We start from the raw sequence: 115,343 nt of genomic DNA on the forward strand, positions 1-115,343 counted from the left end.
TTAGCGGGATCGAACCGCTGACCTCCTGCATGCCATGCAGGCGCTCTCCCAGCTGAGCTAAAGCCCCGGATTTTTCGCCTCGCGGCGGAGTGACATCTTGCAACATCACTTCTGTAAAACTGGCGTCCCCTAGGGGACTCGAACCCCTGTTACCGCCGTGAAAGGGCGGTGTCCTAGGCCACTAGACGAAGGGGACACAAACCTTCTATACAACTGATCAACGCTGAGTGTTGATCGCTTCAAGGCCGGTGTGGCCAGACCTTGAAGTGTAAATTGGTGGAGCTAGACGGGATCGAACCGTCGACCTCTTGCATGCCATGCAAGCGCTCTCCCAGCTGAGCTATAGCCCCTCATCGTTGATGTCATCGCTGAGGACGGGGCGAATCTTAAGGGCGTATCGAATGCCTGTCAAACTTATTTTTCAAAAAATTTAAAATTTTTTGCCGACATAACAATCACTTACCGCCCTCCCCCCGGAAATCCGGGGGTTTGGCACAGGCCAAGGGCCTGCCAGGAGCTACCGCAGGGAATCAGGCAATCGCGGCCAGCAGCTTTTCCCACTCCTTGTTTTCTTTCTTCGACACGCCACCGAGCAGGTCGATGGCCTGGCGCAGGCGGAAACGGGTCAGGTCCGGGCCGAGGATTTCCATGGCGTCGAGCACCGACACCGAGCTCGCCTGGCCGGTAATCGCGGCGAACATCAACGGCATGGCATCGCGCAGTTTCAGCTCGAGGGATTCGACCACCGCCTGAATTGTCGCGGTGATGTTGTCCTTCTGCCACTGACGCAGGCTCTCCAGCTTCCACAGGATCAACTGCATCAACTGGCGCACCTGGTCGCCCGAGAGCTTCTTGGATTCGAACAGCTTGGCATCCGGGTTGACGCCACCGGCGAAGAAGAACCCGGCGAGCGGTGCCACCTGGCTGAAGGTTTCCACCCGGCCCTGCACGTGGGGGGCGATCTTCATCATGTACTCGGGGTTCAGCGCCCACGTCTGCAGGCGGCTGGCAAACTCTTCCACCGGCAGGTCACGCAGCCACTGGCCGTTGAGCCAGGACAGCTTCTCGATGTCGAAGATCGGCCCGCCCAGGGACACGCGCTTGAGGTCGAAGTTGTCGACCATCTCTTGCAGGGAGAACTTCTCGCGCTCGTCCGGCATCGACCAGCCCATGCGCCCCAGGTAGTTGAGCATCGCTTCCGGCATGAAGCCCATGCGCTCGTAGAAGGTCACCGAGGTCGGGTTCTTGCGCTTGGACAGCTTGCTCTTGTCCGGGTTGCGCAACAGCGGCATGTAGCACAGCTCCGGCTGTTCCCAACCGAAGTATTCGTACAGCAGGATCAGTTTGGGCGCCGATGGCAGCCACTCTTCGCCGCGCAGGACGTGGGTGATGCCCATCAGGTGGTCATCGACCACGTTGGCCAGGAAGTAGGTCGGCAGGCCGTCGGTCTTCATCAGCACTTGCATGTCCATGCGATCCCACGGGATCTCGACGTCGCCACGCAGCATGTCCGGCACCACGCAGACGCCTTCGGTCGGCACCTTCATGCGGATCACGTGAGGTTCGCCAGCGGCCAGGCGGCGAGCCACTTCTTCCTTGGACAGCAGCAGGGCACGACCGTCGTAGCGCGGGGTCTCGCCGCGAGCCATTTGCTCGGCGCGCATCTGGTCCAGCTCCTCGGCGGTGCAGAAGCACGGGAACGCGTGGCCCATCTCCACGAGCTGCTGGCAGTACTTCTGGTAGATCTCGCCACGCTCGCTCTGCCGGTACGGGCCGTGCGGGCCGCCGACGTCCGGGCCTTCGGCCCAGTCGATGCCCAGCCAACGCAAGGCATCGAAAATCTGCTGTTCGGACTCGCGGGTCGAGCGCAACTGGTCGGTGTCTTCAATGCGCAGGATGAACTCACCGCCATGCTGCTTGGCAAAGCAGTAGTTGAACAAAGCGATGTAAGCGGTGCCGACATGGGGATCGCCGGTAGGCGATGGCGCGATGCGAGTGCGGACGGTGGTCATGGCGTGTCTCGAAAGATGATGAAAAGCGGAGATGAAACAAAGGGCGAATGGTAACAGGCGACACCCGCCCGGCTCCAGTGAGCAGGGCATATAAGCCAAGATTGAGGCTACAAAAGGCGCTAACAGCGGCAAATGCCTGATTATCATTTAGTGGCATTTACCACCTGTCGGCTATGTGCCAGATTCACCGCCTGTTAAATTTCCTTACACTTTATCGACTACAAGCTGCCCATGCCTGCCCAACTCAAGCGTCGCCTGTTTATCTTCCTGTTTATCGTCCTGCTGGTCGCCGGCGGCTTTTTCGCCGAATGGTTCTTCAAGGGACGGTTTTACGAAAGCACCGATAACGCCTATGTGCAGGGTGAAATCACCCGCGTTTCCAGCCAGTTGAGCGCGCGCATCGACGAGGTGCTGGTGCATGACAACCAGCACGTGGAAAAAGGCCAGTTGCTGATCCGTCTCGAAGGTGAAGACTTCCGCCTTGCCGTCGACCGCGCCGCCGCCGCCCTCGCCACCCGCCAGGCAGAGCGCCTGCAGGCCCAGAGCAAACTGACCCAGCAAGCCAGCCTGATCGCCTCCAGCGAAGCCCAGGTCGCCTCCAGCCAGGCCAGCCTGGGGCGCTCGCAAATAGACCTGTCCCGCGCCGAAACGCTGCGCAAACCCGGCTATGTCTCGGAAGAACGGGTCACCACCCTGTCGGCGGAAAACCATATCGCCCGCTCACAAGTCACCAAGGCCCAGGCCGACGCCCAGGCACAGCGCCAGCAGGTCAACGCCCTGAGCGCCGAAATCAAGCGCCTCGACGCGCAGATCGCCAACGCCCAGGCCGACCTGGCCCAGGCCGAGCTGAACCTGACCCGCAGCGAGATCCACTCGCCGATCAGCGGCCTGGTTGGCCAGCGCGCGGCGCGCAACGGCCAGGTGGTGCAAGCCGGCGCGTACCTGCTGTCGATCGTCCCGGACCAGGACATCTGGATTCAGGCCAACTTCAAGGAAACCCAGATCGGCCACATGCAGCCCGGGCAAAAGGCCGAGCTGATTTTCGATGCCTACGGCGACACCCCGATCGAAGCTCGGGTCGACAGCCTGTTCGCCGCCTCCGGCGCCCAATTCAGCCTGCTGCCGCCAGACAATGCCACCGGCAACTTCACCAAGGTGGTGCAACGGATTCCAGTGAAGCTGACGTTTGCCGCGGATAACCCGCTGCACGGCAAGATCCGCCCCGGGATGTCAGTCACCGCCAAAGTGAACATCAAAGACCCTGTCGATGGCCGGTGATCAACTGATCCGCCCGGTCGGCGAACCGACCCGGCGGGACTGGATTGCGGTGATGAGCGTGATGCTCGGCGCCTTCATGGCGGTACTCGACATCCAGATCACCAACTCCTCGCTCAAGGACATCCAGGGCGCGCTGTCGGCGACGCTTGAGGAGGGCTCGTGGATTTCCACCTCCTACCTGGTGGCGGAAATCATCATGATCCCCCTCACCGCCTGGCTGGTGCAGTTGCTCTCGGCACGCCGCCTGGCGGTCTGGGTCTCGGCCGGTTTCCTGTTCGCCTCCCTGCTCTGCTCCATGGCCTGGAGCCTGGAAAGCATGATCGTGTTCCGCGCCTTGCAGGGCTTCACCGGCGGCGCGCTGATCCCCCTGGCATTCACCCTGACCCTGATCAAGCTGCCCGAGCACCACCGCGCCAAAGGCATGGCCATGTTCGCCATGACCGCCACCTTCGCCCCCTCCATCGGCCCGACCCTGGGTGGCTGGCTCACGGAAAACTGGGGCTGGGAGTACATCTTCTACATCAACATCCCGCCCGGCCTGATCATGATTGCCGGCCTGATGTATGGCCTGGAGAAGAAAGAAGCGCACTGGGAACTGCTCAAGAGCACCGACTACACCGGCATCCTCACCTTGGGTGTCGGCCTGGGCTGCCTGCAGGTATTCCTCGAGGAAGGCCATCGCAAGGACTGGCTGGAGTCGAGCCTGATCGTGACCCTGGGCAGTATTGCCCTGGTCAGCCTGATCACCTTTGTCATCGTCCAGGTGTCCAAGCCCAACCCGCTGATCAACCTGGGCATCCTGCGCAACCGCAACTTCGGCCTGTCGAGTATCTCCAGCCTGGGCATGGGGGTGGGGCTGTATGGCTCGATCTACCTGTTGCCGCTGTACCTGGCACAGATCCAGAACTACAACGCGCTGCAGATCGGCGAAGTGATCATGTGGATGGGCGTGCCCCAGTTGTTCCTGATTCCGCTGGTGCCCAAGCTGATGCAGTACATCTCGCCGAAGTGGCTGTGCACCCTGGGTTTTGGCCTGTTCGGCCTGGCGAGTTTTTCTTCGGGAGTGCTCAACCCGGACTTTGCCGGGCCGCAGTTCAACCAGATCCAGATCATCCGCGCGCTGGGGCAGCCGCTGATCATGGTCACCATCTCGCTGATCGCCACCGCCTACATCCTGCCCCAGGATGCCGGCTCGGCGTCGAGCCTGTTCAACATCCTGCGTAACCTCGGTGGCGCCATCGGCATTGCCCTGCTCGCCACTCTGCTGGATGCCCGGACCAAGACCTACTTCGATTACCTGCGCGAGGCCATCGTGCCGACCAATCCGCAAGTGGCCGAACGCCTGGCCAGCCTCACCGACCGTTTTGGCAGCGAGACGGCCGCGCTGGGCAAGCTCAGTGAGATCGCCCACCAGCAGGCATCGATCATGGCGTACAACGACGCCTTTCATTTCGTCGGGATTGCGCTGGGGGTGAGCATGTTGGCGATTTTGCTGACCAAGGCATTGCCGGCGGGGCTCAAGGCGGGTGAGGCGCACTAGGTGAATTTGTAGCGCACTGGCGGGCCTCATCGCGGGCAAGCCCGCTCCCACAGTGATTGAAGGACCCTGTGGGAGCGGGCTTGCCCGCGATGTGGCCCTGCCAGGCGCCGAGGATCAGACCGCCAACAACCGCTCGCGCATCTTGGCGATTTCGTCGCGGGTCTGGGCCGCGGCTTCGAATTCCAGGTCGCGGGCGAGCTGGTACATCTTCTCTTCCAGTTGGCGAATGCGCTTGGTGATCTCGCTCGGCGAGCGCAGTTCGTTTTCGTACTTGGCGCTTTCCTCGGCCGCCTTGGCCATGCCCTTGCGCTTCTTGCTGCGCGAACCCGGCACGGTGGCGCCTTCCATGATGTCGGCGACATCCTTGAACACCCCTTTGGGGGTGATGCCGTTGGCGAGATTGAAGGCGATCTGCTTGTCGCGACGACGCTCGGTCTCGCCGATCGCCCGCTCCATCGAACCCGTGATGCGGTCGGCATACAGAATCGCCCGGCCGTTGAGGTTACGCGCGGCGCGGCCGATGGTCTGGATCAGCGAACGCTCGGAACGCAGGAAGCCTTCCTTGTCGGCATCGAGAATCGCCACCAGCGATACTTCAGGCATGTCCAGGCCTTCACGCAACAGGTTGATCCCCACCAGCACGTCGAAGGTGCCGAGGCGCAAGTCGCGGATGATCTCCACCCGCTCCACGGTGTCGATGTCCGAGTGCAGGTAACGCACGCGCACGCCGTGATCCGCCAGGTAGTCGGTGAGGTCTTCGGACATGCGTTTGGTCAGCGTGGTGACCAGCACCCGCTCCTCCAGCGCCACCCGCTTGGTGATCTCCGACAGCAGGTCGTCGACCTGGGTCAGCGCCGGGCGGATTTCGATCTGCGGGTCCACCAGGCCGGTCGGACGCACCAGTTGCTCGACCACGCGCCCGGCATGTTCGGCTTCGTAGTTGCCCGGGGTGGCCGAGACAAAAATCGTCTGCGGGCTGATGTTTTCGAACTCGTCGAAGCGCATCGGCCGGTTATCCAGCGCCGAGGGCAGTCGGAACCCGTACTCCACCAGGGTCTCCTTGCGCGAACGGTCGCCCTTATACATCGCCCCGACCTGCGGCACGCTGACGTGGGATTCGTCGATCACCAGCAAGGCATCGGCCGGCAAGTAGTCGAACAAGGTCGGCGGCGCCTGGCCAGAATCCCGGCCGGACAGGTAGCGCGAGTAGTTTTCAATGCCGTTGCAGTAGCCCAGTTCGAGGATCATCTCCAGGTCAAACCGGGTGCGCTGCTCCAGGCGCTGGGCTTCCACCAGCTTGTTGTTGGAACGCAGGTAGTCGAGGCGCTCCTGCAACTCGACCTTGATCCCGTCGATGGCACCGAGCAGGGTTTCACGGGGCGTCACGTAGTGGCTCTTGGGGTAGAAGGTGAAGCGCGGCAGCTTGCGGATCACCTCCCCGGTCAGCGGATCGAAGGCCGAGAGGCTTTCGACCTCATCATCGAACAGCTCGATGCGGATCGCTTCCAGGTCGGATTCCGCCGGGTACACATCGATCACGTCGCCGCGCACGCGAAACGTGGCGCGGGCGAAATCCATGTCATTGCGGGTGTACTGCAGGTCGGCCAGGCGGCGGACCAGGGCACGCTGATCGAGCTTGTCGCCACGATCGATGTGCAAGACCATCTTCAGATAGGTTTCCGGACTGCCCAGGCCGTAGATGCACGACACCGTGGTGACGATAATCGCGTCCTTGCGCTCGAGCAGCGCCTTGGTCGCCGACAGGCGCATCTGCTCGATGTGGTCGTTGATCGAGGCGTCCTTCTCAATGAAGGTATCGGACGACGGCACGTACGCTTCCGGCTGGTAGTAGTCGTAGTAGGAAACGAAGTACTCGACCGCGTTGTTCGGGAAAAACGCCTTGAATTCGCCATACAACTGCGCGGCCAGGGTCTTGTTCGGCGCCAGCACCAGGGTCGGACGCTGCACCTGGGCGATTACGTTGGCGATACTGAAGGTCTTGCCGGAGCCTGTCACACCGAGCAGCGTCTGGTGCGCGAGCCCGGCCTCGATGCCCTCGACCATCAGGCGGATGGCTTCCGGCTGATCGCCGGCAGGCTCGAAGCGGGTGACTAGCTGGAATTCGGACATACCTACCTCTGGTTTTGCGCGGCGCGGGTGCCTGCCTGAGCGGGAGGGCCAGGCAGCCACGATAAACAACGCTGACGACGGATGTCGCGGGGAAAAATCATGATAACCGTTGATGTGGTGGCGAATACCTGTAGTTTCAAGGTAATCGTCCTACATGCCCCGTAATAGACCGTCATGACAATAAGACTAACGGTTGGCAAATAATCCGAAAAACTTGCCGGAAAAGGTCAAACGCCTGTCGCCCTGCCCGGTGATGGCCTCTATACTAGCTCCCCGTTTGTGCACCGCTCTAGTGCATTCGGCTGGAGCGCTACACGTCCCTCCATATTCCATTCAGAGCCGCCGCAATAATGAGCCTGTTCTCCGCTGTCGAAATGGCACCACGCGATCCAATCCTGGGCCTCAACGAAGCATTCAACGCTGACACCCGAACCAACAAGGTCAACCTGGGGGTCGGTGTTTACTGCAACGAGGAGGGGCGAATTCCACTCCTGCGCGCCGTAGTCGAAGCCGAGACAACTCGCGCCGCTCAACACGCTTCCCGCGGCTACCTGCCGATCGACGGCATCGCTGCCTACGACCAGGCCGTGCAAAAGCTGCTGTTTGGCGCTGATTCGCCGCTGCTGGCCGCTGGCCGCGTAGTCACTACCCAGTCCGTGGGCGGTACCGGCGCACTGAAAATCGGTGCCGACTTCCTCAAGCAACTGCTGCCGGACGCCGTAGTCGCCATCAGCGACCCGAGCTGGGAAAACCACCGCGCGCTGTTCGAAACCGCTGGCTTCCCAGTGCAGAACTACCGCTACTACGACGCCGCCACCCATGACGTCAACCGCGTCGGCCTGCTGGAAGACCTCAACGCCCTGCCTGCCAACTCGATCGTGGTGCTGCACGCCTGCTGCCACAACCCGACTGGCGTTGACCTGAGCCCAGCGGACTGGAAAAACGTCCTGGAAGTGGTCAAGGCGAAAAACCTCGTGCCGTTCCTCGACATGGCCTACCAGGGCTTTGGCGACGGTATCGACGAAGACGCCGCTGCCGTGCGCTTGTTCGCCGAGTCGGGGCTGAATTTCTTCGTTTCCAGCTCGTTCTCCAAATCGTTCTCGTTGTACGGCGAGCGCGTCGGCGCACTGTCGATCGTCAGCGAATCGAAAGAAGAAAGCGCGCGCGTGCTGTCGCAAGTCAAGCGCGTGATCCGCACCAACTACTCCAACCCGCCAACCCATGGCGCGGCAGTGGTTGCCGCCGTGCTCAACAGCCCGGAACTGCGCGCCCAGTGGGAGCAGGAACTGGCCGAGATGCGCCTGCGCATTCGTGGCATGCGCACCCAGATGGTCGACCTGCTGGCACAGCACGCCCCGGATCACGATTTCAGCTTTGTTGGCCGCCAGTGCGGGATGTTCTCCTACTCCGGCCTGACCGTTGAACAAGTGACCCGCCTGCGCAACGAGTTCGGCATCTACGCCCTGGACACCGGCCGCATTTGCGTGGCCGCGCTGAACCAGAACAACATCGATGTAGTGACCAAGGCCATCGTTGCGGTGATCTAAGCCACGCCCGCGACAAGCAAAGGGGAAGCCGTCTGGCTTCCCCTTTTCGTTGCTGCGCGGACAATCACTAGACTGAAAGATCCATCCAGTAGCCCGCCCTTTCGAGAGATCCCATGAAAAACGACAATTTACGCGCCGACCGCGATGACGACCTCGATCACTTCACCCCTCGCCCCACCACCAAGCGCGGCAACAGCCTGGTGCTGCAAGTGGCAAGCGGCGTGTTTCTCGGCGGCCTGGCCCTGTGGCTGGTGCAACTGGCCGCCACTTCGCTGTATGCCAAGTTCATGCTCGGCACCGTCACCTTCGGCGGCTGACGCTTCAGCCGGCCAGTTGGCTCGAACGCTGGCTGGCGGCATCGTCATAGGCCACATACAAGGCCTCGGCCACCTGGCTCTTGATCGCCTTGGCGCTTTCCAGCCCCAGCACAAACCCTTCGGCCTTGCCCCCGGCACGGTTGAGCTCCTCAGCGGTGCCCGCCTGGGTGATCGCTTCGAACAGTTTTTCGGCCGGCGCACCTACGCCTTTGGGCAGGCTGATCTGGGCAATGCTCATGCAAGCACCCCGTACGCCAGGATTGCGGAGAACTGCGGTTGTTGAGTCATGACGCCTACCTTGTGGACGAATGGCCGGCAGCGCGTGAAACCACGCCCGGGAACGCATGGTAGTCCTCTACCGCGCTTCTGGTAACCGCCAATGGCTGTCGACTGCCCGCCCCGCAACAAATCGACACCACTCACCGGAAAAGCCGCCACAGATACAATTTTTTGTTGACTTGTTCTTTTTAATCAGTAACATACGGCGAATTCCGCGATAGCTCAGTTGGTAGAGCAAGTGACTGTTAATCACTGGGTCCCTGGTTCGAGTCCAGGTCGTGGAGCCAGACAGCAAGATCAAAAAGCCCCTGAATCGAAAGATCAGGGGCTTTTTTGTGGCCACTAAAAAACTGCGCCGGTTAAAGATCGCTGCCCGATAAAAAAGGCCGACCTGTCTAAACAACAGGTCGGCCTCTTTTTTCAGCAGTGACTGCGGTCAGACGTGCTCACTACTCTTCAGCTGCGCAGGTCGATGTTCCGGCGCGCCGTGACCGTGGTCCTCGACTATCACCGGCACTTCATTACCGTCGCAGTCATGCAACTTGCCATCACTGAAGTAGTCGCCTTCACGCAGCGCAGCCAGGTCCTGGAAGCGCAAGGTGCGCTCGGTGCCCGCAGCGAATACCGATTGCTGGTCCGAGTTGCCGGTGGTGAAGTGGTTGAACGCCAGGTTCAACAGGATCGCCATGATCGCCGACGAACTGATGCCGGAATGGAAGATGGTGGCGAACCAGCTTGGGAAGTGATCGTAGAAGCTCGGCGCGGCGATCGGGATCATGCCGAAGCCGATCGAGGTGGCGACGATGATCAGGTTGACGTTGTTGCGGTAATCGACCTTGGACAGGGTACGAATGCCGCTGGCGGCCACGGTGCCGAACAGCACGATACCGGCCCCACCGAGTACCGAGGTTGGTACTGCGGCAATCACCCGGCCCATGAACGGCAGCAGCCCGAGGATCACCAGGAACAGGCCGCCGGTGGCCACCACGTAACGGCTCTTGATCCCGGTCACCGCCACCAACCCGACGTTCTGGGCGAAGGCGCTCTGGGTGAAGGAGCCGAAGATCGGCGCGATCATGCTCGACAGCATGTCAGCCCGCAGGCCGTTGCCCAGTCGCTTGGAGTCGACCTTGGTGTCGATGATCTCACCGACCGCGAGGATGTCCGCGGAGGTCTCGACCAGGGTCACCATGACCACAATGCACATCGATAGGATCGCGGCGAAGTGGAAAGTCGGCATACCGAAGTGGAACGGTGTCGGGAAGCCGAACATCGGCCCTTCGCTGACGCTGGAAAAGTCCGCCATGCCGAGGAATACCGCGATCAGGGTACCGATGACCATGGCCAGCAGGATCGACAGGCGGGAGATGGTGGCGCTGCCGATCTTGCTCAGCAGCAATACCAACATCAGGGTCACGGCCGCCAGGCCGATGTTGGCCATGCTGCCGAAGTCTTCGGCATGACTGTTGCCACCCATGGCCCAGCGCGCGGCCACCGGCATTAGCGTCAGGCCGATGGTGGTGATCACGATACCGGTCACCAGCGGCGGGAAGAACTTGGTGATCCGCGAGAACACCGGAGTGATCAACAAGCCGATCAGCGAGGCGGCAATCACCGCTCCCAGGATCGACTGGAAGCCGCCCTCCCCACCACTGCTGACAATCGCCACCATGGTCGCGACACCGGAGAACGACACACCCTGCACCAGCGGCAACTGACAACCGAAAAACGGCAGACCCAGGGTTTGCAGCAGAGTTGCCAATCCCCCTGCAAACAACGATGCCGCGATCAACAGACCAATGTCCGCCGGAGAAAGCCCGGCCGCCTGGCCGATGATCAGTGGTACCGCAACGATACCGCCATACATGGTCAGAACGTGTTGCAGGCCGTAAGCCATATTCGCGCCGACCCCGAGGTTTTCATCCTCGGGCCGTTGGTGTGAAACAGAGGGCGTTTTCATCGTGGGGGGTTCCCTGGGTTTTTGTTATGCGCACACTGTATTCAACACCCAAGACAAATGTCCATAGAGTTGTATACAACTTATCAGTCACATAATGGACAAGCATCCACCCAAGCCCGCTTCGAACCGTCTAGCCTGCACTTTCCGGGCTTTACCGTCGGTCGAAAAAAGCTGATCAACTGATCAGCTTTTTTTTGCGAAGTCGCTACTTATTGCTCAATGGCGATCAATCCTGCCAGGGTCGCCCGCAGTGCCGGATGCTCGGGCACCTGGAGTGAGAACTCACTGCGCAGCAACTCGATCAGTTCCTGCACATCATTGATCTCGCGCCGCTCGCTGGGGCTGCCCAGGCGATGCACGGCATAGCTGCCGTTGTTCAGGGTGCGGCGCACGCCCTCCCCGGTCCGCGCCACCATCAGCCGCTGCAAGAACGGTGATTGCGGGTGAGTCGAGACGTACCAGTTGCCGATCTCATAATCGATATCGCCCTGACGCTGCAGGTCGAAGACATACATTGCCCGCCACTCGCCAGCGACCTTGGCGTGCAGGGTGTAGCTTTCGTCTTCGCGGAGGATGCGATACGGCTCATGGGGCGTGGCCTGCTCCTGTTCGGTATCGAGCAGCAGCGGCGCCGTCGGCACCATGCCGCCAAAGCCGACATCGGTGATGTAGCGCAGGCCATTGAGGGTCACCAGAGTCAGGCGATGGGTACGGGCCGCCCAGGCGTCCTGTGGCGCGTTCATCACCACGCGCCCGGTGATACCGCGCACCTGGTACCCCAGGCGCTCCAGCAGGGTCATGTATAGATTGTTGAGCTCGTAGCAATAACCGCCACGCCCCTCATGCAGCACTTTGCGCTGGATCGATGGCAGGTCGAGGGGCACCGGCAATCCGGCCAGGGGCGAGAGATTTTCGAAAACAAAGGTGCTGGTGTGCCTTAGCTGCAGTTCACCCAAGGCTTCCAGGGTGGGCTTGGGTGGCGTGGCAAAACCAAGACGCTGAAGGTACAGGTCGATGTGTTCGAGCGCAGTCGCGGTCATGAGCGATTCCTTGGACATGAAGGCGCACCGGACCTGGAGCGGTCGAGTGCCGTGCCGATGGGCAAACGTTATACGATAGCCGCCACAGGCAACGACAATTGATTTCCCTCATCGGCCCGGTGAAGAAAAGGTGACGCCCGAACATGCACATCGACCCACAGCTGATCGTCCATCAAACCGCCCACTGGATCGTCAATCACCGGATCAACTCGCACCTGCCGGGCTACCTGATGCTCGGGGCCAGGGCCAACGTCAATGCGCTCCACGAACTGCCCGCCGAGGCGCTGGCTGAACTCGGGGTGTTAATGGCGCGCACCCAACAGGTGATGCAGAGCCAGTTGCAGCCAAAACGCCTGTACATCGGCCGCTATGGCCATACCCCCGACCAGCCCATCCACTTTCACTTCATCCCAGTGTTCGACTGGGTGGAAAAGCTGTTCTGGCAGGACTCGCGCTATCGGCTCCTGCAGGGTTTTGGCGCGCCCAACCCGCAATCCCTTACCGATGGCGCAGAGCTGACGCTGTTTGTCTGGCGCGAGTTCTGTGAACGCCCGGATCCGCCGCCGGCTCCCGGGCTGTCCACCGAGCAGACCATCGAACGGCTACGCAAGGCGTTCAGCGCCGACTAGGGGCATCGCTCGGACGCCCCTCCATGGAGGCCACCTGCGTGCGATTCCTGCCGAAGTTCTTGGCCTGGTACAACGCCGCATCCGCGCACTCGATGAGCCTCTCGATGCTGTCACCTTCCCCGGGCACAATCGCATGGCAGCCAAGACTGACGGTCAACTGCCCCGAAGGCGCGCCGCTGTGGAGAATGTTGGCGCCCTGGACGCTGTGCCGAATCTGCTCGGCAATGGCGACGGCACCCTGGATATCGGTATCCGGCAACAGCACCGCAAACTCTTCCCCGCCGTAGCGCACCACCAGGTCGGACGGGCGTTGGCAGCACCCCTTGACCACGCCAGCCACCCGCGCCAGGCACTGGTCGCCGGCGACGTGGCCGTAGTTGTCGTTGAAGCGCTTGAAGTAATCAACATCGAGCATGATCAGGCTTAGCGGACGTTGCTGGCGCAGTCCCCGGGCAAACTCGATCTGCAGCGCCCGCTCGAACAACCGTCGATTCGCCAGGCCGGTCAGGCTGTCATGGGTGGCGATCACTTCCAGACGCTCCTGGGCCGCACGCAGGTCCGCCTCGATGCGCTCACCGTTGCGCACCTGCAGCACGAACACCCAACCGAACAGACTCACGCCGAGCACCACCAGGGCCACGATGACACTGGACTGCACCGCATTGGCATACCAGCCGCGCAGCACCACCGCCTCAGGAGTAGCCGCCGCTACCACTAGCGGATACGCGTCCAGCTGCTGGTAGCCGTATAGCCGCAGCTCGCCGTCCACCTTCGAGCGAATCATCGCAGTGCCCGAGGGTGCATTCGGCAAGTAGTCCTTGAAGATCGTCCCCTGGGCCAGCGACTCACCAATGCGCAACTCCGCACCTGGCCGCCGGGCCAATAAAGTGCCATCCGCCAGGGCCAGAAACATCAAGGCGTGGTCGTCGAGGCTGAAGCTTTTGAAAAACCGGTCGAAATACTCCATGCGGATGCCCGCCATCAGCACGCCCTGGAATTGACCATTGTGGTCATTCACCCGTCGCGACAACGGGATGATCCACTCACCATTCTGCCGACTGCGGATCGCCGGACCGATATGCGCCTGCAACGAAGCGTTCTGTTGATGGAACCGGAAATACTCACGATCGGCGACGCCCTGCCGGGTCGGCAACTCACCAAAGGAGGTCACCACCCACTGCCCTTGGCGATCGAACAGAAACAGTCCATGCAACTGTTCCAGGGCCTGCACCCGACGGGCAAAGGTGCGCTGCAGGCGCGGGCTCGACGCCACGCCAAAACCGTCGGCCTGAATCCAGTCAACCAGGCTGGTCACCACCAGATCGGCGGCCAGAAAGGTATCCTCGGCCTGTTGCGCCATCGCCCGCGTGAGGTTCACTGACGCAATTTGCGCCTGGGACAAGTCGTGATGCCGGGATTGTTCGAGCTGCAGGTACAGCAGGCCACACAGGCTCAGGCACACCGCCGCAATAAAGATCACCGCCGCCTTGCGCAGGGGTAAACGCTTCAATGGGCCGCCGAGCGTATCGCGGGAATCGTGAATGGGGGTTGGCAAATGCATCATCCTTGAAGGGTAAAACGCGAGCAGACGCCCGGATCCCTTGATCGACGAAGCTTAGCCTACGGCGGTGACGAGGGGCAAACCACGGCAGCGCGATAACACCTATACCGGCAGCCCCTATGTGTTCTGCTAGGCTGGGACCTTCATTCTTATCGGCTATCCATGGAGGAACGCATGAACCATCAGGACCATCCGTCCGCCATCGACACCGTGGTCTTCGACCTGGGCAATGTGCTGATTCGCTGGAACCCGAGAAACCTCTACCGCAAGCTGTTTGGCGATGATGAGCAAGCCATGGAGACCTTTCTGTCCGAGGTCTGCAGTACCGACTGGAACGAACGCCAGGACGCCGGACGCTCATGGCAGGAAGCCATCGACGAAGCCATCGCCCGCCACCCGACACACGAGACGCTGATTCGTGCCTACCGGGAACGCTGGGAAGAAATGCTCGGCGGCGCACTGGAAGAAACCGTCGAGATTCTCGAAGAACTGCACGCCAAGCAAGTACGCCTGCTGGCCCTGACCAACTGGTCGGCGGAAACCTTCCCCATTGCCCTTGAGCGCTTCGCCTTCCTGGACAAATTCGAGGGCATCCTGGTCTCGGGCGCAGAAGGCATCATCAAGCCCGCACCGCAGATTTTCCAACTGCTCAAGTCGCGTTACCAGTTCGAAGGTCACCACGCCGTGTTTATCGACGACCACGCCCCCAACATCGAAGGCGCCCGCCGCGAAGGTTTCAATGCACTGCAGTTCAGCAACGCCGGGCAACTGCGCAAAGACCTGGCCGCCCTGGGCCTGCCCCTATAAAAGCGCTCGTGTCGAGCAGTTGTGCACCTGTAACGACTGCGGACCACTTGTAGCAGCTGTCGAGCGTAGCGAGGCTGCGTTCGGCTGCTACACAAACGCATCCAGCCCCTCAACGCATCGGCGGCACTCGGATATCACCCGAGCGACACTGGTTTTTCACTCCCTTGCCGCACGCCTGGAACGACAGGTCCTTGGCCATGCACACCCGCACCTCCGACAACTCCGGGCCGCGACAGATCACCGCAATACCGTCAGCCGGTATCCCGGGGTTGCTGCGGCGAAACATCTGCGTGATGTCCTGGGCAGAGAAATACACCTCTTTGTTCAACGGCTGCAGCGGCTCGGGTATCTTCACCGCGCCGAGCGCCTTGTCCGCAGCCGCCAGGTAGCCCATGGCACCCAGCCCGCTGCAGGTACCGTGCTTGGCCCACTCATGCTTGAGCAAGGCCGGCGTGACAAACAGCGTCAGCCCCCGCGCCCGCTCGGCCGCCGACAACCGCGCATTCGGCACGCAAGACTGCGGCCAGCCACCCTTGGCGTACTGCGGCCACAGACCGTGCAACACAAATCCGTAGCCCTTGCCCGAACACTGGGCATTTTCCGGGCGCGTCAGACAAAAGGTCGGCGACCAGGACAACGCCAGCAGGTAATAGTCGAACACCCCCGACGCCGATTCGTTCTGCTGTTTGTTGCGCGAGGATTGCGGTGTATTGCTCAGGATCACACTGCCAATCGCCAGCACAGCAAACAGGCCCCATACAGACAGTTTTTTCATTCACCCACCTGAAAACCAAACATCCAATGGGCCTATTGTGAGGGCTGGCCGCGCATCAGCAGAAGACATTCTTGTCTAACCCGCACCAGGGTGGTGCCGGCGACTGGCAATCACTCGGTCAAGTGCAGTACCTTGAAAGCGCAGACTACTCTGAACGCACGATAGGGAATCGGAATGAGCAAGGCAGACGAACTCGCCACGAAACTGAAGCAAAAACAAAAAACCCGTGTGGACGCCGAAGCCCGCGCCGACCTGGCCATTGAACACTGGCCAAGCCAGGTCTATGACATGTACCACCAACTGGAAACCTGGCTCGAGCCGCTGACCCACGCCGGCCTCAACATCCGCCGAGTACCGACCCGCGTGTTCGAGAGCCTGCCATCCGGCGAGACCTTCAACTACGCCATCGACAAGCTGCAGATCGAGGGCAACCACAACACCATAACCCTGGACCCTATTGCCCGCTTCGTCATCGGCGGCACAGGCCAGGTCGACATCCGCGGTAAAGGCCAGGCGCTGTACATCCGCCGCACCGAGAACGACATGGCCGAGCCCGTTTGGCAAATCCAGCCCGTAGCCCGCACCGGACAACCACGCCCCACTCCGGTGGCACTGGATGAGCTGAACTTTCTCGCGGTGATCGAGCAAGGGCTGGAGCTCTAACGACTCCCGACCGATGCACTAGAACGGGCGACCCACAACGGTCGCCCTTTTCGTTTAAGCCGCCGGCGCCGCATCGATAAAAATTACTCCCGCGCTTTACCTAATATTCGATAATTCGTATATTCGATAATCCATATGTATGACCAGTCACGACTCTGGCCTAAACACCACGGAGAAATCGATGAAAGTCCTGTTCATGTGCACAGCCAACAGCTGTCGCAGCATCCTGTCCGAAGCGCTGTTCAACCACCTCGCCCCCACAGGCTTCACGGCAGTGAGTGCCGGCAGCTTCCCCAAGGGCCAGGTCCTGCCCCGCAGCCTGAGCACCTTGCAGGCGGCCGGTATCGCCACCGCAGGACTGCACAGCAAAGGCAACGAGGCCTTCGCCGACAGCCCGCCGGACATTGTCATCACCGTCTGTGACAAAGCCGCCGGCGAAACCTGCCCCGTGTACTTCGGCCCCGCACTCAAGGCCCACTGGGGCCTCGAAGACCCCTCCGAGATCAGCGGCAGCGAAGCCCAGATCAATGGCGCATTCAACGCCACGCTGGCCATCATCGAAACCCGTTGCCGCGCATTCTTCCAACTGCCCTTCGCCCAACTCGACGCCGCCGCCCTGCAAACCGAACTCGAACGCATCGCCCGCCTTTGACCCGGAGCCCCTGATGAACGAACACCCGCCCAACCTCGACACCCTGCTGTCCAACACCCTGCTCCCGACCAGCAACGACCAGCACCCACCGCGCATCCTGCTGCTCTACGGCTCGACCCGCCCGCGCTCCTTCAGCCGCCTGCTGGTAGAGGAAGCCGCCCGCCTGCTGCAACACTTCGGCGCCGAGACCCGCATCTTCAACCCATCCGGCCTGCCCCTACCCGACGACGCCCCCAGCGACCACCCGAAAGTCCAAGAACTGCTACAGCTGATGCAATGGTCAGAAGGCCAGGTCTGGTGCTCACCAGAACGCCACGGCTCAATGTCCGCCGTATTCAAGGCGCAGATCGACTGGGTGCCCCTGGCCCTCGGCGCCATCCGCCCAACCCAAGGCAAAACCCTGGCCGTGATGCAAGTCTCAGGCGGCTCGCAGTCCTTCAACACCGTCAACCAACTGCGGGTCCTGGGCCGCTGGATGCGCATGTTCACCATCCCCAACCAGTCCTCCGTGCCAAAAGCCTTTCTCGAGTTCGACGAACACAACCGCATGAAACCCTCGGCGCTCTATGACCGAGTGGTAGATGTGATGGAAGAGCTGGTGAAGTTCACGCTGCTGCTGCGTGATCGGCCGGACCTGGTGGATCGGTATTCGGAGCGCAAGGAGACTGCGCAGGAGTTGAGTGGGCGGGTTGATCAGCGGGGGATTTAGTAACGAGATAGCAACTGGATTCAGCAAATCACCAGGTCGTAGTAGGAGTCAGTATGTATAGAAGGCTATTGCTTGAACACTACTGCGAGTGTCGCCCCTATTTTGGCCCGCCACTGCACGCGCATTACCCCAGAACTTTTCGAGCACACTTGGTGCTTCTGAAAGCCATTGGAAAGAAAAAAGACAACCCCAATGGTACGAACGTCTCGACTTCGCATAAGGCATGTCAGCATTTCAGCTGCACAGAAATTTGAAAGCCCAACCGGACCACAGCTACAAATCACCCGCATGACAAGGGGCTGATTGAATGATCAAATCAGAGAATTGACCCGACGACTGGCCGAGCAGATTGCTCGAGCATTGCGACAAACAAGGCTCCCCCGCTGGTCAACGGGCACCATCAAAGGCCAGGAAACCGGGAGATTTGCCGCTTGCACGATGATTTGCATCAAGCTTGCTCGCTGTAGGCGTATCCAATCCTCCACCGCAGCTGTAAACAATGTCTCTAATGAGTTGATGTATATAAAGTTCACTCTCCCTTGTACAAGTTCCAAACCTGGTACAAATAATTGCAAACAACAGCCCAGTGATAGCTCAGTGATATCACTAAAGAGCTTGATATCAAACTGTCATTTGTAGGACATATGCTGATTCAATACAGGCTACATCTGAGGCAGGCGTAAGAATTATACGCAGGGAAATAGGACTGTGAATGTAGGAAATAGGGAAGGATTCTCACTTGACGCTAAGACCGCCCAGCGATTAATCTCCCGCCCTTAGAGCACGGAAGCCGCCCGAATCCCCAACATCAGCGCGGGACACGGGCATTTCCTGAAATGAATTCACCGGCGGCCCAGGCGCGCCGCTCTGCTGTGCGGTAAATATCTTGAAGCCTCGCTCCTCCTTCCAGATTCAAAAATCGGTCATCTTTGCCTTGGTCCTACGGGAGGCGCGCGCCCGCTTTGGTGATCGCCGCATGGGGGCAGTATGGACCCTGATCGAACCGATCTGCCATCTCCTGATTTTCACCGTATTGTTCTCGCTGATACGCGGTCGCACTGTCGCTGGCGTTGAATACCCTGTCTTTGTACTGGTGGGGATGGCCCCTTTCCTTCTCTTTCGCAATACCGCGCTCAGGCTCATGGACAGTTTGCGGGAAAACCGCTCTCTATTTGCCTATAAACAAATCAAACCACTGGACACATACATTGCTCGAGTACTTGTTGAAACCTGTATCAGTGCCACGGTCTACGCGATCTTGGTTTTAGGTTTCGCATGGTATGGATTCGACATGACCGTGAGCAATCCGCTTCAGTGGGTAGCCTCATTGATACTTGGTCTATTGTTTGCTTTTGGTCTGGGCATGCTGCTAGCACTAATTACCCATGCATTACCCAGCCTCAAGGTGGTTATCCGGATGGCCTTCTTTCCTCTTTATTTTATTTCCGGCGTCCTCCTTCCAGCCTCATACCTCCCACCTGCGATGATGCCATTGCTTCTGCTCAACCCGTTTCTGCACTTAGTCGAACTGATTCGTGCTGAAGTATTGCCCCACTACACTCCAGTCGATGGCGTCTCTGAAGAATATGTGATCACGTTCACGGTGATTTTGCTGTTCGTCGCCTTGGGTAGCTATCGCGCCCGTAGGCTGCACCTGATTTCCACGAAAAACGGATGAGTACAGGCCAACGTGTTCGAGCTTAAAAATGTCACAAAATCCTATCTGACCCCGAAAGGCCGCCGGTATGTGTTCCGCAACTTGTCGCTTTCGATTCCACCAGAAAAAAACATAGGACTGATCGGACGTAACGGGGCGGGGAAATCAACATTAATGCGCCTTCTCGGGGGCGCTGATATTCCCGACTCAGGCTCCATTGTCACCGACCAGAGCATCTCATGGCCCGTGGGTCTATCTGGGGGCTTTCAAGGCAGCATGACCGGGCGCGACAACATTAAATTCGTATGCCGGATCTACGGTGCCGAAGGCGAAGCCATGCGCGAAAAAGTGCGCTACGTCCAAGACTTCGCCGAAATTGGAGACTGGATCGATGAACCGATAAAAACGTACTCCTCCGGCATGCGCTCTCGCGTAGCCTTCGGCCTAAGTATGGCCTTCAACTTCGATTATTATCTCATCGACGAAGTAATGTCCGTGGGTGATGCGCAATTCAAACGCAAATGCGCAGAAGTTTTCCAACAAAAATTGCAACAGTCAAAAGTAGTGCTGGTTTCCCACTCCATGCCTGAAATCGAAAAACTCTGCGACATAGTTCTCTTGGTACGCGATGGCGGTATCCAGATCTACGAAAACGTCGCTGAAGGTATCAAAGCTTACAACACCTGAATAAAATCCCTCTTAGATCGCAGCACCGTTCCACTTCAAGGATGCATCAAATATGAGCAGTACGGGTAAACTAAAGGGCTGGCGCCTGGCAATCGGCTTAGTGGCTCTACCGCTGACCATGGCAGCCATCTACTATGGCATATTCGCCATCGACCGCTATGTCAGCTCTGCCCAAGTAGTGGTCCGCCAAGATGGCGGCAATCAAGGGGCAGCTGTGCCCGGACTTGCGACCCTGCTTACTGGCACCAACCCCGCCTCTCGAGAAGAGACCCTGTACTTGCGTGAATACATCGTGTCAATGGACATGATGCTGCTGCTGGAAGAACGCCTACAGTGGGTCGAACTGTACTCCAATCAGCGCAGTGATGTTTTTTTCTGGTTAAACAGCGGCGCCGAACGTGAAACCCTGCTGAAGTATTATCAGCGCATGGTTTCCGCCCACTACGACGAAACGACTGGCTTACTACGAGTCGAAGTACAAGCATTTACTCCCGAGCTGTCAGAGCAGATGCTGCGCACCATCCTTGAAGCCAGCGAGCATTTCGTCAACGAAGTTAGCCATAGTATCGCGCGCGAGCAAATGACATTCGCTAAAGGGGAACTTGAAACGGCACGGGCCAACTACGCGGACCGCAAGACCGAACTGATCGACTTCCAGAATGATAACAAGGTGCTGGATGGCGGTGGCACTGCACAAAGCCGCGCCACCATCATAGCCGACCTGGAAGGTCAATACACCAAGGAGCAGGCGATCATCACCGAAATGCTCTACAAATTGCGCCCGGACTCCCCTCAAGTCAAACAACAGAAACAGAAAGTCAGCGCCATAGCTCAGCAACTAGCCAAAGAAAAACGGCTACTTGTTTCATCACCTGATGGCTCGCAACTGAACGTCGTCGCCTCACGCTTTCAGCAACTGACACTTGATGCTCGCATCGCTGAAGAAAGCTACAAGACAGCAGTGGCAGCTCTTGACAACGCCCGCATCGAGGCCAGCAAAAAAATTCGCACACTGGTAACAGTCGTCAGCCCAAACAGCCCTCAACAAGCCTTGTATCCAGAGCGCTTGTACAATCTGGCGACTATCTTGCTCGGCCTACTAATGCTTTATGGCATCACTCGCTTCATCCTGGCTTCGATCGAGGATCATCGTGATTAAATCCCTTGTAACCCCCCATAATTTCAACCTGAAATGGGCAGCATTGGCCCTTGCTACCTTAACCCTAGTGGGCTGCGGCGGCACGTTATCAGGTGCAGGTCCTTATAAGGGCGATATTGAAACCAAGAATGAGTCGTATACCTTGGTCGAAATCAATGCCAACACAATCGCGCCCTACATGCGAGGCGCGATACGCCCTGTGCAAACGACCGTCGCCAAACCAATCGCGCCATCAGCAAGACTAATGGCGGGGGACATTTTGAGCGTTTTGATCACCGACATCGCCCCTGAAGGTTCTGCACTATTTGCGCCATTGTCGAGCGGTGGCACGCAATTAAAGACGCGCATCGACGATCAAGGAATGATTTCCTTACCCTACGTGGGCCGCCAGTTTGTAGCGGGCATGACCCTCAACCAAGTTGAGGACATGATCCGTAAGCAATTAAAAGGCATCACGACCGACGTGCAAACTCATGTCGAACTGATCGGCGATCTTTCCGGCTCTGTACTGGTAGCAGGGGCTGTTAAGACGCCTGGTCGCTTTAGCACCCTACAAGGACCACTTACCCTACTGGACGCTATTAACCAAGCAGGTGGCCCCGTTATGGAACCACACTTAGTTAACGTCACCGTTCGCACTGGCAGTCAGGTTCAACAATTTAACTATGAGGATGTACTTGCCGGCAACAACGTGGTGCTGCGGCCAAACTCGGAAATTGTCCTCGACCGCGCACGTCAGCGCTTTGTAGCGATGGGTGCCGTGGGCGAACCCGGCTTAAAAGATCTACCTGGACAAAATACGAGCTTGCTCGACGCACTGGGTAGTGTTGGCGGATTAAAAGAAGTCAGTGCCAATCCCGAAGGTGTGTTTGTATTCCGAATGGGCGAAGGCAACAATAAAAAACCGACCGTTCTTCGGCTAGATATGCGTGATCCTGCAGCAATTTTCTACGCTCGTCAAATTATAGTCAAACCAGACGACACCATCTACGTAACTAACGCAGCGGTATACGAATGGCAAAAAGTCATCTCACCAGTCGTACAGACCATGCTATTAGGACGCGCAGTCGGCGCTTACAAATAAATAAAACTATGCCAGGGCATCAGGACGACTGTCCTGATTAACCCTGCCCCCTTGAAATAGATGCCTAACTAACCAGCATTACAACTTAAATCACGAATTTTCAGGGTTGAAAACTCGAAATGACTATCATCATAAACCACGTCACATCCAACAATGTTCACAGCGGGATTTTCGAAGACATATTCAGTTACTTCTCCCGCTATACAGACGGTATCGCAGAACAGGTAATTAGTGAAAAGCCGGTGATCGGCGCACACGTTCGTCATTATCACCGACCACACCTAGAAGACAAACTGATCTCACCCTGCGTCGTTACTGTTCACCACGACCTGAATGACCCTGACGGCTGGCTTTCGATCAATGCGTTCCTTGATCGGTATCGCGAAGCTGACATGGTTATTTGCCTGAACACACTCCAACAGAAGAAACTGGCAGAATGTGGCATTCACCACACATGCGTCGTTCCTCACGGCTACAATCATCATCTGATAGATAGTGCTCGAACCAAAGGTAGAATCAAACGAGATAAATTTACCCTTGCTGTTGTATCCAAAAGATATGGGCGAAAGGTAAAGGGTGAAGCATTCCTATTTGAACTTGCCAAACGCTTAGACCCATCACTGATAGAATTCTTTCTTGTTGGCGATGGCAGATCTGAGGAAGGTCGCGTATTTAGAAGTTTAGGATTTGAGGCGGAAGTGTATGAGAGAATTCCATACGCAACACTAATTGATGCCTACCGCGGCATTGACGCACTCCTAATGACTAGCTATTTCGAGGGTGGCCCCGCCAATATCCCTGAAGCTGCCGCAATGGGTGTCCCCGTCCTTTCCAATCCTATTGGCATGGTTCCGGACCTAATTGAAAATGGCCGCCACGGAATCTACCTGACAATGGATCCGGCCGAAGACGCAAAAACCATCAATCGCTTGGCCAGTAACGAGAACAATATTTACTCGAATATGCTGCATTCAAGCCAAACACCTAGCCAGAACCTAATCACCTGGCAAGACTCGATCATCATGAACATGAAGCAGCACGTTAATCTGCTTAAAGGAAAGCAGGATTCAATTATCAAAGCAATGGAAGCATTTGCATGAGCAAGTTCCTTATCGCGGACCCGGTACACATTCACACCCGAAACTTCGGCAGCCTTTTCGACTATCTACATGATGCCAAAGCGACTGTAATCGTCAACAACGAATACCGAGAGTGGATGAGCGCTTTCGGAGATTACACGCCCTTTCAAGATAAGCTCACTGAGCACTACGACCTCTTAAAGGACATGACGCCCTCGCAGCTTTTTGAATACAGCGTTTTTCAGATCAACGCATTCAAAGTCGCTCGTGCAGAGATACTTTCGCTGGCAATCACATCAGAGGACCTCCGCGATCAGACGCTACCAGGCGACTTAAAAACACTACTCACCCTCCTACTATCCAGCCACAGAGACCTTGTACTCTGGAACATGGCTGCCGCCATACACTGGATTAATTATTGGGCCACCATCCTCAAGCGCCACAACCCAAAATTCGTTCTGGTATTTTCGGGTAGCCTTGTTTACGCCAGAGCCCTACTTGAGTTCACGCGCACTCACACCGCACGACCATTTGTACTGGAAAGCTTCTTCACAGGAAACGACAACTACACAGAAGAAAAGTACGAGCCGATCGCCAATAACTCGAACCTCAAATACCAAGCATATTACAAGTCACTTGAACCAAAAATTTCTGCCGACGAACGCGACCGTGAACGCAATAAAGCGCTCAACAAGGTCGTATCTGCAAAAAATAAAAATGTTAGCCAACCTAAAGAAACAAACGTTAAACTTTTCAAAAACGGCAAACCGACTCTACTGATTACAGGACAAGTTCTCAACGACTTCTCTGTCCTAGAGCATAATGGCACCGGTATGAACACGATCGCCTTCTACTCGAAGTTGATCGACAAACTGCTTAGCAAAACTGATTTCAACATCATATTCAAATCTCATCCATGGGAGCAGAAAAAGAAAAATATTACCTCTGCACTAACCCTGGAAACTCTTTGCAAAAAATATGACGCAACACCTTATATTTCCGCCGCGAACGACCGACTGATACTGATAGAAGACTTTAACATCAAGTCGCTGTTCAAGCAGGTTGATTATATTTCAGGAATTAACTCACAAGCCCTGCTTGAGGCAGCATTTGAGGGTTATCAACCTATACAGTTCGGCAATGCCTTTTATGGCGATAAAGGCTTTACTTCCGACTATCGTACCGACCAAATTGATGATTTCATAGAAGATCTTTTAGCCGGAAAAGTACCTAGCCGACTTGGAATTACTGAATATCGTCAATATGAAACTTTTCTGCTGAGAACCTTACAGCGCTCACTTGTCTCTGCGTTCCCATCAGGAAAAGCTCAGCTTAAAAGTATTTTCCAGCTACCATCCCACGTTTCTTTGGTGAAACCAACTGTACCTGGGGCAGTAGTAGAGAAGCCTGCACCAGCGAAACCTGCGGCGGCACCAAAACCTGCGCCTGCGCCTGCGCCTGCGAAGCCTGCAGCAACTAAGCCGCAAGCCGCAAAACCTGCAGCACCCGCTCCCGCTGTAAAAGCTCCGGCAGTGGCAGCAGCGCCAGCTGTCAAACCAGCACCAGCACCAGCACCAGCACCAGCACCAGCACCACAAATGATTCCTGCAACACTTGGAGAGGTTGCCGAGAAAGCTGAGAAATCCAAGAAAAAATGGGAAAAATTCCGCAAGACACCAAAAAAATTCTTTTCAGACTCGAAGAATAAGCGAATTCATTGGATGCATATTTTCTTTCCAAAAAGAATGAGCTTTTCGAGAAAAAAATAAAGTGATACTGGAGCGGGCGCCAGAGTATATTTAAGTACATGCGTCTGGACCCGCTCGAACTAACTATAAGAGATCATAATGTGACGGGCGCGCACGACCTATTAGAGTTTATTAAGCAGCATGAGGAAACCTCCTCAGGAAAAAAGGTTCTCTACGCAAGACTGGACGGCGAACAACATACTGAAAAGCTATTGATTGTCATGAGCACCCACAATCATGGCGATCGATATATGGCTCTTCGCTCCTTCACAGAAAACCAAGTTTGTGATTTATTATTTGTTACCGACCCAAACAACACATGGTATCTTGATCAAGATAATGGAGAGAGCTTTCAGCGCGTCATCTCACATTACATCAAAAACTACAAACCAGAAAACACCTTTCTCTTCGGATCATCCATGTCAGGATACGGCGCAATTTTGCACGCGCTAAAACTTGACCTGAACGCAATTGCATTCAACCCACAAATAAACTTAGACATTACAAAGAATTACGCCTGGCCAGAACTTATTGAGCATATCGATAACCTGAATGGGAATCATACGAAGATCGAGGACATTGTTCATAACACCTGGAAAAATTCCGCCATTTACTTAATTCACGGACATGACGACATAGATGTAATCAATGCAACGTTGTTCACTAACGCACAACCCGACCAAAAGAAACTTATCGTTCAGACGATAAATATAGAGTCACACGTCCTTAATCTTGGAAATAGCGCAGACTATACTTACGACTTAATAAACGTACTGCTTGCTCTACGAACCGGGCCAGACCTTTCATCCATTACCGAAAAAATAACAACCGACGCAAAGAACCTGAGGAGATCCCTACGCCTAGAAAGAGAAAACGCTAAGTGTTTTGATCCCTTCAGATCGCTATGCGCACCCAATAAAGGTGCACTATGGCAGTATCGCCATGACTACAAAGAAACCAACATCCCGATTTTCTTCAACAATACTGGCTTTTATCGCGGAAGCTCGCTTTCAGGCACAACCTGCAACCTCAATAAAGCCTCTTGGCAATTAGTCACGCCAACATACAACAAAAAATACAACCTCATAGAATCTCACCAGCTAGACACAGCAGGCGAAATTAGTTCTTCAACTGATGATTTTTTCATTAATGATCACTGGAAGCTACGGAACAAATCACAGTCAACAATTACGATAAACGGCCAACAGGGCCAAATTGAAATCGATGTGCAAGACCCACGAGATACGAATATTTATTTGCACTCTAGCGTCACAAAGCCAGTGAAGCTAAACGCCTTAGCAGGTCAATTTCTGACGTTCACTGCAGACGTATTTAGCTCGCAAGGTGAAGCCTCCATTACGCTTGGTGGTGTTGGAAATTTTGGATATCATCACAAGAACTCTGAAAAAAGCGTACCTGGTGAATGGACGCAGCTCATCGTTTTCGAGCAGTTCCTATCGGTAAATAAAAGCCATAAAGACAAATTATTCGTTAGATTCAATTTAGCCTCCGACGGAAAAAGCAAAGTCGTCAAAATAAAAAATATCTGCTTGACAATCGGTTACTTCCCAATGGGATTCTCTGAGATAAAAAAATGATCAAAATCACCCCAACCATCGAATGCTCCAACAACGCCCCCTTCGTCCTGTTCGGCGGCATCAACGTCCTTGAATCCCTGGACCTGGCCCTGACCGCTTGCGCCGAATACGTGCGCGTCACCGAGAAGCTGGGCATCCCTTACGTATTCAAGGCCAGCTTCGACAAGGCTAACCGCTCCTCGATCCACTCCTATCGTGGCCCAGGCATGGAAGAAGGCCTGCGTATTTTCGAAAAGGTCAAGGCTGAATTCGGCGTACCGGTGATCACCGACGTCCACGAGATCTATCAGTGCGCTCCGGTTGCCGAAGTGGCCGATGTGCTGCAACTGCCTGCGTTCCTGGCGCGCCAGACCGACCTGGTAGTGGCCCTGGCCAAGACTGGCAAGCCGGTGAACATCAAGAAGCCGCAGTTCCTGAGCCCTTCGCAGATGCAGAACATCGTGCACAAGTTCAAGGAAGCCGGTAACGACCAGTTGATCCTGTGCGACCGCGGCACCTGCCTGGGTTATGACAACCTGGTGGTGGACATGCTCGGTTTTGGCGTGATGAAGCGCACCTGCGAAAACCTGCCGATCATTTTCGACGTGACCCACGCACTGCAGCAACGCGATCCATCGGGCGCTGCGTCCGGCGGTCGTCGCGAACAGGTCGTCGAACTGGCTCGTGCTGGCATGGGCGTTGGCCTGGCCGGTCTGTTCCTGGAAGCTCACCCAAATCCGGACCAGGCCAAGTGCGACGGCCCTAGCGCCCTGCCGCTGGACCAACTTGAGCCGTTCCTGGCACAGATCAAGGCTCTGGATGACCTGATCAAATCGTTCGCTCCGCTGAACATTGCCTGAAACAGCGGTTCTTGAAGCAAGGATTGTGAACATGGCAAGTACAGAACAACGGGTCGCGATCGTCATTCCGGCCCGCTATGGCTCGACACGCCTGCCGGGCAAACCGCTGGCCGACATTGCCGGCAAGCCGATGGTGCAGCACGTTTACGAACGCGCCCTGCAAGTGGGCAATGCCCAGGTAGTGGTAGTAGCCACTGACGATGAGCGCGTCGCGCAAGCGGTGCGGGCTTTCGGCGGTGAATGTGTAATGACCTCGCCGGACCATCCGTCTGGTACCGACCGCCTGGCCGAAGTCATGGCCCAGGTCGAGGCGGACATCTACATCAACCTGCAGGGTGATGAACCGCTGGTGCGTCCGGCGGACATCGAAGCCCTCGCAGCCGGCATGCTCGCCGATGCGCAGGTGAAGGTCGGCACCCTGTGCCACCCGATCGATGCGCATGAAGCCGGCAACCCCAACACCGTGAAAGTAGTGCTGGCCAACAACGGCAACGCCCTGTATTTCAGCCGCTCACCGATCCCCTACCCACGGGATGGCGAAGTCGCGCACTACCTCAAGCACGTAGGTGTGTATGGCTATCGTCGCGAAGTGCTGGCCGACTACAGCGGCTTGCCACAGCCGATGCTCGAGCACGCCGAGAAACTCGAACAACTGCGGCTGATGGCTGCCGGCTACTGCATTCGTGCGTATCTGGTTGAACCGACCGGTCCGGGTGTCGATACACCGGAGTGCCTGGAGCAAGTGCGGGCAATCATGAGCGGCCAGGCGCCTGCGCCACAGCCTTCCCTCAATGATGTGCGCCTGGTGATCACCGATGTTGATGGCGTGCTGACCGATGGCGGCATCTATTACGACGCCACCGGCGAATGCCTGAAGCGCTTCCATGTGCGTGATGGCATGGGCATGCGCCTGCTGGAAGAGAACGGTGTACGGGTGGCGGTGCTGTCCGGCCGCGACTCGGCGACGCTGCGCAAGCGCGTGGCTGACCTGGGCATCACCCTCTGCCAATTCGGCGTCAAGGACAAGCAGGCCGCCTGCAATCAGTTGATGGCCGAAGCCGGCGTCAGCGCCGCGCACACCGCGTGCATCGGCGACGACTGCATCGACCTGCCGGCCTTTGCGGCCTGCGCCCTGTCCTTCGCAGTGGCGGATGCGCCGGTGTACGTGAAAGCCGCAGCCACCCACACCCTGAACGCAGCAGGCGGTACTGGCGCGTTCCGTGAAGTGGCGGACGCCATTCTGTTTGCCCAGGGCAAGGAGGCCGTGCTCGGCACTGCGGCAGGTTATGCGCAGGTGATGGCGAAGATGGCGCAGTAGTGGATGGACTAGCTGGCGCGGGTGATCTGTTGGTCGCCTTCGCTGACTGAAACAAAAAAACGGTAGGAGCCATTAGCTCCTACCGTTTCTTTGCTACCGAACAAGACAGCTCAGGGTCGTCTCGACCCCGAACTTTGCCTGCAATACGATCAGTCGAAGATCTCGACCACGCCAACCACCGCGTTTTCGTGGTTGGTCACAGCCAGGGCACGGATCTTGTTATCAAGCATGTAGGCCTCGGCCTCGGCCAGCTGCGAATCATCCTTGATGGTGTGCGGCTTGGGGGTCATGAAGTGAGCGACGGTGGTGTGGATTACCCCTTCGTCCTCCAGCAGCGCACGACGCAAGTCACCGTCGGTAACGATGCCGACCAGGACGCCGTCTTCCATCACTACCGTCAGGCCCATGCGGCTTTGGGTCATGACCATCAGGCAGTCGTGGAAACTGGTGGCCGGCGTCACGATCGGTGCCGGTGTGTGCATCACGTCACTGACGCGGGTCAGCAGTTTACGACCCAGGCTGCCGCCCGGGTGGTAGCGTGCGAAGTCCATCGGTTTGAATTGCAGGGCCTCGATCAAGGCCACTGCCAGGGCATCGCCCATGGCCATGGTTGCCAGGGTCGAGGTGGTCGGCGCCAGGTTGTTCGGGCACACTTCGCGCTCGACGGAGATATCCAGCCAGATATCGGCGTGCTTGGCCAACGTCGATTTACCGTTGCCGGTCATCGCAATGATTTTATTGCCGAAGGATTTCAGGCTAGGGATCAGCTTGATCACTTCTTCGGTTTCGCCGCTGTAGCTGATCAGGATCAGCACGTCGATCGGCTTGAGCATGCCCAGGTCGCCATGGAAGGCTTCGGCTGGATGCAGGAAGAAGCTCGGGGTGCCGGTGGAAGCAAAGGTGGCAACCATTTTTTGCCCGATCAGGCCGGATTTGCCCATGCCACAGACCACAGCACGACCTTTGCAACCGAAGATCAGCTCGACGGCATTCTGGAACTCACCATCCAGGCGAGCGGCCATCTGAGTGACGGCCTGCGCCTGGGCGATAAGGGCTTCTTTAGCGATAGCGAGGTGATTCATGTTTGACTTTCGTCCCTGAAAACAACGTAGTGTTAAGCGGCGAATTTTAAGGTCTTTGCAACATTTAGCAAAGTCCCAATCCTGCAAGCAGTGGAGTTTAACCGGTTTAATGCCGCCTCGAACCACGGCGGCGGCGTATTTAGTAAACTTTTCGTTGAATCAGCGATCTGTATCACGCAGCATACTGTTACCAAAACCGCTACAAATCGGACATACGGCTCTTGCCTAAGTTGAAGTTATGAAAATGGATCTACACCCCCTGCATGGCCGCAGAACCCTCTATCGTTGGCAACAAGGGACTCTGGAGCAACACTTACGCACGCTACTGCCACACTGGGGCAATGAGCCTCTATCCATCAGCAGTCAAGACCTGGCCTCCAACGCCTCATTCGTCAACTACGTGCGGCACCATCGCCTGATCGATCCGAGCAATGGCCAGACCCTAGATCTGGTGGAAAAGTCTATTCGCAAAGTCGCTTTTATCAGTAGCCAGGAATCGCGCTTCTATCGGACCGGGGATATGCTCCGGGGCAGCGAGCAATTCCACTACCCGGCTTGTCTGGGGATTATCGAAACCCCCTGGGAAAGCTTAATCTTTACCGACTTCGTCAGCGGCAAGCCGCCGCGCATGCACTCCATCGCCCCGCAACTGGCACTAGGCATCGCCGAACTGGAAAGCCTCAGTCATCGTTATATCAATTCTCGTCCTCTGCACCAGGCGCCCCTCTACTGGTGCATGGATTTCTACCGCCCCTGGTTTCTACTGCGCCCGCGATTTAATTTCGCTCGCTACCTGCCTGAGCTCGAACGGCTAGCCCAGACAGATGAGCGCTTTACCGGTCTAACCAACTCATTCAAAGCTTTCGAGCCCTTGGTGGCCCGCCTCGGCCGAGCCGCACGCCTCAGCCCACGCTGCATTAGCCATATGGACTACCTACGCAAAAATCTTTTCGTCGATGGCGCAAAACTGCAGTTGATCGACTGGAGCGAAGTCAAGGTGGGACGCGTGGGGTTTGATGGCGGGGCCTACTTAGGAAGCTTGTTCCGCCGTAAGGACATGTCGCTGTTTCTCGCCGCGCAAAAGCAGTTTCTCGATACTTATCGCACCGCATTGCCTGAGGACTTCGACGCTGACGAGGCACTGCGCAATCTACACTACATGTTCCTGCTCAACGCCCTCTTCCATTGCCTGCGGCCGGAGACTATCGCCGAGTATCAGGACAAGGAGCGTATGCCCCTGCTTCGTCAGAAATATGATTACTTGCTCAGCTTACTCTAACGCCGCACACAAAAAGATGGCACAATGAAATCAAACAATTTGCTAAATTTGTCTAGGTATTCGACCGAAAGCCCGATCTTCAATTATTTATTTGTATTACTATCCCCGCGAATTTGTTAACGGTGGAAGCATCCAACGTAAACACTACCATAAACAATTAATCGAACGGATCTGCGCTCCACGTTATGGACGACGTTTCTCCCCGCCCGCGCTTGCTGGTCCTCTCCAAGGGCGCCCAGCGCATCGCTACTCTCCCCTCGTTGCTGCCTGAATACGTGCTGCAGCACGGCGGCTTGCGTGCTATTCGTCGAGCGGACTACCTAATGGCTTGGGGAAGAAAACCCAGCGCATTGAAAATTATTGCGAGAGCAGCTAAAGCGGAAATGCCCATTGTCACATTGGAGGATGGGTTTCTACGCTCGATGGGGTTAGGTGCCGACGATCCCCCGTTGTCCCTGATAGTCGACGACATAGGTGTTTATTATGACTCCAGCACACCCTCCCGCTTAGAACAACTTATCGGCGAGCCACTAGATTCAGCCCAGACCGAGCGAGCCCTCGCGCTGCAACAACTGTGGCAGCAGCAGCGAGTGTCAAAATACAACGACGCGCGTATCACCCACCCCGAACTGCCAGCCGATTGCGTACTGGTGGCCGACCAGACTTTCGCCGATGCGTCCCTGCAAGGGGCCACTGCGGCCGATTTCAGCGCCATGCTCGAAGCCGCCCTGGCGCGCTACCCCGCCAGCACCATTGTGCTCAAGGTCCACCCGGATGTGATCGCCGGGCGCAAGCGCGGGCATTTCGACCTCGCAGCCCTGGCCAACCACCCGCGAGTGCAGGTGTTGGTACAGAATGTCCATCCCGCCGAACTGCTGCCACGCATGCGCGCGGTGTATGTGATGACTTCGCAGCTGGGCTTCGATGCCCTGCTGTGGAATGTCCCCGTGCACACCTGGGGCATGCCGTTCTACGCCGGCTGGGGGCTGACCGAGGATCGTCTGCCTGCACCGTCACGGCGCCAACCCGCCAGCCTTGCGCAGTTGATACACGCCAGCCTGGTGCGTTATCCGCGCTATGTCAGCCCCGAAACCGGTCAGCCCTGCACACCAGAAGTGCTGATGAATTGGCTCGGGCTGCAGCGTCGCCAGCGCAGTGCGCTGCCCGAATCCGTGCAGATGCTAGGCTTCAGTCGTTGGAAAGAGCCACTGGTTAAGCTGTTCTTCAATGGTTGTGCCATTCAGTTCGTCAACCCCGCACAACCATTGGACGCCGCTCTCCCAGTGGTGTCCTGGGGCTGTAAGCATGACTGCGATCTGACACAACATGGGCAACCAGTCAGCCGGGTAGAGGATGGGTTCCTGCGCTCGGTCGGCCTCGGTGCCGGCAAGGCCCGCCCGTTGTCGTGGGTAGTGGATGACCTGGGCATCTATTACGACGCCACGCGCACCTCGCGCCTGGAACACATCTTGCTCAATAAGTCCTTTGACCCAGCGCTGGTAGCCCGGGCGCGAGCCCTGCGCGAAGCCATCTGCCACGCCGGGCTGACCAAATACAACTTGCCCGGCAATGCCTGGCAACGCCCCACCGCGGCACAACGAGTGATCCTCGTAACCGGCCAGGTGGAAGGCGATGCGTCTATCCGTTTTGGAGCAAACCGCATCCGCAGCAACCTGCAATTATTGCAGGCAGTACGCGAGCAGAACCCCGGTGCCTGGGTGCTCTACAAGCCGCACCCCGAAGTACTGGCTGGCACCCGCGCCCGAGGCGACGACGAGGCGCAGACCGTCAACTGGTGCGACGAAGTGATCGGCGATACACCGTTGCAACAATTGCTGGAGTTGGTCGACGAAGTTCACGTCCTGACCTCGCAATCGGGCTTCGAAGCCCTGCTGCGCGGTGTACCGGTAACCACCTACGGCCAGCCGTTCTATGCCGGCTGGGGGTTGACCCAAGATCAGGACCTGCAACCCGAAGTACAGGCCAGGCGCATGCGCCGGCTGGACCTCGACGAACTGGTGGCCGGCACCTTGCTGCTCTACCCCACCTATGTAAGCCGCATCACCAACCGCTTTACCACTGCAGAACAGACTCTTTACGAATTACAGAATTGGCATGCTTTACCGCAGCCAGGAGCACCATCCAGATGGCAGGAATTGAAACAGCGCTTGAGCAGTTTATTGGGCATCAGTCGCCTGAGAAGCTGAAGGCGCGGGCGCCCGATCGCCCTCTTCCGCCTCAGCCACACAACAGCTTCTTGTTCCTGCAGGGCGTCAGCTCGCCGTTCTTCGCTCGACTGGCGAAGGCCCTGCGGGCGATCGACCAGCGGGTGCACAGCATCAATTTCAACGTCGGTGATGTGCTGTATAGCGCCGGCTCGCGCCATGGGTTTTCGGCGCGCCCAGAAGAGCTCGAGGCGTTCTATAGCCAACGGTTTCGCGACCTCGACATCACCGACCTGGTGCTGTTCGGCGACTGCCGCCCGGTGCATCGCCCGGCCATTGCCCTGGCCCGGCGCCTGGGCATTCGTGTGCACGTGTTCGAAGAAGGCTACTTCCGGCCCTACTGGATCACCCTTGAGCGCGATGGAGTCAACAACAACTCCCTGCTGCCCCGGGACCCGGATTGGTACCGTGAAGTCGGCAAGCACGTACCGCGCTATGACAATGGCAGCCCGTTCAAATTGTCGTTCGTCTCCCGCGCCGCACACGATGTGGCCTACCACTGTGGCGGTGCGCTGAATAAACTGTGCTTCCCGCATTACCGCACCCACGCGCCCTTCAATGCCGCCAAGGAGTACGCCGGCTTCATTCGCCAGGGCGTGCGCCTGCTGTTCGCCGGCCGGCGTGACGACGCGCTGGTGACTGAAGTGGCGCGTGAGCGCCACCCGACCTTTTTGCTGCCGCTGCAACTGGACAGTGATGCGCAAATCAAGGATCACTCGGCGTTCGCCAACATGTTCGAAGTCATCGACCATGTCATTGCTTCGTTCGCCGCCTTTGCCCCAGGCGAGGCCCGCTTGCTGGTGAAAAACCATCCGCTGACCCCGGGCCTGGTGAACTATCACCGCATTACCCAGGCGCTGGCCAAGCAGTATGGCGTAGCCGACCGGGTCGACTTCCTGCAGAGCGGGCACATGCCGACGCTGCTGTCACACATCGCTGGGATGATCACGGTCAACAGCACCGCAGGTGCCTCGGCACTGCTGCACAAACGCCCAACCTACACCCTCGCCAACCCGATCTACGCCATGCCGGGGCTGACCCAACAGGGCAGCCTCGACGACTTCTGGCGCCATCGCGAAGCGCCGGACATGGCGCTGTTCCGGGATTTTCGCAATAGCGTGATCCACACCACCCAGATCAATGGCGGCTTCTACACCGGCTGCGGGATCGACATGGCGGTGAACAACTGCCTGGACGTGTTGCTGGCTAAAACTTCGAGAATCGAAAACTTCCTATGACGCACCCGTCTGCACCCCGCTGCATCCTCATCACCGGCGCCACGGGCGGCATCGGCGGCGCCCTGGCACCTGCCTACGCCGCGCCGGGCGTGACTTTGATCCTGCAAGGCCGGCGCATGGACCGCCTTGAGGAGATGGCCAGCGAATGCCGCGCCCTCGGTGCCCGGGTATTGCTCGAAGCCCTCGACGTACGGGATCTGGACGCCTTGCGTGCCATGGTCCGGCGGGTCAGCGAGGCCGAGCAGCCAGACCTGGTGCTGGTCGGTGCTGGCCTCAACACTGCCGTTGGCAGCAACGGCGAGGCCGAGTGCTGGGACGACAGCCGTGCCCTGTTGGAAGTCAACGTAATGGCCGCCCTGGCCACCGTGGAAGCAGCGTTGCCGGCCATGCGTGCGCGCGGCAATGGGCAGATCGCCCTGTTCAGCTCACTGGCCGGCTGGCGCGGCTTGCCGGTCACTCCGACCTACAGTGCCAGCAAGGCGGCGATTCGGGTCTACGGCGAGGCGATCCGCGATTGGCTGGCGCCGGAAGGGGTGAAGATCAACGTGATCCTGCCGGGTTATGTCGAATCGAAAATGTGCTTCGAGATGCCCGGCCCCAAACCGTTCCTGTGGACCGCCGAAAAAGCCGCGCGACGCATCAAGCGCGGCCTGGCCGCCAATCAGGGGCGCATCAGCTTCCCGTTTCCGCTGAACCTCGGCACCTGGTTGCTGGGGGTGATTCCCCAGCGCCTTTCTTCGTTCATCCTGCGTGGTCTGAATTACAGTGAGTGAATTGTCCATCCTCCAGGCTGCGGTTATCGGCCTGCTCCTCACCGTGCTCATCGAACGCTTGCTGGTCCCGCGCCCGAACCTGCGCCGCCCGCTGAACAACTGGTGGTTGCACGCCGGCTTGTGGTGCGTGTGCCTGGCCGTGCTCTACGCACTGACCGCTCGCCCGCTGTTCAGTGCGATCAACGTACTGCTGTTGTGGCTGTTGATCGTGATGGTCAGCAACGCCAAATACCACTCCCTGCGCGAGCCGTTCGTGTGCGCCGACTTCGAGTATTTCAGCGATGCCGTGCGCTTCCCGCGGCTGTACCTGCCGTTCTTCGGTTTCGGCAAGGCGGCACTGCTGGCGGTCGGTTTCCTGGTGTACCTGTGGGCCGGATTGACCTTCGAGCCCGAAGTTGCGGGTGGCCGCAGCAGCGCACTGTGGCTTGGCCTGGCCGGGTTGCTCCTGTTGCGTCTCGGCCACCGCCGCCGTAGCACGCCGACCTTCGACGCCGAAGTCGATGTGCAGCGCTGGGGCCTGGCAGGCAGCCTATGGGGTTACTTCTGGGCCGCCCGTGCCACAGTCGATCCAACCACCCTGGGTTCGCCATTCAGCAAAGCCCCCTCGCCTATACCGCCGGCCGCCCTGCCCGATCTGGTATCGGTGCAGAGTGAATCTTTTTTTGACGTACGCGACCTGTGGCCCGGGGTGAAAACCCAGGTGCTCAGCGAATACGACCGCCTTGCCGCGCAAGCACTGGTGCGGGGCAAGCTGCAAGTGGCCGCCTGGGGCGCCAATACCGTGCGCACCGAATTTGCCTACCTGACCGGCATTCCCGGCGACCGCCTCGGCGTACACCGCTTCAACCCCTATCGGGTGCTGGCCCGCCAAGGCCTGCCGAGTATTGCCGCGCACCTCAAGGCGCAGGGCTATCGCACCATCTGCGTGCACCCCTACGACGGCAGCTTCTATGGCCGCAACCAAGTGCTGCCCGCCCTGGGTTTCGACGAATTCATCGATGTGCGCGCCTTCAACGATTCGCAAAAGGCCGGGCCGTTCATTGGCGATTGCGCGGTGGCGGAGAAGATCCGTGAACTGCTCGATGACCCGACTCGTACCCAGCCCCTGTTCATCCACGCAGTGACCATGGAAAACCACGGACCGCTGCACCTGGAAACCGTCGACGCCAGCGAACTGCCGAACTGGTTCGACCGTCCGCTGCTGACCGGCATGGACGACCTCGCGCCCTACCTGCGGCACATCAGCAACGCCGACCGCATGCTCGGGCAACTGCGCGCCACCTTGCTCGAACAGCCGCGCGAGGCGTTGCTGTGTTTCTTCGGCGACCACGTGCCGATCCTGCCCAACGTCTACCAGGCAGTAGGCGCGCCAGTGGGCGACACCGACTACCTGATCTGGTCCAACCGTCACCAGCCCGGTGCCAGCCCCTGTCCGATCCGCGTCGAGGCGCTGTCCAGCCAACTGCTCGCCTGCGCCCATCCAGCGCGCACGCCGACAGCTGCAGCGCAGGTACTCTGAGGTCGTGGCCAAGATCGTTCTGGGCAGCGACCTGACACCTGAGGCGCTGGCGGATCCGCAACTGGCGCGCCTGGTCACGGGCGGGCGCGGCTCCCTGGCATTCCTGATCGGTGACAACGCCTGCCGCGAGCGGCTGCTCGGCCCCAGCATTCACTGGGACCGCGTGCTGCTGGCCTTTGAAGACGGTATCGCCGTCGGCTATGTCGCGTTCAAGCATCACCAGCGCGGCCCCTTCGCACTGCGCCCGCAACCCTTTGTCCGTGAGTTCGGCTGGCTGATGGGCTGGCTGCGGTTTGGCGGATTCTGCTTGAGCGAACTGCGCGAGTGGCGCTATCCATTCCTGTTGTACGGCCTGCGCGTGAGCAAGACGGCACGTAACCACGGCGTCGGCTCGGCTCTGGTCCAGGCCTGCTGCCAACAGGCGGCGGCCAGTGGTTTTCAGGAGGTGTTCCTGGAAGTGCCGCTGGACAACGATCGGGCCCGCGCGCTCTACCTGCATAACGGTTTCCGCCTGCTGCGCAAGCGCTGGGTGCCCTGGCCGCCGGTGCGCAGCATGCAGCGGCGCCTGGAGGCAATCCATTGAACGGCCTCGAATCGCCACCGATCAATCTCACGCCGCTAGTGGAAGGCCCGGGCTGGGTCGGCATCATGCAGCAGTGGGTGGCCTGGAACGTCCTGCACCTGCCGCAGTTTCTTGGGCCAGAGGGCTCGCCCTTCTGGTTGTGGCGCCGTGGGCGGCACGCGCCCAAAGGCCTGAAGGCGATTGCCGGGATCGGCTACAAGGACTCCTCGGCCCAGGCGCGAGTGCTGTGCAAGCGCTGGGGCCTGCCCTACATCGCCATCGAGGACGGCTTCCTGCGCTCCTCATCGCTGGGCATCGAGGGCGACACTCCGATGTCGCTGGTGGTCGACCCGGTGGGCATCCACTACCTGGCCGACCGCCCTTCGCTGCTGGAAAACATCCTCCAGGACCCCGCCAGCCTGACCGCGGGCGAGCTGGACAGCGCGCGCCAGTTGATCGCCCTGATGCGTAGTAGCGGCATCGGCAAATACAACAATGCCCCGGACCTCGACCCCAATGACCCCTTGGGCCGCGAGCGTCCATTGGTGTTGGTGGTGGACCAGACTGCCGGCGACTATTCGATCCCCGGTGGCGGTTTGTGCGAGGCCGACTATGTGCGCATGCTCGACGCAGCCATCGCGGAAAACCCCGACGCCGAGGTGCGCGTGCGCATTCATCCGGATTGCGTCGGCGGCCAGAAACCCAGCTGCCTGTTGGCTGCCGCCACCGAGCGTGGCGTCACCCTGGAAGCGCGCCCGGTGTCCTGGGCCTCGTTGGCCCGGCGCGCCCGGCGGGTCTACATCGGTACCAGCCAGGCAGGATTGGAAGCCTTGATCCAGGGTGTGCCGGTGACCTGCTTCGGCCTGCCGTTCTATGCCGGCTGGGGCCTGACCGACGACCGCATGCCGATTGCCCGGCGTCAGGCGCAACCGGACTTGGTGCAACTGGTGGCCGCGGCCTATGTGCGCTACTGCCGCTACGTCGACCCGTTGACCAGCCAGCCCACCGACGCCCTGACCGTGGCCCATCAACTGGCGCGCCAGAAGGCCCGGGACAGCGAGTTTGCCGGGGACTTCACGGTATTGGGGGTCAAGCGTCACAAACAGCACAACGTCCGACGCTTTTTCAGCAGCCGCTGGGGCCACCTGGAGTTCACCGAAGACCGCCCGGCGCTGGTCGCGGAAGTCGCGGCCAAAGGCGGCAAGCTGCTGGTTTGGGCGGCGCGTGAGCCGGCCGATCTCAAGGCTCGCGCCAACAGCCATGGGGTCGCTCTGTGGCGAATTGAAGACGGTTTTCTGCGCTCCAACGGGCTCGGCGCACTGAATGCACCCGCCCTGTCACTGGTGCTCGACCGCAGCGGCATGCACTTCGATGCCAGCGCCAGCAGCGACCTGGAGTCGCTGCTCGAGCACGGGGAGTTCGCTGCGGCCACGCTGGCCGAGGCGGCGCGTCTGCGCGAGCGGATCGTGACCCTGGGGGCCAGCAAATTCAATCTCAAGAGTGACCTGGCCGCTCAGGTTTGCGCGCGTCCCGGCCAGCGTCGGATCCTGGTGCCCGGCCAAGTGGAGGACGATGCCTCGCTGCGCTGCAGTGGCGGCACCTTGCAGGACAATTTCGAGCTGCTGAAACAGGTCCGCCGCAACGCTCCCGATGCCTGGATCGTCTACAAACCACACCCGGATGTCGAGGCCGGCAAACGCCATGGCGCGGTGTCGGCCGATCGCCTGCTGGGCCTGGCAGACCAGGTGCTGCCGGGGATCGATATCGCCCGTCTGTATGGGCAGGTCGACGAAGTGCACACCCTCAGTTCCACCGCCGGTTTCGAAGCGTTACTGCGTGGCCTCACGGTAGTCACCTACGGCACTCCGTTTTATGCTGGTTGGGGCCTGACCCGTGACCAGCAGCCTTTGCCGCGCCGCACCCGGCGCCTGACCCTGGACCAGTTGGTAGCCGGCGCCCTGTTGCGCTATGCGCGCTATGCCGACCTCCAGCAAGCTTTGCCCTGCGATGCCTGGCATGCCCTGACATGCCTGTCGACCCCGAGGCCGCCGCGCCTGACGCTCCCTGCGCGTCTGCTGCCGCTGCGCAACTACACCCGGACCATGCTCGGCTGCGACCGTGCAGCGGTCCCACTCAAGGATTAGACCATGCCTGCATCACTCAAGGATCTCGGCCGCTATGCGGCACTCCCCTGGCATTGCCTGCAATTGCTGACCCACGCCAAATCGTTCGAGAACAACCCAGTACTGGGCAGCGCCCGGCTCAACGCCCTGGGCTTGCACGTACAGCGCCGACAGTTGGCTATGGGCATGGCCGCGATGCGTCGCCGGGCCCTGGCACCACGGCTGGACAGTGCAGAACTGGCGAGTTTCGAGGAGCAGGGGTTTTTCGTGCGCGAGAACGCCCTGCCCGCCGAGCAGTTTGCGGCCTTGCGCGCCGAACTGGGCGACCTGCGCAGTACTGGCTGGGAAATGCGCCAAGGCAAGGCGGTGACCCGGCGGGTCAGCCTCGACCAGGACGTGCTGGCGAAAAACCCGGCCAGCGCCGCCTTTGTCGCCGACCGTAGCGTGCGCGACCTGATTGCGTATGCCTCGTCGAACACCGGCGGGATTACCTATCAATTGCAGTCAATCGTGATCGATGGCGTGAACGCCGAGCAGGACCCGCAAACCCGCCTGCACGCCGACACCTTCCACCCAACGGCCAAGGCCTGGCTGTTTCTCGATGACGTGGCCGACGATCAAGGGCCGTTCAGTTACGTACCCGGCTCCCATCGCCTGACGCCAGAGCGCCTGGCCTGGGAGTATCGCCAAAGCCTCGGTGCGGCACGCTCCCACGAGCAGATGCACCGCGAGGGTTCGTTCCGCATTCATGAGCACGAATTGGCCGAACTGGGTTTGCCGGCACCTCGACGTTTCTCGGTCCCGGCCAACACCCTGGTGGTGGCCGACACCTCGGGCTTCCACGCCCGCTGCCCGAGCCTGCGCCCGAGCCATCGCGTGGAAATCTACGCCAGCCTGCGCCGCAACCCATTCATCCCCTGGCGCGGCGCCCACCTGTTCGCCCTGCCCTGGATCGCCAACCACCACATGCGCTGGGACATCCGCCTCAAGCGCATGATGGGCTTCGACAAACGCAGCCACTGGCGCTTCATCGAACAACTCAACGCCTACGAAAAGCCGTACATCTGAGACAGCGGCTTGCAAGGCTTACCCGCGGCGCTGTCCAGACCATCGCGAGCAAGCCGCAAGCGGGCGCTCGCTCCCACAGTGATTTTGGCTGTTCACAGATTCTGTATACACCACATCAAACCTGTGGGAGCGGGCTTGCCCGCGATGGCGGTGTGTCAGCCACCATCAATGCTGAATGAGCCGGCCTCATCGCGAGCAAGCTCGCTCCCACAGTGGTTCTGGGTGTTCGCAAATTTTGCTTACACCCACCAGACCTGTGGGAGCGGGCTTGCCCGCGATGGCGGTATGTCAGCCACCATCAATGTTGAATGAGCCGGCCTCATCGCGGGCAAGCCCGCTCCCACAGTGGTTCTGGGTGTTCGCAAATTTTGCTTACACCCACCAGACCTGTGGGAGCGGGCTTGCCCGCGATGGCGGTGTGTCAGGCAACATCGATTTTGACTGTGCTGGCCTCATCGCGGGCAAGCCCGCTCCCACAGTGGTTCTGGGTGTTCGAAAATTTTGCATACACCCACCAGACCTGTGGGAGCGGGCTTGCCCGCGATGGCGGTGTGCCGCCTGGGCTCAACCAATCTTGGCCAACTCTTCGGCGACTATGGCCACGGTCTGGGTGATTTGCTCTTCAGTGTGCTCACACGAGACAAAGAAGCGCACCCGTGCGACGTGCTCGGGAACTGCCGGGTAAAGGATCGGCTGGGCATTGATGCCGCGGTCGAACAAGGCGCTGGACAGCCGTCCGGCCTTGAATGAACTGCCGGTGATCACCGGGATCACGGCCAGGCCGCTGCTGGTGGCGGTGTTCAGGCCAGCGGCCTTGGCCAGGCGCAGGAACAGCTCACCTCGCGCCTGCACCGTCCGCACCCGCTCACCGTCGTTGGCCAGGCAACGCAACGCCGCCAGTGCCGAGGCCGTCACCGAAGGCGGCATGCCGACGCTGTAGAGGAAACCCGGGGCGAGGAATTTCAGGTGCTCGACCAGCGCCGTGCTGCCGGCAATATAGCCACCGCAACTGGCGAGGGTCTTGCTCAGCGTGCCCATCCAGATATCGACGTCATCACCGGCCAGCTCGAAGTGCTCGCGAATACCTTTGCCAGTCGCCCCCATCACGCCCAGCGAATGCGCCTCATCGACCATCAGGAAGATTTTGTGCTTGCGCTTGAGTTCGACGAAACGCGGCAGGTCCGGGTAGTCGCCGTCCATGCTGTAGATGCCTTCGACCACCACCAGTACCCGCTCGAAGTGCTGACGCTGCTCACCGAGGATCCGGTCCAGGGCCTGCCAGTCGTTGTGGGCGAAGCTCAGGCGTCGCGCACCGGACAACTGGATGCCTTGCAGGACACTGTTGTGGATCAGCTCGTCGTGCAGCACCAGGTCACGGGGGCCGAACAGATGGCCGATGGTAGTGACGTTGGTGGCATGCCCACTGACGAACACAATGGCGTCGTCGACCTCGTACAGATTGGCCAACTCACGCTCCAGCTCGCGGTGCAGCGGACGATCACCGGACACCAGCCGGCTGGCCGACACCGAGGTGCCGTAACGGTCGATGGCGGCCTTGGCCGCTTCGGCCACCGCCGGGTGACCGGAGTAGCCGAGGTAGTTGTAGCTGGCGAAGTTGACGTATTCGCGGGCACCAATGCGGGTCTCGGCGCCTGCCAGGCCTTCGTGCAAACGAAAGAACGGGCTGCTCAGGCCCAGGCGCGCCGCGCCCTGTTGCATCACGCGCAACTGCTGATAACCGGGGTGCTGGTCGAAGCGATAAAACGCTTCCGGGACCTTCAGCGCCGCCTGTTGCGCCTGCTCCAGGGTGGCACCGCCGGCCGCGTCGCCCGCCTCGCTGCGACGGCGCTCCAGCGCTTGCTGGATCAACCGTTGCTTGATGCCGGCACTCAGGCCGGTGGGCGTTTTTGCAGTCATCGCACTATCACTCAATCAAACATCACTCAATCAGACGGTTAGGTGCCGCAGCGCTGTCAGCCAGTTCGGCGTTCAGCTCGGCCATTTGCTCGCGGCTCAATTCACTGCCGTGGCGGGCCAATACGTTTTCCGCCAGGGCTGCAGGCGCTGTCGTTTCATTGGCCCCCGCTTCACCACGCAGCAGGTCAAGGATGCGCACGCTGAGCTTATCGATGCTGGAACTCTCGCTGAGTTCCATCACTGGCAGGCGAATGCCGAAGCGTTCTTCCAGCGCCACCACCAACTCGACACTCATCAGCGAGTCCAGGCCCAGCTCCTGCAGCGGACGCTGGGTATCCAGGCGCGCGGCCGGCAAGCGCAGAATCTCGCAGACTTCGTGCTTGAGCAGTTCGACGAAACGCTCCAGCAGTTGCTCGTCATCAAGCTCGGCGAGCATGCGTTGGATGTCCTCGGCGTCGTTCTCATCGTCCTGGTCACCGCCATGGGCACGAACCAGCTCGACGAAACGTGGGGTCGCAGCGCTCGGCAGGAAGCGCGACAGGGCTTTCCATTCCAGTTCCAGCACGCCGATCCCGTCGTCACCCTTGAGCAGCATCTGTTCCAGGTGCGCCAGCGCCACTTCGGCGCGCAGCGCAGCGCCACCCATGCGGCTTTGCAGTGCGTCCTTGATTTGCTCGTTGCGCGCCAGGAAGCCAACGTCGTCGATCGCGCCCCAGAGCACGGCGGTGGCGGCCAGGCCGTGACCTCGACGATGCCGAGCCAACGCTTCGAGCCAATAGTTGGCAGCCACGTAGTTGGCCTGGCCCGGGTTGCCGAACAGCGTCGTGGCCGAGGAGAACATCACGAAGAAGTCCAACGGCAACTCGCGGGTCAGCTCATGCAGGTATTGCGCGCCCTTGGCCTTGGGCTCCAGCACACGCTGCAGTTGTTCGGCATCCAGGTTGCGAATCAGACTGTCGTCGATCACTGTCGCTGCATGCACCAGGCCACGCAATGGATACGGGCTGGCGGCAATGCGTTCGAACACGCCGCGCACTTGCATCACATCGGTGATGTCGCAAGCCAGCGCCTGCACGTCGATGCCCTGCGCTTGCCAGGCCGCCAGGCACGGCTGCGCCTCGACACTGGCCGAGCCACGACGACCGAGCAGCACCAGGTGCCGCGCGCCCTTGTCCACCAGCCACTGCGCGGTGCGCAGGCCGAAGCCGCCCAGGCCGCCCGTGACCAGGTAGGTCGCCTCGGCACTGAGTTGCAACGACTGCACCGGCTGTTCGCGGGTTTCCACCAGGCGTTCGATCGGGTTGCCATAGGTCACCACGATCTTGCCGATCTGCCGCGCCTGCTGCATGTAGCGGAAGGCCTCGGTCACGTGGTTGGCGTCGAACTCGCGGAACGGCAGCGGGTGCAGGATGCCCTGCTCGAACAGCGCCATCATTTGCCCGAACAGGCGCCGGGTCAGGTCTGGACGCTCACTCATCAACTGGTCGGCGTCGATGCCGAAGTAGCTGATGTTGTTGCGGAACGGACGCAGGCCGATGCGGGTGTTCTGGTAGAAGTCGCGCTTGCCCAGTTCAAGGAAGCGGCCGAACGGCTTGAGCACCTGGAAGTTGCGGTTGATCGCTTCGCCAGCCAGGGAGTTGAGCACCACGTCGACGCCACGCCCATCGGTCAGGGCCAGCACTTCGTCGGCATAAGCCAGGGAGCGCGAATCAAAGACCTTGTCGACGCCCAGCAGACGCAGGAAGTCGCGCTTCTCGTCGCTGCCGGCGGTGGCATAGATCTCGGCACCACACCACTTGGCGATCTGGATCGCGGCAATCCCGACACCACCAGCGGCGCCGTGGATCAGCACCTTCTCGCCCGGTTCCAGGCGCGCCAGATGATGCAGCGCGTAGTACACGGTGAAGAAGGTACTTGGAATCGTCGCCGCGGCCTCGAAGGACATGCCTTCGGGGATGCGAGCCACCGCGTTGGCGTTGGTCACCAGGCGGTTGGCGAAACTGCGCGGGCCAAAACCCACCACGCGATCGCCCGGGGCGAAATCGCCGAACACGGCAGACCCTTTGCCGTGGACCACACCGGAAAATTCAAAGCCCATGGTCGGACCGGAGAAGCCATTTTCGATGGCCTCGTCGGACAGCAGGCCGAGGGCAAACATCACGTCACGGAAGTTCAGACCGGTGGCGCGTACTTCGATGTCCAGCTCGTCCGCCGCCGGCGCGGTCAGCTCACGGGCTTCCCAGCGCAGGTTGCGCAATTGCCCCGGCAGGTCGAAGCCCAGGCTGATGCGCGTGTTGCCGTCAGCGCTGGCACCGTTTTGTTCGTGCAGGACGCGCAAGCGCGGCACATAACGCTGGCCGGCGGCGCTGATCGCCACTTCGGTCTCGGCGTCGGCGTGCAACAGGGCCGCGACCAGGCTGGCGACAGGCGCGGCGAAAGCCAGGTCGAGTAGACGGATCCGGCAACCGGCAGACTCGTTCGCCAGGGTTCGGCCGAAGCCCCAGAACGCCGCATCGGCAATTGCATCGACATCGCTGCCTTGCTCGGCAGCGTACAGGTGACCGGCCGCGCCACGGGTCAGCAGCCAGCACTGTGGCGCGATACTCAGCGACTCGCAGGCCTGGACCAGCGCCGCCGCCAGCATGCAGCGCGCGCCCTGGCCATCGAGCCCTTGGTTGCTGTCAAAACCGGCCAGGTGCAACACGTGCTCTGGCGCTTGATCCAGCGCGCCGAGTTGTTGTGCCAGGGATTGCGCATCGCCAGGCTGCAACAGACTGACCTGCTGGCCTTGCTCACGCAGGGCCTGGGCCAGTTGCTCGGCAGCCGCCTGCCCGGATTCGGCCAGCAACGCCCAGCGTTGCACGGTGACCTCCGGCGAAGCGGCCGCTGCATTCACGCCATGAGCGGCCAACAGCAGATAACTGCCGCAGGCATTGCCCGGCAGCGCTTCCAGGGTGTGGCTGACGCTCAGGCCGTGACGCTGCAACTCATGCAGCCAGAACTGCGGCCGCTGTTGACGCGACAACGCCTGCTCAGGGCCTGCCAGCCACCAGTCGGCCTGGGCGCCAAACACGAAGTCGGCCCAGCGCGACGGGTGTTGCGCCAGCACGGCCAACTGCCCGTGCGGGTTGAGGTGACTGGCTGCCTGGCGCAGCGCTTCGCCAATGTTGTCCAGGGCCGCCAGATCGGTCGGCAACAGCACCCAGTCGTAACCAGCGGCGCTGCTCAGTTGTGCAAAATCAATGACCTGCAGTGCCGGGCAATCATCGCCGAGCATCTGCACCAGTTCTGGTTCCGCTACGCAGTAGCTGTAGTCGACGCGATCAAAATCGATCCCGGCGTACAGCGATTCAGCGAAAGATGGCCCGCCAAAACCAAACTCCAGCACCCGCAGGCGTTGCCCGGCCGGCAACGCGGCGAGACGCTGGGCCAGGGTTTCGCGCAGGCCGGCGAGTAGACGCTGCTGACCTGCGGCACCCAGCACCAGGCGCGACAGATTGGCGCCACTGGTTTCCCGTGGCAGCAACTGCTCCAGGGTTTGGCGAGCGTCGAGCAGGGACAGCAGGTGGCGACCGATCCGGCCTACCGAATGGATGATCTGGAAGTGCTCCGGATAGCTCTGGAACAACTCTTGCCAGATCGCCTCGGAAGCCGGACGCTCGCCCACCTCGGCGACACACCAGTTGCCGTCGGCATCGCAATTCAAGCTGCCGTCTTCCAGGCCCTGGCGCAGCAAGGTCGCCAGGTAATCGCTTGGCACACCGTCCTGTTGCGACCACAGCGCAACCTGCTCGGCGCTCAAGCGGCCGCCGGCTTGCTCGATCAGGTCCTGCACAAAACTCGCGCACAGGGCATCGAGCAACGGCTCGACTTCATTCAAATAACGCTGCTGCACCGGCTCATCGGCCAAGCCCTGCAGGTGTTCTACCAACGGCGTGGCGCTGCTGGCTGCACGCAGCACGGGCACTGCCTGACCTGGCGCGGCCAGGCCAACATGGGCCAGGCGCTTGATGTCATGGGAGCGGTCGCGTTGCAGGCGCACGCCACGGAAACGTGCGTCCTTGATGAACAGCACCGCTGCGCCGGTCGCGTCGTACAGGGTGAAATCCACCAGCAACGAATGCTCGGTACGCTTGAGCTGGCGCACTTGGGCCAGGCACGGCACGCCGCCGGCCTTGGCAAACGCGATGCGCCCGAGCTTGACCGGGATGAACGCCAGGCCCTTGTTGCTGCCCGGCTGGCCGACCAGCAATTCGGTGATTAACTGGAACGCGCCGTCGAGCAACGCCGGGTGCAGGTGCAGGGTCGCCAGCTCCTGGCTGATGGCCTCGGGAACGCTCAGTTGCGCGAGGATGTGGGCCGGTTCGACCCACACCGCCGCCACGGCCTGATAGGCCGGGCCATAGTTCAGGCCCACCGCACGGGTCAGCGCCAAATGCTGTTCGCCGGTGAAGTCGGCCGGGCGTTGCGGCAGTTCCGGTGCACGCGTGCCGAGCAAGACGCCACGGGCTTCGCCGGGCAGACGCGCGACCACGTGCTGGACCCACTCTTCACGTTGGGCCAGGCTGCGCGAGGTGATCCGCAAGGTGCCGTCGGCTTCCTCGATGTTGACGCGGATCTTCTTGCTGCCTTCGTTGCCGAGCAACAGCGGGTTGTGGATCTCCAGCTCTTCGATGTCGACAAACTCGCCCGGCTGGTGCAGCAAGGCCACCGCCAGCGCCAGCTCGGTGAAACCGGCGCCGGGGAACAGCACCGCTTCACCGACCTTGTGGTCAGCCAGGGTCGGGAACAGCTGCGTGTCGAGTCGGTTTTCCCAAGTCAAGGCACGATCGGCCAGCGGGTATCCGAGCAATGGGTGCACACGTTCGCGCGCCAGCACGCCGAACGACTCGGCGCTGACCGGCAGTTGAAAACGTTCGCGCTGCCAGGCGTAGTTGGGCAGGCGCAGGTTGCTGCCGGCCACCGGGAATTGTTGCTGCCAATCCGGCTCTGCGCCAGCAATCAACAGCCGCGCCATGCAACGCTCAAGCAGTGCTGGACTGTCGTCCTTGCGCAACAAGGTGGCGACCACCTGACCGGGCAGCTCGCGCTGGGTCAGGGCATCGCTGACGTAAGAGCGCAGGATCGGGTGCGGACCCACCTCGACGAACAGGTTGAAGCCCTGCCCCACCAGCTCGTCCATCGCCCCCTGGAACAGCACTGGGAAGCGAATGTTCTGCCACCAATAACGGCTGTCCAGACGTTGACCATCGAGCTCGCCACCGACCACCGTGGAATAGAACGGAATCTGCGCACTACGAGGACGGATATGCGCCAGATCGGCAATCACTTGCTGCTCGATCGGGTTCATCGCCGGGGAGTGGAAGGCGTAGTCCAGGTCCAGCAGACGGACAAACACCTGGCGCTCGGTCAGGGCCTGTTCAAGCTCGGTAAGAGCATCGACAGGGCCGGCCACCGTAGCGCCTCGCGCACTGTTTTCACCGGCCAGAACCACCCGATCGTCCAGCCCCAGTTCCACTAGCAACATCGCCGTGGCCTCGCCACTGAGACCGACGGCAGCCATTTTCCCGGTGCCGCGGGTCGTTCCCTGCAAACGGCTGCGATGGAAAATAACCTGGGTCGCGTCTTCCAGGCTCAGCGCGCCGCTGGCCCAGGCCGCGGCGACTTCGCCGACGCTGTGCCCGATCACCGCTGCCGGATGGAAACCCTGGGCTGCCAGTACACGCGTGACCGCTACTTGCAGGGCGAACAAGGCCGGCTGGGCGATCTCGGTGCGCGCATAACGCCCATCACCGTTTTCGCCCAGCAGTTCGGCGCGCAACGAATAGCCGGCCAGCGGCTGGAACAGCGCATCGACTTCAGCCACCGCGGCTTCGAACACCGGCTGGCCGAGCATCGCCCGGCCCATGCCTTGCCATTGCGATCCATTGCCGGAGTACACGAACACCGGGCCCTGAACCTTGTCCAGCGCCTGACCTACCTCAAGTACCGAGCTCAGCTCGCTGAGGCTCGGGTCCTGGGCATAGTCGGCCAGCGCCTGAGCAGCCTCGGCCGGGTCGGCAGCGATCAACAGCAAACGATGGGGATGGGCATCGCGCCGGAACAGGGCCTGGTAGGCGACATCGTAATAATTGCCCTGCGGGTGGGCGGCCAGGTACTCGGTAAAACCCTCGGCTGTGGCGCGCAGGCCTTCGGCATCCTTGGCGCTGAGCAGCAGCGGCACACGCCGGGTGTTGCCCGCCGTGGTGGACGCCGGCAGCGGCTCGGCACTTTGCAGGATCACGTGCGCGTTGGCGCCACCAAAACCGAACGAGTTGATGCCGACAGTCAGTTGCCCTTCAGCTTTCAGCGCACGGCTTTCGGTGACCACCTGCAGGTTCAGATCGGCAAACGGGATATTCGGGTTGAGCTCTTCAATGCCGATGGTGGCCGGCACTTCCCGCTCGATCAGGCAGTTGAGGGCCTTCATCAGGCCGGCAACGCCGGAGGCAGCCTCAAGGTGACCGAGGTTGCTCTTGATCGAACCGATCGGCAACGGGTTGCCGGCCTTCCGGGCCTGGCCCAGGGCCTCGCCGATGGCGCGGGTCTCGATCGGATCACCAACAGCCGTGCCAGTGCCATGGGCTTCCAGGTAGTCGAGCTGCGACGGATCGATCCCGGCCTTGGCGTAGGTGCGTTTGAGCAGCGCAGCCTGTGCATCGGCGCTCGGCAGGGTCAGGCTCGACTTGCGACCATCGGTGTTGACCGCACTGGCGGCGACCACCGCCAGAATCGGGTTGCCATCGGCCAGGGCCTGATCGTAATCCTTGAGCAGGAACAGACCACCGCCCTCGGAACGCGCATAACCGTCGCCGCGCTCATCGAACGCCTGGCAACGCCCAGTGCGCGAGAGCATCGAGGCCTTGGCGAAAATCATGAAGCCGAAGGGGTGCATGTGCAGGCTGATACCGCCCGTCACTGCCTGGTCGATATCACCACTGATGATCGCCTGGCAGGCCTGGTGGAAGGCCACCAGGGACGACGAACAGGCAGTATCGATGGCCATGCTCGGCCCGCGCAGGTCATAGAAGAAGGACAAGCGGTTGGCGGCAATGCTCATGGTATTGCCGGTGGCAGTGGCCGCATCGATCGAGGCCAGGTCTTCGACCAGGCGATAGGCCTGCTCGACGCCAGCAATGCCCAGGTACACCCCGCAATTGCTGCCACGCAGGCTCGACGGCTTGACGCCGGCGTTCTCGAAGGTTTCCCAGCACATCTCCAGCAACATCCGCTGCTGGGGGTCCATCACGGCTGCTTCACGCGGCGAGATATTAAAGAAGCCCGCGTCAAACGCACTGATGTCGCCCAACGACCCGGCGGCGAAGGTGTAGCTGGTGGCAGGATTGGCCTTGTCCGGGTGCAGGAACTCGGCATGGTCCCAGCGCGAGGCATCGACCTGGGTCACCAGGTCCTGCCCCGTCATCAGGTTCTGCCAGAAACTGCTGGTTGTGGAACCGGGGAAACGAAAAGAACAACCAACAATTGCTACCTGTCTACGCTTTGTCAAAACCCATTCCTTTAAAACGCTACCGGACACCGTCCCATCCTGCGGACAGCCGCATGCCTGGCCGATATATTTTTTGGCAAGTCGCTAAACGTCACCTGAGGAGAATCTTTTTTATCTGGAGGTTGCCTTGCATAGCACACCGGGGCGCAAGGCTGATGACCTGACAGTTACACACAGGAAATCTTCAGACATATTTGTGGGAATAATACGCGGTCTCGACGGCCAGGGAAAACCCTAAGCGACGGTTGCAGGGTTAAATGTTCGAATCGGTTCACATTAGGATGCCCCAGCAGTCGGCGCCAGATACTGCCAATAGGCCAGCCCCTCCTCAGCATTGGCCTATGCTGAGCGAAAAAAATGACTCAGCGCAGACGCTCAACTGGCAGATTTTACCAACAAGGAGGGAAGTCGATATGAACAAGGCGGACAAAGTCGCTGAAAACTGAAAATCTGCCCTCCTCGAATCGAAAGCCTAGCCACCAGCAAGGACACAGCGACCGATCACTGGCCAATCCAGATTAGCGACCGCCCCCGACAGAGAGAACTCTGGTTAGCCCCAGATCTCAGTATCCGACGCAACTCCACACCCGCCTTTGAGCGCACCCCAGCGGCGCCCCCTAAAAACTACGCCGGAGCTCAACTACTGATAAAAGCCCGTGATCGCACAAAAACGCTCGACGCTATTACACGCGCTCTCGCCAAAACGAGGACTGATCGAGACCCATCTACCGGATAAAAACTTCTACACGCAAAGTACAGATGAGCACATGGAGCCCTGATGACAAATGTAGTAGCTCTTTCCACCGGGACAAGCTGATCTGGCACTGATGGCTTGGAACAATGAAATTTTTTCATTGACTATTGAGGAAGGTTTGCGAGCTCAAGGCAGGCATGACGATAAAATTTTAGGGAGACACCTATACCCTCCCACGACACCGGCACGATCACTGCAGTGAATTTATGTGAGAATTGGAAGTCTATTGCGAACAACTGCCACCCTACCAAAATCCCGGGGTAAGATCACAACCATGAATAAAACAAAACACAGAGCAAAAATATTTATAAGCACCTCCTTTGTAACGCTCCTCACTAGCTGGCACCCACCATTGAGCGCCCAAGAGAATGCCGCGTGCAAAATTACAAACGCCAGCAACTTACGGGGCACCATAACTTTCGAGCCAAACTGCACCTACACACAACCCATCGTTATAAATGAATCCAACACTGAGATTAACTGCAGAGGGGCCACACTCGACGGACAACACAAACTAAAAATTGGCATCCGCATCGACAGTAAAGGAAAACCACTCAACAATGTCACAATTAAAAACTGCACGATAATAAACTTTGATTCCCTAGGAATCCTGGTCACCTCCGGAATACCAAACTACAAACGAACTGAAGATCGCCAAAAAAATTACGACATCACTCCCACCAACGTTACACTAAGCAACCTGAACGTAGAAAACAGTGGGCAGGTTGGCGTTTACCTCGACAGCTACGTCACCAATACTACACTTAAAAACTCAACGATCCTTAGATCCAAAGGAGTTGGAGTATATCTAGAGCAGAGCTCAAGAGACAACCAGATCACCAACAACATAATCCGCGAAAATGGCGAATGGAATGGACCAGGAAGTTACCAACGGGAAGGCTTAGCCATCGACTCGTCTGCACGAAACCTAATCGAAGGAAACGAGTTTATTAGAAACTCCGCAGGTGGTATTTATCTATACAAAAACTGCGGAGAGATGTTCAGTAAAGGAAAGTCAGTGCTACGCTGGCAATCCAGCAATGACAACACAATAAAAAACAACCGATTCACTGACGAAAAAACTGGAGTCTGGGTGGCCTCGCGCCAAAGTGCAAAATTGGCCGACTGCGGAGACCCCCCCCTAGACCCCGAAGGAAAATACTACCAAGATTACGCCGACCACAACACAATAGAAAACAACGTATTCTGTCGAAATAAAAATTACATCAAAGTAGAAGGAAACTACAACACAATAAAAAATAATCGCTCCGACGCCACCACCAAAAACCTCGTCAGCCAACCGATAACTATGAAAGAGCGGCTAACTGGAGTGCCAACCACTGGGAACCAAATATCTAACAACATCTATCAAAAATGCAGCGACTAGTTTCGACCTGCAATTAAACTCTTGAACTGCTCCAACAATGTTATCACTCACGACACCCCAAAAAAATCATCAACCGGAAGTCACCCTCTTCCATTTCCAACCCTAATCTACTTAGCCCTGCCGCCCCTTCATTCGCTGTCGCATGCGAGCACTTGCCACCGGCCCTGCCTGCACCATGCATTGCTCCAAAGCAACCAAATGACCATCAACAATATCTGCCATGGCTGGACGCACAAGGCGTCCAGTCTCACGCTCGACAATCTGCACGCTCTGTCCTTCCGGCGCATAGTGCGTATTACCCCATGCCACAAAAGCCATGAGCACCACACGAAAGTCCTCGCCCTTAGCGGTTGGCACGTATTCATAACGCAAAGGACGCTCACTGTAGGCGCGCCGTTCCAGCAACCCATCCTCGACCAACGAATTCAGGCGTCGGGTAAGCATGTTCGGCGCAATGTCCAGGCTGCGGGAAAACTCGTCGAATCGGCGCAACCCGTGCAAGGCGTCACGCATGATCAAGATACTCCACCACTCACCCACCCTTTCCAGGCTGCGGGCGATCGGGCATTCGGCGTGGGCCAGGGTTTTGCGTTGCATGGCGGATCCTCGGGTGATGCGCTCGGACATTTGTCGTACGGGCATGTTACTTTCATGATGATAGTTACGTCCACACATCACTATCCCCGACAAAGCTGAAGGAGCTGGACTGTCATGAGCAAACGCATTGTTGTCACAGGCATGGGCGCATTGACCCCGCTGGGCTGCGGAGTCGAACCGGTTTGGCAACGCCTGCTGGCGGGCGAATCCGGTATTCGTCGACTCCCGGAATCGCTGATTGGTGACCTGTCGATCAGCATCGGCGGCCAGGTTCCCGACCGGACGCAGGACCCTGAAGCCGGCTTCGACCCCGACCAACTGCTGGCGGCAAAAGAACAGCGCAAAATGGATCGCTTCATTCTGTTTGCCCTGGCCGCCGCCCATGAAGCCCTGGCACAAGCCGGTTGGGCGCCACAGACCGCGGAGCAACAGGAGCGCACGGCAACTATCATCGCCTCGGGCGTGGGTGGCTTTCCGGCGATCGCCGAGGCCGTACGCACCACGGATAGCAAGGGGCCGCGACGCCTGTCGCCATTCACCATCCCTTCCTTCCTTAGCAACATGGCCGCCGGCCACATCTCCATTCAACATGGGTTCAAGGGACCGCTGGGCGCCCCGGTAACGGCGTGCGCCGCTGGGGTTCAAGCCATTGGCGACGCCGCACGAATGATCCGCGCAGGCGAAGTGGACGTTGCCATTTGTGGCGGGGCCGAAGCGGCCATTCACCGGGTCAGCCTGGCTGGCTTTGCTGCGGCACGAGCGCTATCAAGCGATTTCAACGATACCCCCGAACAGGCCTCTCGCCCCTTCGATACGGCGCGCGACGGTTTTGTCATGGGCGAAGGCGCCGGCCTGCTGGTGATCGAAGAACTGGAGCACGCCCTGGCTCGTGGCGCCAAGCCAATCGCCGAACTGGTGGGCTACGGCACCAGCGCCGATGCCTACCACATGACCGCTGGCCCGGAAGACGGAGACGGCGCCCGCCGAGCCATGCAGCAAGCCCTGCGCCAGGCCGGCATACAAGCCTCCCAGGTCCAGCACTTGAACGCCCACGCTACCTCGACCCCGGTCGGCGACAAAGGTGAACTCGCGGCGATCAAGACGGTGTTCGGCACCCACAGCGGCCTGGCGATCAGCGCCACCAAATCCGCCACTGGCCACCTGTTGGGCGCTGCAGGCGGCATCGAGGCGATCTTCGCCATATTGGCCCTGCGCGACCAGGTGGCCCCGGCAACACTCAACTTGCACACTCCAGATAGCGCAGCCGAAGGCCTGGACCTGGTTTACGGTGAGGCCCGGCACATGCCGATGGAATACGCACTGTCCAACGGCTTCGGGTTTGGCGGGGTGAATGCCAGCGTGTTGTTTCGGCGCTGGGTTTAAGAGCGCAAACCGGATTCACCGAGGGTGACCATAGCGGTCGCCCTCGGCTTTTTCCGCCGGGAATTTTTCGCCTGAATCCTCTTGCCGAAAAAGTTGGCCTTCAATCCGGACGAACCCAACACGCACTACCCAGCGCCTGCGCCCCAAACCTGAAAAACAGGCCGAAACCATCGGCCCAGAGCCTTCAATCAAAAAATAATGAGTGATTTTTCGAGCACTAATGGTTAGTGTGCCCGCGAGTATGAGGCAATACGCCATCATTCTTTCTGCAGATTGTACGCCCGGAATCTCCGTTGAAAAACGTAAAGACCCTGGCCGCTGCCAGCATGCCGGCGGCCTTGCTTAATGCAGCCGGCATGTGCACGCAGCAGCAATTAGCAGCATCAAATTATTGACTGAACACTTGGGTGCAAAATGGCAGTAGCAGTATTTGAAGGTTTAATCGAAGAAACCGGTAACGGCGTGATCAGAAACGGCACCGTCACCGATTACGAGTACATCAAGATCGGCGGCAAACGAATCAGGCACATCCGCTGCCAGAACTATCTGGACAGCATGATCAAACCAGGCAACACCGTACGCCTTTCCTGCGTTAAATCGCTTGGCAAGCACACTGTGTATGCCGTCCAGGAAAGCAATGGCGAAGTGTCCAAGAACCCACTGTATTACGCCATGGTCAACTCCGGCGTGGTTGTGGTGTTCTGCGTGCTGGTGCTGTTTTTCCCAGCCATCGCCATGTACGTATCGGGCTACCAAGCCTCAGGACTTTTCACCTTCTTCGGGGTGACAGGCCTGCTCACCTGGTTCGGCTCCAAGGACCACTACCAAGCCCGCAACGCCCTGGATAATCTGCCGGCACCCGCAGTAGCCAGTTAAATGGTGTCAGGCGCCACGAGCCTCGTCCGGGCGCCTCGACGCAACCCCATCCCCTCCCCCATTCCTGATAAACTCCTCACCCGCCTCACCCTCCTGATTCAGATACCCATGCCTCATTCAACTGCATCAACTATCGCCCCAGCACTCTCTCGCCGGTTCTCCGTTGCACCCATGATGGATTGGACCGACCGCCACTGCCGGTTCTTCCTGCGCCTGCTCTCCAAACACGCCCTGCTTTACACCGAAATGGTCACCACCGGTGCGCTGCTCAACGGTGATCACGAGCGTTTCCTGCGGCACAACGAGGCTGAGCATCCGCTGGCGTTGCAGTTGGGCGGCAGTGTTGCGCTGGATCTGGCGGCCTGTGCGCGGATGGCGCAGGAGCATGGGTACGACGAGGTGAACCTCAATGTCGGCTGCCCGAGTGATCGGGTGCAGAACAATATGATTGGCGCATGCTTGATGGGGCATCCGCAGTTGGTGGCTGATTGCGTGAAGGCGATGCGCGATGCGGTGTCGATTCCGGTTACGGTCAAGCATCGGATCGGGATCAATGGGCGCGACAGTTACGCGCAGCTGTGTGATTTCGTCGGTACGGTGCGCGATGCCGGCTGCACCAGCTTTACCGTGCATGCGCGCATTGCGATTCTTGAAGGTTTGTCGCCTAAGGAGAACCGCGATATTCCGCCACTGCGTTATGACGTGGCGGCGCAGCTGAAGGCGGACTTCCCGGAGCTGGAGATCATTCTCAACGGCGGGATCAAGACGCTGGAGGCCTGCCATGAGCATTTGGCGACCTTTGACGGGGTAATGTTGGGCCGTGAGGCGTATCACAATCCTTATGTACTGGCTGAGGTGGATCAGCAGTTGTTTGGCAGCACCGCGCCGGTGATCAGCCGGGCCGAGGCGCTGGCGCAACTGCGTCCGTACATTGCCGCCCACCTTGAGGCTGGCGGCGCGATGCACCACATCACCCGGCATGTCCTGGGGCTCGGCACGGGCTTTCCTGGGGCGCGCAAGTTTCGCCAGTTGCTGTCGGTGGACATTCACAAGGCCAAGGACCCACTGGCCCTACTCGATCAGGCGGCTGCGTTGCTGGAAGGCCGCTAGCCGTCGCCGCGATTGAACCTGTGGGCGGTTTTGCCATCGTAGTTAGCGAATAGCGCCGGGCCTTTCAAACATCTGTTTTGCAGATGTTGCCGCCCAGGCCGTTGTTACGCATTTGTGCCCTTGAGTGGCTGCCAGCGCTCGGGTAATGTCAACAGACCCACAGGATAGAGCACACCCATGACTTCCAAGCTGGAACAACTTAAACGATTCACCACTGTCGTGGCCGATACTGGCGATTTCGAAGCAATCGCTCGCGTCAAACCAGTGGACGCTACCACCAACCCCTCGCTGCTGCTCAAGGCTGCGGCCATTCCTGCCTATGCCGAACTGCTCAACGCCAGCGTTACCGACTGCAAGGGCGACGTGGGCCTGGCCAGTGACCGTTTTGGGGTCGCAGTGGGCCAGGAGATCCTGAAAGTGATTCCGGGGCGCATTTCCACTGAAGTGGATGCGCGCCTGTCGTTCGATACCGATGCCATGCTCAAGCGTGCGCACCGCCTGATCGAACTCTACGACAAGGCCGGCATTGGCCGTGACCGTGTGCTGATCAAGATCGCCTCCACCTGGGAAGGCATCCGCGCCGCCGAACAGCTGGAGCGCGAAGGCATCCAGACCAACCTGACCCTGCTGTTCTCCTTCGCCCAGGCAGTGGCCTGCGCCGAAGCCGGGGTGTTCCTGATTTCGCCGTTCGTAGGGCGCATCTACGACTGGTACAAGAAGGCCAACGGTACCGACTACAGCGGCGCCGATGATCCCGGCGTGCAGTCGGTGACGCGCATCTACAACTACTACAAGGCCAATGACTACAAGACCGTGGTCATGGGTGCGAGCTTCCGCAACCTCAATCAGATCGAGCAACTGGCGGGCTGCGATCGCCTGACCATCAGCCCCGACCTGATCGAGAAGCTGGCGGCCGACACCGGCAAGCTGGAGCGCCAGCTGGCGCCAGGGCATGCCGGTGAAGCACGCCAGAGCCTGAACGAAGCACAGTTCCGCTGGGCATCCAACGAGGATGCGATGGCCACCGAGAAGCTGGCCGAAGGCATTCGGCAGTTTGCCCGCGACCAGGAGAAGCTGGAGGCGTTGCTGCAGGCCAAGTTGTAAGGTTACAGCGCAATGCAAAAAGGGCGAACCCTGCTGGGTCCGCCCTTTTTTGTGTGCCTGGTTTGACGCAGTGTTTTACCTTCGCCAGCGCCTACGAGGGATTGCAGGGGCTATCAGTGCCGCTCGAGGGCGTTCACCAGGTCATGGAACGCTTCGCGGTTGGAATCGTTGAGCCCCATGAGGATCTTGTGCGCTTCCAGCACCTTGATCCGCACCACCTCTTCGGACTGGTCCTGGTCAGGCAGGTCGGTCAGGCACTCCGGGCACGGCACCGGGCGGTCAACGATGTTGAACACCTGCTCGAAACCCATGGACTCCAACAGTCGGGTGATGTCTTCGTGGGTGGTGACGACGGTCGGCAGCAGGCCGACCTTTTGCCGCGACATGATCGACAGCTTGGCCAGCAGGCCCAGGGTGGTGCTGTCGATGCTGCGGGCTTCGGTCAGGTCGATCACGATTGCGTTGAAATTCAACGCGGTGAAGATCCGCTCGATAGTCGCATCCAACGCCGAACACAGGGTCAGGCGAACCTCACCGACGAACTTCAGGACAAAGGTGCCATCCTGCTCGGCGAACTGGATTCTACCGGTACTCATTGAAGATTCCTGCTCAACACTAACAGGGCGATATCATCCGGCATCTCCCCTAGCGTGGCCAATCCAAAAACCTGCCGCAGACCATCCAGGCTGCCGCCCGCCGATCTTACCCGTTGCGGTAAGGCGGCCTCTTTTTCTTTGAGTGTCGGTTCTGGCAAAAGGTCCAGAATGCCATCGGACATCAGCGTCAGGCTGAACACCGGCGGCAGTTCGATGACGTGGTCTTCGTAGGTGGCTTCATTGAACAAGCCCACCGGCAGACCGCGGCCTTCGAGGTATCCCACACTGTCTGGCGTGTACAACACTGGCAACGGCAGGTGTCCGCCGATGCTATAGGTCAACAAACCGGTCTCCTCGTCGATGACTCCACCGACCATCGTGACATGTTTGCCCAGCTTACAGCTGATCAGGCCCCGGTTGATATGGCCGAGCACCTCTGAAGGGGTGAATTCCGGCAAGGTGCCGTTGCGCTTGGATTCGAACAGCAGGCGCGTGGTCATGAACTTCAGCAGCACGGTGACGAAGGCCGAAGACGCGCCATGCCCGGAAACATCCGCCAGGTAGAACGCGACCCGGCGTTCGTCGACCCGAAAATAGTCGACAAAATCACCCGACAGGTACAACGACGGGATGATCTGGTGGGCGAACTTGAACTCGTCGATGGCCCAGGGGCTCACCGGCAACATGTTCATCTGCACCTGGCGACCGGCGTTCTGGTCTTCCTGCAGCAGGTTCAGGCTGGCTTCGAGCTCACGGTTGGCGGTTTCAAGCTTGGTCCGGTAACGCTGGTTCTCCAGGAGCAGGCGCGCACGATCCAGGGCCCGGCGCACGGAGTGCTCGAGCACGGCCAGGTCTTCCAGCGGCTTGATCAGGTAGTCCGCCGCGCCCAGGCGCAAGGCTTCGACCGCGTCGTTCATCACGCCGGCACCGGACACCACGATCACCGGCGTTTGCGGCGACAGGTCAGTCACCTGGCGAATGAGTTCGAGCCCGCCCATCTGCGGCATGCGCAGATCGCAGATCACGAGATCGGGGTGGCTTTGCTCGAATACCGCTAGCCCTTGCAGTCCATTGCTGGCCTGCAGGACGCTGAACCCACTGTCTTCCAAATAGGCCGCGAGACTCGCGCGCACTACTTCGTCGTCATCGATTATCAGCAGCGTGGCACTGGTTTTTTGCATGTGGGCAAACGGCGCCAGAATTAGGTTGGCGTAGCTGGCGGGGTGATTAGCCCGGCACACACTACTGGATTCGCTTTCTAGCCTCTCTGCTGCACTGCTTTCGAGCATTTGCCCGACACACATGTTCATCAGAGGTGCCCTTCTAAGGCGCAGACGGTACTCCCATCCGCGAGGCGTTTCAAGCTCACGCCGATGGTCATCAGGCGTCTTTACCCTGCAAATCACCGGGAGTTATAAGAACCGCAAAATTTGCAACAAAATGCAAGGTTGGAACGCCAGCTATAAAACGAAGAAGGCGGCCCGTGGGCCGCCTTCCTGTTATTGAAGCGCCGACTCAGAAGTCGTCTTCAACCTGGCCATCCTTGACCTTGAATTCGCGGTTCTGCAAGTAGGCGTTGCGGATGAAGACGTACTTGTCGCCATTGATCAGCTTCTCGGCCGACAACAGGCTGGCACGGGTATCGATCACATCCATGCCGAGCGCCATGTTGCGCGCTGGAATGTCGTGCATGTAGCGGTAGGGTTCGGCATAGCTGTCGACGTACTTGGACGGCGCGTCACGCAGGGTGCTCGGGCCGAGGAACGGCAGCATCACGTAAGGGCCGCTGGGCATGCCCCAGTAGCCAAGCGTCTGGCCGAAGTCTTCGTCATTGCGGTGCAGGCCCATCTTGGTGCCCACATCGAAGAACCCGGCCAGGCCCAGGGTGGTGTTCATCAACAAGCGTGCAGTGTCGACGCCCGCCGCATGGGGCTTGACCTGCAGGATGTCGTTGGCCAGGTTGCCGACGTCACCGATGTTGCGAAACATGTTGTGAATGCCGTCTTCGAGGAACTGCGGCGTGACGAACTGATAGCCCTGGGCCAGAGGCTTGAGGGCGTAGGTGTCCAGCACGTCGTTGAAGGTGTAGATCGGGCGGTTGATGCTTTCCCAGGGATCTTCTTCGGTGGCCGCCTGGGCAGCGAACGGAACCAACAGGACGCCGGCAAATAGACTTAGTCGAGCCAGGCAATTGCTCCAGCGCATAGCAGAAACTCCTTGGATTGTACTGGCGCGGATCGCGAAACCCGCGCGGTAAGCTGGCTAGTATAAGACGGATGCCGGCTTTCAGGGAAACGCCCTACGACACCTTGCATGTTTCCCCGGCCCGTCAAGAGAATGTCACTTAACTGTCACGAGGCAGGCCTACCCTCTCTGATTATTTCAGGGATGTTGAAATGCCCCAACCTCAGGTACACCCCCAAGCCCTCCCCCAACCCACCGCCGTGCTTTTTGGCCTGAGTGGCTGCCTGGTGGATTTCGGCGCGCAAACCCGACTCTACGGCAGCGGCTGTGCCCCACATGGCCAATTCACCCCGGGGGCCGAGCAAGCCTTGCTGTCGTTGCGGCTGCAAGGCATTCCCTGCGCCTGGCTGGATGAGTTACCTGCCAACCAGAGCCAGTCGCTGGCGACCGAACTACCCGACTGGATCAGCGCCAGCCCACGCCCCCCGAGCGTCCGCCCATGGCCAGCTCCCGATGCTTGCTGGTCATCGTTGATGGCGCTGAACATCCATCGCCTGGACGGTTGCGTGCTGGTCAGCGGAGAGCCGCGCTTGCTGCAATCGGGCCTCAATGCCGGGCTGTGGACCATTGGCCTGGCGTCCTGTGGCTCGCTCTGTGGCCTGGCACCCAAGGAATGGCAAGCCCTGAGCCGACAGGAGCGCGAACTCATGCGCGGTAAAGCGACCTTGCAATTGTTTGGCCTGGGGGTGCATTCGGTGATCGATCACCTCGGCGATCTCGACACCTGCCTGTCGGATATCGGCCTGCGCCGGCGCAAGGGCGAGAAACCCTGATCGATCATTCTTGATCAAGATCATGCACTTCGCTCGCCAGTGGATTAATCTACAGGTCAGACGTAGACCTTTGGATCACTGCTGCGGTCTATGCCAGTGCCTATAGATAAAAGGAAAGTAGCCATGCCTGCCCGCGAACTGCAAGAACAGCTCAATACCCTGCGCGAGCAACTGGAGCAGAACCCGCCGCTCTCGCAGGAAGAACGTGACCACCTGCTGGACCTGATGACGCAGATCGAAGCACAGCTGCAACTGGAAACCGCCACTAACGACAGCAGCCTGGCCGATGGCGTCAACCTGGCCGTAGAACGCTTCGAACTCGACCACCCGGCGCTGGCCGCCACCTTGCGTAATATTGTGCAGACCCTGGGCAACATCGGGATCTGATCCACACGAATACCAAAAAGCCCCGCTGGCGACAGCGGGGCTTTTTCGTTTCCTGACCGGCAAAAAAATCCCGGAATTTCGCGCTGCCCGCGCTTACTGGCGAACCAGGCGATGGTTGGGCAACTGCACTTCTTCGGTGCTGCGGTACGGGTTGATGTCCAGCCCGCCACGGCGCACATAACGGGCGTAGACGGTGAGTTTTTCCGGCTTCAGCAAGCGCTGCAGGTCGAGGAAGATCCGCTCCACGCACTGTTCGTGGAAGTCCGAGTGCTGGCGGAAGCTGACCAGATACCTCAACAGGCTGGCGTGATCCAGCGCCGCGCCACGGTACTCCACCGCCACGCTGCCCCAGTCCGGCTGGCTGGTGACCGGGCAGTTGGATTTGAGCAGATGGCTGTGCACGCTCTCCTCGACGACGCGCGACTCATCACAACGCAGCAGCTCCGGACGCGGGTGCTCGTAGTTGCTGACGCTGATGTCAAGGTCGTCGATGCACACACCCGGCAGGGCCACCACACCTTCAGCCTGCACTTCGTTCAAGCTACGAATGCGCACGCCCACCGGCTTGCCCGCTGCCGTCGAGAGATCCTTGGCCAGGGTAGCTTGCAGGGTCTGGGTGTCGGCGAACGGTGTCTGGTTCAGTGAGTTCAGGTACAGCTTGAACGACTTCGATTCAATGATGTTCGGCGAGTCCGCCGGGATGCTGAACTCACCGATGGCCACCACCGGCTTGCCCGACGGCAGCAGCCAGGACAGTTCGAAGCAGTTCCAGAAGTCCACGCCCTTGTACGGCAAGGTATCGGCCGTCAGCCCCAGCTCGGCCCATTTGGCGGTGCGCGGGATCGGGAACAACAAAGACGGCGTGTACGTGGCGATGTATTCGCTGGATTTGCCCAGCGGCGAGTGTTCGGCTGCGGGATGCATGGCGGAAACCTGACTGAAGAATCAGCCGATTCTACCAGCCTTTGCTCCCGCCTTTGAGTGCTTACTGACTGACCGTCAGTTTGCCGACCATGCCCGCCTGATAGTGACCCGGGATGTTGCAGGCGAATTCCAGGTTGCTGGCCTGCTTGAAGGTCCAGGTCAGTTCGGCGGTTTTGCCCGGCTCCACCAGCACGCTGTTGGGGTCATCGTGCTGCATCGCCCCATGGTCCATGCCTGCCATCGAGCCGTGGCCCATGGCCGCGTGATCCATCGCCGGCGCTTTCATTGCGGTCGGGGTGAGCTGGCCGCTTTGCTGCATCTTGAGCATTTCGGCCTGGTGCTGGCTGTGCATCGCCACGTCGCCCAGGTTGAATTCGTGGAGCAATTGGCCTTTATTGATCAACACAAAACGCACGGTCTCACCGGCCTTGATCTGCAAGGCCTTGGGATTGAACGTCATATCGCCCATGACAATTTCCACCGTGCGCGTCGCCTTGGCCGCCGGGGCAGGCGCACCAAAGGTGTAGGACTGCGCCGGTGCGGCCAGTAGCGGAGAACTCAATGCCAACAAGCAGCCGGCCAGCACCCAGGATTTAGCGAAATACATGATCACACTCCAACAAGATAAGGTTCAGCTTGTGGGAAACTCTAAGGGTGTGCCGCTGCCAGGTAGCTGACGAGTAGATTACAACTTTGTCAGGTTGAGCTGGCTGCGCGCCCGCCACGGTATAACGCTTGTGTCCCATCCACCCTGAGTCGCCCATGAAACTGCTGATCGTCGAAGACCAACCGAAAACCGGCCACTACCTGCGCCAAGGCCTGACCGAGGCCGGGTTCAACGCTGAACTGGTGGCCGACGGCATCACGGGCCAGCAACTGGCGTTGAGCGGGGATTATGGGCTGCTGATTCTCGATGTGATGCTCCCTGGCCGCGACGGCTGGCAGATCCTGCAAGCGGTGCGCGGCGCCGGCCTGGACGTGCCGGTGCTGTTCCTCACAGCCCGGGATGCGGTACAGGACCGGGTGCATGGCCTGGAACTGGGGGCCGATGATTACCTGGTAAAGCCCTTCGCCTTTTCCGAACTGCTGGCCCGGGTGCGCAGCCTGTTGCGCCGTGGCAGTGCGGCCCCGCAGGAAACCAGCCTGCAACTGGCGGATCTGCGCCTGGACCTGATCCGCCGCCGGGTCGAACGCAACGGGCAGCGGCTGGACCTGACCGCGAAGGAGTTCGCCCTGCTGGAAATGCTCCTGCGCCGCCAGGGCGAAGTGCTGCCCAAATCGTTGATCGCCTCCCAGGTCTGGGACATGAATTTCGACAGCGACACCAACGTCATCGAAGTGGCGATCCGTCGTTTGCGCCTGAAAATCGACGATGACTTCCCCAACAAACTGATTCATACCGTACGCGGCATGGGGTATGTGCTTGAAGAGCGTCCAAGCTGATGCCCCGCTTGTCTTTGAGCAGTCGCCTGGCGTTGCTGTTTGCGGCGTGCACCGCGGTGGTCTCGCTGATTGCCGGCGTGCTGTTCAGTCGCGCCAGCGAGACCCACTTCATTGAGCTGGACCAACAACTGCTGGACGGCAAGCTGGTGGCCCTGCGCAGCGCCCTGCAAGGCGCCGACGACCCAGCGCTGTTCGTCCAGCGCAAAGCCCGCCTGCAGGAAGAAATGAGCCATCAGACTGACCTCGCACTGCGCGTACGCGGTGCCGATGGCCACGTGTGGTTCGACAGCGCGCCCAGTTTGCCTGGCGACCTGCCCACCCTGCCCGGCCTGTCTAGCCTGCACAGCGCCGGCACCGCCTATCGGGTCTACAGCGCGCCACTGGAGCCAGGCAGAACCGATGGGGCGCAACTGACCCTGGTGCTCGACATCACCCACCATCAGCACTTTTTGCAGCGCATGCAGCATTTGATCTGGCTGACGGTCGGGCTCTCGGCGCTGGCCACGGCCTTGCTCGGGGCCTGGGCGGCGCGCAGTGGCTTGCGCCCGTTACGGCGCATGAGCGAAGTGGCCGCCGGGGTGTCCGCCAGCTCCCTGACCCAACGCCTGTCACACGCGCAGATGCCGGCCGAGTTGGCCGAACTGGCCCACGCATTCAACGCCATGCTCGGACGCCTCGACGATTCATTCCAGCGGCTGTCGGCGTTTTCCGCCGACATCGCCCACGAACTGCGCACGCCGCTGTCGAACCTGCTGACCCACACCCAGGTTACCTTGACCCGTCCACGGGACCTTGAGGACTACCGCGAAGCCTTGCACAGCAACCTCGAGGAACTGCAATGGATGGCGCAACTGGTCAACGACATGCTCTATCTGGCCAAGGCTGACCACGGTTTATTGATGCCTCGGCGTGAGCCGCTGCAACTGGCGCAAGAGGCGGATGCGCTGCTGGAGTTTTATGCGCCCCTGGCTGAAGACGCACAAATCCGCCTGACCCGCCAGGGCGAAGCCGCCATCAGCGGCGACCGCAGCATGCTGCGCCGGGCCCTGTCCAACCTGCTGGACAACGCCCTGCGTTTTACTCCAGCGCAGGGTGAGGTTCAGGTGCAGATAGTGGACTCGGCGCAGGGATTGCACCTGAGCATCGCCAACACCGGCGAAGGCATTCCCCCCGCCTTGTTACCGCGCCTGTTCGACCGTTTTTATCGGGCCGATCCGGCGCGCCGTGAAGGCAGCAGTGAACATGCGGGATTGGGCCTGGCGATTACCCAGTCAATCATCCGCGCCCATGGCGGGACCATTCGTTGCGAATCGGCCCAGGGCTGGACGCGCTTTGTGATCGAACTGCCCAAAGGCAATTGAGCCCGCGCGGGCAACCTGTGGGAGAGAGGCCACCGCGCTCATCCTGAGGCTGAGCGTTATCGTTGACGTCCATCGCGAGCAAGCCGCAAGCGGGCGCTCGCCCCTACAATGTCTTCGGTAAACCCAGGGGCTGTGGCACCCCACGGATCGTAGTCAGGAGTAACGCAAGGCGTGCGCTGGTTCGATCTTCGCGGCGCGCCAGGCCGGGTAGACGGTGGCCAGGAAGCTCAGGATAAACCCGGCCGAGCAGATCAACAGCACATCGGCGCCCTGCAACTCCGACGGCAGGTTGCTGACGAAGTACACGTCGGAACTGAAGATGTGCTGGCCGCTGACGCGCTCCACCCAGCCCACCAGCGCACTGACATTCAGCGCCGCGATCACGCCAAGCACACCGCCAATCAGGGTGCCGACAATACCGATCACCGTACCCTGGACCATGAAGATCGCCATGATCTGCCGTGGCGTAGCGCCAATGGTACGCAGGATCGCGATGTCGGCACCCTTGTCGTTCACCACCATGATCAGGGTCGCGATGATGTTGAACGCCGCCACCGCGACGATCATCAGCAGCAACAGGCCGATCATGGTTTTTTCCATTTTCATGGCACTGAACAGGCTGCCCTGGGTGTGAGTCCAGTCATCGGCCTTGTATCCAGCCCCCAGGTTGCCAGCAATCGCCGCCGACACCTGAGGCGCGGCGTACAGGTCCTTCACCGCCAGGCGCACGCTTTGCACCTGGTTGGGCGCCCAACGCTGCATTTGCGCAGCGTCGGCGACATGGATCAGGGCCATCGAACCATCAAGCTCAGCACCGACCTTGAACACCCCCACCACATTCAGGCGCTGCATACGCGGGGTGATGCCCCCCGGTGCACTGCTGATTTCCGGCACGATCAGGGTGAGCTTGTCGCCGACATTCAAGCGAAAACGCCGCGCGGTGATTTCGCCGACCACCACCCCGAACTCACCTGGCTTCAAGTCATCGAGGCGCCCTTGCACGATGTGCTGGGTGACAATCGACACCTTGCCTTCCTGGGCCGGGTCGATGCCGCTGATCTGGATCGGTTGCATCGAACCCTTGTAGGAGAGCATGCCTTCCATCTCGGTGAAGGGCACTGCGGCGGTCACTGCCGGATTTTTCAGCGCGGCGGCAGCCACCGGCGCCCAATCGTCGATCGGCTTGACGCCGACGATGGTCGCGTGAGGCACCATGCCGAGAATGCGCGAGCTCATTTCGCGCTGGAAACCGTTCATCACCGACAGCACCACGATCATCGCCAACACGCCCAGGGCGAGGCCGATCATCGAGGTCATCGAGATAAACGAAACAAAGCGATTGCGGCGCTTGGCGCGGGTATAGCGCATGCCGATAAAGATCGATAACGGTCTGAACATTCGCTGGGGCACCGTATAAAAATAAAAGACCCGGCGCCTGTTCAGGCACCGGGTTGCAAAGCATCAGATGGGCGTCAAGCGACCTTCCTGCAAGTGCAGAACGCGATCCATCTGCCGTGCCAGATTCATGTCGTGGGTCACCACCAGAAACGCCGTGCGCATCGAGGTGCTGAGTTCCAGCATCAGGTCCTGGATACCTTGCGCGGTATGCGAGTCGAGGTTGCCGGTTGGCTCGTCGAGCATCACCAGCCCTGGGTTGTTCACCAGCGCACGGGCGATGGCCACGCGCTGGCGCTCGCCACCGGACAGTTCGGCCGGCTTGTGCTCCAGGCGATGCCCCAGGCCGACCCGCTCCAGCAAGGCGGTCGCGCGCTGGCGGGCCTCGGGGATCGCGGTCTTGCCGATCAACAACGGCATGCAGACGTTTTCCAGGGCGGTGAACTCAGGCAACAGGTGATGGAACTGATAAACGAAGCCCAACGAACGGTTGCGCAGCAAGCCACGGTTCTTTTCATTGAGTGCCGACAGCTCTTCACCGGCCAGCCAGACGCTGCCCTGGGTCGGTGTATCGAGCCCGCCCAGCAGGTTGAGCAAGGTACTCTTGCCCGATCCCGAAGTCCCGACGATCGCCACGCGCTCACCCGGGTGCAACTCCAGCTGCAGACCGGCCAGCACTTCCACCGACTCCGGGCCTTCCTCGTAGGATTTGCCCAGGTTGCGGCAACTCAAGATTGCTTTTTCGCTCATGCCCAACTCACTCATAACGTAGCGCCTCCGCCGGCTGGGTGCGCGCGGCACGCCAGGCTGGATACAGGGTGGCGAGGAAACTCAGGACCAACGCCGCGCCACAGACCATCAACACATCCTGGGCCTGCAACTGCGACGGCAGGTAGTCGATGAAGTACACATCGGCGTTGAGAAACTTGTGTCCGATCAGGCCTTCGAGGGCGGAGATCGCCGCGCTGACATTCAGTGCGGCAAACATCCCCACCAGCGCGCCGATGGCCGTGCCGACCACCCCGATCACCGTGCCCTGGACCATGAAGATCGCCATGATGGTGCCCGGCGTAGCGCCCAGGGTGCGCAGGATCGCGATGTCGCCCTTCTTGTCGTTGACCACCATCACCAGGGTGGAAATGATGTTGAACGCCGCCACCGCGACGATCAGCAGCAGCAACAGGCCGATCATGGCTTTTTCCATACGGATGGCCTGGTACAGGTTGCCGTGGGTGCGGGTCCAGTCACGGGCGTAGAAACGGTCATCGCCTAATTGCTGGGCGATGTTCCAGGCCGCGCGCGGGGCCTGGAACAGGTCATCGAATTTCAGCCGCAGGCCCTGGATCTGGTCCGGCTTCCAGCGATGCAGTTTCGACAGGTCCTGCTGGTTGGTGACACCCAGGTAGCCGTCGATCTCACCAGCGCCGACATGGAAGATGCCGACCACGGTAAAACGCTTCATGCGCGGGAACATCCCGGCCGGGGTCACGGTGACTTCCGGCGCGACGAAGGTCAGCTTGTCGCCGAGGCCTACCCCGAGCTTGGCCGCCGCCTTGTCGCCGATGACAATGCCAAAGCTGCCGGGTGCCAGGGCATCGAGCTGGCCCTGTTGCATGAAGTTATCAATGATCGAGACCTGGCGCTCCAGCGCCGGGTCGATGCCATTGAGCAATACCTTGGAGACCTGGCCATTGTTGGTCAGCAACCCCTGCATCTGGGTAAAGGGCGCGACGGCCACCACCTGCGGGTTCTGCTTGACCTTGGCGGCCAGGCTCGGCCAGTCGCTGATCGGCTCACCGGACTCGATGGTCGCGTGGGGCACCATGCCCAGCACGCGGGTGCGCATCTCATGATCGAAGCCATTCATTACCGACAGCACCACGATCATCACGACCACGCCCAGGGCGAGTCCGATCATCGAAGTCAGGGAAATGAACGACACAAAATGATTGCGTCGCTTGGCACGGGTATAACGCGTACCGATAAATACGAAGAGAGGTCTGAACATGTCGGGGCTTGTTCGGAGGGAAAAGGAACGTCCTTGTGGCGGGGGTCGATAACCAGCTTTACACTCAGACCACCGCCGCTACCATGGGTTCGCCATGTCGACATTAGATGAAGAAGATCGCCGCGAATACTACCGTATCGAGGACAGGATCGCACTGGAAATTCAGACCCTGACAGGCCCTGCCGCCACGGCGGAGGAAGTGTTGCAGGATGCTTCGCCACTGTTCAATCTGCTCAGTGAACTGCACCTGAGTGAATTCGAATCCCAGCACCTGCTGCGCCAGATCAGCGAGCGCGATCGCAATACCGCGGCCTACCTGAAAGTGCTGAACAAACGTATCGACCTGCTCAGCCAGGTAGTCGCGTTGACGGTGCTCGGCCAGATCGGCGAACCGCAACCGGTGATCCTTTCTGAAGGCGGCATCGACTTCCAGCATGCCACCCCGCTCGCCCCCGGCAGCCATCTATCGATCAAACTGGTGCTGATGCCCCAGGCCCTGGGCCTGCTGGTCCGCGCCCGAGTCACCCATTGCGATGCCAAGGACGGCGGTTTTGACGTCGGCACCGAATTCCAACACTTGAGCGATGCCCAGCGCCAACTGCTGGCACGCTATATCCTGCAAAGACAGGCCCAAGAACGCCGCCTGGCGCGCGAAATCACCGAATCCGGCAACTAATTAAGGAACCACCGTGACCCTCATCTACGGCCACCGCGGCGCTAAAGGCGAAGCACCGGAAAACACCCTGAGCAGCTTCCAGCAATGCCTCAAGCATGGCGTGCGTCGCTGCGAACTGGACCTGCACCTGTCCATGGACAACGAGTTGATGGTGATCCATGACTCGACGCTCAAGCGCACCACCGACCGCCGCGGCAAGGTCGTCGAGCACAAGGCGGCGGACCTGGTGACCTACGACGCACGCAAGGGCGGACCGGGCTGGATCAAGCCCTGCCCGATCCCGACCCTGGAGCAACTGTTCGAACAGTGCGACTTCGACCACTGGCAACTGGAAGTCAAAAGCGCTTCACGCACCCGCGCCGCCACCACCGTGTTGGCGATTCGCGAAATGGCCCAGCGTTTTGGCATGCTGGACAAAGTCACCATCACCTCAAGCTCGCGGGAAGTGCTCAAGGCGGCCCTGGACCTGGTGCCGGATGTGTCTCGGGGGCTGGTAGCCGAATACGCCTGGCTCGACCCGCTGAAGGTCGCGCAAAGCTATGGCTGTGAGATTCTGGCGCTGAACTGGACCCTGTGTACGCCGGAGCGCCTGGAGAAGGCGCAGCGTCAGGGCTTGCATGTGTCGGTGTGGACCGTCAACGAACCCGCGCTGATGCGCAGGCTCGCTGATTTCGGCGTTGACAGCCTGATTACAGACTTTCCCGGTTTGGCCACTGCCACCCTCGAGAATTGCTGAAATCGGTCTCCCCGGCCGGCTCAGGCCACCGGCCGGAGCCGCTCAAAAAAGCCGGTTGAGGCCATCGTATGCAGCTACCCGATAGGCTTCGGCCATGGTCGGGTAGTTGAACGTGGTGTTGACGAAGTACTTCAAGGTGTTCAATTCGCCCGGCTGGTTCATGATCGCCTGGCCGATGTGCACGATCTCCGACGCTTGATAACCGAAGCAATGCACGCCCAGCACTTGCAGGGTCTCGCGGTGGAACAGGATCTTCAGCATGCCTTGTGGCTCGCCGGCGATCTGCGCCCGCGCCATGCTCTTGAAGAACGCCTTGCCGACTTCGTAAGGCACCTTGGCCTGGGTCAGCTCCTGCTCGTTCTTGCCGATCGAGCTGATCTCCGGAATGGTGTAGATCCCGGTCGGTACGTCGTTGACGAAACGCCAGCTGCCGTTGTCGACAATGCTGCCAGCGGCCGAACGACCCTGGTCATGGGCGGCACTGGCCAGGCTCGGCCAGCCGATCACATCGCCGGCGCCATAGATGTTCTGGACGCAGGTGCGGTAGTTCTCGTCGACTTCGATCTGGCCACGGCTGTTGACCTTGACCCCGATGTTTTCCAGACCCAACTGATCGGTGTTACCGGTCCGGCCGTTGCACCAGAGCAAGGCATCGGCCTTGATCTTCTTGCCGGACTTGAGGTGCAGGATCACCCCGTTGTCCACGCCTTCAACGTGATCGTAATCTTCGTTGTGGCGCACGGTGATGTTGTTGTTGCTGAAGTGGTAGCTCAGGGCCTGGGAGATTTCCGAGTCGAGGAAGCTCAGCAACTGGCCACGGTTATCCACCAGCTCCACCAGCACACCCAGGCCACTGAAGATCGAGGCGTACTCACAACCGATCACGCCAGCGCCGTAGACAATCAGTTTACGCGGGGTGTGGCCGAGGCTGAGGATGGTGTCGCTATCGTAGATACGCGGGTGGTGGAAATCGATATCGGCCGGGCGATACGGACGCGAGCCGGTGGCGATGATGATGTGCTTGGCCACCAGTTTTTCGACCACGCCGTTGGCGCAGACCACTTCGATGGTTTGCTCGTCAGCAAAGCTGCCGGTGCCGAAGAACACGTCAATCCGATTACGCGCGTAGTAGCCGGTGCGCGAGGCAACCTGCTTGGAGATGACTTTCTCGGCGCTTTTCAGCACGTCCGGGAACGAGAACCAGCGCGGCTCACCAATGGCCCGGAACATCGGGTTGGTGTTGAACTGCATGATCTGCCGGACCGAGTGCCGCAACGCCTTGGACGGGATGGTGCCCAGGTGAGTGCAGTTGCCGCCGACCTGGCGACGACTATCAACCATCGCCACCTTGCGCCCTGCCTTGGCGGCATTCATTGCCGCGCCTTCTCCTGCCGGGCCGGAACCCAGCACCACCACGTCGTAGTTGTAGACAGCCATGCGTACTCCTCAGAACAGGCCGCGGCGCCCCGTTGGCACCTGCGGCTAAATCATGCCGGCCATGCGGCATGAAGGAACAATTTGGGGTCAGTCGAAAACCCAGGAACAGTCTATAGAAGCGTCAACGCCGCGCACATTAACCCTTGGTCGCGTCGTAGGCTAGTTTTGCCTGCACTACAACGCCAGCCGCGCTTGGGATCGGCGCCCGATTCATTGGGGTTTTTCCCCGCTCAGGCGGATAAAAGCCTGACTGCTACGTGTGACGAAACCGCGCTCAGTGCGCATCACAAAAAAAGCCGCAATCGCGTGTTTTTCTGCGTATGCAAGGCCCTGCTCCGGCCCGAGGATCAACAACAGGGTCGACCAGCCATCGGCCATCAGCGTTTGCGGAGCAACCACCGTAACCGCTGCCAGGTCATGCAGCACTGGCGCCCCGTTGCGGGCGTCGAAGGTGTGGGAATAGCGCCGCCCACCCTGCTCGAAATAGTTGCGGTAGTCGCCCGAGGTCGAGACCCCATAACCATCCAGCGCCAGTATCCGTTCCACCACCTGCTGGTCGTCACGGGGTTCTTCCAGGGCTATCTTCCAGGGGTTGCCGTCGAGCTTTATGCCGGCGGCCTTGAGCTCACCGGTGACTTCGACGAGATAGCTGCTGATGCCCAGGCTGCCCAACGCGGCGGCTATCCGGTCGACGGTGTAGCCGGCAGCAATACTGTCGAAGTCGACCTCCACCGCCGCGTCCTTGCACAGCTGCCCTGCGTCGATCCGCAAGTGCTGGTAGCCGACCCGCTGCCGTACCTGCGCCAGCGCTTGCTCACTGGGGACCTGCACGGTGCGCGCCTGCGGGCCGAAGCCCCAGAGATTCATCAGCGGCCCAACCGTCAGGTCGTAGGCCCCCTCGCTGGCGCGGGAAAACTGTTCACCGACCTGGACCAACTGCAGGACTGCCGCCGGCATCGGCTGACAGCTATTGGCCGGCAACGCGTTGAAGCGCTCGATGTCGGAGTCACTGCGATAGGTCGACAGTTGTTGGTCGACCTCGGTCAATATCGCCTCGACCTGCTGGCGCACCTGCGCCGGCCCGGGCAGGCCTGCATGGCGAACGTACTGGATCGAGTAACTGCTACCCATGGTCGGCCCGCCAAATTTTTCCTGGGAGTCGCCGCTGCCGCAGCCGGCCAGGGCCGCGATCAACAGCAGCAACCCGGCCGAGCCCCTCCATTGCCTACCCAACATGTGCACAACTCCCGCAATCACGCCCTACCTTGTAGGAGCGAGCTCGCTCGCGATGGCATTCGACGCTGAGGGCATCGCGGGCAAGCCTTGCCCCTACAGCAAAGGCGCCCTGCCGTATCTTCTTCAGCGCTGCAGCTCACTGAAGATCCGATACGCCAAGTGCACCCGCGCTTCATTGGGATAACTCTTGTTCGCCAGCACCACAATGCCCAGCTTCTTCTCGGGTACAAAGGCCACATAAGCCGAGAACCCGCCCGTCGATCCCGTCTTGTTGATCCAGGCAGCTGCCTTGGGTGGCTGGGGCGGGTTGATTGCGCTAACGACGTGACTGTCGTAGATCATTTTGTCGCCATTACCCTCGATCAGCGTCTCGAGGGCTACGGGATAGTCGTACTGCTCCCAGATCAGGTCCTGGGTCATGGCGCCCACCTGGAAATAGCCCTTGTGGGTTTCCAGCAATGCAGTGCGCAAGTTTGCCGCGACCTTGGTTACGCCAAGGTTGGCTTCGACAAACCGCAGCAGATCGCCAGAAGAGGTTTTCACCCCATAGGCTTCATCACCCAGCACCCCGGAGTTCAAGCGGACTGGCGCGTCCTGCTTGTTGTAGCCCTGGGCGTAGAGCGCCTGCTTGCCCGGCGGTACGTTGATGTAGCTGTTGGTCATGCCCAGCCCGGGAAACAATTGACCCTCCAGCGCCTGGGCGTACGGCACGTTCATGCTGATGGCGGTAATCATGCCCAACGCGCCAATACTCGGATTGGCATAGGTGCGCTGGGTACCTGGCGCATAGGACGGCTGCCAGGCCTTGAAGTACTCCAGCAACTGTTGCTTGTCCTGCACTTGATCCGGCACCTGCAACGGGAAGCCGCCTGCGGTATGGGTCGCCAGGTTCAGCAGCGACACCTGGTCGAACGGGCTGCCGAGCAGTTGTGGCAGGTACTTGCCCGGGTGGTCGGCGAGCGAGAGCTGGCCATTGACTTGTGCGTAGGTCGCCAGGGTGGCGGTGAAGGTCTTGCTGATCGAACCGATCTCGAACAACGTGTCGCTGCCGACCTTGCGCTGCGTGTCCCTGGAAGCTACGCCAAAATTGTAGAAGCGCTGCTGGCCGCCTACGGACAGCCCAATAGCCAGCCCGGGAATGTTGTACTGCTGCATCAGCGTTTGTGCAGCCTCTTGCACCACACCGTCGATCGCCGGGCGCTCGGTACTCGCCACGGTGAGCGGCGCGAAAGAAGCGGCGCAGGCCAGTGCAAGCAAGGCGGTACAGGGCAGTCGGATCAGGCGCATCAAAGTCGTCCTCAGTATTCTGTCGGGGCGGAAGTCGCCCAACCTAGCATTTTGCCTCTCACGCACATACAAAAACGCCCCGACACTGTCGGGGCGTTTTTATCTGCAGCTAAGGCTTAGCGCGGGAATGCTGGCGGGTTGACCCCGGCCATGTCTTCCATCACGCGAACTACCTGGCAGCTGTAACCAAATTCGTTGTCGTACCAAACGTACAGCACAACGCGGTTGTCTTGGGTGATGGTGGCTTCAGCGTCGACCACACCGGCGTGGCGCGAGCCAACGAAGTCAGTGGACACCACTTCCTGCGAGTTGACGTAGTCGATCTGCTTGTGCAGATCGGAGTGCAGCGCCATGTAGCGCAGGTACTCGTTCATCTCTTCACGGGTAGCGGCTTTCTCAAGGTTCAGGTTGAGAATGGCCATCGACACGTTTGGCGTCGGTACACGGATCGCGTTGCCGGTCAGCTTGCCAGCCAGCTCAGGCAGGGCCTTGGCAGCGGCGGTAGCAGCACCGGTCTCGGTGATAACCATGTTCAACGCAGCGCTACGACCACGGCGATCGCCTTTGTGGAAGTTGTCGATCAGGTTCTGGTCGTTGGTGTACGAGTGAACGGTTTCAACGTGACCGTTGATGATGCCGAACTTGTCGTTCACTGCCTTGAGCACCGGCACGATGGCGTTGGTGGTGCAGGAAGCGGCGGACACGATCTTGTCGTCAGCGGTGATTTCACCGTGGTTGATGCCGTGAACGATGTTCTTCAGCTTGCCTTTGCCCGGCGCGGTCAGGACCACGCGGTCGATACCCGGGCACGCCAAGTGCTGACCCAGGCCATCGGCGTCACGCCATACACCGGTGTTGTCCACCAGCAGCGCGTCTTTGATGCCGTACTGGGTGTAATCCACCTCAGTTGGGTTCTTGGCGTAGATAACCTGGATCAGGTTACCGTTGGCGGTGATGGTGTTGTTTTCTTCGTCGATGGTAATGGTGCCATTGAACGAACCATGGACCGAATCGCGACGCAGCAGGCTGGCGCGTTTCACCAGATCGTTTTCGGCGCCTTTGCGCACCACGATGGCGCGCAGACGCAGGCCGTCGCCACCACCGGTTTTTTCGATCAGGATGCGGGCCAGCAGACGGCCGATGCGACCGAAGCCGTACAGGACAACGTCGGTGCCTTTGCGGGCCGAAGCGTTTTGCTGACCAACCACGTCAGCCATTTCTTCGCGTACGAACTGCTCGGCGCTGCGGCCATTGCCTTCGTTGCGGAATTTGAACGCCAACTTGCCCAGGTCTACCGAAGCCGCGCCGAGCTTGAGCTCGCTCATGGCTTTAAGCAGTGGGAATGTTTCGTGGACGGAGAGTTCGCTGTCGTCGGAAGAACGGTGGCGAGCAAAGCGGTGAGCTTTGAGAATCGCGATGACAGACTGGTTGATCAGACTGCGGCCATAGATCGAGCTCACCACGTTGTTATTGCGGTAGAGCTGGCCGATCAGCGGAATCATCGCTTCTGCGAGTGCTTCACGGTCGATCCATTCACCAAGACACTGGTCGGGCTTCTGAGTCACGGTAACCTTCCACATGTAGGGGCAGAAAAAAGGGGCTACATTATGCCGCCGACTCCCTCCCGTAGCAATGCGCGCTTGTCGTGCAGACAGTAACAATTTTCCCCTGAAAAAAAATCGACCCCGCTGAAGCCCAGTAAAACCGTGGCCTGCAGCACACCCCATTTTTCATAGACAGCGCTGTCTTGTCTGTAACCCTCCGTAACACTCGCTCCTTTTGTCACTACATAATCACTAAAAAAGCGCTGGATTTTGTGATTACCACTACATTTCGCCCAACCTGTGTAATAGACACAGTCTGCAACTGACAGGCGGCACCCGGGACCGTTACAATTACCGACTTTGTCGCAACGCTTGGAGCTCAACCTTCCGTGCCCGTTCTGCGTCTACCGCTTCTCCCTGCCGCGGCAGGTAAACAGCACTGGGGCAACCTGCCCGGTGCCGCCCTGAGCCTGGCCATTGCCGAGGCCGCCAGCGCTGCCAAGCGCTTTACCCTGCTACTGACCGCCGACAGCCAAAGCGCTGAGAGGCTGGAACAGGAGCTGAGTTTCTTCGCCCCCGATTTGCCGGTGCTGCATTTCCCTGACTGGGAAACCCTGCCCTACGATCTGTTTTCCCCGCACCAGGACATCATTTCCCAGCGCATCGCCAGCCTCTATCGCCTGCCCGAGCTGAGCCATGGCGTGCTGGTGGTGCCGATCACCACCGCCCTGCATCGCCTGGCGCCGACCAAGTTCCTGCTGGGCAGCAGCCTGGTGCTGGATATCGGCCAGAAGCTCGACGTCGAGCAAATGCGCACCCGCCTGGAAGCCACCGGCTATCGCTACGTCGACACCGTGTACGAACATGGCGAATTCACTGTGCGCGGCTCGCTCATCGACCTGTTCCCGATGGGCAGCAAACTGCCCTATCGCATCGATCTGTTCGATGACGAAATCGAGACCCTGCGCACCTTCGATCCGGAAAACCAGCGCTCCATCGACAAGGTCGAATCGGTCAAGCTGCTGCCGGCCCGCGAATTTCCGTTGCAGAAAGATGCAGTCACGCGCTTCAAGGCACGCTTTCGTGAACGCTTCGATGTCGACTTCCGGCGCTGCCCGATCTTCCAGGACCTGAGCAGCGGGATCACCCCGGCCGGTATCGAGTACTACCTGCCGCTGTTCTTCGACGAAACCTCGACCCTGTTCGACTACCTGCCGCAGGACACCCAGGTGTTCTCCCTGCCGGGCATCGAACAGGCTGCGGAGAATTTCTGGAACGACGTGCGCAATCGCTACGAAGAGCGCCGCGTCGATCCTGCGCGACCTTTATTGCCGCCTGCCGAACTGTTCCTGCCGGTGGAAGACTGTTTTGCCCGCCTGAAAAACTGGCCGCGCGTGGTGGCCAGCCAACAGGATGTCGAAACCGGGGTCGGCCGCGAACGCTTCCCGGCCCAGGCGCTGCCTAACCTGGCGATCGAAGCCAAAGCCAACCAGCCACTGGAAGCCCTGGCCGGTTTCCTCGACCAGTTCCCCGGCCGCGTGCTGTTCACCGCTGAATCGGCGGGGCGCCGCGAGGTGCTGCTGGAGTTGCTGGAACGCCTGAAGCTGCGGCCGAAAACCGTCGACAGTTGGCCGGACTTCGTCGCTGGCAAAGAACGCTTGGCGATCACCATCGCCCCGCTCGACGAAGGCCTGTTACTGGACGACCCGGCCCTGGCCCTGATTGCCGAAAGCCCGCTGTTCGGTCAGCGCGTGATGCAGCGTCGGCGCCGGGAGAAACGCGCCGACGGCAACAACGACGCGGTGATCAAGAACCTTACCGAGCTGCGTGAAGGCGCGCCGGTGGTGCACATCGACCACGGGGTCGGCCGCTACCTGGGCCTGGCGACCCTGGAGATCGAAAACCAGGCCGCCGAATTCCTCACCCTTGAATACGCCGAGGGCGCCAAGTTGTATGTGCCGGTGGCCAACCTGCACCTGATCGCCCGCTACACCGGCAGCGACGACGCCCTGGCCCCGTTGCATCGCCTGGGCTCCGAAACCTGGCAGAAAGCCAAGCGCAAAGCCGCCGAACAGGTGCGCGACGTCGCCGCCGAGCTGCTCGACATCTATGCCCGTCGCGCCGCCCGCGAAGGTTATGCGTTCGCCGACCCGAAAGCCGACTACGCAACCTTCAGCGCCGGCTTCCCGTTCGAAGAAACCCCGGACCAGCAAACCACCATCGACGCCGTGCGCGCCGACATGCTCGCCCCCAAGCCGATGGATCGCCTGGTCTGCGGCGATGTCGGCTTCGGCAAGACCGAAGTGGCGATGCGCGCCGCCTTCATCGCCGTGCACGGCGGTCGCCAGGTAGCGATCCTGGTGCCGACCACTCTCCTCGCCCAACAGCACTACAACAGCTTTCGCGATCGTTTCGCCGACTGGCCGGTGACCGTTGAGGTGATGAGTCGTTTCAAGTCGACCAAGGAAGTCAATGCTGCGGTGGCCGACCTGGCCGAGGGCAAGATCGACATCGTCATCGGCACCCACAAGTTGCTGCAGGACGACGTCAAGATCAAAAACCTCGGGCTGGTGATCATCGACGAAGAGCACCGCTTTGGCGTACGGCAGAAAGAACAACTCAAGGCCCTGCGCAGCGAAGTCGACATCCTGACCCTGACCGCCACGCCGATTCCGCGCACGCTGAACATGGCAGTGTCGGGCATGCGCGACCTGTCGATCATCGCCACGCCACCGGCGCGACGCCTGTCGGTACGCACCTTCGTCATGGAGCAGAACAAGAGCACGGTCAAAGAAGCCTTGCTCCGCGAGCTGCTGCGCGGCGGCCAGGTCTACTACCTGCACAACGATGTGAAGACCATCGAGAAATGCGCCGCCGACCTCGCCGAACTGGTGCCGGAAGCACGGATCGGTATCGGCCACGGGCAGATGCGTGAACGCGAACTCGAACAGGTGATGAGCGACTTCTACCACAAGCGCTTCAACGTGCTGATTGCCTCGACCATCATCGAGACCGGCATCGACGTGCCGAGCGCCAACACCATCATCATCGAGCGGGCCGACAAGTTCGGCCTGGCGCAGTTGCACCAATTACGCGGCCGCGTCGGACGTAGTCACCACCAAGCCTACGCCTACCTGCTGACACCGCCGCGCCAGCAAATCACCACGGACGCGGAAAAACGCCTGGAAGCCATCGCCAATACCCAGGACCTCGGCGCCGGTTTTGTGCTGGCCACCAACGACCTGGAAATCCGTGGCGCCGGCGAATTGCTGGGCGACGGCCAGAGCGGGCAGATCCAGGCCGTCGGCTTCACCCTGTACATGGAAATGCTCGAACGGGCCGTGAAGTCGATCCGCAAGGGCGAGCAACCGAACCTCGACCAGCCCTTGGGTGGCGGTCCGGAGGTCAACCTGCGGGTACCGGCCCTGATCCCCGAGGACTACCTGCCGGACGTGCACGCGCGCCTGATCCTGTACAAACGTATTGCCTCGGCTACCGACGAGGAAGGCCTCAAGGACCTGCAAGTGGAGATGATCGACCGCTTCGGCCTGCTCCCGGAGCCGACCAAGAACCTGGTGCGCATCACCGCGCTGAAACTGCAGGCCGAACAACTGGGGATCAAGAAGATCGATGGCGGCCCCCAGGGTGGCCGTATCGAGTTCGACTCGCAAACGCCGGTCGACCCCCTGACCCTGATCAAGCTGATCCAGAGCCAGCCCAAACGCTACAAATTCGAAGGCGCCACGATGTTCAAGTTCCAGGTGCCGATGGAGCGCCCGGAAGAGCGCTTCAACACCGTAGAGGCGCTGCTTGAGCGCCTCATCCCGAAAACTGCTTGAAGGACGCCACATGCGCCTGTTTCGCTCACTGACCCTGTTGCTCACGCTGGTCGCCCCGACGGCATTTGCCGACAGCCTGTACCAGGTAGAAATGATCCTGGTGCGCCAGAACGCCGTACCCGCCGTGGCCAGCCGCGCCGCGCCGGAGGACTGGGCCGCCGGGGCACAGTCGATCAGCGCCGACAGCCTACGCACTCCGGCCCTCAACGCCGAAGTGGAAAAACTCGGCACCAGTGCCGACTACAGCGTGCTGCTGCATAAAACCTGGCAGCAGAACCTCGGCGAGACCTCGAGCAAAGTGGCGATCAGCGACGGCGAAGAGCAATACGGGCACTTCCCGATCGAGGGCACGCTGGATCTCAAGCTGGGTCGGTTTACCGACGTCAACGCCAGCTTCTGGGTCAATCAGTTCAGCAGCGATGGACTGGTCAGCGCCAGCGAACGCCTGCAACAGGAAAGCCACACCAAAAATGGCCAACTGAACTTTCTCGACAACGGCCACCTGGGCCTGCTGATCAAGATCACCTCGCTGACGGCACCGGCCCCGCAACAAGCGCCTGATGTCGTACCGGACTGATTGAAGTCCCTATGTCCCCGAGCCTGAGCAAACCCCTGGCCCCTTCCTGGGTCAGTCGATTCAAGGAACAGAGCCTGGAGCGCGGCCGTCGCTACGCCCTGGAGAACCGCGTCAGGATCGTCGAAGCCGGCGACAGCACCATCACCGCCAGTTGCGAAGGCTCTGGCGGCAATGTCTACCGCCAGACCATCACCCTGCGCGAATCAGCCAAAAGCACCTTGCTGCTGGTGGAAGCCACCTGCAGTTGCCCGGTACGGGTCAACTGCAAGCACTGCGCCGCGGTGCTGCTCAAAGTCCAGGACACCCTGGAGTACCCGGCCGCCGCCAAGGACGCCCTGCTCCTGGAAAAACTCCAGGCCGTATTGGAGAACCGCGCGCCCGCGCCGTTGCCACAGCAGGTGCTGGACAATGTGCAACCACTGCCACGCCTGTGGCTGGCCAGCGTCGAGTTCAGCGCCTTCGAGCCACGCAATGGCAAGATGCAGCGCTACATCCAGCACCGCGCGGCACTCTCATTCAGCTACCTGGACGAGTACGTCAGCGGGCAGAAAAACAACGACGTGCTGATCCGCCAGGAACACCAGACCCTGCGCATCAAACGCCAGCCGGAAGTGGAAAAGACCTACCGCGAGCAGTTGCGTATCCTCGGCTTCAAGGTCGCGACCCGGCAAAGCAAGGCCCTGCCGGAAAGTGCCGGCGAACTCTATGAGATGGTCAATGACAGCGCCTGGCTGACCTTCACCCTCAATGAGCTGCCCAAGCTGCGCAGCCAGGGCTGGGAGCTGGAGATCGACGAGGACTTCGGTTTCGACCTGACCACCGTCGACGACTGGTACGCCACGGTCGATGAGGCGCCGGAGCGCGACTGGTTCGACCTCGAGCTAGGGATCATCGTCAACGGCGAGCGCCTGAGCCTGCTGCCAATCCTGCTGAACCTGATGCGTTCGCATACTGAAATCCTCAACCCGGAACGCCTGGCCCGGCGCCGTGACGACGAGCTGATCCTGGTGAACATTCCCCACCGCCCCAACTCCGAGCAGGGCCCGCTCCAAGTGGCCCTGCCGTTCGGCCGTTTGAAGCCGGTACTGGCGACCCTGGGCGAGTTCTATCTGCAAGAACCCGGCGAAACCAGCCTGCGCTTGAGCAGCGCCGACGCCACGCGCCTCAATCCACTGGAAGACCTGCCACTGCTATGGGAAGGCGGCGAGCACATCCGCTCCTTCGCCCAGCGCCTGCGAGACATCAAGGACTACAGCGCCGAGCCCCCGGCCGGTCTCAACGCGACGCTGCGCCCCTATCAGCTGGAAGGCCTGAGCTGGATGCAATCGCTGCGGCAACTGGAAGTCGGCGGGATCCTGGCGGACGACATGGGGCTGGGCAAGACCCTACAGACTCTGGCCCACGTACTGACCGAGAAAAACGCCGGGCGCCTCGACCGGCCGTGCATGGTGGTGATGCCCACCAGCCTGATTCCCAACTGGCTCGACGAAGCCGCGCACTTCGCGCCCCAGCTCAAGGTCCTGGCACTGTATGGCGCCGCGCGCAAAAAACACTTCGATCACCTGGCCGACTACGACCTGATCCTCACCACTTATGCGCTGCTGCCCAAGGATGTCGAGCGCCTGGCCCAGCAACCCCTGCACATCCTGGTGCTCGACGAAGCGCAATACATCAAGAACCCCACCAGCAAGGCGGCGCAAGCGGCCCGCGAGCTGACTGCCCGGCAGCGCCTGTGCCTCAGTGGTACGCCCCTGGAAAACCACCTGGGCGAACTGTGGTCACTGTTCCACTTCCTGCTGCCCGGTTGGCTGGGGGATGTCAAAAGCTTCAACCGCGACTACCGCGTGCCAATTGAAAAGCGCGCCAGCGACGTCCGCCTGCAGCACCTCAATGGCCGGATCAAACCCTTCCTGCTGCGTCGCACCAAGGAACAGGTGGCCACCGAGCTGCCGCCAAAAACCGAAATCATCCACTGGGTCGACCTCAACGAGGCCCAGCGCGACGTTTATGAAACCATGCGCCTGGCGATGGACAAGAAAGTCCGCGACGAAATCACCCGCAAAGGCGTGGCCCGCAGCCAGATCATCATTCTCGAGGCGCTGCTCAAGTTGCGCCAGGTGTGCTGCGATCTACGCCTGGTCAATGAAGCCGCCCTACCCACCCGCGGCAGCACTTCGGGCAAGCTGGACAGCCTGATGGAGATGCTTGAGGAGCTGTTCGAGGAGGGGCGCAAGATCCTGCTGTTTTCCCAGTTCACCTCAATGCTCTCGCTGATCGAGCAGGAGCTGGAAAAACGCGGTATCGCCTACGCGCTGCTGACCGGACAGACTCGGGATCGGCGCAGCCCGGTGAAGGATTTTCAGAGCGGCAAGCATCAGATCTTCCTGATCAGCCTCAAGGCCGGTGGCGTGGGCCTGAACCTGACGGAAGCCGACACCGTGATTCACTACGACCCATGGTGGAACCCGGCTACCGAAAACCAGGCAACGGATCGCGCGTACCGGATCGGTCAGGAAAAACCCGTGTTCGTCTACAAGATGATCGCCCGTGGCACGGTCGAGGAGAAAATCCAGCATCTGCAAAAGGAAAAATCCGACCTCGCCGCCGGCGTGCTGGACGGCCGCACCACGGGTGACTGGAAGCTGCAGAGCGACGACATTGACGCCCTGTTTGCGCCGCTGCCGGACAAGTCGAAGGTCTAGCAGAGCCTGACAGATCGCCATCGCGAGCAAGCCGCAAGCGGGTGCCCGCGATGGGTTCAACTCGGTAAGCGCAACCAAGCCCTCAATCGATCAACTGCGCATCCCTGAGCGCACCCAAGGCCGCCAACCAGCGCGGGTCCTGGCGATAGTCGGTGCTGGCGAACGCCTGGCCACGCATCCGCGCGATACGCGCAGACGGCTTGACCTTCAAGCGTTGCGCCGCGGTCAGTGCCAGCTCGGCTGCTGCCCGGTCATTGCATACCAGGCCCATGTCGCAACCGGCAGTCAGCGCCGCCTCGATGCGACTGGCGGCATCTCCCACCACGTGAGCTCCAGCCATTGACAGGTCGTCACTGAAAATCACCCCATCAAACTGCAACTCGCCACGCAGGATGTCTTGCAGCCAGCGCCGCGAGAAACCTGCGGGTTGCGAATCGACCTGCGGGTAAATGACGTGGGCCGGCATCACCGCCGCCAGCTGTTTGCTCAAGCGGGCGAACGGCACCAGGTCGTGGGCGCGGATCTGCTCCAGGCTGCGCTCATCATTAGGGATCGCCACGTGGGAATCCGCCTCGGCCCAGCCATGTCCCGGGAAGTGCTTGCCGGTGGCGGCCATGCCAGCCTGGTTCATGCCACGCATGAACGCGCCGGCGAGCAACGCCGCGCGCTCGGGATCACCCTCGAAGGAGCGCGTGCCGACCACCGCACTGCGCTGATAGTCCAGGTCCAGCACCGGGGCAAAGCTCAGGTCCAGGCCCACGGCCAGCACTTCGGTAGCCATGATCCAGCCACACTGCTCGGCCAGGTACTCGGCGTTCGGGTTATCGGCAATCGCCCGCATCGCCGGCAGCCGAACAAAACCCTGGCGCAGACGCTGCACCCGACCACCCTCCTGGTCCACTGCCAGCAATAGGTCGGGACGCACGGCGCGGATCGACGCGCTCAACTCGCGCACCTGGCGTGGATGCTCGATATTGCGAGCAAAAATGATCAGGCCACCCACCTGGGGCTGACGCAACAGTTGGCGATCTTCAGCCGTCAGCCAGGTACCGGCGACGTCCACCATCAACGAGCCTTGCAGGCCAGCAGTCATAAAAATTCCTTGATCTGGAAATGCGCGCGCGGCGCGTCTTGAAAGTCCCGAGCCCAACGCAGCCACGCAGCTTCGGCGCCACAGGCGATGCCCGGCAAAATGAGCGCGGTCGGGGAAACAGGGGACAGGGTTGAAACGGCAGTCGGCATGGGCGGCTAGCTTAGCGGATGTCCGCTGCCGCGCCCAGCCATACGCGGCTAAACCTTGGCGGCGGCCGGTACCGACTTGCTGCGTGGGCGCAGCTGCGCGGCAGCCATGCTGGCGTCGGTGACGCCGGTTTCGGCGCGCATGCCTGCGGCCAGGAACGGCACCATCAGGCGCATCACCTGTTCGATCGAGGTATTGACGCCGAAATCGGTCTCGGCGATCGCACGCAGAGCCTTGATCCCGGACATGCTGAACGCCGCGGCCCCGAGCATGAAGTGCACCCGCCAGAACAGCTCGATAGGCGGGATACGCGGGGCGGCTTCGTTGACCAGCGTCATGTAGCGGCGGAACACCTTGCCGTACATATCTTCCAGGTAACGCCGCAAGTGCCCCTGGCTCTGGCTGAAGGCCAGGCCGAGCAAGCGCATGAAGATCGACAGGTCATTGCCGCTGCGTGGCTGCACCACCAGGGCTTGCTCGACGAGGATTTCCAGCAGTTCTTCCAGGGTCGGCTTGTTGTCCGGCTTGGCGGAGCGCCGCTCCAGCTCACGATCGAGGCTGGTGCAGAACGGCCCGAGAAAACGCGAGAAGACTGCCTGGATCAAGGCCTTCTTGGAGCCGAAATGATAGTTCACCGCAGCCAGGTTGACCCCGGCCTTGCTGGTGATCAACCGCAATGAAGTTTCGGCAAAACCTTTTTCCGCGAACAACTGCTCGGCAGCATCGAGAATGCGTTCTACGGTTTCCGACTGGGCCATGGCTACTCCGCCTGACAAACACTTGTTTGAAACATACGTTTCAGCCTGTGTATTGTCAAGTCTGCCCGTCCGTTTTGGGAATGCTCAGTCAGCTATTTAACCATACAAGCTGCTGGCTGTAGCCAGTCCTACAACACCGACAGCAACGAACTGCCGGCCGACCGTCCGGCGGTCACCGCAAAAAGGAGGATTGCCAAGATCATTCCACTGTATATAATCCCAGTCACTGTATAAAAAGACAGAGCGATCGAGATGCTAAAACTGACGCCACGCCAAGCTGAGATTCTGGCTTTTATCAAACGTTGCCTCGAAGACAACGGTTATCCGCCAACCCGCGCGGAAATCGCCTTGGAGCTCGGTTTCAAATCGCCCAATGCGGCGGAAGAACACCTCAAGGCCCTGGCCCGCAAGGGCGCTATCGAAATGACCCCCGGCGCTTCGCGCGGCATTCGTATTCCTGGTTTCGAGGCCAAGGCCGACGAATCCACCCTGCCGATCATTGGCCGGGTCGCCGCCGGTGCACCAATCCTCGCCCAGCAGCACATCGAAGAGTCCTGCAACATCAACCCGGCCTTCTTTCATCCGCGCGCCGACTACCTGTTGCGCGTACACGGCATGAGCATGAAGGACGTCGGGATACTCGACGGCGACCTGCTGGCCGTCCACACCACTCGCGAGGCCCGCAACGGCCAGATTGTCGTCGCACGCATTGGCGATGAAGTCACCGTCAAACGCTTCAAGCGTGATGGCAGCAAGGTCTGGCTGATGGCCGAAAACCCCGAGTTCGCCCCGATCGAAGTGAACCTGAAAGATCAGGACCTGGTGATCGAAGGCTTGAGTGTCGGCGTCATTCGCCGATAAAGGAGGCGTTATGCAGTTCCCACACACACCACAGTCCGCCCAACTGCCGTTGTTCGAAGCGTTCATGGCCCAGCCACTGGCGCCGATCCTCAAAGACGTGGTCGAGGCGCCCTGGAGCGCCGAACCTGAAGCATTCAGCGAGCTGTCTCTACGTGGTGCGGCCGGGAACTGCCTGAGCCTCCTGGCGCCGATCCTCAGGGAGTTGAGCCAGGACCAGGACGCCCGCTGGCTGACCCTTATCGCCCCTCCAGCCAGCCTGACCCAAGCCTGGCTGCGCGATGCAGGCCTGAACCGCGAGCGCATTCTCCTGCTCCACCCACGCGGTACGCAAAGCGCCCAGCAACTGGCCTGCGAAGCCCTGCGCCTGGGCCGCAGCCACACCGTTGTCAGCTGGCTGAACCCGCTGAACAGCAGCGCGCGGCAACAGTTGATCGGCGCCGCACGTATCGGCGATGCACAAAGTCTGAATATTCGATTGGGCTAAGTAGCAGCCAGGGCGCACGCGTTAGACGCAGGGCTTCTCCAGGGCAGAGAAGCCAATCTGTAACGAAGATCTGTAAGGATACTTACGAAAAAAGCCGACAGACGGAATCAATGCAGAATCCGCGGCCCCTCTTCCTTTTCAAAATCGCCTTCAACCAGGCGCCCAGCCATCTGCACACCCACGCTCAACATCGCCTTGGCGACTTCAACGTGCTGGCCTTGCAGGAACGCCTTGGCATCTTCCGAGAAGTCCAGCGTCACCAGGGAACCCTCGTCCTCAGCCCTGCGCAGTTCAATTCGGCCGTCTGGCAGTTCGACAATTTCTAGAAAGGACGTTGGCATAAAGGTCTGTTCTCCACGAAAGGCGGGGATTATATAGGCATCGGTGATGCTTCGCTCAGGATCTTGACCGACAGCATGTAACCGAAACCATTGTTTGAGATCATCCCTGACCCTTGCTGCTCAGCTTCCTGCCGGATGTTTCAGCACTCGTTCAAGCCTTCACGGAAACGCAGTGCCAGGCTCTTGAGGTTCTGGCGCCAGCTTTCCAGTTCTTCCCTGCTCAGCTCCGCTTCAGGCTCCTCATCGAGACTCACCGCCACGATCAGCGGTTGCGTCACGTCGCCCTTGGGCTTGTGCGGTGCACGAGGCGGCTGAAAAAGCGCGGTGTGGGCCGCCAACAGCTTGGCCAGCCAGGTTTCACGATTGCGGGCCAGCTCGACCATTTCCGCCAGCTCTGGGATGGCCAGGGTCTCGAGCACCTCAGGGGTCAGCAAGAGCTCCGCCCGAGGTGCATTGGCCTGCGGCAGGCGGTAGAACCCGGCGATCTCATGGCACAGCCCCAGCAACGCGCCGTACAAGTGAAACAGCGCTGACTCGCGCCCGGCCTGGATCAGCGCCGGGGAGTTCATCGCCCTCCCGTCTTCCGCTCGGGCCAGGGCCTCTAGCGACAAGCCGGCGAAGTAGATTTTCTGGTTGGTGCGGGTATAGAGCTCAAAGGCCATGACGGCAGTCTCCACAACGAAATAGGACGCGTAATGCTGGCCTGACAGTGTCACGGATCAGACAAGGCATCCGCAAGCCCAAAACAAAGGCCGCATGCTCACCCGAGGGTAGGCATGCGGCCTGCTTGTAACGCGCTGCCGGCTTACTTGGCTACGCGCTTGTCTTCAACCACCCATTTGCCGCCGTCGTAGAAGGCCTTCCAACCGGTTGGCTTGCCCTCGACTTCAGTCTGCACGTACTGCTCCTTGGTCTTGCGGCTGTAGCGAATCACGGCTGGCAGGCCATCCGGATCCTTCTTCGGCGCTTCACAGAGGAAGTGGTACTTGGGATCGATCTCGTCCTTGTGGGGCACGATCTCGATCACCAGCGGGGCACGGGTCTCGCGGTTTTTCGGGAACTGGCTGGCCGCCAGGAACAGGCCGGAAGCACCGTCGCGCAGGATGTAGGTGTCGTTGACCTTCTCGCACTTGAGCTCGGGCATCTTCACCGGGTCCATCTTCGGCGGCGCCGCGTCACCGCTTTTCAGCAGTTTGCGGGTGTTCTTGCAGGTGGCGTTGGTGCAACCGAAGAACTTGCCGAAACGGCCGGTCTTGAGCTGCATTTCGCTGCCACACTTATCGCATTCCAGGCTCGGGCCTTCGTAGCCCTTGATCCGGTAGCTGCCCTGCTCGATCTCGTAGCCATCGCAATCGGGGTTGTTCCCGCAGATGTGCAGCTTGCGCTTCTCATCCAGCAGGTAAGCATCCATCGCGGTGCTGCAGATCGGGCAACGGTGCTTGCCACGCAGCACCAGGGACTCCGACTCGCCCTCGTCGTCCGCGGCGATTTCATCGCCCGGCACCAGGTTGACGGTGGCCTTGCAGCGTTCTTTCGGCGGCAGGCTGTAGCCCGAGCATCCGAGGAACACGCCGGTCGACGCGGTACGGATCTGCATCGGGCGACCGCAGGTCACGCACGGGATATCGGTCATTACCGGCTGGTTGGCCCGCATGCCGTGCTCCGGACTCTCGGCCACTTCGAGCTTCTTCTTGAAGTCGCCGTAGAACTCGTCCAGCACGCTTTTCCAGTCACGCTCGCCCTGGGCGACGTCATCGAGGTTCTCTTCCATGCCGGCGGTAAAGCCGTAGTCCATGAGGTTGGAGAAGCTCTCGGACAGACGCTCGGTGACGATGTCACCCATTTTTTCCGAGTAGAAACGACGGTTGTGCAGCGCGACGTAGCCACGGTCCTGGATAGTCGAAATGATTGCCGCATAGGTCGACGGACGACCGATACCGCGTTTTTCCATTTCCTTGACCAGGCTCGCTTCCGAGTAGCGCGCCGGCGGCTTGGTGAAGTGCTGGCTGGGATCAAGCTTGATCAGCTTCAGCACATCGCCCTGGGCCATGTCCGGCAGCACATCATCGTCGCCCGGCTTGGCCATTTGCGGCATCACGCGGGTATAGCCGTCGAACTTCAGGATACGGCCCTTGGCACGCAGCTCGAAGCCACTGGCAGCGACGCTGACGGTGGTCGACAGGTATTTGGCCGGCAGCATCTGGCAGGCGACGAATTGGCGCCAGATCAGCTCGTAGAGACGCTCAGCGTCACGTTCCATGCCCGACAGCTTGCTTGGATCGGTATTCACGTCGGAAGGACGAATCGCTTCGTGAGCCTCCTGGGCGCCTTCCTTGCTGCTGTAGACATTCGGGGTTTCCGGCAGGTACTTGCCGCCGAACTCGCCTTCGATATAAGTGCGCGCCATCGCCACGGCATCGGCCGAGAGGTTGGTCGAGTCGGTACGCATATAAGTGATGTAGCCGGCTTCGTACAGACGCTGGGCCATCATCATGGTTTTCTTCACACCGAAGCCCAGGCGGTTACTGGCGGCCTGCTGCAGGGTGGAGGTGATGAACGGGGCCGACGGTTTGCTGCTGGTCGGCTTGTCTTCACGCTTGGCAATGGTGTAGCTGGACGACTTGAGCTTTTCCAGGGCCGCCATGGCCTGGGCTTCGTTGAGCGGCTTGAAGGCTTCGCCGTTTTCACGGGCCACTTCAAAACGCACGTTGGCGCCCTTGGCGGTGCCGAGGTCAGCGTGGACTTCCCAGTACTCTTCTGGGTTGAACGCACGAATCTCGCGCTCACGCTCCACCACCAGCTTCACGGCAACCGACTGGACACGGCCGGCCGACAAGCCACGGGCGATCTTCGACCACAGCAGCGGCGAGACCATGTAGCCCACTACGCGATCGAGGAAGCGCCGCGCTTGCTGGGCGTTGACCCGATCGATATCCAGCTCGCCTGGCTGGGAGAAGGCTTCCTGGATCGCCTTCTTGGTGATTTCGTTGAACACCACGCGCTTGTAGCGGCTGTCATCCCCACCGATGGCTTCGCGCAGGTGCCAGGCAATGGCTTCCCCTTCGCGGTCCAAGTCCGTTGCGAGATAGATGGTGTCGGCGTCCTTGGCGAGCCGACGCAGTTCTTCGATGACCTTTTCCTTGCCCGGGAGGATCTCGTACTTGGCTTTCCAGCCGTGGTCCGGATCGACACCCATGCGCGCAACCAGTTGCTTGCGCGCTTTTTCCTTAGGCGACAGCGCCGGCACTTCACCAGCAGCGGCCTTGCCGCGCTTGGCGGCTGGCTCTTTGCTGGCGCTAGCCGAACCGCTGGTGGGCAGGTCTCGGATATGGCCGATACTCGACTTCACCACGTATTGGTTGCCCAGATACTTGTTGATGGTCTTGGCCTTAGCCGGGGATTCCACAATGACCAGCGATTTGCCCATGGATCAGAAAATTCCTGAATTCGAGAAGTGAAAGGCGGTTGGCGCCTGACGCGGCACCGCTATATATAGTGGCAACAAGGTGAGGTCAAGCGCAGGGTTCTGCGCGACTTGCGCTTATGGCCGGGAAAAAAGGCTGGGTTCGGCCTGCACCAAAGCAAAGCGCGGGACCTGCTCGCCGTCAACTTCGACCGACTCCAGGAACATGCTCAAAGGGCGCACCCAAAAGCCGTAATCGCCATACAGGGCTTGGTAGAAGACCACTTCTTCTTCGGTTTCCGAGTGCCGTGCAACGTTGAAAACACGGTACTGCGGACCTTTGTAATGCTGGTAGAGCCCGGGTTGGATCGGCATGCTCTGGGCCTCGTTCAAATACGTCGAAATAAAAAACAAAAAAATCTTCAGAAAAACAAAAACCGGGGCACTTGGCCCCGGCTTCCGTCAACGCAACGCTTAAACGCGTTCGAAGACGGTGGCAATGCCCTGGCCGAGGCCAATGCACATGGTCGATACACCGAAGGTGCCGCCATTCTGCTTCATGACATTGAGCAGGGTGCCGGAGATACGTGCACCGGAGCAACCGAATGGGTGACCCAGGGCGATCGCGCCGCCGTGCAGGTTAACCTTCTCGTTCATCTTGTCGAGCACTTTCAAATCTTTCAGCACCGGCAGGGCCTGTGCAGCGAAAGCTTCGTTGAGTTCGAAGAAGTCGATGTCGGAGATGCTCAGACCCGCGCGCTTCAGTGCTTTTTGTGTCGCCGGTACTGGACCATAGCCCATGATCGCCGGATCCACACCCGCCACTGCCATCGAACGGATCACCGCCATTGGCTGGATACCCAGGTCCTGGGCACGCTGCGCCGACATCACGATCATGCACGAAGCACCATCGGTGATCTGCGACGAAGTACCGGCGGTCACGGTGCCGCCCTTTGGATTGAACGCTGGCTTCAATGCCGCCAGGCTTTCCAGGGTGGTTTCCGGACGAATGGTTTCGTCGTAGTCGAACAGTTTCAGGAAACCGTTCTCGTCGTAGCCCTGCATCGGGATGATTTCGTCCTTGAACTTGCCTTCCACGGTCGCCTTGTGGGCGAGTTGGTGGGAGCGCACGCCGAAGGCATCCTGCTGCTCACGGGTAATGCCGTGCATCTTGCCCAGCATTTCCGCGGTCAGGCCCATCATGCCCGAGGCTTTCGCCGCGTACAGCGACATGTGCGGGTTCGGATCGACACCGTGCATCATGCTCACGTGACCCATATGCTCGACGCCGCCGACGACAAATACGTCACCGTTGCCGGTCATGATTGCTTGCGCGGCAGTGTGCAGCGCACTCATAGACGAGCCACACAGGCGGCTGACGGTCTGGCCGGCAGCGGTGTGCGGGATCTGCGTCATCAGGGACGCCATGCGGGCGATGTTCCAGCCCTGCTCCAGGGTCTGGTTGACGCAGCCCCAGATCACGTCCTCGACTTCGCTCGGATCGACCTTGACGTTGCGTTCCAGCAGTTTGCTGATCAGGTGCGCCGACATGTCTTCAGCGCGGGTGTTGCGGTGCATGCCGCCCTTGGAGCGGCCCATCGGAGTACGACCGAAGTCGACAATCACGACGTCTCTAGGATTCAAGCTCATAAAATTTCACTCTCGCTCAAAAGTTGGACGCTTAACCGAAGAACCGCTGGCCAGTCTTGGCCATCTCACGCAGTTTTGCGGTCGGGTGGTACAGCGCGCCCAAATCAGCGTACTGGTCAGCCAGGGCAACGAACTCGGCAACACCGAGCGAATCGATGTAGCGCAGTGCGCCGCCACGGAATGGAGGGAAACCAATACCGTAGACCAGACCCATGTCGGCTTCGGCAGCAGTCTCGACAATGCCGTCTTCCAGGCAACGCACGGTTTCCAGGCACAGCGGGATCATCATCCAGTTGATGATGTCTTCGTCAGTGACTTCGCGCTGCTCGTAAACGATTGGCTTGAGCACTTCCAGTACCGACGGGTCGGCCACTTTCTTCTGCTTGCCGCGCTTGTCGGTCTCGTAGGCGTAGAAGCCCTTGCCGTTCTTCTGGCCCAGGCGCTTGGCTTCGTAGAGCACGTCAACGGCCGAACGACGGTCGTCTTTCATGCGGTCCGGGAAGCCTTCAGCCATCACGTCACGACCGTGGTGACCGGTGTCGATGCCGACCACGTCCATCAGGTACGCCGGGCCCATCGGCCAGCCGAATTTTTCCATGATCTTGTCGATGCGCACGAAGTCCACACCGGCGCTGACCAGCTTGGCGAAGCCGCCGAAGTACGGGAACAGCACGCGGTTGACCAAGAAGCCCGGGCAGTCGTTGACCACGATCGGGTTCTTGCCCATTTTCTTGGCGTAGGCAACGGTGGTGGCCACCGCCAGCTCGCTGGACTTCTCGCCACGAATCACTTCCACCAGCGGCATCATGTGCACCGGGTTGAAGAAGTGCATGCCGACGAAGTTTTCCGGACGCTTGAGGGCCTTGGCCAGCAGGCTGATGGAAATGGTCGAGGTGTTGGACGCGAGGATGGTGTCCTCTTTGACCTGGTCTTCGACTTCAGCCAGCACGGCTTGCTTGACCTTCGGGTTCTCGACCACGGCTTCAACCACCAGGTCGACGTGACCGAAGTCGCCGTAGGACAAGGTAGGACGAATGCCGTTGAGCACTTCAGCCATTTTCGCGGCGGTCATGCGACCTTTATCAACGCGGCCCACCAGCAGCTTGGCGGCTTCTGCCAGGCCCTGCTCGATACCGTGCTCGTTGATGTCTTTCATCAGGATTGGCGTGCCTTTGGACGCCGACTGATACGCGATACCGCCACCCATGATACCGGCGCCCAATACGGCAGCCTGCTTCACGTCCTTGGCGATTTCGTCGTAGGCCTTGGCCTTTTTCTTCAGCTCCTGATCGTTCAGGAACAGACCGATCAAGCTCTGCGCAGCAGAGGTCTTGGCCAGTTTGACGAAACCGGCAGCTTCGATTTCCAGGGCCTTGTCGCGACCGAAGTTCGCGGCCTTCTGGATGGTCTTGATCGCTTCAACCGGCGCCGGGTAGTTCGGGCCCGCTTGACCGGCGACAAAACCCTTGGCGGTTTCGAACGCCATCATTTGCTCAATGGCGTTGAGTTTGAGCTTTTCCAGCTTCGGCTGACGCTTGGCCTTGTAGTCGAACTCGCCGGAAATGGCGCGCTTGATCAGTTCCAGCGCAGCTTCCTGCAGTTTGTCGGCTTCAACCACCGCATCCACCGCACCGACTTTCAGTGCGTCTTCAGGACGGTTTTCCTTGCCGGCGGCAATCCACTCGATGGCGTTGTCGGCACCGATGATGCGCGGCAGGCGCACGGTACCGCCGAAGCCCGGGTAGATGCCCAGCTTGACTTCCGGCAGACCGATCTTGGCCTTGGTGGACATGACGCGGTAATCCGCCGCCAGGCACATTTCCAGGCCGCCACCCAGCGCGATGCCGTTGATCGCGGCGACGGTTGGCACGTTGAGGTCTTCGAAATCGCTGAAAATCTTGTTGGCTTCGAGGTTGCCAGCAACCAGCTCGGCATCCGGCAGCTTGAAGTTGTCGACGAACTCAGTGATGTCGGCGCCGACGATGAACACGTCTTTACCGCTGCTGACGATCACGCCCTTGACCGACGCATCTGCCTTGATGGCGTCCACGGCCTGACGCAGTTCGTTCAGGGTTAGACGGTTGAACTTGTTGACGGACTCACCCTTGAGGTCGAACTTCAGTTCGACGATGCCACTTTCAAGAGCCTTAACCGTGATGGCTTTACCTTCGTAAATCATCAACTGATCTCCACGATATGGAAGCTGAACAGTACACGTCGGACGCTGATGTCCTGGCTGGGCATAGACGCTACTGTCGATGCTAACGCCATTCCACCAGGCACACCCGCCAACGCGATAGTCGGGATTCTGTAGGAGCGTTCTGACATACAAACGCTCAATTCATACGCCCGTTTGATTTGGGTACGCCACCTTCACGGAATTTCCGACAATTGTCAATCGCCCAAAACGTTGGTTTAAACGCGACTTTGCGGTCATTTCCGTACCACGAAGACCAGCAACACGCGGCTGCATGTACTGTCATTCATAGAATCAATATTTAGAATCGTCGCCCTAATCTGCGGCAGGCGTTGCTTTAGCAGCTACGCTGGCAGGGGCGATAGAGGAAAAATCAGCGCGCCGGGAGGGAAACCGAGCGCAGGATCAGTACGACAGAAAATTTCCGGCCTGCCTGGCCAACTCCAGCCCGATGCTGATTGTCGGGCTTTTTATTGCCGATCATTAAACGCGCCGTGCTCAGGCGAGCGCCTTGAGGGTGGCATCGATCTGCTGCAGTACCTGGGATTCGCCCTTCTCACCCCAATACAAGGTGATCATCTGCTTGTCCGCCTCGACCTTGTACACGTTGCCTGGCAACTTTTCGAAATGAATCAGCAAGGCCGGATCCTCGCAGGGCTCCTGCCACTGATTGACCCACTGCCCAGGAGTTTTCTGCCAGTAGCTCCAGCACGCCGGCCGAGTGCCCCGGCGCGGCCGATGGTACTGCGCGCACGGGCTAGGGGGCTCCGGTTGCAGCCAGTGCGGCCACTCCTGCGGCGCCAGTTGCATGGCCAGGCCGATGCGTCGCGCCTCCATGCGCAAGGCCATCCTGCCGCCCTGACGACGCGACGGCGCGAGCCATGCCAGGGGGCTGAGCATTACCGCAAGGATTGACACCACTATCCAGACCGTCATATCTGTACTCCCGATTCTTGATGGGCGCATTGATCTCTGTCGAAACCAATACGCTTGAAACCAGCCATACTTACCCTTATCGCAATCCTCAGGAGGTGCACCCCATGCCCTACCACCATATTCTGGTCGCCGTCGATCTAACCGAAGAATGCGATCCGGTGATTCACCGCGCTCGCGAGCTGGCAGTGGGCAACAGCGCCAAACTGTCCCTGGTGCACATCGTCGAACCAATGGCCATGGCCTTTGGTGGTGACGTGCCGATGGACCTGTCGCAACTGCAACAACAGCAGTTCGACCAGGCCAAGGAACGCCTCGAGCGCCTGATCCTCAAGTATCCGGAACTGACCAAGGACTGCAGCCACCTGACCTACGGCCAGCCGCGCCAGGAAATCCACCATTTCGCCAAGGAACAGGCGTGCGACCTGATCGTGGTTGGCAGCCATGGTCGCCACGGCCTGGCATTGCTACTGGGTTCCACCGCCAACGACGTACTGCACGGCGCGCCGTGCGATGTGCTGGCGGTACGCCTGGTCAAAAGCTGACACGCCCCCCTGTAGGAGCGGGCGCCCGCTTGCGGCTTGCTCGCGATGAACCCGAGAACGCCACGGGGTGTCAGGCTCCCCGCGTCATCGTTGACGACCATCGCGAGCAAGCCGCAAGCGGGCGCCCGCTCCTACAGAGGATCGCTTCGATCCTGCTGCATACAAAAAGCCCGGCACTCATCACTGAGCGCCGGGCTTTTTTATCGCAGGATCACTCAGGCATCCAGCTCGGCCCAACGCTCGACCATGACTTCCAGCTCAGCCTGCAACTGCTCCAGCTGGGCAATCACGGCCGCCGTCTCGGCAGCGGGACGCTGATAGAAACTGGCGTCGGCCATTTGCGCTTCAACTGCCGCAATCTGCTGTTCCATGGCTTCGATCTGCCCCGGCAGGGCTTCGAGCTCACGCTGCAACTTGTAGCTGAGCTTCTTCTTGGCCGCTGGAGCTTCCACCGCTGCCGCTGGCGCAGGCGCCGCAGCGACCACGGCCGAGTTCAGGTCAGCCTTGCCGGATTTGCTCTCGGTCACGCCCAGCAGACGCGGCGAGCCACCCTGGCGCAGCCAGTCCTGGTATCCGCCAACATATTCACGCACCTTGCCTTCACCTTCGAAGACCAGGGTGCTGGTCACCACGTTGTCGAGGAATGCCCGGTCGTGACTGACCATCAGTACAGTGCCATTGAAGGTCAGCAGGACCTCTTCCAGCAGTTCGAGGGTTTCCACGTCCAGGTCGTTGGTCGGTTCGTCGAGCACCAGCAGGTTGGCTGGTTTGCTGAACAACTTGGCCAGCAACAGGCGGGCACGCTCGCCCCCGGACAGCGCCTTGACCGGCGTGCGGGCACGCTGCGGGCTGAACAGGAAGTCGCCGAGGTAGCTCAGCACGTGGCGGCTCTGGCCGTCGATATCGATGAAATCGCGACCTTCGGCGACGTTGTCGATCACCGTCTTTTCCAGGTCCAACTGGTGACGCAACTGGTCAAAGTAGGCCACGTCGATGCGCGTGCCCTCTTCCACTTTGCCGCTGGTCGGTTGCAGACCGTTGAGCATCAGCTTGAGCAAGGTGGTCTTGCCGGTACCGTTGGCGCCGAGCAGGCCGATACGGTCGCCGCGCGTCAGGACCATCGAGAAATCCTTGATCAGGAACGGGCCACCCGGGTGAGCAAAACTCACGTTCTCGAGGACCATCACCTGCTTGCCGGATTTGTCAGCGGTGTCCAGCTGGATGTTCGCCTTGCCGGTACGCTCACGACGCTCGCTGCGCTCGACACGCAGGGCCTTGAGGGCACGCACGCGGCCTTCGTTACGGGTGCGACGGGCCTTGATGCCCTGGCGGATCCAGACTTCTTCCTGAGCCAGCTTTTTGTCGAACAGAGCGTTGGCGGTCTCTTCGGCCGCCAGCGTGGCTTCCTTGTGCACCAGGAAGCTGGCGTAGTCGCCGTTCCAGTCGATCAGCCCGCCGCGATCCAGTTCGAGGATGCGGGTGGCAAGGTTCTGCAGGAATGAACGGTCGTGCGTGATGAACAGCACGGCGCCCTGGAAATCCTTCAGGGCTTCTTCAAGCCAGGCAATCGCACCGATGTCCAGGTGGTTGGTTGGTTCGTCGAGCAGCAGCAGGTCCGGCTCGGAAACCAGGGCCTGCGCCAGCAGGACGCGACGACGCCAGCCGCCGGACAATTCGGCGAGGGTCTTGTCGGCAGGCAATTGCAGACGGCTCAGGGTGCTGTCGACCAATTGCTGCAAGCGCCAGCCGTCACGGGCTTCGAGGTCGTGCTGGACGTGCATCAGCTTGTCCAGGTCGGCATCGGTAACGATGTTCTGGCTCAGGTGATGGTACTGCGCGAGCAGTTCGCCAACACCGTCCAGGCCTTCGGCGACCACGTCGAACACGGTCCGCTCGTCGGCCACCGGCAATTCTTGCGGCAATTCGCCGATCTTGAGGCCAGGTGCGCGCCAGACGGAGCCGTCATCGGGCTTCTGATCGCCCTTGACCAGCTTCATCATGCTGGACTTGCCTGTGCCGTTGCGGCCGATGATGCACACCCGCTCACCACGGGCGATCTGCCAGGACACCTTGTCCAACAACGGCATAGAGCCGAAAGCAAGGGACACATCGCTGAATTTGAGCAGGGTCATGAGCTTCTCCAAAAACTGGGCGCGCATTCTACCTGACTTGAGGCGTCAGAAGGCTGGCATTTTCACTGAAGGAGCACTCTGCACATTAATTGTTGCGAACTTGTGCCGGCGGGCCGGCAAAGCTTTCACCCGTTGCTGGCAAAAGGCTAAGCTACAGATAATCAGTGCTGGCACCTGCTGGCACTTGTCATGATTTCTCTGCCCGGATGTCTCATGCGCAGTCGCCTCTTCAGCTTTTTATCCTGTCTGCTTCTTTCTGCCACAGCCGTTCAATCCGCCCAGGCAGTGGACCTGTCCACCCAACGCCAGTATTACGATGAAGCCAAGCGCGCCCTGGCCAAGGGTGACACTGGCCCGTACTTTCGCTACAGCCAGGCCCTCGCCGACTACCCGCTGGAGCCCTACCTGGCGTATGACGAGCTGACCGCCCGCCTGAAAAGCGCGAGCAACGCCGAAATCGAGAAATTCCTCGCCGAACACGGCGACCTGCCCCAGGCCAACTGGATGAAGCTGCGCTGGTTACGCTGGCTGGCCGATCGCGGGGACTGGGCGACCTTCCAGAAATACTACGACCCCAAGCTCAACTTCACCGAGCTGGACTGTCTCAACGCGCAGTACCAGATCAGCCACAACCTCAAGGCTGAAGGCTACGCCAACACCGAAAAACTCTGGTTGACCGGCAAATCCCAGCCGGCCGCATGCGACGCCCTGTTCGGCATGTGGGCGGCCCAAGGCCAACTCACCGAACAGAAACGCTGGGAACGCGCCAAGCTGGCCGCCCAGGCGCGCAACTACGCACTGGCCAACAGCCTGGTCAGCAGCATGACCACCTTGGCACCCCGCGGCCGCCTACTGGTGGACGTGGCGCAGAAACCCGAACTGCTGAACCAGCCATCGCGCTTCACCCCGGCGGATGAGCCCATGGCCGATGTGGTCAGCCTGGGCCTGCGTCGCCTGGCCCGCCAGGACCCGGAAAAGGCCATGGCCCTGCTCGATGGTTATGCCGCCAGCATGCATTTTTCCCGCGATGAAAAAGTCGCGATTGCCCGCGAGATCGGCCTGACCCTGGCCCGCCGCTTCGACAGCCGCGCCCTGGACGTGATGACCAAATACGACCCAGAACTGCGCGACAACACCGTGTCCGAATGGCGCCTGCGCCTGCTGTTGCGCCTGGCCCGCTGGGACGACGCCTATCAGCTGACCCGGCGCCTGCCGCAAGACCTGGCCACCACCAATCGCTGGCGCTACTGGCAGGCCCGCAGCCTGGAACTGGCACAACCGCAGAACCCGGAAGCGCAGACCCTGTACCGCAACCTCGCCCGTGAGCGGGACTTCTACGGCTTCCTCGCCGCCGACCGCTCGCAGTCTGCGTACTCGCTGAACAACAAGCCCCTGGTGATGAGCCAGGCTTTGATCAATAAAGTGCGCAACACCCCCGGCGTGCGCCGCGCCCTGGAATTCCATGCCCGCGGGCAGATCGTCGACGGCCGCCGCGAGTGGTACCACGTCAGTCGCCACTTCAACCGCGACGAAATGGTCGCCCAGGCCAAGCTGGCCTACGACTTGAAATGGTACTTCCCGGCCATCCGCACCATCAGCCAGGCGCAGTACTGGGACGACCTGGACATCCGTTTCCCGATGGCCCACCGCAACACCCTGGTCCGCGAAGCCAAGGTGCGTGGCCTGCACTCCAGCTGGGTGTTCGCCATTACCCGCCAGGAAAGCGCCTTCATGGATGACGCCCGCTCCGGCGTCGGCGCCAGCGGCCTGATGCAGTTGATGCCCGGTACCGCCAAGGAAACCGCGCGCAAATTCAACATCCCCCTGGCCTCACCCCAGCAAGTGCTGAACCCGGACACCAACATCCAGCTCGGCGCCGCGTACCTGAGCCAGGTCCACAGCCAGTTCAACGGCAACCGGGTACTCGCTTCTGCCGCCTACAACGCCGGCCCCGGCCGCGTGCGCCAATGGCTGCGTGGCGCCGACCACCTGAGCTTCGACGTCTGGGTAGAAAGCATCCCGTTCGACGAAACCCGCCAGTATGTGCAGAACGTGCTGTCTTATTCGGTGATCTACGGGCAGAAGCTCAACTCTCCCCAGCCGCTGGTGGATTGGCATGAGCGCTATTTTGACGATCAGTAACCTTCCTAACTGAAAAAAAAAATGCCCGCATCATTGGATGCGGGCATTTTTTTGTACTTCGATAAACGCGCCTCACCTACCTCGCGCAACAGGACCAGAGCGTGCCGCGAACCTCTCGCCAAGCTCAGTCAGGCGATACCCTTGAGCAGGGTTGTTGGGCGAGTCCGGCTGAGTCATCTCGATCAAACCTGCCATCAATGCGGGCTTGAGGTAGTTAGCCCGGAATGTCGCTTTATGCGTCAATCCAACCTCAGCCATCAGTTCACTGATCTTCAGCGCTCCTGCCCCCGCCAGCACGCCCAACAGCCTGGCCACTTGCTCGGTTACTGGGTCGGTGACTAGGTCGGTTACTGGGTCGTTCAGGACGGCCTCGGCCAAGGCCAGGCTCAAAGACTGCAACATGAACTCGACAAAAGGTGTCGATTCGGCCATCCGTTCGGCGGCGGACAAGGCCGCGTAATAAGCATCCTGTTGCTCGCGAATGACCGCCTCGACCGGCAGATAGGCCAGCACCGGCCGCCATTGACTGAGAATCAGGGTCTGCCACAGCCGCCCCATGCGTCCATTGCCGTCAGCGAAGGGATGAATGAATTCGAATTCGTAGTGAAAGACACAGCTGAGGATCAGCGGATGCCAATCGCTGGCATCCAGCCAGGCCAGCAAGTCATCGATCAGGGTTGCCACACGACTTGGTGGTGGAGCCATATGAACCAGTTGCTCGCCTCGGTAAATACCGACTCCCTCGCGGCGGAACCGACCACAGTCGTCGATCAAGCCCTGCATCAACAACTGGTGCGCCGACAGCAGATCGGTCCGACTGCCGGCACGCCACTGCGGCATGGACTCATAGGCCGCAAATGCGTTGCGCACCTCCTGAATCTCTCTAGGCAATCCCAGCACTCGCTGCCCCGCCAGTACCGCCGTCACCTGCGCGACGCTGAGGGAATTGTTTTCGATGGCCAACGAAGCCTGAATAGTGCGGATCCGGTTCCCGCGACGCAGTTGAGGTGTTTGCCGAGCTTCGTCCACTGCCGAAAGCTGACCGATCTGCTCGCTGATTTCAGCGATCAGCGTCAGAATTCTGGTGTTCAGGGTCAACGGGGGTTGATAGCGGCTCATTGGCGGATCCAGGTATTTCCTTGAGCCCGACATAATGCCCGAAGGCGGATGCATTCAGCAGCCTTCATTCATGACACCTCATGCCCATCACTGAACTGCAACGCTGCCAGCCGCGCGTACAACGCGTTGCTGCCGATCAGTTGCTGATGGGTGCCCACCGCCACCAGCTTGCCTTGGTCCATCACGGCGATCCGATCGGCGTTTTTCACCGTGGCCAGGCGATGGGCGATGACCAGCGTGGTGCGGTTTTTCATCAGGCTGGGCAGGGCTTGCTGGATCAAGTGTTCGCTCTGCGCATCGAGGGCGCTGGTGGCCTCGTCCAGCAACAGGATCGGTGCGTCCACCAGCAAGGCGCGGGCGATGGCCAGGCGTTGCCGCTGACCACCGGAAAGCCCCAACCCGCTATCACCCAGGTGGGTCTGGTAGCCGGCGGGCATCTGCTCGATAAACTCGTGGGCGTAGGCAATCCGCGCGGCCTCCTGGACCTGCGCCAGGGTCGCCTCGGGCTTGCCATAACGAATGTTCTCTTCAATGCTGCCAAAAAACAGCGCCGGGGTTTGTGAGACCAGGGCGAAGCAGCGCCGCAGATCCTGCGGGTCGAGCCGGGTCAGGTCGACGCCATCCAGCAGGATCTGCCCCTGCAGCGGATCGTAGAAGCGCAGCAGCAGGTCATACACCGTCGACTTGCCCGCCCCCGAAGGCCCGACCAGCGCCAGGGTTTCGCCGGCGTTGATCCGCAGGCTCAAACCGTCGACGGCAAAGCTTTGCGGGCGCGACGGGTAGCTAAAGCGCACCTCCTGCAGTTGCAACTCACCGCGAACCCGCTCGGGCAAGGTCACCTGGCCACTGGGTGGCGGCTGGATGATGTTTTCCGAACGCAGCAACTCGGCAATCCGCTCGGCCGCACCGGCAGCCCGCTGCAATTCGCCAATTACCTCGCTCAGGGTGCCAAAGGCACCGCCGACGATCAGGCTGTAGAACACGAACGCCGCCAGTTCCCCAGCGCTGATGCGACCGGCGATCACGTCCATGCCACCGACCCAGAGCATGACCCCGACTGCGCCGAGCACCAGGATGATCACCAACGTGATCAGCCAGGCACGCTGCAGAATGCGTTTGCGCGCGGTGTCGAACGCCTGCTCCACCGTGGCCGCGAAACGCTGCTCGTCCTGGGCCTGGTGGTTGTAGGCCTGGACGGTCTTGATCTGGCCCAGGGTCTCAGCGACATAGCTGCCGACATCCGCTATCCGGTCCTGGCTCAGGCGCGACAGGCTGCGTACGCGCCGGCCGAAAATCAGGATCGGCGCCAGCACCAGCGGCAGCGCCACCACCACAATGCTGGTCAACTTGGGGTTGGTGATGAACAGCAGCACGATGCCGCCGATCACCATCAAGGCATTGCGCAAGAACAGCGACAGCGACGAACCGATCACCGATTGCAGCAAGGTGGTATCGGCGGTCAGGCGCGACTGGATCTCGGAACTGCGGTTGTCCTCGTAAAACCCGGGATGCAGGTAGATCAGGTGGTTGAACACCTGCCGACGGATGTCCGCCACGCAGCGCTCGCCAATCCACGACACCAGGTAAAAGCGGGTGAAGGTGCCGATCGCCAGACCCACAACCAGCAGCAGGAACAGGCCGATGCTCTGGTTGAGCAGGTGCGGTGACTGGGTCATGAAGCCCTGGTCCACCAACAACCGAATGCCCTGCCCCATGGACAGGGTAATGCCGGCAGTGACGATCAGCGCCAGCAAGGCACCTAACGCCTGCCAGCGATAGGGCGCAATAAAACGCAGGGACAAACGAATCGCGCGACGGTGGCGGGCTGACAGCATCAGGATCATCCAAAAGGGCCAACTGAAAGAATTAACGCGGGCCAGCGTACACCGGTCAATTCAAGGGAACTTGGGTAAATCGTAATCAGTCGGATTGAATATGACCTGTAACAATAGAGCCTAGATGCTATCGGTCTAAAGTCCGGCTGGAAGTTGAAGAGTATTTCTGGTGGAGTGGAGATACCGCCTGATCGGCCTGTGTAGAGCTGTCACAGCGTGGTCACCTGGCGGATTTAGAGTAAGCGCACAACCTGATGAGGAGACAGGCCATGTCCTTGCAACACAGCAGCGATGACAAGATTCAAGTGATCCGCACGCAGCCGCACCAGTCTCTAGGGTGCGCCATTATTGACGCCCAAGGCCGCGAAGTACCGATCACTGAAGACATGATCCAGAGCGCATGCCGCGAGCTGGAACAGCGATTGGTCAAGCCTGCCGAACAAAAGTGACATATAGCCTGATGTCTTCGAACCCGGCCCGCCTAGGCCGGGTTTTTTATCGCCGCGATTACGCTATACCGCCTGCGCACCCAAAGCTGCCACGATCTGTCGCAACTCAGGCGCCTGGCCCTCGATCTGCACGCGCAGCCCGTCAATCTCACGGCGCTGCGGGTAGTGCTTGCGCAACAGGTCAAATGCCGTGCGCTGCTCAGCGCCGCTGACCACCAGGCTGCGACGAAAATCCGCATCGTCGCGACGCGGGTCGTACACCCCACGGCAGAGCATCGCCAAGGCCCAAGCCGGATCACTGCTGGCGCTCAGGCTGACCTGCGCCAGCCAGGGGGCAGGTAGCAGCTGGTCCAGCGACACAGTCGCAGGCTGGCCAAGGAACTGGCACAACGCCTGATAGATCTGCGCAGTGCCTCGCTGTTTGCCATCGAGGCTGTAGCCGGCGATATGCGGGGTGGCAATCACGCACAGTTCGGCGAGGGCGATATCGACACTCGGCTCGCCTTCCCAGACGTCCAGTACCGCTTGCAGGTCTTCGCGCTCCAGCAGCACTTCACGCAGTGCCTGGTTGTCCACCACCGGGCCGCGACTGGCATTGATCAGCCAGGCACCCGGCTTGAGTTGCTCCAGGCGCTGGCGATCAAACAGGTGCCGGGTCGATTGCTCGCCGGATGAGGTCAAAGGAGTGTGCAGGCTGATCACGTCGCATTGCGCGATGATTTGCTCAAGGCTGGCGTAATCGCCTCCTTCGCTTGCCCGGCGCGGCGGGTCGCAGACCAGCACCTTCCAGCCCAGGCCTTGCAGCACCTTGACCAGCCGCCCACCCACTTCGCCAGCCCCGACCACCCCATAGGTGCGCTCGGCCAGTGCTACGCCTTCGATCTCGGCGAGGGTCAGCAAGCTACCCAGCACATAGTCGACCACCCCACGGGCATTGCAGCCCGGGGCGCTGGACCAACCGATATTGGCCTCGGCAAAGTACTCGAGGTCCAAGTGATCGGTGCCAATGGTGCAGGTGCCGACAAACCGCACCTTACTGCCTTGCAGCAGGTCGCGACTGACGTTGGTCACCGAGCGCACCAGCAGCACATCGGCCTGCTCGACAGTGGCGCGATCAATGGAGCGGCCCGGCACGCGGCGGATTTCGCCGAAACCTTCGAAGAAGGCATCGAGCAGCGGAATATTTTCGTCAGCAACAATCAGCATGGCAGGCTCCTTTGGCGGACCGGCAGTGTAGCTCAGCTCCCGCCAGAGGCGGCGATTACAAATCCGCAACACTGGAGTTTTCCTGACTGCTGCGTCAGGGCGTAGAATGCGCCGCCTTGCGCATCAAAACCCTTTGGACGCTTCGCCTGTGAACTCCGTGACTGACAGCACCGCCGCTACTGCCCCGCCCCGCACAACCCCGGTTCGCCTGGAGCTCAAAGGCCTGCTGGGCCTGGCCCTGCCGATCATGGTCGCGCAACTGGCCACTACCGCCATGGGGTTTGTCGATGCTGTGATGGCCGGCCGGGTCAGCCCACGGGACCTGGCGGCAGTGGCCCTGGGCAACTCGATCTGGATTCCGGTGTACCTGTTGATAACCGGCGTGCTGCTGGCCACCACGCCCAAGGTCGCCCAGCGTTTTGGCGCCGGGCAATTCGAGCAGATCGGCCCACTGACCCGCCAGGCCCTGTGGCTGGCGCTGGTCGTCGGCTTGCTGGGCAGCGGCCTGTTGCTCAGCGCCGAGCCGATCCTGCACTGGATGAAAGTCGACCCGCTGCTGATCGACCCGAGCATGGGCTACCTGCAGGGCATCGCCTTCGGTTTTCCGGGCATCGCCTTCTACTACGTACTGCGCTGCTACAGCGACGGCATGGGTCGTACCCGCCCGAGCATGGCCATCGGCCTGAGCGGCCTGCTGCTCAACATCCCGCTCAACTATGCGCTGATCTACGGCCACTTCGGCCTGCCGGCCATGGGCGGCGTTGGCTGCGGCTGGGCCAGTGGCATCGTGATGTGGTTCATGGCCTTGAGCATGGCCGGCTGGACCCGCTGGGCGCCCTTCTATGCCCGCACCCGGGTGCTGGTGCGGATCGATTGGCCGCAGTGGGCAGTGATCAAGCGCCTGATCGGCATCGGCCTGCCGATCGGCATCGCGGTATTCGCCGAATCGAGCATCTTCGCGGTCATCGCCCTGCTGATCGGCAGCCTCGGCTCGACCGTGGTGGCCGGGCACCAGATCGCGCTGAACATCAGCTCGCTGCTGTTCATGATTCCCTACTCGCTGGGCATGGCGGTCACGGTTCGGGTCGGCCAGGCACTGGGTGCCGGCAATCCCTACCAGGCGCGTTTCGCGGCGAAGGTCGGGCTGGGTGCAGCCCTGGTGTTCGCGGCATTCTCGGCGAGCCTGATCCTGCTGCTGCGCGAACCCATCGCCTCGATCTACACCCCTGACCAGAGCGTGATCCAGATCGCCTCGATGCTGATCGTGTATGCCGCGCTGTACCAGTTCTCCGATGCGATCCAGGTGATCTGCGCCGGTGCGCTACGAGGCTATCAGGACACCCGGGTGACGATGATCCTGACCCTGTTCGCCTATTGGGGCATCGGCCTGCCGGTGGGTTACGTACTGGGACTGACCGACTGGTTCGGCCCCGCCAGCGGCCCGAGCGGGTTGTGGGAAGGGCTGATTGCCGGCCTGAGCTGCGCAGCGCTGATGCTGTCGATCCGCCTGGTGCGCAGTGCCCGCAAGCGGATTCGTATTCACCAGCGCACCCCGGCCGTGTAGGAGCGGGTGCCCGCTTGCGGCTTGCTCGCGATGGACGTCAACGCAATCGCGTACTAGTGGCTGCCCCTAACGCCGATCAACCGGACTTCTTGCGAATCCAGTACAGGTAGGTGCCGCCATCCTCATGTTGACCGACCAGTTCATGGTCGAGAAACACGCAGAACTTGGGAATGTCGCGACGGGTCGAAGGGTCCGTGGCGATCACCTTGAGCAGGCCGCCCGGGACCAGGTCGCGAATGTGTTGGTGCAGCATCATCACCGGTTCCGGACAGTTCAGGCCGGTGGCGTCAAGGGTGCCGTCAACCGGCGTATGGATCAATTCACTCATGTCTGACTCCTGAAACGTGCCGGCATTGTCGCGCAAAGCCGGGGGCCCCGTCAGCTATGGCATAACACCATTACTGTGGCAGCGCCCACGCTCGCGACGGGGCCCACTCAACGGGACCTGGTTTTCTTCACATCATGGCGACGCAAATGGCAGGTCACTTCCTCGCGGTCGTGATACAGCTGCTTGCAGCCGATGTCGACCCGGATCCCGCGGGCCTTGAAACCTTCCGCGATGCGCTCGAGCAGGCGCTTCACTTCGGCATAACGCTGCTTCATCGGCAGCTTGAGGTTGACCACCGCTTCGCGGCAATGCCCGTCACCGATCCACTCTTCCAGCATCGCCGCGTTGCGCGCCGGTTTCTCGACGATGTCGCAGACCATCCAGTCCACCGGCTGCTTGGGCTTGAAGGTGAAGCCGTCGGCCATCAAATGCTGTACCAGCCCGGTATCCATCAGGCTTTGCGCCATCGGCCCGTTGTCGATGGCCGTCACCAGCATGCCCCGATTGACCAGTTGCCAGGTCCAGCCACCCGGTGCGGCACCCAGGTCGACACCGGTCATGTCGCTGTGCAAGCGCTCATCCCACTGATCGCGCGGGATGAAGTGGTGCCAGGCCTCTTCCAGTTTCAGGGTCGAGCGGCTTGGCGCTTCGCGGGGAAACTTCAGGCGGGGAATACCCATCGGCCACATCGCCGAGTTGTTGGCTTCAGCCAGCCCCATGAACACTTCGCGCCCACTTTTGAAGGTCAGCAGCAAACGTGGCTTGAGCGGGTCTTCCACCAACTTGCCAGCCGCGATGAGGGCCTTGCGCAAATGGCCTTCGAATTTCTTGCAGAAGTTCGACAGCTCCTTGCCGTCATTGGTATCGACCATTTCCAGCCACAGGCTGCCGCACACCGGGAACTGCGCCAGGTGGGCGAGGATCACGCTGATGCGATCGGTTTCCGGCAGGTCGATGAAGATCCCGCGTGCCCATTGCCGCGGGAAGATCAAGTGGGCAAAACGCTGGCCGCGCATCAAGCGCTCGGCGCCGTCTTCCTCGGTGCAGACGAACTCGGCGCAGGCGCTGGCGGTTTTCGCCTTGGCGTAGCCGGCCACGTTCAAACGCGCGGCATGTTCGGCGATCTCCGAGCAGACTTCACCTTCGAAGCCCGGCCGGCAATGCATAAAGAGGATGTTCATTAAATCTCCTGGGCAAGTGCGCGCAAACTTGCCCTGTAGCAAAGCCTGTCACGAAAACCGGCGCATGATAGCTGACTTCGCAACCCTGGACCTGCCCATAGAGTCCAGTAATTAGCCAGCTACTTAAAACAGGGCTAGGTTTAATGCTCTGTCCATCCCGTCAGTCCGTAGCCGTGCGGACTCAAAGGAGTCATTTCAATGCCGTCCCTCGATAGCCTGAAAACCCTTGGCACCCTGCAAGTCGACGACAAGACCTATCACTACTTCAGCTTGCCAGCGGCTGCCAAAGCCCTGGGCAACCTCGACCAGCTGCCGATGTCGCTCAAAGTCCTGCTGGAAAACCTGTTGCGCTGGGAGGACGGGAAAACCGTCACCGGCGCTGATCTCAAGGCCCTCGCGGCCTGGCTCAAGGAGCGGCGCAGCGACCGGGAAATCCAGTACCGTCCGGCGCGCGTGTTGATGCAAGACTTTACCGGAGTACCGGCGGTGGTCGACCTGGCCGCCATGCGCGCCGCCATGGCCAAGGCCGGCGGCGACCCACAGCGGATCAATCCGCTGTCGCCGGTGGACCTGGTGATCGACCACTCAGTGATGGTCGACAAATTTGCCAGCAGCAGCGCATTCGAAGAGAACGTCGACATCGAAATGCAGCGCAATGGCGAACGTTATGCCTTCTTGCGCTGGGGCCAGAGCGCCTTCGACAACTTCAGCGTGGTACCGCCGGGCACCGGCATCTGCCACCAGGTGAACCTCGAATACCTCGCACGCACGGTGTGGACCAAGGACGAGGACGGCCGTACCTATGCCTTCCCCGACACCCTGGTGGGCACCGACTCCCACACCACCATGATCAACGGCCTCGGAGTACTGGGCTGGGGTGTCGGCGGGATCGAGGCCGAAGCGGCGATGCTCGGCCAACCGGTGTCGATGCTGATTCCGGAGGTGATTGGCTTCAAGCTCACGGGCAAGCTCAAGGAGGGCATCACCGCCACCGACCTGGTGCTGACCGTGACCCAGATGCTGCGCAAAAAAGGCGTGGTGGGCAAATTCGTCGAGTTCTACGGCGACGGCCTGGCCGAACTGCCCCTGGCCGACCGCGCCACCATCGCCAACATGGCGCCGGAATACGGCGCGACCTGCGGCTTCTTCCCGGTGGACCAGGTAACACTGGACTACCTGAGCCTGTCCGGCCGTCCGACTGCAGTGGTCAAACTGGTGGAGGCCTACAGCAAAGCCCAGGGCCTGTGGCGCCTGCCCGGCCAGGAACCGCTGTTCAGTGACAGCCTGGCGCTGGACATGGGCAGCGTCGAAGCCAGTCTCGCCGGACCAAAACGCCCGCAAGACCGGGTCTCGTTGCCCAATGTGGCCCAAGCCTTCAGCGATTTCCTCGGTCTGCAGGTCAAACCCACCAGCAAGGAAGAAGGCCGCCTGGAAAGTGAAGGCGGTGGCGGTGTGGCCGTAGGCAATGCCGACCTGGTCGGCGAGGCGGACTACCAATACGAGGGTCAGACCTATCGCCTGAAAAACGGTGCAGTGGTGATTGCCGCCATCACCTCCTGCACCAACACCTCAAACCCCAGCGTGATGATGGCCGCCGGGCTGGTGGCGAAAAAAGCCGTGGAAAAAGGCCTGCAGCGCAAACCCTGGGTCAAGAGTTCCCTGGCGCCCGGCTCCAAGGTGGTGACCGACTACTACAAGGCCGCCGGCCTGACCCAATACCTCGATCAACTGGGCTTTGCCCTGGTGGGTTACGGCTGCACCACCTGCATCGGCAACTCCGGCCCCTTGCCGGAGCCGATCGAAAAAGCCATCCAGGGCTCCGACCTCACCGTCGCTTCGGTGCTGTCGGGCAACCGCAACTTCGAAGGCCGGGTCCACCCCCTGGTGAAAACCAACTGGCTCGCCTCGCCACCGCTGGTGGTGGCCTATGCATTGGCCGGCACGGTGCGCATCGATATCAGCCGCGAGTCACTGGGCGACGACAAGGACGGTAACCCGGTGTACCTGCGCGACATCTGGCCTAGCACCCAGGAGATCGCCGAAGCGGTCAATCAGGTCAATACCGCAATGTTCCACAAGGAGTACGCCGAAGTGTTCGCCGGCGACGAGCAGTGGCAAGCCATCGAGGTGCCGCAAGCGGCTACCTACGTCTGGCAGCCAGACTCCACCTACATCCAGCACCCACCGTTCTTCGACCACATCGACGGCCCTCCGCCAGTGGTCGAGGACATCAGCCACGCCCGGGTACTGGCGCTGCTCGGCGACTCGGTGACCACCGACCACATCTCCCCCGCCGGCAACATCAAGGCCGACAGCCCGGCCGGCCGCTACCTGCGCGAGCAAGGGGTCGAGCCACGGGACTTCAACTCCTACGGCTCACGGCGCGGCAACCATGAAGTGATGATGCGCGGAACCTTCGCCAACATTCGCATCCGCAATGAAATGCTCGGCGGCGAAGAAGGCGGCAACACCCTGTATATCCCCACTGGCGAGAAAATGGCGATCTATGACGCGGCCATGCGCTACCAGGCCGCCGGCACTCCGCTAGTGGTGATCGCAGGGCAGGAATACGGCACCGGCTCCAGCCGCGACTGGGCCGCCAAGGGCACCAACCTGCTGGGGGTCAAGGCGGTGATCGCCGAAAGCTTCGAACGGATTCACCGCTCCAACCTGGTGGGCATGGGTGTCCTGCCGCTGCAGTTCAAGCTCGACCAGAACCGCAAGAGCCTGAACCTGACCGGCAAGGAAACCCTGAGCATCCAGGGGCTCAGCGGCGTGGAACTGACGCCACGGATGAACCTGCCCCTGATCATCACCCGCGAGGACGGCAGCCGCGAGAAAGTCGAGGTGCTGTGTCGGATCGACACCCTCAATGAAGTGGAGTACTTCAAGGCCGGGGGAATCCTGCATTACGTGTTGCGGCAGTTGATTGCCTCGTAAGGGCACCCCGAGCGCTTTTCGGTGGGTACTCGCGCTGCCCTTTCAGCAGCGCGAGTACATGATTGGCAGGGCCACAAACGCCTGCCTCAACCCGCAAGGGTTTATCTGACGGCAAATGACGCGCCGGTCGTTTTGCGACGCAGCGCCGATTTCTTGAAAAAAAATTTCAATAATCCAGCGGGCTGGCCGAAACCCTGTCAAAGCCTTGCGGATTGAAAAAGCCATGCGTAATAACCAGCCCATCACTCAACGCGAACGGACCTTCCCGGCTCAGCAACGGTTGATTTCCACCACCGATGCCAAAGGCGTGATCAACTACTGCAACGACGCTTTTGTCGAGATCAGTGGGTTCTCCCGTGAAGAACTGATCCGTGCGCCGCACAATCTGGTCCGTCACCCCGACGTCCCGTCGGCGGTCTTCGCGCATATGTGGGGCACATTAAAACAAGGCCTGCCATGGATGGGCATTGTCAAGAATCGCTGCCAGAACGGTGACCATTACTGGGTCAACGCCTACGTGACCCCGGTATTCGACGGCAACCAGGTGATCGGCTACGAGTCAGTTCGGGTCAAGCCCACCGCCGAGCAGATCCGGCGCGCCGAGACCCTGTACCAGCGCATCAACCAGGGCAAGTCCGCCGTTCCCCAGCGTGACAAATGGCTGCCCGTGCTGCAGGACTGGCTGCCATTCATCCTGATCAGCCAGTTGAGCTTCATGATCGGCGCCACCCTCAATTCGCAATGGGGCTTTGCCCTCGCTGCCGGCCTTTCGGTGCCGCTGGGCCTGCTGGGGCTGAGCTGGCAACAACGCGGTCTCAAGCGCCTGTTGCGCCTCGCCGAGCAGACCACCTCCGACCCGCTGATCGCCCAGATGTACACCGACAGCCGTGGCGCCCAGGCGCGCCTGGAGATGTCGATCCTCAGCCAGGAAGCCCGCTTGAAAACCTGCCTGACCCGCCTGCAGGACACCGCCGAGCACCTGACGGAGCAGGCACGTCAATCTGACCAACTGGCGCATAACAGCTCCACTGGCCTGGAACGTCAGCGCGTGGAAACCGAGCAGGTGGCCACCGCCGTCAACCAGATGGCCGCCACCACCCAGGAAGTGGCCAGCCACGTCCAGCGCACCGCAGACGCGACCCAGGAAGCCAACCGCCTGACCGGGCGTGGTCGCGATATCGCCGGGGAAACCCGCGACGCCATCCAGCGCCTGTCGGTGGTAGTCGGGGAAACCGGCCTGACGGTGACCCAACTGGCCAAGGACAGCGACGAAATCGGTGGTGTGGTCGATGTGATCAAAGGCATTGCCGACCAGACCAACCTGCTGGCCCTCAACGCCGCCATCGAAGCCGCCCGCGCCGGCGAAATGGGCCGGGGTTTTGCGGTGGTGGCCGACGAAGTCCGCCAACTGGCACAACGTACCAGCGAGTCGACCGGACAGATCCACAGCCTGATCGCCAAGCTCCAGCAAACCGCCAGCACCGCCGTGCAAACCATGGAAGCCGGCCATCGCCAGGCCGAAGAAGGCGTGGCGCGGGTCCTTGAGGCAGACCAGGCCCTAGTGGGCATCAGCGAAGCGGTGGCCAATATCACCGACATGACCACTCAAATCGCCGCCGCCACCGAGGAGCAGAGCGCGGTGGCCGAAGAGATCAGCCGCAACATCAGCAACATTTCCGAACTGGCCGACCAGACCTCGGAACAGGCGCAGAACTCGGCCCTCCTCAGCGAAGAACTGACCCGGACCGCGAATACCCAGTATTCACTGGTGGAGCGCTTCAACCGCTGATTGCGATTGATCGTTACGGGGGATTGGGGTTAAGACAGTTGCTCCCACACTAGTGTAGGAGCGGGCGTTAGCTCGCCTGCAGCTCTTGATCTTGATCCACCCAACTACCGCAAAAACTCCGCAATCCCCTGCGCAGCCGCCGCCAAATGCTGCTCATGACTAACCCCAGAAACCTTCAGCGGCTTCAAGTCATGATCCGCTGCCACCAGCCACATCAACTCGATGCAAGGCGCCAAGTCATAACCCTCCACCGTATCCCGATTACCCAACCCATCCCGCTCACCCTGGATAATCAAGGCCCGAGTCTTTAATCCGGCCAAATGCTCCACTCGCGGTTTCTGCGGCTTACCCACGGGGTAAAACGGATAGCCCAGGCACACCAACGCATCCACCCCCAACTCATCCGCCAGCAAACTGGCCATCCGCCCGCCCATGGACTTGCCACCAATGGCCAGGGGCCCAGCGACATGACGTCGCACCAGGCCATACACCTCTCGCCAGCACTCAAGCAGCTTCGGCGCCGGATTGGGCGGCCGCCGACCGCCGTCCAGGCGTCGCTGGGCCATGTAGGGAAACTCGAAGCGCAGCACATTGACCCCACGGGCCGCAAGGCGTCCAGCCATGTCGGCCATCCATGCGCTGTCCATCGGCGCACCCGCCCCATGGGCAAGAATCAGGGTCGCCACGGCCGGCGTCGAGGCGCCATTCCACAACCAGCCCTGCTGACGCACACACTGCTCCCATTGATCCCCGTCAATACTGGCCTTGTGCTCTTTGTCCATGCTTGCCTCGCTTTTAATCTGCCTATAACTCCAGGCGAAGGGAGCGTTCGTGCCTTGCGCAGACGCCTTCACTTCGGCTGAACCGTGGATGGGGAACCATGAACACTTCTTTAAGTACCGCCTATAACTACAAGGTGGTCCGCCAATTCGCCATTATGACGGTGGTATGGGGCATCGTCGGCATGGGGCTCGGGGTTTTTCTCGCGGCTCAATTGGTCTGGCCCGAACTGAACTTCAATTTGCCGTGGACCAGCTTCGGTCGCCTGCGCCCGCTGCACACCAACGCGGTGATCTTCGCCTTTGGTGGCTGCGCACTGTTTGCCGCCTCGTTCTACTCGGTCCAACGCACTTGCCAGACGCAATTGTTCGCGCCAAAAATCGCCGCGTTCACCTTCTGGGGCTGGCAACTGGTGATCCTGCTGGCAGCCATCACCTTGCCGCTGGGCTACACCAGCTCCAAGGAATACGCCGAGCTGGAATGGCCGATCGACATCCTGATCACCATCGTCTGGGTCGCCTACGCCATCGTGTTCTTCGGCACGCTGATGAAGCGCAAGACCAAGCACATCTACGTCGGCAACTGGTTCTTCGGCGCGTTCATCATCACCGTGGCCATCCTGCACATCGTCAACAACCTGGAGCTGCCGGTCAGCCTGACCAAGTCCTACTCGGTGTATGCCGGTGCGACCGATGCCATGGTCCAGTGGTGGTACGGCCACAACGCCGTAGGCTTCTTCCTCACTGCCGGTTTCCTGGGGATGATGTACTACTTCGTGCCGAAGCAGGCCGAGCGCCCTGTGTACTCCTATCGCCTGTCGATCGTGCACTTCTGGGCCCTGATCACCCTGTACATCTGGGCCGGCCCGCACCACCTGCACTACACCGCGCTGCCGGACTGGGCTCAGTCGCTGGGCATGGTGATGTCGCTGATTCTGCTGGCGCCGAGCTGGGGCGGCATGATCAACGGCATGATGACCCTCTCGGGCGCCTGGCATAAGCTGCGCAGCGACCCGATCCTGCGCTTCCTGGTGGTGTCCCTGGCGTTCTACGGCATGTCGACCTTCGAAGGCCCGATGATGGCGATCAAGACCGTCAACGCCCTCTCCCACTACACCGACTGGACCATCGGCCACGTACACGCCGGCGCCCTCGGCTGGGTAGCGATGATCTCCATCGGCGCGCTGTACCACATGATCCCGAAAATCTTCGGTCGTACGCAGATGCACAGTGTCGGCCTGATCAACGCGCACTTCTGGCTCGCCACCATCGGCACCGTGCTCTACATCGCCTCGATGTGGGTCAACGGCATTGCCCAGGGCCTGATGTGGCGTGCCGTCAACGAAGACGGGACCCTGACCTACTCCTTCGTGGAAACCCTGGTGGCCAGCCACCCAGGCTTCGTCGTACGCCTGGTCGGCGGGGCGATCTTCCTGAGCGGCATGTTCCTGATGGCCTACAACACCTGGCGCACCGTGCGTGAGGCCCAACCAGCCGAAGTCGCCGCCGCGGCGCAGATGGCCTGAGGAGTCCACCATGAAACACGAAACGATTGAAAAAAACGTCGGCCTGCTGCTGTTGCTGATGGTCTTTGCGGTGAGCATCGGCGGTCTGACGCAGATCGTCCCGCTGTTCTTCCAGGACGTCACCAACAAGCCGGTCGAAGGCATGAAGCCCTACACCGCGCTGCAACTGGAAGGTCGCGACATCTACATCCGCGAAGGCTGCGTGCAGTGCCACTCGCAGATGATCCGTCCGTTCCGCGCCGAGACCGAACGTTATGGCCACTACTCGGTAGCCGGTGAAAGCGTCTGGGACCACCCGTTCCTGTGGGGTTCCAAGCGTACCGGTCCGGACCTGGCACGGGTCGGCGGTCGCTACTCCGATGACTGGCACCGCGCCCACCTGTACAACCCGCGCAACGTGGTACCGGAGTCGAAAATGCCGGCCTATCCATGGCTGGTTACCCAGGCCGTGGACAGCAGCAATACCGAAACCAAGCTCAAGGTCATGCGCACCCTGGGCGTGCCCTACACCGACGAGGACATCGCCGGGTCAGTCGCCACGCTCAAGGGCAAGACCGAGATGGACGCCCTGGTCTCCTACCTGCAAGTGCTCGGCACTGCGATCAAGAGCAAGAGGTGAGCCATGCCCTATGAAATATTGAGCGTAATCAGCACTGGAATGATCCGCGGCCTGGGCACCGTCGTGGTGTTCGTGGCCTTTATCGGCCTGACCCTGTGGGTGTTCAACAGCAAGCGCAGCGCGCAATTCGCCGAAGCCCGCCTGCTGCCGTTTGCCGATGAACCCCTGGCCGAAGACGCCAGCACTCAAGAACCCGCAACAAGGAGTACCCGGCCATGACCACCTTCTGGAGTACGTGGATCTGCGTACTGACCATCGGCAGCCTGATCGGCCTGACCTGGCTGCTGGTCGGCACCCGCAAGGGTGAGACCAAGGGCAGTGTCGACCAGACCATGGGCCATGCCTTCGACGGCATCGAGGAATATGACAACCCGCTGCCCCAGTGGTGGTTCCTGCTGTTCGCCGGGACCCTGGTGTTTGCCGTGGGCTACCTGATCCTCTACCCGGGCCTGGGTAACTGGAAAGGCATCCTGCCGGGCTATCAGGACGGCTGGACCCAGACCAAGGAATGGGACAAGGAAATGGCCAAGGCCGACGCCAAGTTCG

The 115,343-nt window shown here is 60.4% G+C and carries 91 protein-coding genes and 4 tRNA genes (2 of these 95 cut by a window edge); 53 read left to right on the forward strand and 42 right to left on the reverse strand.

The features are described 5' to 3' along the window. The 4 genes from CKW24_RS03280 to gltX form a co-directional block, all read right to left on the reverse strand. Positions 1-67, reverse strand: a tRNA-Ala gene (locus tag CKW24_RS03280); it reaches 9 nt to the left of the window's first position. A 53-nt stretch (positions 68-120) separates the two neighbouring features. Then, positions 121-196, reverse strand: a tRNA-Glu gene (locus tag CKW24_RS03285). Between the two features lie 78 nt (positions 197-274). Beyond that, positions 275-350: transfer RNA gene (locus CKW24_RS03290), tRNA-Ala, on the reverse strand. A gap of 180 nt (positions 351-530) precedes the next feature. Next, positions 531-2,012 carry a glutamate--tRNA ligase gene (gene gltX, locus CKW24_RS03295; protein ID WP_095165252.1) on the reverse strand — a complete coding sequence of 494 codons (1,482 nt, stop codon included), beginning with the start codon at positions 2,010-2,012 and terminating at the stop codon, positions 531-533. A 231-nt stretch (positions 2,013-2,243) separates the two neighbouring features. Here gltX and CKW24_RS03300 point away from each other — a divergent pair, with 231 nt between their 5' ends. Beyond that, the gene (locus tag CKW24_RS03300) at positions 2,244-3,290 is read left to right on the forward strand and encodes an HlyD family secretion protein (protein ID WP_095165253.1); all 1,047 of its coding nucleotides are present in this window, start codon (positions 2,244-2,246) and stop codon (positions 3,288-3,290) included. Positions 3,291-3,339: 49 nt separating this feature from the next. Beyond that, positions 3,340-4,830 carry an MDR family MFS transporter gene (locus CKW24_RS03305; RefSeq protein ID WP_177440576.1) on the forward strand — a complete coding sequence of 497 codons (1,491 nt, stop codon included), beginning with the start codon at positions 3,340-3,342 and terminating at the stop codon, positions 4,828-4,830. A 114-nt stretch (positions 4,831-4,944) separates the two neighbouring features. Here the strand turns inward: CKW24_RS03305 and uvrB are convergent, their stop codons facing one another. Beyond that, positions 4,945-6,960, reverse strand: coding sequence for an excinuclease ABC subunit UvrB (gene uvrB, locus CKW24_RS03310; protein WP_095165255.1), 2,016 nt, complete (start codon positions 6,958-6,960; stop codon positions 4,945-4,947). Positions 6,961-7,310: 350 nt separating this feature from the next. Between uvrB and CKW24_RS03315 the strand changes: the two genes are divergently transcribed. Further along, complete coding sequence (locus CKW24_RS03315; protein ID WP_095165256.1) at positions 7,311-8,507, forward strand: amino acid aminotransferase; 1,197 nt, start codon at positions 7,311-7,313, stop codon at positions 8,505-8,507. 113 nt (positions 8,508-8,620) lie between these two features. Next, positions 8,621-8,824, forward strand: coding sequence for a hypothetical protein (locus CKW24_RS03320; RefSeq protein WP_095165257.1), 204 nt, complete (start codon positions 8,621-8,623; stop codon positions 8,822-8,824). A 4-nt stretch (positions 8,825-8,828) separates the two neighbouring features. Here the strand turns inward: CKW24_RS03320 and CKW24_RS03325 are convergent, their stop codons facing one another. Beyond that, on the reverse strand, positions 8,829-9,062 hold the full coding sequence (locus CKW24_RS03325) for a hypothetical protein (RefSeq protein ID WP_095165258.1): 234 nt from the start codon (positions 9,060-9,062) through the stop codon (positions 8,829-8,831). 252 nt (positions 9,063-9,314) lie between these two features. Between CKW24_RS03325 and CKW24_RS03330 the strand changes: the two genes are divergently transcribed. Continuing rightward, positions 9,315-9,390, forward strand: a tRNA-Asn gene (locus CKW24_RS03330). Positions 9,391-9,539: 149 nt separating this feature from the next. On the opposite strand, the gene CKW24_RS03335 is transcribed toward CKW24_RS03330, so the two are convergent. Beyond that, positions 9,540-11,063: a nucleobase:cation symporter-2 family protein gene (locus tag CKW24_RS03335; protein WP_095165259.1), complete on the reverse strand. Its 1,524-nt coding sequence runs from the start codon at positions 11,061-11,063 to the stop codon at positions 9,540-9,542. A gap of 209 nt (positions 11,064-11,272) precedes the next feature. Beyond that, complete coding sequence (locus CKW24_RS03340) at positions 11,273-12,103, reverse strand: arylamine N-acetyltransferase (protein ID WP_095165260.1); 831 nt, start codon at positions 12,101-12,103, stop codon at positions 11,273-11,275. A 143-nt stretch (positions 12,104-12,246) separates the two neighbouring features. Here CKW24_RS03340 and CKW24_RS03345 point away from each other — a divergent pair, with 143 nt between their 5' ends. Beyond that, complete coding sequence (locus CKW24_RS03345; protein WP_095165261.1) at positions 12,247-12,732, forward strand: HIT family protein; 486 nt, start codon at positions 12,247-12,249, stop codon at positions 12,730-12,732. On the opposite strand, the gene CKW24_RS03350 is transcribed toward CKW24_RS03345, so the two are convergent. Beyond that, a complete protein-coding gene (locus CKW24_RS03350; RefSeq protein ID WP_256585387.1) occupies positions 12,719-14,287 on the reverse strand; it encodes a diguanylate cyclase in 1,569 nt (522 codons plus the stop codon). The genes CKW24_RS03345 and CKW24_RS03350 overlap by 14 nt on opposite strands. A 180-nt stretch (positions 14,288-14,467) precedes the next feature. On the opposite strand from CKW24_RS03350, the gene CKW24_RS03355 reads away from it, so the two are divergent. Continuing rightward, complete coding sequence (locus tag CKW24_RS03355; RefSeq protein ID WP_095165264.1) at positions 14,468-15,100, forward strand: HAD family phosphatase; 633 nt, start codon at positions 14,468-14,470, stop codon at positions 15,098-15,100. Between the two features lie 109 nt (positions 15,101-15,209). On the opposite strand, the gene CKW24_RS03360 is transcribed toward CKW24_RS03355, so the two are convergent. Beyond that, complete coding sequence (locus CKW24_RS03360) at positions 15,210-15,875, reverse strand: ribonuclease T2 (protein WP_095165265.1); 666 nt, start codon at positions 15,873-15,875, stop codon at positions 15,210-15,212. Positions 15,876-16,049: 174 nt separating this feature from the next. On the opposite strand from CKW24_RS03360, the gene CKW24_RS03365 reads away from it, so the two are divergent. The 12 genes from CKW24_RS03365 (at position 16,050) to kdsB (ending at position 29,068) form a co-directional block, all read left to right on the forward strand. Continuing rightward, on the forward strand, positions 16,050-16,538 hold the full coding sequence (locus tag CKW24_RS03365) for a hypothetical protein (RefSeq protein WP_095165266.1): 489 nt from the start codon (positions 16,050-16,052) through the stop codon (positions 16,536-16,538). 181 nt (positions 16,539-16,719) lie between these two features. Then, positions 16,720-17,190, forward strand: a complete 471-nt coding sequence (locus CKW24_RS03370) for an arsenate reductase ArsC (protein ID WP_095165267.1) — start codon at positions 16,720-16,722, stop codon at positions 17,188-17,190. 13 nt (positions 17,191-17,203) lie between these two features. Further along, a complete protein-coding gene (arsH, locus tag CKW24_RS03375; protein WP_095165268.1) occupies positions 17,204-17,899 on the forward strand; it encodes an arsenical resistance protein ArsH in 696 nt (231 codons plus the stop codon). Positions 17,900-18,785: 886 nt separating this feature from the next. Next, positions 18,786-19,577 (forward strand): ABC transporter permease, encoded by a 792-nt coding sequence (locus CKW24_RS03380; RefSeq protein WP_095165269.1) that lies wholly within the window; start codon positions 18,786-18,788, stop codon positions 19,575-19,577. A 12-nt stretch (positions 19,578-19,589) separates the two neighbouring features. Beyond that, positions 19,590-20,243, forward strand: coding sequence for an ABC transporter ATP-binding protein (locus tag CKW24_RS03385; protein ID WP_095165270.1), 654 nt, complete (start codon positions 19,590-19,592; stop codon positions 20,241-20,243). A 52-nt stretch (positions 20,244-20,295) separates the two neighbouring features. After that, positions 20,296-21,402 carry an ABC transporter permease gene (locus CKW24_RS03390; protein WP_095165271.1) on the forward strand — a complete coding sequence of 369 codons (1,107 nt, stop codon included), beginning with the start codon at positions 20,296-20,298 and terminating at the stop codon, positions 21,400-21,402. Continuing rightward, positions 21,395-22,486, forward strand: a complete 1,092-nt coding sequence (locus CKW24_RS03395) for a polysaccharide biosynthesis/export family protein (protein ID WP_256585389.1) — start codon at positions 21,395-21,397, stop codon at positions 22,484-22,486. The genes CKW24_RS03390 and CKW24_RS03395 overlap by 8 nt, the downstream gene beginning before the upstream one ends. Positions 22,487-22,605: 119 nt before the next feature. Further along, complete coding sequence (locus CKW24_RS03400) at positions 22,606-23,586, forward strand: glycosyltransferase family 4 protein (RefSeq protein WP_095165273.1); 981 nt, start codon at positions 22,606-22,608, stop codon at positions 23,584-23,586. Beyond that, positions 23,583-25,334, forward strand: a complete 1,752-nt coding sequence (locus CKW24_RS03405) for a capsular biosynthesis protein CpsB (RefSeq protein ID WP_095165274.1) — start codon at positions 23,583-23,585, stop codon at positions 25,332-25,334. The genes CKW24_RS03400 and CKW24_RS03405 overlap by 4 nt, the downstream gene beginning before the upstream one ends. A 38-nt stretch (positions 25,335-25,372) precedes the next feature. Next, entirely contained in the window at positions 25,373-26,911 is a 1,539-nt protein-coding gene (locus CKW24_RS03410) for a hypothetical protein (RefSeq protein WP_177440569.1), read from the forward strand. Next, positions 26,908-27,750 (forward strand): 3-deoxy-8-phosphooctulonate synthase, encoded by an 843-nt coding sequence (gene kdsA / locus CKW24_RS03415; RefSeq protein ID WP_095165276.1) that lies wholly within the window; start codon positions 26,908-26,910, stop codon positions 27,748-27,750. Before CKW24_RS03410 ends, kdsA begins: the two co-directional genes overlap by 4 nt. Positions 27,751-27,781: 31 nt before the next feature. After that, the gene (gene kdsB, locus CKW24_RS03420) at positions 27,782-29,068 is read left to right on the forward strand and encodes a 3-deoxy-manno-octulosonate cytidylyltransferase (RefSeq protein WP_095165278.1); all 1,287 of its coding nucleotides are present in this window, start codon (positions 27,782-27,784) and stop codon (positions 29,066-29,068) included. Positions 29,069-29,217: 149 nt separating this feature from the next. Here kdsB and CKW24_RS03425 read toward each other — a convergent pair whose 3' ends face one another. Next, positions 29,218-30,150: an SIS domain-containing protein gene (locus tag CKW24_RS03425; RefSeq protein ID WP_095165279.1), complete on the reverse strand. Its 933-nt coding sequence runs from the start codon at positions 30,148-30,150 to the stop codon at positions 29,218-29,220. A 244-nt stretch (positions 30,151-30,394) separates the two neighbouring features. On the opposite strand from CKW24_RS03425, the gene CKW24_RS03430 reads away from it, so the two are divergent. From CKW24_RS03430 to CKW24_RS03465, 8 genes are all read left to right on the forward strand, one after another. Then, positions 30,395-31,429: a phosphotransferase gene (locus CKW24_RS03430; RefSeq protein ID WP_095165280.1), complete on the forward strand. Its 1,035-nt coding sequence runs from the start codon at positions 30,395-30,397 to the stop codon at positions 31,427-31,429. Positions 31,430-31,614: 185 nt separating this feature from the next. Continuing rightward, positions 31,615-33,636 (forward strand): capsular polysaccharide biosynthesis protein, encoded by a 2,022-nt coding sequence (locus CKW24_RS03435; protein WP_095165281.1) that lies wholly within the window; start codon positions 31,615-31,617, stop codon positions 33,634-33,636. Further along, positions 33,576-34,892 (forward strand): capsular biosynthesis protein, encoded by a 1,317-nt coding sequence (locus CKW24_RS03440; RefSeq protein WP_095165282.1) that lies wholly within the window; start codon positions 33,576-33,578, stop codon positions 34,890-34,892. The genes CKW24_RS03435 and CKW24_RS03440 overlap by 61 nt, the downstream gene beginning before the upstream one ends. After that, on the forward strand, positions 34,889-35,665 hold the full coding sequence (locus CKW24_RS03445) for an SDR family NAD(P)-dependent oxidoreductase (protein WP_095165283.1): 777 nt from the start codon (positions 34,889-34,891) through the stop codon (positions 35,663-35,665). The genes CKW24_RS03440 and CKW24_RS03445 overlap by 4 nt, the downstream gene beginning before the upstream one ends. Before the next feature lie 7 nt (positions 35,666-35,672). Continuing rightward, positions 35,673-37,184 carry an LTA synthase family protein gene (locus CKW24_RS03450; RefSeq protein ID WP_177440578.1) on the forward strand — a complete coding sequence of 504 codons (1,512 nt, stop codon included), beginning with the start codon at positions 35,673-35,675 and terminating at the stop codon, positions 37,182-37,184. Between the two features lie 4 nt (positions 37,185-37,188). Next, positions 37,189-37,767 (forward strand): N-acetyltransferase, encoded by a 579-nt coding sequence (locus tag CKW24_RS03455; protein ID WP_095165285.1) that lies wholly within the window; start codon positions 37,189-37,191, stop codon positions 37,765-37,767. Beyond that, positions 37,764-39,890, forward strand: coding sequence for a capsular polysaccharide biosynthesis protein (locus tag CKW24_RS03460; RefSeq protein ID WP_095165286.1), 2,127 nt, complete (start codon positions 37,764-37,766; stop codon positions 39,888-39,890). The genes CKW24_RS03455 and CKW24_RS03460 overlap by 4 nt, the downstream gene beginning before the upstream one ends. A gap of 3 nt (positions 39,891-39,893) precedes the next feature. Continuing rightward, a complete protein-coding gene (locus CKW24_RS03465; protein WP_095165287.1) occupies positions 39,894-40,937 on the forward strand; it encodes a phytanoyl-CoA dioxygenase family protein in 1,044 nt (347 codons plus the stop codon). Between the two features lie 564 nt (positions 40,938-41,501). On the opposite strand, the gene CKW24_RS03475 is transcribed toward CKW24_RS03465, so the two are convergent. Beyond that, the gene (locus CKW24_RS03475) at positions 41,502-42,854 is read right to left on the reverse strand and encodes an aminotransferase class I/II-fold pyridoxal phosphate-dependent enzyme (RefSeq protein WP_095165289.1); all 1,353 of its coding nucleotides are present in this window, start codon (positions 42,852-42,854) and stop codon (positions 41,502-41,504) included. 22 nt (positions 42,855-42,876) lie between these two features. Beyond that, positions 42,877-50,400, reverse strand: a complete 7,524-nt coding sequence (locus CKW24_RS03480; RefSeq protein ID WP_095165290.1) for a type I polyketide synthase — start codon at positions 50,398-50,400, stop codon at positions 42,877-42,879. Between the two features lie 1,028 nt (positions 50,401-51,428). Between CKW24_RS03480 and CKW24_RS03485 the strand changes: the two genes are divergently transcribed. Further along, a complete protein-coding gene (locus CKW24_RS03485; protein WP_095165292.1) occupies positions 51,429-52,541 on the forward strand; it encodes a right-handed parallel beta-helix repeat-containing protein in 1,113 nt (370 codons plus the stop codon). A 111-nt stretch (positions 52,542-52,652) separates the two neighbouring features. Here CKW24_RS03485 and CKW24_RS03490 read toward each other — a convergent pair whose 3' ends face one another. Continuing rightward, positions 52,653-53,138 (reverse strand): helix-turn-helix domain-containing protein, encoded by a 486-nt coding sequence (locus tag CKW24_RS03490; protein WP_095165636.1) that lies wholly within the window; start codon positions 53,136-53,138, stop codon positions 52,653-52,655. Between the two features lie 114 nt (positions 53,139-53,252). On the opposite strand from CKW24_RS03490, the gene fabF reads away from it, so the two are divergent. The 4 genes from fabF (at position 53,253) to tal (ending at position 57,611) form a co-directional block, all read left to right on the forward strand. Continuing rightward, the gene (fabF, locus tag CKW24_RS03495) at positions 53,253-54,521 is read left to right on the forward strand and encodes a beta-ketoacyl-ACP synthase II (RefSeq protein ID WP_095165293.1); all 1,269 of its coding nucleotides are present in this window, start codon (positions 53,253-53,255) and stop codon (positions 54,519-54,521) included. A 414-nt stretch (positions 54,522-54,935) separates the two neighbouring features. Then, positions 54,936-55,397: a hypothetical protein gene (locus CKW24_RS03500; protein WP_095165294.1), complete on the forward strand. Its 462-nt coding sequence runs from the start codon at positions 54,936-54,938 to the stop codon at positions 55,395-55,397. 108 nt (positions 55,398-55,505) lie between these two features. After that, positions 55,506-56,507: a tRNA dihydrouridine(20/20a) synthase DusA gene (gene dusA, locus CKW24_RS03505; protein ID WP_095165295.1), complete on the forward strand. Its 1,002-nt coding sequence runs from the start codon at positions 55,506-55,508 to the stop codon at positions 56,505-56,507. Positions 56,508-56,684: 177 nt separating this feature from the next. After that, positions 56,685-57,611 (forward strand): transaldolase, encoded by a 927-nt coding sequence (tal, locus tag CKW24_RS03510; RefSeq protein WP_095165296.1) that lies wholly within the window; start codon positions 56,685-56,687, stop codon positions 57,609-57,611. 113 nt (positions 57,612-57,724) lie between these two features. Here tal and rssC read toward each other — a convergent pair whose 3' ends face one another. From rssC to CKW24_RS03525, 3 genes are all read right to left on the reverse strand, one after another. Continuing rightward, complete coding sequence (gene rssC / locus CKW24_RS03515) at positions 57,725-58,207, reverse strand: anti-sigma factor antagonist RssC (protein ID WP_093421055.1); 483 nt, start codon at positions 58,205-58,207, stop codon at positions 57,725-57,727. Beyond that, on the reverse strand, positions 58,204-59,388 hold the full coding sequence (gene rssB / locus CKW24_RS03520; RefSeq protein ID WP_095165297.1) for a two-component system response regulator RssB: 1,185 nt from the start codon (positions 59,386-59,388) through the stop codon (positions 58,204-58,206). Before rssB ends, rssC begins: the two co-directional genes overlap by 4 nt. 334 nt (positions 59,389-59,722) lie before the next feature. Beyond that, entirely contained in the window at positions 59,723-60,412 is a 690-nt protein-coding gene (locus CKW24_RS03525) for a VacJ family lipoprotein (RefSeq protein WP_095165298.1), read from the reverse strand. 191 nt (positions 60,413-60,603) lie between these two features. On the opposite strand from CKW24_RS03525, the gene CKW24_RS03530 reads away from it, so the two are divergent. Continuing rightward, complete coding sequence (locus CKW24_RS03530) at positions 60,604-61,224, forward strand: phosphatase (RefSeq protein WP_095165299.1); 621 nt, start codon at positions 60,604-60,606, stop codon at positions 61,222-61,224. 123 nt (positions 61,225-61,347) lie between these two features. Further along, positions 61,348-61,611 carry a DUF4404 family protein gene (locus CKW24_RS03535; RefSeq protein ID WP_095165300.1) on the forward strand — a complete coding sequence of 88 codons (264 nt, stop codon included), beginning with the start codon at positions 61,348-61,350 and terminating at the stop codon, positions 61,609-61,611. Positions 61,612-61,704: 93 nt separating this feature from the next. On the opposite strand, the gene queF is transcribed toward CKW24_RS03535, so the two are convergent. Beyond that, complete coding sequence (gene queF, locus CKW24_RS03540; RefSeq protein ID WP_095165301.1) at positions 61,705-62,535, reverse strand: NADPH-dependent 7-cyano-7-deazaguanine reductase QueF; 831 nt, start codon at positions 62,533-62,535, stop codon at positions 61,705-61,707. A 61-nt stretch (positions 62,536-62,596) separates the two neighbouring features. Next, positions 62,597-63,142: a plastocyanin/azurin family copper-binding protein gene (locus tag CKW24_RS03545; protein WP_095165302.1), complete on the reverse strand. Its 546-nt coding sequence runs from the start codon at positions 63,140-63,142 to the stop codon at positions 62,597-62,599. Positions 63,143-63,297: 155 nt separating this feature from the next. On the opposite strand from CKW24_RS03545, the gene CKW24_RS03550 reads away from it, so the two are divergent. Continuing rightward, positions 63,298-63,978, forward strand: coding sequence for a heavy metal response regulator transcription factor (locus tag CKW24_RS03550; RefSeq protein ID WP_095165303.1), 681 nt, complete (start codon positions 63,298-63,300; stop codon positions 63,976-63,978). Continuing rightward, on the forward strand, positions 63,978-65,339 hold the full coding sequence (locus tag CKW24_RS03555) for a heavy metal sensor histidine kinase (protein WP_095165304.1): 1,362 nt from the start codon (positions 63,978-63,980) through the stop codon (positions 65,337-65,339). Before CKW24_RS03550 ends, CKW24_RS03555 begins: the two co-directional genes overlap by 1 nt. A 153-nt stretch (positions 65,340-65,492) precedes the next feature. Here CKW24_RS03555 and CKW24_RS03560 read toward each other — a convergent pair whose 3' ends face one another. The 3 genes from CKW24_RS03560 to CKW24_RS03570 all read right to left on the reverse strand — a co-directional run bounded on the left by CKW24_RS03560 (position 65,493) and on the right by CKW24_RS03570 (position 68,742). Beyond that, positions 65,493-66,737, reverse strand: coding sequence for a lipoprotein-releasing ABC transporter permease subunit (locus CKW24_RS03560; RefSeq protein ID WP_095165306.1), 1,245 nt, complete (start codon positions 66,735-66,737; stop codon positions 65,493-65,495). 63 nt (positions 66,738-66,800) lie between these two features. Next, positions 66,801-67,484 (reverse strand): lipoprotein-releasing ABC transporter ATP-binding protein LolD, encoded by a 684-nt coding sequence (lolD, locus tag CKW24_RS03565; protein ID WP_174244588.1) that lies wholly within the window; start codon positions 67,482-67,484, stop codon positions 66,801-66,803. 7 nt (positions 67,485-67,491) lie between these two features. Next, on the reverse strand, positions 67,492-68,742 hold the full coding sequence (locus CKW24_RS03570; RefSeq protein WP_095165308.1) for a lipoprotein-releasing ABC transporter permease subunit: 1,251 nt from the start codon (positions 68,740-68,742) through the stop codon (positions 67,492-67,494). Positions 68,743-68,836: 94 nt separating this feature from the next. Between CKW24_RS03570 and CKW24_RS03575 the strand changes: the two genes are divergently transcribed. Together CKW24_RS03575 and CKW24_RS03580 are read left to right on the forward strand one after the other, a co-directional pair. Beyond that, positions 68,837-69,418: a PilZ domain-containing protein gene (locus CKW24_RS03575; protein ID WP_095165309.1), complete on the forward strand. Its 582-nt coding sequence runs from the start codon at positions 68,837-68,839 to the stop codon at positions 69,416-69,418. Positions 69,419-69,431: 13 nt separating this feature from the next. Next, the gene (locus tag CKW24_RS03580) at positions 69,432-70,154 is read left to right on the forward strand and encodes a glycerophosphodiester phosphodiesterase family protein (RefSeq protein WP_095165310.1); all 723 of its coding nucleotides are present in this window, start codon (positions 69,432-69,434) and stop codon (positions 70,152-70,154) included. A gap of 42 nt (positions 70,155-70,196) precedes the next feature. Here CKW24_RS03580 and sthA read toward each other — a convergent pair whose 3' ends face one another. The 4 genes from sthA to CKW24_RS03600 form a co-directional block, all read right to left on the reverse strand. Continuing rightward, positions 70,197-71,591 carry a Si-specific NAD(P)(+) transhydrogenase gene (sthA, locus tag CKW24_RS03585; protein WP_095165311.1) on the reverse strand — a complete coding sequence of 465 codons (1,395 nt, stop codon included), beginning with the start codon at positions 71,589-71,591 and terminating at the stop codon, positions 70,197-70,199. A 210-nt stretch (positions 71,592-71,801) separates the two neighbouring features. Then, positions 71,802-72,827, reverse strand: coding sequence for an FAD:protein FMN transferase (locus tag CKW24_RS03590; protein WP_095165312.1), 1,026 nt, complete (start codon positions 72,825-72,827; stop codon positions 71,802-71,804). A 123-nt stretch (positions 72,828-72,950) separates the two neighbouring features. Then, positions 72,951-74,114 (reverse strand): class C beta-lactamase, encoded by a 1,164-nt coding sequence (ampC, locus tag CKW24_RS03595; RefSeq protein WP_095165313.1) that lies wholly within the window; start codon positions 74,112-74,114, stop codon positions 72,951-72,953. Between the two features lie 116 nt (positions 74,115-74,230). Next, positions 74,231-75,694: a glyceraldehyde-3-phosphate dehydrogenase gene (locus CKW24_RS03600; protein ID WP_095165314.1), complete on the reverse strand. Its 1,464-nt coding sequence runs from the start codon at positions 75,692-75,694 to the stop codon at positions 74,231-74,233. Between the two features lie 353 nt (positions 75,695-76,047). On the opposite strand from CKW24_RS03600, the gene mfd reads away from it, so the two are divergent. Genes mfd through CKW24_RS03615 form a run of 3 tightly spaced genes read left to right on the forward strand, consistent with a single transcriptional unit; the run spans position 76,048 to position 82,776 of the window. Then, the gene (gene mfd / locus CKW24_RS03605) at positions 76,048-79,497 is read left to right on the forward strand and encodes a transcription-repair coupling factor (RefSeq protein ID WP_095165315.1); all 3,450 of its coding nucleotides are present in this window, start codon (positions 76,048-76,050) and stop codon (positions 79,495-79,497) included. Between the two features lie 10 nt (positions 79,498-79,507). Next, positions 79,508-80,074, forward strand: a complete 567-nt coding sequence (locus CKW24_RS03610) for a CsiV family protein (RefSeq protein ID WP_095165316.1) — start codon at positions 79,508-79,510, stop codon at positions 80,072-80,074. Between the two features lie 11 nt (positions 80,075-80,085). Then, positions 80,086-82,776 (forward strand): DEAD/DEAH box helicase, encoded by a 2,691-nt coding sequence (locus CKW24_RS03615; protein ID WP_095165317.1) that lies wholly within the window; start codon positions 80,086-80,088, stop codon positions 82,774-82,776. A gap of 82 nt (positions 82,777-82,858) precedes the next feature. Here CKW24_RS03615 and nagZ read toward each other — a convergent pair whose 3' ends face one another. Both nagZ and CKW24_RS03625 read right to left on the reverse strand, forming a co-directional pair. Beyond that, positions 82,859-83,869: a beta-N-acetylhexosaminidase gene (gene nagZ / locus CKW24_RS03620; protein ID WP_095165318.1), complete on the reverse strand. Its 1,011-nt coding sequence runs from the start codon at positions 83,867-83,869 to the stop codon at positions 82,859-82,861. A 197-nt stretch (positions 83,870-84,066) separates the two neighbouring features. Further along, the gene (locus tag CKW24_RS03625; protein WP_095165319.1) at positions 84,067-84,774 is read right to left on the reverse strand and encodes a TetR/AcrR family transcriptional regulator; all 708 of its coding nucleotides are present in this window, start codon (positions 84,772-84,774) and stop codon (positions 84,067-84,069) included. Between the two features lie 252 nt (positions 84,775-85,026). Here CKW24_RS03625 and lexA point away from each other — a divergent pair, with 252 nt between their 5' ends. Beyond that, positions 85,027-85,635 carry a transcriptional repressor LexA gene (gene lexA, locus CKW24_RS03630; RefSeq protein WP_095165320.1) on the forward strand — a complete coding sequence of 203 codons (609 nt, stop codon included), beginning with the start codon at positions 85,027-85,029 and terminating at the stop codon, positions 85,633-85,635. Between the two features lie 10 nt (positions 85,636-85,645). After that, positions 85,646-86,119, forward strand: a complete 474-nt coding sequence (sulA, locus tag CKW24_RS03635) for an SOS-induced cell division inhibitor SulA (protein WP_095165322.1) — start codon at positions 85,646-85,648, stop codon at positions 86,117-86,119. A 107-nt stretch (positions 86,120-86,226) separates the two neighbouring features. Here sulA and CKW24_RS03640 read toward each other — a convergent pair whose 3' ends face one another. The 7 genes from CKW24_RS03640 to CKW24_RS03670 form a co-directional block, all read right to left on the reverse strand. Next, the gene (locus tag CKW24_RS03640; protein WP_095165324.1) at positions 86,227-86,460 is read right to left on the reverse strand and encodes a hypothetical protein; all 234 of its coding nucleotides are present in this window, start codon (positions 86,458-86,460) and stop codon (positions 86,227-86,229) included. Between the two features lie 140 nt (positions 86,461-86,600). Continuing rightward, a complete protein-coding gene (locus tag CKW24_RS03645; protein WP_095165326.1) occupies positions 86,601-87,122 on the reverse strand; it encodes a DUF6586 family protein in 522 nt (173 codons plus the stop codon). Positions 87,123-87,265: 143 nt separating this feature from the next. Continuing rightward, positions 87,266-89,887 carry a type I DNA topoisomerase gene (gene topA, locus CKW24_RS03650; protein ID WP_095165327.1) on the reverse strand — a complete coding sequence of 874 codons (2,622 nt, stop codon included), beginning with the start codon at positions 89,885-89,887 and terminating at the stop codon, positions 87,266-87,268. A gap of 114 nt (positions 89,888-90,001) precedes the next feature. Then, complete coding sequence (locus CKW24_RS03655; RefSeq protein ID WP_095165329.1) at positions 90,002-90,238, reverse strand: DUF1653 domain-containing protein; 237 nt, start codon at positions 90,236-90,238, stop codon at positions 90,002-90,004. Between the two features lie 99 nt (positions 90,239-90,337). Further along, entirely contained in the window at positions 90,338-91,513 is a 1,176-nt protein-coding gene (fadA, locus tag CKW24_RS03660) for an acetyl-CoA C-acyltransferase FadA (protein ID WP_095165331.1), read from the reverse strand. 31 nt (positions 91,514-91,544) lie between these two features. Continuing rightward, positions 91,545-93,692, reverse strand: a complete 2,148-nt coding sequence (fadB, locus tag CKW24_RS03665) for a fatty acid oxidation complex subunit alpha FadB (RefSeq protein WP_095165333.1) — start codon at positions 93,690-93,692, stop codon at positions 91,545-91,547. Positions 93,693-94,208: 516 nt separating this feature from the next. Then, the gene (locus CKW24_RS03670) at positions 94,209-94,646 is read right to left on the reverse strand and encodes a hypothetical protein (RefSeq protein WP_095165335.1); all 438 of its coding nucleotides are present in this window, start codon (positions 94,644-94,646) and stop codon (positions 94,209-94,211) included. Positions 94,647-94,750: 104 nt separating this feature from the next. Here CKW24_RS03670 and CKW24_RS03675 point away from each other — a divergent pair, with 104 nt between their 5' ends. Continuing rightward, positions 94,751-95,188, forward strand: coding sequence for a universal stress protein (locus CKW24_RS03675; RefSeq protein ID WP_095165337.1), 438 nt, complete (start codon positions 94,751-94,753; stop codon positions 95,186-95,188). 215 nt (positions 95,189-95,403) lie between these two features. Here CKW24_RS03675 and CKW24_RS03680 read toward each other — a convergent pair whose 3' ends face one another. Continuing rightward, complete coding sequence (locus CKW24_RS03680) at positions 95,404-97,320, reverse strand: ATP-binding cassette domain-containing protein (protein WP_095165638.1); 1,917 nt, start codon at positions 97,318-97,320, stop codon at positions 95,404-95,406. 213 nt (positions 97,321-97,533) lie between these two features. On the opposite strand from CKW24_RS03680, the gene CKW24_RS03685 reads away from it, so the two are divergent. Continuing rightward, on the forward strand, positions 97,534-99,462 hold the full coding sequence (locus tag CKW24_RS03685) for a transglycosylase SLT domain-containing protein (protein WP_095165339.1): 1,929 nt from the start codon (positions 97,534-97,536) through the stop codon (positions 99,460-99,462). A 72-nt stretch (positions 99,463-99,534) separates the two neighbouring features. Here CKW24_RS03685 and CKW24_RS03690 read toward each other — a convergent pair whose 3' ends face one another. Continuing rightward, positions 99,535-100,581, reverse strand: coding sequence for a Fic family protein (locus tag CKW24_RS03690; RefSeq protein WP_095165342.1), 1,047 nt, complete (start codon positions 100,579-100,581; stop codon positions 99,535-99,537). 68 nt (positions 100,582-100,649) lie between these two features. Continuing rightward, the gene (locus tag CKW24_RS03695; RefSeq protein WP_177440571.1) at positions 100,650-102,425 is read right to left on the reverse strand and encodes an ABC transporter transmembrane domain-containing protein; all 1,776 of its coding nucleotides are present in this window, start codon (positions 102,423-102,425) and stop codon (positions 100,650-100,652) included. A 260-nt stretch (positions 102,426-102,685) separates the two neighbouring features. Between CKW24_RS03695 and CKW24_RS03700 the strand changes: the two genes are divergently transcribed. Continuing rightward, positions 102,686-102,865, forward strand: coding sequence for a PA1571 family protein (locus tag CKW24_RS03700; protein WP_095165344.1), 180 nt, complete (start codon positions 102,686-102,688; stop codon positions 102,863-102,865). 63 nt (positions 102,866-102,928) lie between these two features. On the opposite strand, the gene pdxB is transcribed toward CKW24_RS03700, so the two are convergent. Then, on the reverse strand, positions 102,929-104,071 hold the full coding sequence (gene pdxB, locus CKW24_RS03705; RefSeq protein WP_095165346.1) for a 4-phosphoerythronate dehydrogenase PdxB: 1,143 nt from the start codon (positions 104,069-104,071) through the stop codon (positions 102,929-102,931). Positions 104,072-104,219: 148 nt separating this feature from the next. Here pdxB and CKW24_RS03710 point away from each other — a divergent pair, with 148 nt between their 5' ends. Continuing rightward, on the forward strand, positions 104,220-105,635 hold the full coding sequence (locus CKW24_RS03710) for an MATE family efflux transporter (RefSeq protein ID WP_095165641.1): 1,416 nt from the start codon (positions 104,220-104,222) through the stop codon (positions 105,633-105,635). A 76-nt stretch (positions 105,636-105,711) separates the two neighbouring features. Here the strand turns inward: CKW24_RS03710 and tusA are convergent, their stop codons facing one another. Further along, complete coding sequence (gene tusA / locus CKW24_RS03715; RefSeq protein ID WP_174244624.1) at positions 105,712-105,954, reverse strand: sulfurtransferase TusA; 243 nt, start codon at positions 105,952-105,954, stop codon at positions 105,712-105,714. 116 nt (positions 105,955-106,070) lie between these two features. Next, positions 106,071-107,144 carry a 23S rRNA (cytidine(2498)-2'-O)-methyltransferase RlmM gene (gene rlmM, locus CKW24_RS03720; protein ID WP_095165350.1) on the reverse strand — a complete coding sequence of 358 codons (1,074 nt, stop codon included), beginning with the start codon at positions 107,142-107,144 and terminating at the stop codon, positions 106,071-106,073. Positions 107,145-107,342: 198 nt separating this feature from the next. Here rlmM and acnA point away from each other — a divergent pair, with 198 nt between their 5' ends. Both acnA and CKW24_RS03730 read left to right on the forward strand, forming a co-directional pair. Beyond that, on the forward strand, positions 107,343-110,084 hold the full coding sequence (gene acnA / locus CKW24_RS03725) for an aconitate hydratase AcnA (RefSeq protein WP_095165351.1): 2,742 nt from the start codon (positions 107,343-107,345) through the stop codon (positions 110,082-110,084). Positions 110,085-110,307: 223 nt separating this feature from the next. Then, a complete protein-coding gene (locus tag CKW24_RS03730) occupies positions 110,308-111,873 on the forward strand; it encodes a PAS domain-containing methyl-accepting chemotaxis protein (RefSeq protein ID WP_095165353.1) in 1,566 nt (521 codons plus the stop codon). Between the two features lie 104 nt (positions 111,874-111,977). Here the strand turns inward: CKW24_RS03730 and CKW24_RS03735 are convergent, their stop codons facing one another. Continuing rightward, positions 111,978-112,655 (reverse strand): alpha/beta family hydrolase, encoded by a 678-nt coding sequence (locus tag CKW24_RS03735; RefSeq protein ID WP_095165355.1) that lies wholly within the window; start codon positions 112,653-112,655, stop codon positions 111,978-111,980. Between the two features lie 98 nt (positions 112,656-112,753). On the opposite strand from CKW24_RS03735, the gene ccoN reads away from it, so the two are divergent. The 4 genes in view from ccoN to ccoP are tightly spaced (at most 10 nt apart) and all read left to right on the forward strand, a layout consistent with a single transcriptional unit that may run on beyond the window. Further along, complete coding sequence (gene ccoN / locus CKW24_RS03740; protein ID WP_095165357.1) at positions 112,754-114,178, forward strand: cytochrome-c oxidase, cbb3-type subunit I; 1,425 nt, start codon at positions 112,754-112,756, stop codon at positions 114,176-114,178. 10 nt (positions 114,179-114,188) lie between these two features. Next, positions 114,189-114,797: a cytochrome-c oxidase, cbb3-type subunit II gene (ccoO, locus tag CKW24_RS03745; RefSeq protein WP_095165359.1), complete on the forward strand. Its 609-nt coding sequence runs from the start codon at positions 114,189-114,191 to the stop codon at positions 114,795-114,797. A 3-nt stretch (positions 114,798-114,800) separates the two neighbouring features. Continuing rightward, entirely contained in the window at positions 114,801-115,016 is a 216-nt protein-coding gene (locus CKW24_RS03750; protein WP_095165361.1) for a cbb3-type cytochrome c oxidase subunit 3, read from the forward strand. Continuing rightward, positions 115,013-115,343, forward strand: partial view of a cytochrome-c oxidase, cbb3-type subunit III gene (ccoP, locus tag CKW24_RS03755; protein ID WP_095165363.1) — the 5' end (the start) only. 623 nt of this gene lie beyond the right edge of the window; the window shows 331 of its 954 coding nt (coding positions 1-331); it begins with the start codon at positions 115,013-115,015; its stop codon lies beyond the right edge, outside the window. Before CKW24_RS03750 ends, ccoP begins: the two co-directional genes overlap by 4 nt.

It is taken from the genome of Pseudomonas sp. Irchel 3H3 (assembly GCF_900187635.1).
Lineage (GTDB): Bacteria > Pseudomonadota > Gammaproteobacteria > Pseudomonadales > Pseudomonadaceae > Aquipseudomonas.

Coding starts and splice junctions, on each gene's coding strand:
- CKW24_RS03390 (WP_095165271.1), top strand. CDS start 20,296: ATGAGCAGTACGGGTAAACTAAAGGGCTGGCGCCTGGCAATCGGCTTA.
- topA (WP_095165327.1), bottom strand. CDS start 89,887: ATGGGCAAATCGCTGGTCATTGTGGAATCCCCGGCTAAGGCCAAGACC.
- sthA (WP_095165311.1), bottom strand. CDS start 71,591: ATGGCTGTCTACAACTACGACGTGGTGGTGCTGGGTTCCGGCCCGGCA.
- CKW24_RS03410 (WP_177440569.1), top strand. CDS start 25,373: ATGCGTCTGGACCCGCTCGAACTAACTATAAGAGATCATAATGTGACG.
- CKW24_RS03590 (WP_095165312.1), bottom strand. CDS start 72,827: ATGTTGGGTAGGCAATGGAGGGGCTCGGCCGGGTTGCTGCTGTTGATC.
- CKW24_RS03340 (WP_095165260.1), bottom strand. CDS start 12,103: ATGACCGCGACTGCGCTCGAACACATCGACCTGTACCTTCAGCGTCTT.
- CKW24_RS03425 (WP_095165279.1), bottom strand. CDS start 30,150: ATGAATCACCTCGCTATCGCTAAAGAAGCCCTTATCGCCCAGGCGCAG.
- CKW24_RS03400 (WP_095165273.1), top strand. CDS start 22,606: ATGACTATCATCATAAACCACGTCACATCCAACAATGTTCACAGCGGG.
- CKW24_RS03550 (WP_095165303.1), top strand. CDS start 63,298: ATGAAACTGCTGATCGTCGAAGACCAACCGAAAACCGGCCACTACCTG.
- CKW24_RS03360 (WP_095165265.1), bottom strand. CDS start 15,875: ATGAAAAAACTGTCTGTATGGGGCCTGTTTGCTGTGCTGGCGATTGGC.
- ccoO (WP_095165359.1), top strand. CDS start 114,189: ATGAAACACGAAACGATTGAAAAAAACGTCGGCCTGCTGCTGTTGCTG.
- CKW24_RS03345 (WP_095165261.1), top strand. CDS start 12,247: ATGCACATCGACCCACAGCTGATCGTCCATCAAACCGCCCACTGGATC.
- ccoN (WP_095165357.1), top strand. CDS start 112,754: ATGAACACTTCTTTAAGTACCGCCTATAACTACAAGGTGGTCCGCCAA.
- sulA (WP_095165322.1), top strand. CDS start 85,646: ATGCAGTTCCCACACACACCACAGTCCGCCCAACTGCCGTTGTTCGAA.
- CKW24_RS03655 (WP_095165329.1), bottom strand. CDS start 90,238: ATGCCGATCCAACCCGGGCTCTACCAGCATTACAAAGGTCCGCAGTAC.
- gltX (WP_095165252.1), bottom strand. CDS start 2,012: ATGACCACCGTCCGCACTCGCATCGCGCCATCGCCTACCGGCGATCCC.
- CKW24_RS03300 (WP_095165253.1), top strand. CDS start 2,244: ATGCCTGCCCAACTCAAGCGTCGCCTGTTTATCTTCCTGTTTATCGTC.
- CKW24_RS03555 (WP_095165304.1), top strand. CDS start 63,978: ATGCCCCGCTTGTCTTTGAGCAGTCGCCTGGCGTTGCTGTTTGCGGCG.
- rssB (WP_095165297.1), bottom strand. CDS start 59,388: ATGCAAAAAACCAGTGCCACGCTGCTGATAATCGATGACGACGAAGTA.
- CKW24_RS03570 (WP_095165308.1), bottom strand. CDS start 68,742: ATGTTCAGACCTCTCTTCGTATTTATCGGTACGCGTTATACCCGTGCC.
- CKW24_RS03695 (WP_177440571.1), bottom strand. CDS start 102,425: ATGATCCTGATGCTGTCAGCCCGCCACCGTCGCGCGATTCGTTTGTCC.
- nagZ (WP_095165318.1), bottom strand. CDS start 83,869: ATGACTGCTGGCCTGCAAGGCTCGTTGATGGTGGACGTCGCCGGTACC.
- CKW24_RS03575 (WP_095165309.1), top strand. CDS start 68,837: ATGTCGACATTAGATGAAGAAGATCGCCGCGAATACTACCGTATCGAG.
- fadA (WP_095165331.1), bottom strand. CDS start 91,513: ATGAGCTTGAATCCTAGAGACGTCGTGATTGTCGACTTCGGTCGTACT.
- arsH (WP_095165268.1), top strand. CDS start 17,204: ATGAACGAACACCCGCCCAACCTCGACACCCTGCTGTCCAACACCCTG.
- CKW24_RS03325 (WP_095165258.1), bottom strand. CDS start 9,062: ATGAGCATTGCCCAGATCAGCCTGCCCAAAGGCGTAGGTGCGCCGGCC.
- CKW24_RS03315 (WP_095165256.1), top strand. CDS start 7,311: ATGAGCCTGTTCTCCGCTGTCGAAATGGCACCACGCGATCCAATCCTG.
- lexA (WP_095165320.1), top strand. CDS start 85,027: ATGCTAAAACTGACGCCACGCCAAGCTGAGATTCTGGCTTTTATCAAA.
- rssC (WP_093421055.1), bottom strand. CDS start 58,207: ATGAGTACCGGTAGAATCCAGTTCGCCGAGCAGGATGGCACCTTTGTC.
- uvrB (WP_095165255.1), bottom strand. CDS start 6,960: ATGTCCGAATTCCAGCTAGTCACCCGCTTCGAGCCTGCCGGCGATCAG.
- queF (WP_095165301.1), bottom strand. CDS start 62,535: ATGCATCCCGCAGCCGAACACTCGCCGCTGGGCAAATCCAGCGAATAC.
- CKW24_RS03675 (WP_095165337.1), top strand. CDS start 94,751: ATGCCCTACCACCATATTCTGGTCGCCGTCGATCTAACCGAAGAATGC.
- ampC (WP_095165313.1), bottom strand. CDS start 74,114: ATGCGCCTGATCCGACTGCCCTGTACCGCCTTGCTTGCACTGGCCTGC.
- CKW24_RS03490 (WP_095165636.1), bottom strand. CDS start 53,138: ATGCAACGCAAAACCCTGGCCCACGCCGAATGCCCGATCGCCCGCAGC.
- CKW24_RS03700 (WP_095165344.1), top strand. CDS start 102,686: ATGTCCTTGCAACACAGCAGCGATGACAAGATTCAAGTGATCCGCACG.
- acnA (WP_095165351.1), top strand. CDS start 107,343: ATGCCGTCCCTCGATAGCCTGAAAACCCTTGGCACCCTGCAAGTCGAC.
- CKW24_RS03670 (WP_095165335.1), bottom strand. CDS start 94,646: ATGACGGTCTGGATAGTGGTGTCAATCCTTGCGGTAATGCTCAGCCCC.
- lolD (WP_174244588.1), bottom strand. CDS start 67,484: ATGAGCGAAAAAGCAATCTTGAGTTGCCGCAACCTGGGCAAATCCTAC.
- CKW24_RS03545 (WP_095165302.1), bottom strand. CDS start 63,142: ATGTATTTCGCTAAATCCTGGGTGCTGGCCGGCTGCTTGTTGGCATTG.
- CKW24_RS03735 (WP_095165355.1), bottom strand. CDS start 112,655: ATGGACAAAGAGCACAAGGCCAGTATTGACGGGGATCAATGGGAGCAG.
- CKW24_RS03405 (WP_095165274.1), top strand. CDS start 23,583: ATGAGCAAGTTCCTTATCGCGGACCCGGTACACATTCACACCCGAAAC.
- CKW24_RS03335 (WP_095165259.1), bottom strand. CDS start 11,063: ATGAAAACGCCCTCTGTTTCACACCAACGGCCCGAGGATGAAAACCTC.
- CKW24_RS03465 (WP_095165287.1), top strand. CDS start 39,894: ATGCCTGCATCACTCAAGGATCTCGGCCGCTATGCGGCACTCCCCTGG.
- CKW24_RS03560 (WP_095165306.1), bottom strand. CDS start 66,737: ATGTTCAGACCGTTATCGATCTTTATCGGCATGCGCTATACCCGCGCC.
- CKW24_RS03535 (WP_095165300.1), top strand. CDS start 61,348: ATGCCTGCCCGCGAACTGCAAGAACAGCTCAATACCCTGCGCGAGCAA.
- kdsB (WP_095165278.1), top strand. CDS start 27,782: ATGGCAAGTACAGAACAACGGGTCGCGATCGTCATTCCGGCCCGCTAT.
- CKW24_RS03445 (WP_095165283.1), top strand. CDS start 34,889: ATGACGCACCCGTCTGCACCCCGCTGCATCCTCATCACCGGCGCCACG.
- fadB (WP_095165333.1), bottom strand. CDS start 93,692: ATGATTTACGAAGGTAAAGCCATCACGGTTAAGGCTCTTGAAAGTGGC.
- CKW24_RS03370 (WP_095165267.1), top strand. CDS start 16,720: ATGAAAGTCCTGTTCATGTGCACAGCCAACAGCTGTCGCAGCATCCTG.
- pdxB (WP_095165346.1), bottom strand. CDS start 104,071: ATGCTGATTGTTGCTGACGAAAATATTCCGCTGCTCGATGCCTTCTTC.
- rlmM (WP_095165350.1), bottom strand. CDS start 107,144: ATGAACATCCTCTTTATGCATTGCCGGCCGGGCTTCGAAGGTGAAGTC.
- fabF (WP_095165293.1), top strand. CDS start 53,253: ATGAGCAAACGCATTGTTGTCACAGGCATGGGCGCATTGACCCCGCTG.
- CKW24_RS03485 (WP_095165292.1), top strand. CDS start 51,429: ATGAATAAAACAAAACACAGAGCAAAAATATTTATAAGCACCTCCTTT.
- CKW24_RS03730 (WP_095165353.1), top strand. CDS start 110,308: ATGCGTAATAACCAGCCCATCACTCAACGCGAACGGACCTTCCCGGCT.
- kdsA (WP_095165276.1), top strand. CDS start 26,908: ATGATCAAAATCACCCCAACCATCGAATGCTCCAACAACGCCCCCTTC.
- CKW24_RS03685 (WP_095165339.1), top strand. CDS start 97,534: ATGCGCAGTCGCCTCTTCAGCTTTTTATCCTGTCTGCTTCTTTCTGCC.
- CKW24_RS03355 (WP_095165264.1), top strand. CDS start 14,468: ATGAACCATCAGGACCATCCGTCCGCCATCGACACCGTGGTCTTCGAC.
- CKW24_RS03440 (WP_095165282.1), top strand. CDS start 33,576: ATGGCAGGAATTGAAACAGCGCTTGAGCAGTTTATTGGGCATCAGTCG.
- CKW24_RS03680 (WP_095165638.1), bottom strand. CDS start 97,320: ATGACCCTGCTCAAATTCAGCGATGTGTCCCTTGCTTTCGGCTCTATG.
- CKW24_RS03365 (WP_095165266.1), top strand. CDS start 16,050: ATGAGCAAGGCAGACGAACTCGCCACGAAACTGAAGCAAAAACAAAAA.
- CKW24_RS03625 (WP_095165319.1), bottom strand. CDS start 84,774: ATGGCCCAGTCGGAAACCGTAGAACGCATTCTCGATGCTGCCGAGCAG.
- CKW24_RS03475 (WP_095165289.1), bottom strand. CDS start 42,854: ATGACTGCAAAAACGCCCACCGGCCTGAGTGCCGGCATCAAGCAACGG.
- CKW24_RS03530 (WP_095165299.1), top strand. CDS start 60,604: ATGCCCCAACCTCAGGTACACCCCCAAGCCCTCCCCCAACCCACCGCC.
- CKW24_RS03750 (WP_095165361.1), top strand. CDS start 114,801: ATGCCCTATGAAATATTGAGCGTAATCAGCACTGGAATGATCCGCGGC.
- CKW24_RS03615 (WP_095165317.1), top strand. CDS start 80,086: ATGTCCCCGAGCCTGAGCAAACCCCTGGCCCCTTCCTGGGTCAGTCGA.
- CKW24_RS03645 (WP_095165326.1), bottom strand. CDS start 87,122: ATGGCCTTTGAGCTCTATACCCGCACCAACCAGAAAATCTACTTCGCC.
- CKW24_RS03640 (WP_095165324.1), bottom strand. CDS start 86,460: ATGCCAACGTCCTTTCTAGAAATTGTCGAACTGCCAGACGGCCGAATT.
- CKW24_RS03435 (WP_095165281.1), top strand. CDS start 31,615: ATGGACGACGTTTCTCCCCGCCCGCGCTTGCTGGTCCTCTCCAAGGGC.
- CKW24_RS03500 (WP_095165294.1), top strand. CDS start 54,936: ATGGCAGTAGCAGTATTTGAAGGTTTAATCGAAGAAACCGGTAACGGC.
- dusA (WP_095165295.1), top strand. CDS start 55,506: ATGCCTCATTCAACTGCATCAACTATCGCCCCAGCACTCTCTCGCCGG.
- tal (WP_095165296.1), top strand. CDS start 56,685: ATGACTTCCAAGCTGGAACAACTTAAACGATTCACCACTGTCGTGGCC.
- CKW24_RS03600 (WP_095165314.1), bottom strand. CDS start 75,694: ATGTGGAAGGTTACCGTGACTCAGAAGCCCGACCAGTGTCTTGGTGAA.
- CKW24_RS03690 (WP_095165342.1), bottom strand. CDS start 100,581: ATGAGCCGCTATCAACCCCCGTTGACCCTGAACACCAGAATTCTGACG.
- CKW24_RS03430 (WP_095165280.1), top strand. CDS start 30,395: ATGGATCTACACCCCCTGCATGGCCGCAGAACCCTCTATCGTTGGCAA.
- CKW24_RS03610 (WP_095165316.1), top strand. CDS start 79,508: ATGCGCCTGTTTCGCTCACTGACCCTGTTGCTCACGCTGGTCGCCCCG.
- CKW24_RS03320 (WP_095165257.1), top strand. CDS start 8,621: ATGAAAAACGACAATTTACGCGCCGACCGCGATGACGACCTCGATCAC.
- CKW24_RS03525 (WP_095165298.1), bottom strand. CDS start 60,412: ATGCGCTGGAGCAATTGCCTGGCTCGACTAAGTCTATTTGCCGGCGTC.